Raw genomic sequence first — 81,219 nt, 5'->3', positions numbered from 1 at the left:
GAACAGAGCCGTTAAGCCCCGCACTGCCGATGGTACTGGAGTCGAATCCGGGAGAGTAGGCGGTCGCCACCTCTGAAACAGCGAGAGCCGTGTTCCACGAGAACACGGCTTTTTGCATTTGTACCCTGCTGATGGTGTTACCTGCAATCCATTGCGTACACTTTTTATGTACCTTCGATGTCTAGGTAGTTAATTCAACAACAGGATGGCAGTTTTCAAACTAACTATTAACGGACGTACCCATCAGGCTGACGTAGAGGCTGATACCCCACTGCTATGGGTACTGCGCGATCACCTGGGGCTGGTCGGTACAAAGTACGGCTGTGGTATCGCTCAGTGCGGTGCCTGCACGGTCCATATCAACGGGGAAGCCACACGTTCCTGTGTCATGCCGGTGTCGGCTATCGGTACAGGCAAAGTAGTAACCATCGAAGGGTTGTCAGCCAAAGGTGACCATCCCGTGCAGCAAGCTTGGGATGAAGTCGACGTACCTCAATGCGGGTATTGTCAGGCCGGGCAGATTATGACCGCCGCTGCGTTTCTCAAACGCAATCCTAAACCAGCCGTAGCCGATATCGATGCGGCGATGAGCGGGAATATCTGCCGCTGTGGCACTTACCACCGGATTCGGGAAGCTGTGCAATTAGCCAGCACTAAACTGAAGAAATAACCATGCAAACACAGACCAACGAGAGCCGTCGGAATTTCATGAAGATGGCCGCAATGGCTGGCGGCGGGTTTATGCTGGGCTTCAACTGGCTCGAGTCCGAAGCGGCCACTATCAGTACGGCCGTACCAGCGCAGGCGCTTCCGTTCAACAGTTATTTGTCAATAAACCCGCAGGGTGTTATTACGATCCTGTCGCCAAATCCGGAGGTTGGACAGGGGATCAAAACCGCCTTTCCGATCATTGTGGCCGAAGAACTCGATGCCGACTGGACAAAAGTCGTAGTTGAGCAGGCGGGCCTTGATACGAAAAAATTTGAGCGGCAGGTAGCAGGTGGTAGTGGTTCCATTCCTCACTCGTGGAAACGCCTGCGAGTGGCGGGGGCTACGGCGCGGCAAATGCTGGTAGAGGCTGCGGCTAAACGCTGGAACGTACCTGGCACTACCTGCACCACCGATAAAGGCTTTGTGCTGCATCAGGCCAGCAACCGGAAACTGAGTTATGGTGAACTGGCAGCCGAAGCAGCCCAACTCCCGGTGCCGACGGATGTGAAGCTCAAAGACAGCAAAGACTTTAAGTTGATCGGAAGCACCGTCAAGAACGTCGACAATCCGCCTATTCTGACCGGTAAACCCCTGTTCGGGCTCGACTTTTATCGGGAAGGTATGCTGTTTAGTATGATTCAACGGCCTGCTTTTGGCTATAAGGCTAAGGCTGTCGCCAACCAGGCCACGGTCAAAAAGATGCCTGGCATTCTGGACGTGCTGCTTGTTAATAACGCTGTTGCCGTAGTAGGGAAATCGACCTGGCAGGTACAGAAGGCAAAAGGCGCTTTGCAGATCGAATGGGAGAAAACCGACAACCTCGAAAACAGCGCCGATCACAATCGGATATTCACCGAATTGCTGGATAGCCCGTCGGCAACGGTACGTCGGCAGGATGGAGACGTCAAAACGGCTTTCGCCAATGCGGCAAAGGTCGTGAAAGCCGAGTTTCAATGCCCGTTCCTGCCGCACAGCCCCATGGAGCCGATGAACTTCTTCGCGCACGTGCGTTCAGGGGCCAGTGGTGTTGAAAGCGCAGAACTGGTGGGCCCCACGCAAACGCCCGAGCTAGCGCGTAACGAAACAGCCAAACTGCTCGGCATTGCCCCGGAGAAAGTCACGGTAGAACTCACTCGCATGGGCGGTGGGTTTGGTCGTCGTCTGAAGGCCGATTATGTGGTCGAAGCCGTACAGGTATCAAAACTGATGAATGCGCCGGTGAAACTGATCTGGACGCGCGAAGACGACATGACCGGAGGCAGTTATCGCCCGGCTGTCCGGTATCGGTTCGAAGCGGCACTGGACGCCCAAAATAACCTGATTGGTTATAAGCTGCGTGGTGTTGGCATCAACGCCGGCAACCCAACGCGGGAAGATAATTTTCCCGCTGGTTCGGTAGAAAACCTGCTGATCGACAGCGTTGAGCACAAATCGCCCATCACGACTGGTGCTTGGCGGGCTCCCATTACCAACTTCCTGGCGTTTGCCGAGCAATCGTTTTTGGACGAAGTTGCGCAGGCGGCTGGTAAAGATCCTGTGCAGTTCAGGCTGGAACTGCTCGACCGCGCCAAACAGAAGCCGACCGGCGCCATCAAGTACGACATCGATCGCATGCGCGGCGTCATCGAACTGGCGGCTGAAAAATCGGGCTGGGGCAAGAAGAAAGATGTGGCGCAGGGCTTCAGTGTGTATTTCTCGCACCGTTCTTACGTAGCGCAGGTGGGTGAGGTCGTGGTTCAGAAGGGCAAGCCGGTGTTGCAAAAGGTATATGCGGCGGCCGACTGTGGTGTGGTCATCAACCAGAGTGGCGCCCGGCAGCAAGTAACGGGCTGCATTGTCGACGGCATTGGTCACGCCATGTATGGTCAACTGACGTTCAAAGACGGTGCCACCGAACAGAAGAATTTTGGTGACTACCGGCTGATTCGGATGAATGAAATTCCAAACGTGGAAGTGCATTTCGTGAAAAATGACATTGAACCGACGGGGCTGGGCGAACCAGCTTTACCACCGGCGGGCGCTGCTGTTGCGAATGCCATCTTCAAAGCAACAGGCAAGCGACTCCGTAATCAGCCTTTCGTGGAAGACGGTGCCTTCAAGGGAAAAGGCGTTTCGTAGTACGTCAGTTGCCCCAAAACAATTGAAAAAGCCCACTCAGGTACGTTGAGTGGGCTTTTTCGTGATAAAGAAGCCAGGGACTAAAGACCTAGTACGCGTTTGTTAAATGATTCGTCGGCCCCTGTACCGGCAAAATCATCGAAGGCCCGCTCCGTAACGCGGATCATGTGGTTTTCGATGAACGGCGCGCCTTCAGCGGCTCCCTGCTCGGGGTGTTTGATAGCACACTCCCATTCAAGCACCGCCCAGCCGTCGTAATCGTATTGGGCTAGTTTGCTGAAGATGCTGCCAAAGTCGACCTGCCCATCGCCAAGCGAACGGAAGCGGCCAGCGCGTTGTACCCAGCCCTGGAAGCCACCATAGACACCCTGCCGACCCGTTGGGTTGAACTCGGCATCTTTCACGTGGAAGGCGTATATACGCTCGTGGTAGATGTCGATGAAATCCAGGTAGTCGAGACATTGGAGTACAAAGTGGCTGGGATCATAGTTGATGCCTGCCCGCTTGTGGTTGCCAACGGCTTCGAGAAACAACTCAAACGTGACGCCATCGTGCACATCTTCGCCAGGGTGAAGCTCGTAACCGACGTTCACGCCCGCATCTTCGAAGGCGTCCAGAATCGGTTTCCAGCGTTTGCCCAACTCGGCAAACCCCGTTTCTACTAAGCCTGCGGGGCGTTGCGGCCACGGATACATAAATGGCCACAACAGAGCGCCCGTAAAGCTAACGTGCGAAGTCAGCCCCAGGTTTTGGCTGGCTTTGGCCGCCAGCATCAGTTGATCAACCGCCCAGGCTTGCTGTTCGGTTGGTTTTCCCGCCAGTTCGGCCGGGCCAAAGCCATCGAACATGGGCGCGTAGGCCGGATGAACGGCCACCAACTGCCCTTGCAGGTGCGTCGACAGTTCTGTAATTTCTACGCCAATGTCGGCGAGTTTACCTTTCAGCTCGTCGCAATACGTCTTGCTATCGGCGGCTTGTTTGAGGTCGATAACACGTGGGTCCCACGTAGGGAGCTGAATGCCCTTATAGCCCAAATTGGCCATGTATCGGGCAATCGAGTCCAGGTTATTGAAGGGTTCGGCATCGCCCATAAACTGAGCTAGAAAGATACCAGGGCCTTTGAGTGATTTCATGATCTTGAGTGATTTAGCGATTGAGCGACTGAGTGAAAACGGGTTATTCCTTATCTATACTGCTTCGAGCCTTGGCAAGAATTTTAAGTAAGTGACTACCCTCATTCATCAAATCACGCAATCGGGTCTCAGGTACTATTTCTGTGAAGATGAGTGTATCAAGCCAAAATAAGGCCTCATCTAATTCTTCGATCACAATGCTAAGCTTGGCAAAAAATTCATTCTTGCTTCGTGCCCTGCGCACAGCGCGGTAATTAGCTGCACTAGATGAAGAGCAGCGAATGAGCTGCTTGCCAAAATGTTGAGCTTCATAGGATTGAGGTAATGACCGAAAGACATGGACGCAACGAATCATAAACGTTTTTAGCCTTTTTTCAAGGCTATCAGCAAAGTCACCTTTTGCTAGCCGAGTAGATTCCATGACATTTCACTCAATCGCTCATCCACCCAATCACTCAACAGACACCCAGCTTTGCGCCTTGTTACTTTCCAGGATCCGCTCGCAGATGAGCAGTTCGCGGTAGCCGTCGGCGAAGGTTGGGTACGTTGGGTTTTCGGGCTGCTTACCAGCTTCGATGGCCGCGTATACCTCTTTGAAGAGTTGCTTCGACGTATCGGGGAAGCCTTCGTTATGCCCGCCGGGGAATCCAATCACCGAACGTACCTCCGCATGTACGAGTGAGGGATCGTCGGTAACGGTTTGGTTGTAACCGTCGCGGTTGCCGACCCATAGCTGATTGGGCGCCTCAGAATTGAACGCGAAGGTCTTCTTCGAGCCCGAAATCTCAATCTTGAGCTGGTTTTTGCGCCCGGCCGATACCTGCGATACCGTGATGACACCGCGGTTACCATTGTCGAACCGTAATAGCACGTTGGCGTGGTCTTCGGTATTGATGGGTACGTCGGCGTAATCGTCTGGCTGGAGCATCTTGCCCGAATACGTTTCAACCGGCTTCAGCGGCTTCTTGCGCGTCTTGTGAATCGTGTTGAAGTCGGCCAGCACGGCGGTCGTTTTCAGGCCCGTCACGTGTTCCAGAATATCCATCAGGTGCGAACCAATGTCAGCGATGGCCCGTGAGTCGCCCGATTTGTCGGGTTCAAGGCGCCAGTTATAATCGGTTTCGTAGAAGAGCCAGTCTTGCAGGTATGACCCAATGATGCTATACACGTCGCCCAGCTCGCCTTTCTCGCGCATCACCTTCATCTGCCGTACCAGCGGGTAGTAGCGTAGGTTGAAATGCACGGCGTTGACAAGCCCCGTTTCTTTAGCCAGTTGTACCAGTTCTTCGGCTTCGGCCAGATCCTTTGCCAGCGGTTTTTCGCAGATAACGTGCTTGCCCGCCAGCAACGCCGCTTTCGACTGACTGTAGTGCAGGAAGTTGGGCGTACAGATGTGAACGGCCTGAATGTCGTCCTGCTTCAGCAGGTTGTCGAACGTATAGGCGCGGGGGATACCTAATTGAGCGGCTTTAGCTTCGGCCAGCTCCTGCGACACTTCGCAGAGCGCAACGACTTCAACATTGGGTAGGCGACGGAGGGCTTCGATGTGAGCAGGACCGATGAATCCGGTGCCGACGACGCCCACTTGGATTTTTGACATGAGAGAGAAAATTGGTTAATAGAAAGCTGTTGAGACGAAAGACGTTGAATCTGCTCGTGCGTCAGTACTGCAACGTACCTAACTTACTGAGTGGAACGCGCCAATTGCTGACGCCTGAGAGACGCAAGGGGCGGTCCGCCGCTGCGGTTGCGTCTCTACGAAATGAACTTCGTCCATTTCTGATCCGATTTGTCGGAAGAGACGACGGTATCAATAAAGGCCATACCACGGACACCTTCTTCCACGCCGGGGAAATCGAGGCGGATGGGATCGGGCTCAGTGCCGTTGAGACGCGCGCGAAGCGTGTGAGCAAAGTTAGTATAGATGTTGGCGAAGGCTTCCAGAAACGCTTCGGGGTGACCAGCGGGCAGGCGCGTGTTGGCCTGTGCTTCGGCCGATAACGTACCTACGTTGGTCCGGATGAGCCGGGCACCGTTCTCGTTGGTCTTGTAAATGAGTGTATTGGGTTCCATCTGATGCCACTCCAAGCCACCAAATTCGCCGTAGACCTTAATCTTGAGCGGGTTTTCTTCACCGTTGGCAATCTGGCTGTTGGTGAGCATACCCTTCGCGCCGTTGTCGAAGCGGAGCAGCATGTTGGCGTCGTCGTCGAGCAGGCGGCCTTCCACAAAAATGGTGAGGTCAGCGCATAGCTCGGTGATTTTCAGACCGGTAATGTACTCGACTAGGTTCTCGGCATGGGTGCCGATGTCGCCAACGCCACCCACTGCGCCCGACTTGGCGGGGTCGGTGCGCCAACTGGCTTGTTTTTGACCCGTGGCTTCAACCAGCTGCGCCAGCCAGCCCTGCGGGTACTCCACCAACACCTTTCGAATCTGTCCCAGCTTTCCGGCTTTGATCATAGCCCGGGCTTCTTTCACCATCGGGTAGCCCGTGTAGTTGTGTGTCAGGCAGAAAATAAGGCCTGTTTTTTCCACGATCTGAGCCAGTTCTTTGGCTTCAGCCAGATTGAGTGTCATCGGCTTGTCGCAAACCACGTGGAAGCCATTTTCGAGCGCCAGTTTGGCGGGGGCGAAGTGCATGTGGTTGGGCGTCACGATGGTCACAAAGTCCATACGCTCACCTTCGGGTAGCTCTTTCTCCCGAAGGATCATGTCTTCGAAGGTATCATAGACCCGGTTGGGGGGCAGATAGAGCGCGTGGCCGGTTTGCCGCGACTTTTCGGGGTTTGAGCTAAACGCCCCACACACGAGTTCGATCTCGTTGTCGAGGGCGGCAGCCCGGCGGTGAACAGCACCGATGAAAGCGTCGAGGCTACCACCGACCATCCCCATACGGAGCTTACGGTGTGTGGTTGAAGGAAAATGAGAAGGCCGGTTTTCCGATGTAATTGTCATAAGCGCAACGGCAGTAATGCTTGTTCTTCGCAAAGTAATGGACTGCCTCCCGGAAGAAGCAACCACTTCCTAACGAAATGAGAAAAGTGGGCGTATTTACTTTTATTTCGCTCATTTTGGATTGCGCAAAGACGCAAATTGGGTAACATTGGGTTTCAAATGGCTTTGGACTCTGAACATCGGAAGCTGACCAACGACTTCGTGGCACCTCATCCGATACTTTGTAGCCAACAACTAACGTCTTTTACCTAATCAACTCCTCCTTTACACATGGACCTAACCGTTAATCGCTCCCGGCTTTTCAACGCGAGCTGCTTTGCTATCATTACAACGGCCATGGCATTCGCCATTCGGGCGGGTGTACTCTCCCAATTAGGCAAAGAATTTAACTTGACCGCCAAAGAACTGGGGTACGTTAACCAAATGGCTTTTCTGGGTTTCCCCATCGCCATGATTTTCGGTGGGCCTCTCTACAACATCATTGGTCCGAAACGGATCGCGTGGGTGGCGTTTGTTACACACGTGTTGGGGCTGGTATTAACGATCACGGCGTCGGGGTTCTGGAGCCTGTTGATCTCGACGTTCTTCGTAGGATTCGGTAATGGTACGGTTGAAGCGGCCTGTAATCCGCTGGTGACGGACATGTATAGTGGAAACCAGACCACCAAGATGCTCAACCGGCTCCACATGTGGTTTCCCGGCGGGATCGTTATCGGCAGTCTGCTGTCAAAATTCATGACCGACGCCAATCTGGGCTGGCAGTTGCAGATTGGTGCCATTCTGATTCCGGCTGTAATTTATGCCGGTCTCTTCCTGGGGCAGCAGTTTCCGGCCAGTAAAGTGGAGGGCGCTGCCTCAACGGGTACAAACCTGAGAGCGATGGGGTCGCCGCTGTATTTGTTCATGCTGGCCTGCATGGCCCTTACTGCGATCTCTGAATTTGGCCCTGAGCAGTGGATTGACCCGATCATGCGTAATGCTGGCGCTAACCCGATGCTCATTTTGGCATTGGTAACGGGCCTGATGGCCGTTGGGCGCTACTTTGCCGGTCCGATCGTGCATCGTCTGAACCCAACGGGTGTTATCTGGGGGTCGTCGGTTATGGCGGCGCTGGGTATCTACCTGATGAGCAATGCAACAGGTGGGATGGTCTATTTCTCGGCGATCATCTTCGCTATCGGTGTTTGCTATTTCTGGCCAACAATGCTTGGCTTTGTGGCCGAATACATTCCGAAAGCAGGGGCCTTTGGCCTGTCGATCATGGGGGGTATGGGTATGTTTGCTACCTCAATCTTCCAGCCCATTATCGGAGGCTGGCTTGATGAAGAAGCCAGCAAGCGGGGCCTCACCGCCGAAACGGCTGATCTGGCAACGGGTCAGGCTACACTGGGCCATATGGTTATCTTCCCGTTGATCCTGATCGTTGCTTTTGGGATTCTGTGGTTTGTGATGCGTAACCGCAAGCCGGCACACGCTGATGAAACGCTGGTTGCCGAACAGCCACAGCTGTAGTCAGCCTGAAATTAACGCCTAACAAAGAGGGCCGGATCAACATCCGGCCCTCTTTGTTTTACCCCATCCCAACAGGTACGTCTGTCAGGCCACCACCGAAACGCCCTTCCAGAAGGCTACGCGGTCCTTGATCTGGCTGGCCGCCGGTTTGGGGTCTGGGTAGTACCAGGCGGCGTCGGGGTTCGTTTGGCCATCGACGCTGAGTGAGTAATACGAAGCCACGCCTTTCCACGGGCAGGTGGTGTGGGTCGTGCTATCGTTCAGGTACGTTGCGTTCACCGATTCGACGGGGAAATAGTGGTTGTTTTCAACCACCACCGTATCGTTGCTCTCGGCAATAGTTTGTCCATTCCAGATGGCTTTCATGGCTAGCTTTTGTTAGAACTCTGGTTTCTATCAGATAACCCTACTCATCGGTAACTGTTTGGGCAGGTCCATTTGCCAGCTTGTGATCGGCTGGATAAGTCAAGGCGCAACCAATGCCTTCCTGCGTTAGTGATACTGGTTCTGTGGTACCAATGAAGTTGTGCCGATGCTATTGGCTTGTCAGGTGTAGCCTCGGTGATGGATTATTTATTCGCCAACTGCTTGTGTAGCAGACTAATATGGCTTTTATTTATTGGCAAACTCAACGCCGCAGAACTAGTTACTAACCCTTGGAAACTATGTCAGTGTTGGGCTACATTTTCTTCTTTATTACCGCGTTGTTCTACCTGGGCCTCGCTATGCTGACGGCCTCCAAGCCTAATTTGATCGGCGAAAATGCAATGGGTTACGGGTTAGGCTTCTTCTTCCTGGGAGTCGGCTTCGCCATCAGCAGTCTGGTCTTGACCATCGCCATTCAGTCGAAAAACGGGTTTGCCTGGATCACCAACGACGCCGGGTTTCGCACGTTGCTCGTTTTTACAACCTGGCTCCTGGTGACGCTGACTACCTTCTTCTGCGCGACATTCAAATGGGAGTGGCCCACCGATACGCTTTACCCGTCGTTTCTTCATTGGCTTGGGGTGCATCATGGGCAGTTGTGGATCCCTCTGCTGTGGCTGATCCCCTGCTTTGTATCGCTCAGTACCACCGGACAACCTGCCAGCGCATACAAACTGCCTTTCTTTGCCAGTTTGCTGATAGGAGTCCTCTTCACGCTCGGCTTGCTGACGGGCTATTTTCGCGAATCGGCTCAGCAGGCGGCAGCCGAGATCGCCACCCAAAAAGCCGATCAGGAACGATGGCGTCAGGACGATCTGAAGGCCATCGCCGCGCAACAGCTGCACGATCCGATTGACAATCTGCTGGGTTACACAAACCGCTTTCAGGCAGATGATATACGCGCGGCTGCCCTGTCTAAAATCAAAGCACGACCCAATTGGGAACGTGAACTGCTGGCGGTATTAACCAATAAAGACAGCTACAAACAAGCCTATTACTTCCTGGATGGTAATGCCGTGCCGCATCCCGAGCAATTCGCCCAGCCGCTGAACCAAAGCTTAGTATGGTTGGCTGAAACTGTCCGGAAGGATATTGAAGACAGCAACAACCTGCAACACTGGAGTTTCGATTCGTACGGGATTGAGCGAGCGCTCAGAGCTATCGATGAGCAGTTTGCCAACCAAGGCGTCGATTTTTACCCGACGGTGCAACGACTCAGAGCAGCGCTCAGTACAACGCCACCCGAGCAGTTTAAAGACGTGCGCTTCGACATCACCAGTGTGGTAGACAACTGGCTGGCCAATCACAAAAAGCGATAATCGCAGTAGTTAGCTGCAACCTAACCGAGCCGCTTAACTGCTTTTCCCCCTTTATTTTATGTACAAACAACTCTATACTGCGCTGGTAGTGGCCGGTTTGCTGCTTGCCTGCCAGCAGCAATCCCAACAGGAACAATCCACGCGAACCCTCAATGTCGTGTCGGATTCAGCGGCTGTCGCCGAGGTGGTGCATGGCTTCTACACGTGGTATAATGCTTTCTCCCGAAAAGTCGCCAATCAGATTGATTTTACCGACGATGGTGGCCCGCACCTCACGTTGAACCAGGCCAGGCTAGAACGCTATTTTGCCCATTTTACTGCCAGCCACTTCGTGAGCAACGAGTTTATCGAGAACGAATACGCTTTCTACAGGCAGTGCAGTCAGCGGTGGCAACATGAACCAATCGACGATATACCCTCCTGCCTGGATGCCGACAAGTACTTCTGTGCGCAGGAATGGGATCCCGATTTCTGGATAAAATCGCCCGTCAGAGTCCGGCCCATTGGCCCGGACCGGGTGGCGGCTACTCTGTTTGGGCAGGCGTATGGTAGCCCCATGGAACGAACGATCGAGTTGAAAAAAGAAGGTGGTAAGTGGCTAATTGCCCGCATAGAGTGCGATATGGGCTTGAACGACGAGGTAGTAGACTTGAAAAAGTTAACTATCAACGAGGCTTATATCAACGCCAGCGTAGCCAGCCACAAACCCATATCGCCTCTCTATGTCAAGCGATTGGGACTTGAGGCGGTGCTGCCCAACGATGTGCTGACGGCGCCCAACACCCGCGTGTATGTGCTGGATACATTATACGCGACTGAGCGCGGGCGTCTGCTTGTCGTGGCGAGAGACAGCGAAAACGAACGCGAAGCATGGATGATCCAGTATGATGCCAGCCTCCGACTTGTATTTTGGGAGCCTGTTTATTACGCTGATCTGGTCGAGTACCTGAAAACGATTGAGACAGCAGTAGCCGGGCAGCAAGTCGCCATCAAAACCACAACTGATATCGACGGTCGGCCGTCGGTAGACGTGAAAAAGTACACCCTAAACAGCAGATTGATTTTCGAGCGAATCAAGTCATGAACTCCGGATCAGGCCGCCGCCATCTGGCGATTGCGAAACTAAAAGTGAGCCAGGGATTGGGTACGTTGACTCGCTGTCCGGCGCACTGGTTAGCGAGTCAACGTACCCAGCAACGACCGGATCAGGCCCGGCAGGCCAATCAGGCTGAAAACCAGGCCAAAACCGCCCAGTACCATTGGCAGGAGCCATTCATCTTTCCCTTCCATCAGCAATTCATTGGGCCGGTCCTTCAGATACCAGAGCTTGATAACCTCCCCAATCTGAAACATCGGTGGGGTGGTGTAGGTAGTCGAATAGTAAATCTGTGGCTGGTTTCGCTGATCGGTGTATTGCACCACCACTGCCTGCGCTGTACTGGGCGAAAGCTGCCGTTTTTTATGGTGCGCGATCACAACGCCATGGGTTTCGATGCCATGAGTTTTCATGTACCGCGTTTTACTCCAGAGTGAATACGCGATGCAACTACAGACTATGCCGATTAAGGCAAATACACCCAGAAAAAGTAGCCAGAATTTGTCGCCAGTAGCCATAACCAATGCATAGGGAAAGGATAGCGCAAACCTATACGAACATAGGTACTACCGTCAACTGTATTTGAGTTAACGCGCTGAAACGACTTATGAAAGAGCCTAATTCGTGTGAAAGGGGACTGTCGTTTGAGCGTGCCCGCTGCCTACGTACCTGGTTAGCTACTGGGGCTGCCGTTGAGCGAAATGGGGCAGGGCCCGTTGACTTTGGGGCTGTTTGCCGGGCTGATCGCACCGGCTATGTCTAGGCTGATTTACGACTAAGGTATGCAGGGCTATAAAGGCTGTTAACCACGCCAGCAACGTACCTAGAACTCGGTTTTCCACTGCACGACCCAGCCCGTCTTTAACTGTTTGGGCAGCGGGAGTCCCAGCAAGCCGGTCACCGGGTTCATCGCCGACAACGTCAGCGACTGTACCTCTTTGGTGTCGCCGGAAATCACTTTGGTGGCGCGCAGAAAAATCTGCCCTCGGCTATCGACATCGTCAACGACGGCGTAAAGCGCATCACCGGGCTTCAGGTCGATTTCGCCAACCTGCGCGGGCTGCGTTACGACAAAGGCCCAGCTTTGGCCGATCTTGGGCTTGCCTGCTTTCTGCAACTTCGCTTCCACGTCGCCAGTAAATACTGCCGGAGTCTTGGGGCGTTGCGCCAGCAGGTCGGTCAGGAGGCTATCCATAACCGCCGCTTCGCTTTGCGGAGCTGCCCCGCCCAGCAGATCACCCTGAATGGGTTCGCCGGTGAGCTCCGGGTCTTCGTCGATCAGCCAGCCCATACGGCGCGCCTGTTGCCGTTCGCGCTCATAAGGGTCATCGGCATAGGCGAGCATCCCCGAGTTCATCCCGGCATAACGGCCCGGATTGGTCATCAGCTCTTTAAACGCCAGCATCCGGTACAGGTAATAACCGGTTTCCTCGTTCATCGCCATTTCGTAATAGCTACGAGTCGACTGCCGCACGATCTTCTTCTCGATCATGCCCATACCGCCGTTGTAAGCCGCCGCCGCCAGTGTCCATGAGCCCAGCCGCTTGTGCAGGGCGTGCAGATACCGGCAGGCCGCCTCCGTCGATTTCACCAGGTCCATGCGCTCATCGTGGCCAGGATCGATGCGCAGCCCCATATCGCGGGCGGTTTCGTCCATAAACTGCCAGTAACCCACCGCCCCGGCCGATGATACGGCGTCGGCTTTGAAGTTGCTCTCGATAAGCGGCATGTATTTGAAATCGTTCGGAATATGGTGCTTGGCCAGAATGGGTTCGATAACGGCGAAGTAGGGAGTAGCTCGCTGAATCAGTAGCTGCACGCGCTTGGCATACCCCGAGGTGCTCATCAGCGCCATCGCCAGTTTGGCCGATACCACGCCCTGCTCCGTTGGCACCAGTTCACCCGCAAAATTGGTGCGCTGTACGGGCTGAGGGGCCGGTATGGCTGACTTCGCGGTCGGTTTCCTGCCCTTCTTCCGTGACTGAGCAACGGAGAAATGTGCAAGAAGCAAAAAGAGCAAACTGCTTAGAATGATAATGTTACTAAAATGACGTTCTCGTTTCAAGGCAATTTGAATGGGTGCTTGTACGTAACTAACGAGGCTGGTTAGAAGTTCGTGCAGTGGTCGCCAAACAGAAAGACCCATCCGTGATGAAAGGTCATCCGAACGGGTCTTAACCGGGCTGTGGTAAGATCGTTATAACGCTTTCCAGGTGAGTATCCACCCGGTTTTCAGTTGATTCAGGTCAGGTAGCTTGATACCCATCCGGCCGGTAGAGGCGTCTACGGCGATCAGCGGAAGGTTCAGCGTTTCGTGCTGACTGTTGGTGTAAATTTTGTCGGCCCGGAAATACACCCTGTTCGTTTTGGGATCGATGTCTTCCACGACGGCGTAGAGACGATCGCCCTCCGAAACCGTCACGTCATCGACCATGCCGGTACGGGTGAGGTTAAACACCCACACACTGCCGCGTTGCAGGGCGCCGCTTTCGAGCAGTTTCGCCTTAATGCCACCCCGAAATACATCGGCCGCATTAGGTAAGGGCAGATCGTCGGGGCGTTGCTCGGCTATGGCCTGCCCCAGAGTGGGTAGCGGCAAAGGCGACGAGACGGCTTCGCGCTCCAGATTCACCATCACTTTCTCGTCGAACAGCACTTCATTGGCCTGCGCAGCGATTTCCTCCGTCACAGGCTGGTTAAGACTGGCCAGCATTGGTTCGGGAATCAGCTCGCGGTAGCTGACGGGGTGGGTAAACAACTCCTTGAACGCCAGAATCCGGTACAGGTATTTGCCCGTTTCGGCGTTGAGACGCAGGTAATAGTAATTGCGTTTTTGCTGCCGGTGAATACTGCTCAGCAGGTTACCGATACCATTGTTGTAGGCTGCCGCCGCTAGTGTCCACGACCCCAGGCGGCTGTACAGAAATCGCAGATACCGGCAGGCGGCGTCTGTCGACCGCATCAGGTTGAGTCGGTCGTCGCGTGTGTTGTCTACCGTAAGGCCCAGTTCACGGGCGGTGTCGGGCATCAATTGCCAGAAACCTGCTGCGCCTTTGACCGAAACAGCCGTACCCACCAGCGCACTTTCAACCAGCGGCAGGTATTTGAAATCGGGCGGAATGTTGTATTTCGCCAGAACGGGCTCGATGACCGAAAAGAAAGCAGTAGCGCGTTGACGTAGCCGCATCATCGACCGGGCCTGTACGGCATTGCGCGACAGGGCCGAGATGAGCCGACGGGCAACGGCTTCTTCGTGTAGGGGCACCGCCTCACCGCAGAAATAAACCGGCGGGAAGGGGTTGTCCAGTAAAGGGGTAAAACCAATCGAACAGGAGGCTGTGTAACAGTTACGATTAGCGTCGGGAGCAGTACTGATTCCGGTGGGGGTTGCTAGACCTGCCACCGAGCCGGCCAGCCATAGAAAAATGGCTAGACCGCTACATGCCAACAGCTTCATTTGTTACGGTATGGGGTAAACGGCCTGTATTCCGCTACTCCCTTTCTGACTATACATTACTGGGTACGTCACTCATCAGGCTACTAATGAGCGATACTTGTTTACAGCCAGATGTATGCCAACATGAAAAAATTGATCTGTTTTCATGTTTATTTTTTGCCTGTCAAGCCCGTCAGACAGCGCAATACCCGCTCGCCACGGAGTGGGGAAGCCACTTTATTGGGCTTCTTCCAGCGGCGTAAAATCTTTAAACGTCCGCTTAATGGCTTTGTCGGTGGCTTCTTTTTTGTTCTGCCAGTTGGCATCCAATTCCAGCGCCACCAACCCGCTGAGATTCATGGAGTTTCGGAAATCGTCGAGCTTTTTAATGAAATCACCCGTCCGACGAGTCGATTTAAGGGCAAACTCACGGGCAAACACATCCCCCTTGTTCTGTAGCTCGGTTTTCTTACCCAATACGTAATTATATCGATCCAGCAGGTCTTTCATCGATTTCCCGATAACCTCCGTGGCTTCCAACGTACCCATCGTTAACACCGCCGTACCACCAATGGCGGAGATCAAGCGCTGATTGCCAGGATCTTTGATCGTTGGCGAAATGCCCGTAACGGCCCCCAGTGAGGCGTTGGCCATCGAGCGGTTGCGCTTACCACCTTTTGCCCGCTTGTAGTCACGCTTTAGCTCACTTTCTTTTTCATCCAGTTGTTCGACCAGATTCCAGGCCTGTACCAGCACCTGTCGGTAGAGCGCATACGTATAGCGGTCTTTGGCCTCTTCATTGACGGTGTTGTTCACCGTGATATGAATGGTCTGCTCGTCGCGGTTCTGGGCTTTGTCGAGCACGAAAAAGGTCAAGTCAACACGTACGGTATCGTAGGGGTCGCGGACAAAATCGTAGCCCGGCGTCCAGATAAACTCATACTGATTGTTTGTATTCTTGACGAGCGCCGCCTTTGTAATGGCCTGGTTGGTGCTCAGAAAATCGAAGGTGCTGATGTCGTCGTCGCCGTTGGGATCGGAGAGGTAAAACTTCAGGTTGATGGCGGCGTTTTCCCGAATCCGGTACTGCGTGTCTTTCGGTACAATCGAAATGACCGGCGGCAGGTCCATCTGCGTCACGTCGATCTTGAGCCGGCCTTTGGTGCGCGCTTTGGTAGGCTGGTCTTCGACCCAAAACTCTACGTAAAGTGGTTTGCCCCGCAGCATATTGAATTGATTGCGCGAGAGTGTCCAGGTTAGCTCGCCCTGCGCCGTCAGCTTGCTGCCTTCGGGCATCTGATCAGGAATGGGAATAAAGACGATGGGGTCACCATCGGCATCATAAACCTGCTTGGGATCGAATTTATAGACATTCTGTGTCTGGAACCGCACATAAAACGTGGGCAGGTCTTCAACTACCGGCGGGCGGTTTACATGCTGTACCTTAAACTCGATCAGCTGCGTAGCCGATTCGCCCCGCCGATTACGTACCTGGAAAATGACCGGAATAACGCGTACTGTTTTGATCCGGTCGGCGAGGTCATAAGAGGGGGTCCAGCTAAAATGCCCAAGCGAATCGAAGTGCATGCCCTCAACAATACCCTGTTCAATACTGAAGGTAGCGGAGTCGGCGGGGGGACAGTTGGATTTAATATCAAAACGGAGCGTTTGCCCCTCCGCTATGTTTTGCCAGTCGGTCTGTTGTGGGAAGAGGAGTTGAATGGTTTTAGAGTCCTGCGCCCAGCATGCCGGGCCGACAAACCACCCCAACAGCAGGAACGCCAGTACACGAAAGTTCGTCATGCGCGGTGTCTTGCTCAATTTCTGTAGAAACGCAAAACTACGGGGAAGATTACAAGAGACGGTGCCAAATGCTATTTTTTCGAGTAAAATGCCAGTCTATAAAGAGAATCGTTGCATTTTTTGAATACCAAATAGTTTTTATTGACGCAGAAACGCCCGGCTACATCCATCGTAACCGGGCGTTTACCTATTTCAGTACACTATCAATCAACCGTCGGTCCGACGGCCTAAATCGGCTTACAACTGCTTGTTCAGATTGCTGTTGCGGCGGCTGTAAAGGAAGTAAACGATAATCCCCAGTGCCCCCCAAACCACAAACGTCACCTTGGTGTCGAAGCGGAGGTTATACATCAGGTACAGGTTGGCCAGAATCCCGAGGGTCGCCACAACGGGCAGCGCCGGGGTGCGGTAAGGCCGCTCGAGGTTCGGCTCCCGAACACGCAGAATCCAGACGGCGGCGCAGATCATGGCGAACGCCAGCAACGTACCTGAGCTACACAGCTCCGATACTTTGTCGATCGGCGTCAGCGCGGCTACGATCGATACAATCCCGCCCACCAGAATCGTGCTTTTCCAAGGCGTGCGGAACGTGGGGTGAATATCACGGAAGAACTTCGGCAGGAGACCGTCTTTCGCCATACCCAGGAAGATCCGGGTTTGGCCCAGCATCATCACCAGCATCACGGACGTAAGCCCACCAATGGCGGCGATGGTAATGAGGTACACGGCCCAGGTCAGCCCTACGTCGGAGAAGGCCTGTGCGACCGGCGCTTTCATATCGAGTTGGTCGTATTTGACCATGCCCGTCAGCACGAGCGAAACCAGGATGTAAAGGATGGTGCAAATAACCAGGGAAGCAATGATGGCAAACGGAACGTCTTTCTTGGGGTTAATGGCTTCGCCGGCCTGCGTCGACACGGCGTCGAAGCCGATGTAGGCGAAGAACACGATCCCGGCGGCCGTTACGATCCCGTCGAAACCGTAGTGGGTCTGCCCTGATTCGTCAACGACCGGGTTCGGGATAAACGGCGTCCAGTTGGCGACGTCAACGTAGAAGGCCCCGGCGATAATCACGAAAATAACCGTGGCTACTTTCACGATTACGATGATGTTGTTGGTGCTGGCGGCTTCCTTGATGCCTTTCACCAGAATGTAGGTAACCAGCCATACGATCAGCAGGGCGGGCAGGTTAAGCGCAAAAGAGAAATCAGGAATGGTTTGGCCGGCAGCGCGGAGGGCAGCGGCTTTTTCCTGGGCAGTTATGGGGTCATTCATCAACCACAGTGGCGGGTCGATGTGAAACAGGTGGAGTAGTTTTTCGAAATACCCCGACCAGCTCACGGCTACGGTGGTGGCACCCATCATGTATTCGAGGATGAGGTTCCAGCCGATGAACCAGGCAAAAATTTCACCCACGGTACCGTATGAATAGGCGTAAGCTGAGCCTTCCACGGGCAGAATTGAGGCAAATTCGGCGTAGCAAAGCGCGGCAAAGGTACAGGCTACCCCCGCCATGATAAAGGCAACGGCTAGTGCGGGACCGGCCCAGTCGTGCGCGGCAATCCCCGTCAGGACGAAGATCCCCCCACCGATCACGGCACCGATACCCAGCGAGGTCAGCCCCCAGCGGGTGAGTACCCGTTTGAGTTCGCTCTTCTGTACGTCGGCTTCATACGCAGCCAGCGGCTTCCTACGCCAAACACTGGTGGTATCCACTGATTGTTTCATTTTTGTTTCCATGCAGGAAATATAGTTTGGTGATTTGGGTTTTTCAAGAAATAGCGTGGGGCAGGGGGCGCAGGGCAGGGAATTGCGTCGCTAGTATACCGAAAGGTAGATAAGCAAACTAATTCCATGCGCCGCGCTCCCTGCCCCACGTTACCTTACTTCTGGCTCGGCTTGATCGGCAGAGGCGCTTTAGGCTTCTTCTCCTTGCCGCCCGGCGTTTGCTGGAACTCGTCGGGAGTTTCTACCGTGTCGGGGAAGTCGGCCGGAATGGCGCTGTAACCCGTCTTCGGCGTGGTAGGCTTGTTCTCCTCGTTGAGGTTGCTGCGGTTCAGCGCATCAACCACGATCGGCGTAGCCACGAACAGCGACGAGTACGTACCTACAATCACCCCGATCAGCATGGCGAACGAGAAACCGCGGATGGTAGCCCCACCGAAGATGAACAGCACGATCAGCACGAGCATCGTCGACAGACCCGTTACGGCCGTGCGGCTCAACGTGCTGTTCAGCGCGTTGTTGATGATGCTGGCAATGCTCTCGTTCTTACCCCGGTTTTCGTTCAGGTATTCACGTACCCGATCGAAAACCACCACCGTGTCGTTCATCGAATAACCCATGATCGTCAGCAGGGCACCCACAAACGCCTGATCGATGTCGAGCGAGAACGGCAGCCAGCCATTGAAGACCGAGAAAATAGCCAGGATGATGAGTACGTCGTGGAACAGGGCCACCACCGCACCATAGCCGAATGCCAGCTTCTTGAACCGGATCAGGATGTAGCCGAACACGACCGCGACCGCCAGCAGAATCGACCAGATGGCCGAGTAGATCAGGTCATTGGCGATCGTTGGGCCCACTTTCTGTGAGCTTTCGATGGTCCCTTTATTTCCTTGAATCGACGCCAGCCCTTTCTGAACCGCGGCAGCTACCTGCCGGTCGGCATCGGGCGCGTTGTTTTCAATCTGGTAGCTCGTCGTCATTTTCACCTGATCCGAGCCAATACCTGAGCCACCGTACGTTTTTACTTCCGGCTCGTCGCCACCCAGCGCAGGGGCTACGGCGGCACGTACCTGATCGGTGGTGATAGGCTGCTCAAACTTGATCACATACGAGCGACCGCCTTTGAAATCGACACCCAGCCCGAAGCCTTTCCACAACACCGATATGATACCGACGGCGATAATCGTCGACGAGATGATGTAGTAGGTACGACGGCCCGACACGAAGTCGAAGTTCGAATCTTTAAAGAGATTTTTCGCCCACGACGATGCGAAGGTCAGCGTGTTACCTTTACCTACGTACCATTCCACCATCAGGCGGGTGATGAGCAGCGCGGCAAACAGCGACGTAGCGATACCGATGATCAGCGTAACGGCAAAGCCTTTGATCAGACCCGTACCGAAGATCAGCAGGATGAAGCCCGTCAGCAGCGTCGTTACGTTCGAGTCGATGATCGACGACAGCGCATTCTTGAAGCCATCCGATACGGCTTGCCGCAGCGTTTTGCCCATCTCCATCTCTTCCTTGATCCGTTCGTAGATCAGTACGTTGGCGTCGACAGCCATACCTATCGTCAGCACGATACCAGCGATACCAGGCATGGTCAATACCGTACCGGGTACGGCCGCCATGACGCCCATCAGGAAGAACAGGTTGACGAACAGCGTAACGTCGGCAAACAGACCGGCGCGGCCGTAATAGAGGGCTACGAAGATCAGAACGATCAGCAGACCTACCAGCGACGAGATGATACCCGCCGAGATAGCCTGTGAACCCAGCGTAGCACCCACGATGCTTTCTTCCACAATCACGGCGGGGGCATCCAGCTTACCAGCTTTCAGTACGTTGGCCATGTCTTTGGTTTCGTCAACGGTGAAGTTACCCGTGATGCTTGAGCTACCGTTCGGAATTTCGTTCTGTACGTTAGGCGCCGTATATACCAGACCGTCGAGCAGAATGGCTACCGGGCGGTTTACGTTGGCGGCGGTGAGGGCACGCCATTTTTTTGCACCTTCAGCGTTCATGCGCATCGTTACTTCAGGCCGGCCCCGCTCATCATAGTCGTTGCCTGCGTCGGTGATCACGTTACCTTCGATGGGTGCTTTACCACCTTCTTTCTTCACGAAATAGAGGGGGAGCAGTTCGCGCTTGGGTTTGCCACCCTGTGCGTCGATCGCCATCGCCTTGCGGTCCCAGGCAAACACCACGTCGTTGGGGAACAGGCTACGTACCTCGGGGTCGGCGAAGATGGCGTTGGCACGGGCTGTATCTTTCAGATCAACGGCCAACTGGTCCTGCGAAATCGGCACGAACAGGTTCGTAAGAGCAGCCTGCGCCTGCGCCGTATCACCTTTGGCCGCCGTACCCGACGACGCCTGTGCGGTCGCCGTATTGGCACCGGCACCCCCCAGCTGAGCGGCGAGGTCACCCGAGGTAGCCGTACCGGATACCGTCGTAGTAGGTTTCGCCGAAGCGGCAGCCGCTTTGCGTTCTACTTCCGCTTTGGCCAGATACGCGCCCAGTCCATCGATGGCGGGAGCAATTTCGTTGAGGCGATATACCTCTGTGAATTCCAGTTTGGCGGCACCCGTCAGCAGTTTCCGCACGCGGTCAGGGTTGTCGGCACCGGGCAGCTCGATCAGGATACGGTTCGAGCCGGGCAGGCGCTGCACGTTCGGGTTCGTTACGCCGAACTTGTCGATACGCGCCTGAATGACGCGGAACGAGCGGTCGATGGCCCCATTTACTTCATCGTTCAGGAAGCGCTTCACTTCCGTATCCGACGACTGGTAGTTGATGCGCGACCGGTTGGCGCTCGTAGCAAACACCGTAGCCAGTTTGGCACCCGGCACCACGTCTTTGTAGTTCTTCACGAACAGATCGACGTAGCTGCTCTGGCTGCTCTGCTGATCGCGGCTGGCGCGTTTCAGCGCCTCGTTGAATTGCGGATCGCGGGTGTTGCCGGCGAGGCTGCGCAGTACTTCGGCGGGCGATACTTCGAGCACCACGTGCATACCGCCCTGCAAATCGAGACCCAAACCCAGTTCGCGCTCGGTCACCTCCTGAAGCGTGTTACCCAGGTAAACGGGCTGCTTCCAGAGCGAGTCGAGGTATTGTTGTTTCCGTTTGATGTCTACCTGCCCCTGGGCGTTGGTAGCAACGCGTTCCGCGTCTTTTTTGATGTTACGCGCAACGAAGGTAAATGACAGGTAATAGAGGCAAAGCACCGCTATAATCCCCGTCAGAACCAGTACGACGGTTCTGTTTTGCATTGTATGGAGAAATTGGAAATTGAAGGAAAAAAGAAAAGAGGTTCAAGGTCCAAGGTTCAACGTTGTTTTACGCCTGACTGGGCGTGCAGAACAACGTTGAACCTTGGACCTTGAACCTCTTTTAAGGCGCATTCGGGGCGATGGCGTGCCCGAAAACGTGTCGTAAGTACGAGAAATAGAAATAAGGGACGTCGTGAATCCGGCGGAGCAGTGGCGGATTGAGCGCCAAAAACCGGAAACAGGGGAGCGGCAGCAGGTACGTTACCTGTGAGAAATCGAACGACAGCGCCGAGGCCACCACGGCTTCGTCGGTCGCCGCTTTAACCACGGCCTCGTGGCTATCCGTTTTCTGGGCTTTCTTGGCCGTTTGGCTGGCCGTCGGCGTCGGCGCACCACCGCGTACCAACTGACCACCACTGCCGTGCAAGAGCAGCAGCAGCCCCGCCAGAGCGAGCGTCAGAAAGCGATGAAAAGCGTGCGTCGGCTTCATGTACAGAAAACAGGATGACAAATTTCGCACCAAATTAGACCAATAGCAAGATGAAGTAGGCGTAAACCGGCTTATTTGCAAACAACTCTCCCACCACATCATGATCACCATCTGCCTCGACAAGCGTGACTCTGCTCTACTTACCATTTCTTTTCCCCAAGACCCCGTCGGCAACGACCTCATCCGCAACGTACCTGGCAGGCGTTGGAGCTACCGAAACGTCGGACCGTCCCGCCGCTGCTGGACCGTACCCAATACCCGCGATAGTATCGTGAAGGTGGGCCAGTTATTTGGCAAAGCCTACTGCCGCTTCGACGAGGCCGTCGTGCGGCTTTACAAGCCCACGGCAACACCCATTGAAGTAGAACAGGCGACGAATCCACCCTGGCCCGAACGCGGGACCGCGCCCGCCACACGTTCGCTCTCCGCGCAAGCCGTTTCGCTATACGCCCCCCGCTACCGAGTTCGATACTCACCCGGTCATCGTGGCCGTGTCGGACGCGCTACGCATTCAGCACTACAGCCACAAAACGCTCAAAAATTACAAGCAGGCGCTCGTTTCACTTATTCGCTTTGCTCAGCCCCGCGACATCGCCGAGTTCACGAAAGCTGATTTTCAGAAATACCTGCTGTTTCTGCGCGACCGCAAACGGCTCGGTGCCGCAACCATCAACGTACACATTAACCGCAGCGGCGGACCGGCTAGAAGTTCTACCAAGAAAAGGTCTTGCAACGCGATAAAGACCATTGTATGGTAGACTATCCACGCCAGCCTACCAAACTACCCACTGTATACAGTGTCGCAGAAGTAAAAGCAATTATTGACGCCACCACCAGCCTGAAATACCGGTCTCTCTTCCAACTCGTTTACGCGACCGGACTGCGACTTAGTGAGGTCTCCCAACTTCGCCTGACCGCGATCGATCGTACCAGACGGCTAATCCTGATACGGAGCGGTAAGGGCAAAAAGGACCGTGTCGTCATGCTCTCCCAAAAACTAGAAGCCTCGCTCAACACGTACCTGAGCGCATACAAGCCTGTTACGTACGTATTTGAGGGCGAACAGCCCGGCGAACCCCTCTGGAATCGAACCATACAGTTGGTCTACAGTCAGTCGGTTTATGCGGCCGGCATTCAGAAACGGGGCGGCATTCATACCCTGCGGCATAGCTTTGCCACCCACCTACTGGAAAGCGGAACAGACATTCGCTATATTCAGAAGCTGCTCGGCCACGCCAGCCTGACAACCACCGAGCGCTACACGCATGTGACGGCCGACAAAATCAGCACCATCAAAAGCCCGCTGGATGATCTGTAGGTACGTGCAGCCGGAGCAGAGGGCGAATCTGCGATAGGCTGTAAAAGCGGCCACACAGCGAATAGCCCTGCGTGTAGCGCAGCACCAACCGCCTGTTTTTATGAATAGCGCCCCGCGAGTCGTAGCGATATAACTCGTTATCGGCCCCAAAGAAGTAGTTGGGAAATCCGTCAATATCCCAAACACGTACGATCAGTAAAGTAGCAGCTACTTTTTGAGCCATAAATTTGTAAGTACTACGCCGACTTTCTATAATTACGGCATCCCATCCGCAAAGGTATGAACGGCACTCCACTAAACTACATCCTGCTGACTGTGAGCTTTTTGTAGTTTAGTGACTTTACGTACATATACTTGTTGGGTGAACCAGACAAAAAGTGTTCGTGTGCCGGTGACAGGGGGCACGTCTCGACAGGTCGGCTCTTAGCCTGAATTTCGGCGTTCCGGTTGACAAAAGAACCGCCCCAATTGGGCAAGTTTGAAGACGTAGGGCGGGTTATCATCGATAATTTTAATGCTTCTGTGGATTAACATTTAACATAGCAAGAGGTGCAGATTTCGGCTGACAAGTACGGATATTTTAGTTATGTTGCACTCATAATTTCTTACAGGCAACTTCTTAGCTATGGGTTACTGTGTTTCTAAATTATCAAATGACTTTTTTATTTATGATACAAGTTGTTAAAAGTCTGTACTCGCGCATTAAGAAGTATATAATTTATGTTTCAGTTACAATAGTTATTTTATCGGAATATATAGAGCTTCCACAATATATTCAAACTATTTCAGTACTTAGTCTCGGTGTAATGATAGTAGAATTACTATTTGATATAAATGAGAAAGTATCAGCCTCAAAAAATAGACATTACTATAACGATTTTTATGAAGTATCCTTGAAGATGAAAAACTTAATTTTGCATGAAATTAAGTCAAAGAAAAAATTAAAAATTCGTGTACTTGGTATGTCAATGGGTCACGCTTGGCAATTTTTATATAACACATTAAACCCATTACTTACAAATAATAACGATAACTGCTGTGTAGTACTGCAAATAGCAATGCTAGATCCTAATTGGACAGATTTGAAGGAAATTAACCCATATTGGATAGATAAAGCTGTATTAAATGAGAAAATAATAAAACAATATATTCAACTTAATCAAGATCGTATTGCAAATAAGAACTGGGAAATACAATTATATTTGTACAAGCATATGCCTAACTGGCATGGAATTCTCGTTGGAGAAGATTATTTATATCTAAGTAAATGCTCGTGGAAGGATAATGTTTTGCAAGGTGGTGAAAGCGCGTATGAAAAATTCGATGGAAGTGTTGATGCTTACAATAGACTTGAAATATCTCATTTTATAAATTGGTTTGATAAAATATCTAAACTGTAACCTAAAAATGGATGAAGTTAAATACTTAATTCTTGGTTGTGGATACGCAGGCATGACTGCAGCTAAGTGTTTGTTTTCTAACAATGAAAACGACTACCTTATTGTTGAGCAAAATAATAAGCCAGGTGGTATAGCTTCGAGTTTTCGAGTAAATGACTTCACTTTTGATATTGGCATTCATGGACTTTACACAAAAAATAAGAGTATTATTGATGTTTTGAATCCCAACAACCAATCGGCTGACAAAATCAGCATAAAAATTGCTGACTACTACAAAGGTTTTTGGACAAATCATCCTGCATACTTTCACTTAAAAGGTATGCCTGAAGAACTAATATCTCAAATTATTTTAGAGCTAAGATCACTCGAGAACGATTCATCAAAAATCGAATCATTCAAAGATTGGTCTTATCGTTATTTAGGAAAAACTTACAGTGATGAAATTCAAATTCCATATACAGAAAAATTTTGGTCAACATCTGCTGAAAAAATCAATTATGATTGGATAGAGCACAGATTAATGCGACCGACAATAGATGATATACTTAACGGTATATCTAATGACGGTACAGCCGAACACTATGTAAAGCATTTGTATTATCCTCAAGAGAATGGATTTGGAGAAATTGCAAATAAATATTCGAAAGGACTAAAAATTAAATACAATTACACAGTTAATAAAATTGATACAAAAAACAAAACTGTTCAATTTGCCGATGAATCACAAATTAAATATCACAAATTAATATACACTCTACCTCTAATTTAATTACCAAGATTTATCATAGAATGCCCAAAGTGCATTGTTGACTCTTGCCATGATTTAGCATATACGTCACTTATATTAGTCAGTCTAGGGTTGAAGACCGATTCTAATTTAGATAAGCATTGGGTATATGCTATTGATCCAAGTATTCCTTTTTCTAGATTGAGTAAACCGAATTTATGGGCTCCAAATAATTCACCACAAAATAAATCATCATTACAAGCTGAGATATATATATCAAATAAGTTAGATTTTAAAGGAGAAGATCATTACCTCGAACGTACTTTACATTCACTAAAGGAGATGAATATTATTAACGATATGAATATTATTGATTTTGTGGATGTCAGACGTTACAATATTGCCAATATAATCTATGATTTTAAACGAAGCTTAGCTTTGTCGAAGATAAATAACTTCATTACAGATAATCAAATTGTGTGTTGTGGCCGGTATGCCAGATGGGATTATAGCCTGATTGATGAGGTAATTACTTCTACTGAGAAAGTAGTCTCTAAGCTTTTATAAAGATATGTATATTATCGTGTGCTCTGCGTAGGCCAGTCTCCGGCGACAGGTTGCTTGTCTCCAAAAGTAAGCGTTCAGCCCAACGAAAATGAGAGAGTAAAGGTCGGAGGTGCGTTCGTTTCTTCTATCTTGTGCCCTCACCATCAGCCCTCATAGGCGTTGGGTGAACCGGCCAGGATGGGCGTCAAAGGCGGGTCACCTGCGACAGTAGAGCCGCCCCGACAGGCAGGTTTTTAGGCTCGTTGGTCAGCTTCCGGTTGACAAGCCAAACGCCTGATTTAGGTTAACTTATTCATCAGAAATAGACAATGAAGTCAATAGGAAATGTATTGTTATGGTCGTTAGTGGCAGGCTTAGTTTCTGCACTCATCTACTTTATAGTCGAAAAATTTATTGGGCAAACAGATTTTCCTGTTGGTGCAGCCGTTGGGGGCGGGTTAGATGGTTACGGTATGTATCGAAAAGGGCAACGAACAAAAGGGTAGCTTTCCGCTGACAGGCAGCACGTCCCGCAGGACAGTTGGCAGCCCAACCAAATGAGTGTGTAAAGGTGCAGATACGTTTGTTCAGTGGAGTGACTCGCCCACCATCAACACTCATGGGCGTTGGGTGCCGCAACAGGCTGGGAGTTAAAGCCGTCGTTCGGGCGACAGGACGTATGGCTCGTAAGGCGGCTTTTAGGCTTCCATTTCCGCGCTTCGTCTGACAGGCCAAACGCCCCAGTTAGGCAGGTTAAGGTTGCATTTTAGGGTCTCGTCCGACAGGGCAAACGCCCCGGCTGGGCAAGTGCGGGTTTCCATTTCCGGGTTGCTGCTGACAAGCCAACCGCCCTAGAAGTCAAGACAAGAGTTATTAGCAACAACTAACAACAACAAGAATCCTGTGAAAATATACTTATTATAAACTCAAATAATCTGGCTATATGATTGATCCATTATCATTAGGACTCGCGTTATTATTGACGACAGCTAAAGAGGTAGCAACATCCGAAGTTGTTAAGGCAGCCTTTTCTGGAATTATTGGAAATCGCGCTGATGTGTTCCTAATGAGTGGAATTAGTAAGGTCAAAGAAATTATGAGTTTTAGAAACAAGGAGATTCCCGAAAACCATGACCTTTTAAGAACATTGCGAAAATCAATGTTAACCGCCACTGATATGGTAAGGCTTTCCATGAAAGAGGATGGCGAACAGAAACAGTTTAGAAACAAACTAAAATCATGGATTGACGAGCAGATAAAATTGTTGCCAATCATAGAGAACTGGGCTGATTGGAATAATCCAGCCTCTGACGAATTAGAATTATTTTTTGTAAACGAAAAGATATACAGTGAAAAGAAATTACTATTGACTGATGCCATGACAAATTCATGGGAGGTGTATCTTCAGACGCAATTGCAAGTTGAACTACCAAAAGAATTCAAAGAAAAATTGAAAAACGGATGGCAAGAAAAAGATAATATAATAAAATGGGATGAAGCTGTTATGGTACTTATGATTGAGGCACTAAGAGATGGAACAAATGAAATGGGACAAAGAGCTTCTAAAGCATTTGAACACAATTTTCTTTCAGAAATCAAAATTGGACTTGAAAATGTAGAGAAAACAACAGCTTCTATTGAAGTGCAAATAAGTAATGTGTATCAAAAAATGTTAACTCAATTTGATAATATCGAAGCAATTAATCACTTAGCCGACACAATCCATTCCCAACAAAGCACAATAGAATCTCAACAACTTACAATTAAAAAATTAGTAGAGGTAAATGAGCAGTTAAGAGATGATAAAGCTAAAGAACTTTCGACAGATCCAGACAAACTTTCTAATGATGAAACAGAACTTTTGCTTTACGCTTATGTAAATCAAAAAAGTATTTATACGGATATGGAGCCAGGCTACGAACTACTTTGTGTTAGATGTGGTGGGCAATATTTTGGATATGAATATACACAGAATTATATTAATGAGACAAATGCTTCTGACAGAAGCATTTGGGAGGACAGCCCAAAAAAAAATCCTCCAAATGCGAGAATAGTGCGATTACATTGGCTAGCTGTATTAGAATCATTAATTGTTAAGGGATATGTTACACTTCTTAGAGAGAAAAGCTACAACAAATTTTATGACTTAACTGTAAAAGGGAAGCTATATGCTGATGAGGTAATCCAATGGAGAATAAAACATAACCAAAACAATATTCCAAAACCATCATTTTTTCCATAGATGCATACGCTGCGTAGGCGGGTTATGGGCGACAGGGAGCACGTCCCGAAGAAAAGTTTACAGCCCAACCAGCAAAGGGTGTAAAGGTTGACGCTACGTCCGTTGTCTTTAGTAGTTCGCAGAGCCATCAGCCCTTTGGGTCGTTGGGCCGCAGCCCAATATGGCTCACTCGGCGGCTTGGTGCGACAGGGTAAACAGTTCATCACCAGCGTTCTTTGTTTCCATTTCGTGCGTCGTGCGACAAGCCAAACTTGAGTCGAGGCCACGTACCTGAGTGCGTGGGCCGCAGCGTCCGAGAGGCCAAACCTGTTCGACAGCAACGTACCTGAGTCAGTTGACAGCACGTACCGGCCCGGCGGCCCGGCCAGCTTCGCGCTGGGTTTCAGCGGTTAGTGCGTTGCCATCGCTCCGCGCGGGTCAGCTACCGCTGACACTAAGCACTCCTGAACACGAAGTTGGGATGCCCAACCGTCGGGGTGTGTAAAGGCTCGTGCCTCGCCATCAACACCCCAGGACGTTGGGTGCGCCAGAACAAGCTGAAGAACAACGTAGTGGTCCGGTTTCGGTCGACAGGAAGCACGTCTCGACAGACCAGTTTTTTGGCTCGTTGGTCGTCGTTGGTCGGGTTTGGGCTGACACGAGAACCGCCGGAGTTGGTCAGGCTGACAAAAAAGCGAGTTGGCCACGTAGCGTCGACAGGGCAATCGTCCCGGGACAACGTAGTGAAAAGCTTCGTGCGGCACGGAAACGTAGTAAAAGAGCTTCGCGCGGGTCTGAAAATCGGTTTCGTGCGTTTTGCTCGCTTCGCGGCTGTCCCCGTTCCGGCGACAGGAAGCCCGTCCCGGCGGAAAGTTGGGGCAGCCCAACCAAACAGGGGTGAAAAGGCAGGCGGCTCCGGTTGTTGCTTGAGCCGATTTGAGCGGCCATCAACCCCTGTTGGCGTTGGGTGTATGGTCAAAATAGCAGTTAAAGGCGGGTCACCTGCGACAGTGGAAATAGCAAGTTAGTTAAGCCGTTGCTCATATGCGGGGTACGTGTGACAGAGGAAACGCCTGCATTTGGCAAAGTAAATGAGTCCAGCGGGGTCCGGGCGACACAAGAAGCATTTTTTTGATTAAACCATAACACACCATTTCAATGACCAGAATACCAGTAGATTCGTCAAATCTTGCATCAGTCGGTTACGACGGAAGAACTCTCGAAGTTGAGTTTTTGAACGGCTCAGTTTACCAATATTCCGGGGTTCCTGATGAGGTTTACGAAGCATTGATGAGTGCTGATTCTCATGGGAAGTATTTCAATGCCAATATAAGAACCAGCTACTCATACCGAAAAGTTAGGTGAGCTGAAAAGCGTTTTCACGAACCCACTCGATAGTCTTTTCTTCGGGGTTTTGGTCGACACACCAAAGCCCCGAAACAGAGTCTTTAAAGTGGCGCAGTTCAATTAGTTCGGCTATAATTGAAGACTCAATAGTCGGGGTTATTTCCTCTTTTTCGTTCATCGTAGTTGTTGTCTATTTCTTTGGTAGAATAACAAAAAATCGCTGATATTCATTCAGATAGGCGAGTAGGCGAGGCTTCCGCTGACAGGAAGCACGTCCCAAAGGACGGTTTTCAGCCCAACCAAACGGGTGTGTAAAGGTTCGGGTACGTGTGTTCAGTCAAGCAACTCGCCAACCATCAACACTCATGGGTGTTGGGTGAACTCAACAGGCAGAAAAAAGCGTGAGTGCTGGGTTACTTGCGACAAGACGCACGTCTCAGAAAGTGAGCTTTAGGTTCGCTAAGTAGTTTCCGGTTGACATATGAAACGCCTGGGTTGGCGGGCTTGACACACGTTGGGAGGATGCTTGGTGACAAGTCAAACGCCCATATTAATGAAATTTTTCAATAAGAATCATGAAGTACGCAATCCTACTTACCATTTTATTTTCAGTATGCTTAAACAGTTTTGGACAAACAAAACAAGATAGTGTAGCAATAAAACAGGCGGCTCTTGACTATATTGAGTCACAGCATACGCCTAATCCGGCACAAATGGAACGGGCATTACACCCCAGAATGGTAAAGCGGACTTTTTGGAAAGACAAGGCAACGACTAAAGATTATGTACGGGAAACATCGACCGAATCAATGGTTCTGCTTGCTGAAAGTTATAATAAAAAAGGTGATCAGTTTCCCGCTACCCCCAAAAAAGAAGTCAAATTTCTTGACATTTCGGATAGGACAGCTTCGGTTAAACTAATCGCCGATGAGTGGATTGATTATATGCATCTTGTTAAGTTGAATGGTGCTTGGAAAATTATCAATGTACTTTGGCAGTACAATGATAGTTCTCGACACTAATAAAGTGTAATGATACACCAACAGCGGATTCATACGTTGTTGAGCTTCGCGCTCGGCGTGAAAAAAGCGGAATGGTGCGTGGTTGTCCGCTCGGCGTGGGTGGGCTTCCTGCGACAGGACTCACGTCCCGTCGTCAGGGATTCAGCCCAACCTTCAAGGGGTGTAAAGGTTCAAAGGACTGTAGTTCAGGCACGTAGTGCGCTCACCATCAGCCCCTTGGGGCGTTGGGTGGATAGAACGGCCAATAACATAATAGTGAGCTTGCGTGCGACAAGGGGGGCTGTCCCTAACAGGGAAGTTTAGGCTCGTTAGGCTGCTTCGGTTGACACGAGAATCGCTCCGACTGGGCTACTTTGGGCTTCCATTTCCGGGTTCCGGTTGACAAAGGAAACGCCCCCGATTCATTGATAAAGTAATGAAAAGTAAAAGTTGGTTATCATTTGTGCCCGCTTATTGGGCGGCTTTATTTGACATTATTATTACCATCACCCATCAGTCAGATGATTATTGGCAGGGTAACTTAACTAAAGCCAATGAAGGTAATCCCTTTGGTGCTTACATGATGGCCCATCACGTTTCGGGCATCTTCGTCATCTGTTTTATTTGGCTGGTTATCATTGGCTTGGTAGGCCGCTGGTTGCCTGATAAATATGCCAGGGTGTTTTTGCTGTTTGTTTTGATTGTCCATTCATGGGGTGCCTCAACTTGGTTGTCTCAATTTTATGGTTTTTGGTCCGTAATCGGTTTCACGCTGTTTAATGCTATTTTGTTTTACAGGGTAGAGGATTTTATGCAAAGCAGAGTGGTAAAGCCAATCTAATACGCTCCGCGTGGGGTAGCTCTCCGTCGACAGGAAGCCCGTCTCGGGGGAAAGTTTGCAGCCCAACCAAATGAGGATGTAAAGGTTGGGAGTCTTGTTGTTCAAGGACGTAGTACTATCATCCATCAACCCTCATGGTCGTTGAGCCAAGCCGTTGCTTTTTCTGTACGGCTGCGGCTCTTGCGACAGAATAAACACTTGACAATCAGCGCTTCTTCTAGTTCGGCGTGTCACCTGTGACAGTGATACTTGGTGAGTTTACAATATATTTGAGTTTGTCGGCAACAGCGTTTGATAAGCTAAACTTCTCGAATTTTAAAGTAGATATACGAATGAACAACTTAGTCGAAAAATATACTAGTCTTGTTGCCTCATGTATTCCAAGACTGGAGTCGTCTATGAATCCGGGCTGTTCACCTGAGCAGATTATGAGACTTGAGCAAGAGTTAGGTGTAGAACTTCCAGAGTCTTACAAACAGCTTCTTAGTTGGCATGATGGCGAGAAACAGATAAAGATTCTATTAGGCCACTCGTTTATATCCGCTAGTGAAGTGCTCTCTATTTTCAAGCGTTTTTTGGAAACTCGGGCAGGTATTCGTGACCTTAAAATTTATCAGCCCGAATTGATTCTTCCTTTTTATTTTAACAAGAAACGTGTTCCATTCGCACACGACCATTCAGGCCAGTACATGTGCATTGACTACGAACCGGGCAAGGAAGGTAGAGTTGGTCAAATCATTTACTTACCACTTGGAGAACCTGAGCCTATTTCTGTAGTTGCCAACAGCTTTGATGATTACTTAGCATTCTTAATTAGTGCCATTCAATCAGGCCGCTTAAAAGCTGATGTTTATGATGAGCCAGATGATGACTATTTTGAAGCATATTTTGTCAATTACTGGCGGGATGATTGGACTGATATTGCTGACGAGTACAATCAAAAAGGAAGATGGTCTTAGCTCCGCAAGACAAGGTAGCGGTGGACAGGCTGCACGCAGGTATTCGACGTTTGAACGCCCAACATCCGAAGTATGTAAAGGTTAGATAAGTATGGCCGTTTATTCAGACTTGCTTTATCCATCAATACTTTGGATGGTTGGGTGGCCCGTCCATCAAGCGTTTGTTTGCAGCCTTCGGGCGACAGGATGCGGGCCTCAACTTCCAGCATCTGGCTGGCATTACAAGTGCCCCTGTAAGTCAAGTGTTCGGCTTCCAAGTCCGGCTCCCCGGCGACAGGGTAAACGCCCTGGTTGGGACGTTCAGAAATTCTTAGTATGGCATATCGAATGACACAGGACAGTATAATTGCTTTTGGCAACCGAAATTGGCAAATTCTTGATGTTAAAGGTGACAAAGCGTTGATTATCAGTGGAGAAATAATTGAACTTCGTTGGTATCATCAAAAGTTTGTAGAAATAACTTGGGCAAATTCTGCGATAAGGCAATACCTTAATAATGAATTCTACAGCACTTTCAGCCAGGATGAAAAAGCAAAAATCAGTACAGTTACAAGCCGCAATCTTGATAACCAGTGGTTTAGAACTAACGGCGGCAAAGACACAACTGACAGTATATTTTTATTAAGTCTGGAGGAAATCTGCGAGTATTTCGGTAACAGTGGAGCAAAATTGAGAAATAAGGGCAATCAGATATGGTCCATAGATGATGAAAATAACAGCAGACGACAAGCGAAGTATGGTGGTAATTTCCACTGGTGGCGGCTTCGGTCACCTGGCTATTACGCTCGCACTGCTGCAAGTGTCAGCTATAATGGTTGTGTCTACGTCCGTGGTAACGGTGTTTATGGAAGCCCAAGAGATGGCGGGGGGATTCGTCCCGCTCTATGGCTAATATTAGAAGAATAATCCTTCTTCATTCGCTCCGCGTAGGGCTGCTTTCGGGCGACAGGCAAAAGGCCGGTTACGGATGCCTCCGCATCCATCACAGCCGATGCATTGAGCAAAGAGGCTGTGCAAGAGCAGGTAAAAGAAATTGTGCTATGCAATACAGCCAAAAACTTTAATGATGAGGGTACAAAATCTGTCGCTTTGCAGGCCGGAAAGTTCACCGTTAGCTGTACGTTTAATAATAACAACAACGACCTTTATCGCCTCGATGAGCTGACCCGTGCAATAGAAGAATTACTGTAGTGTCATCACTATAAAAGTAAAATTGCCATGCAAAATTCTTATTTCGTTAATATCTACATTAAAGGCAAGAAAGCAGAAATGAGCCAGCTTTTTAAGCAGTTGAATGCCTTAAAAAGCAAGGATCAGGTTTTTAAATCTTTGTTGGACTTCACTGAAAATACCTCTGCCGAAAGCAATGAAACTTATGGCAGCTTGAATGAAGATCTGCCTAAATCTGCCATAGAATATACCCTGCATTCGCCCACAGAGATGTACGCAGATATGGAAACAGAGAATGGCATTCCCGAAATATTTCTGCAGAAACTTTCTGCCCTATACAAGGTATTGGTTGATGTGCAATACGAATGCGACACCGATGATGTGGCCGGGAAAATCGTTTTTGAAAATGGAGAAAAAAGGCTACACAAAAAATACCGCTTTCTGGAAGGGAAATACCATCTGGATACCGAAAAGGATAAAAGTATTTTTTGGGAAGAACTGCAGGTTATGACCGAAGATGTATATAGCCAGAATTATAAATCTGCTGAAGAAATCATCCGGGACGAGCTGCCATTTTTAAACGAAAAAGAAAAAAAGCGGTTTACAGAAATGTATGAACAATTGTAGCGCATGTTCTTTTGATGAGTAAGAATCGGCAGGGTATTTGCCATATCATTAGCTAGTGCATTAACAAAAATAAATCTTCAAAAACACTATGTTGAATACTCACAATAAAGCAGTAGCTGTAACCATTTCCTTAGATGCTGGAATTCTATTTGTGCCACGTAACTAACGACAGATCGGAAAATCGATAATGACAGTCAAGTTTTATGCAGGTAGATCGGCTGACAGAGTGAGTTCTCGATAGGAAGCTGTAGAAACTTGTAAAGCAAATATGAAACCAGCGATATCTAGAGCAGAAGTATTAGCCTTCAGAATTCTCAATAGAAATATTGATAAATAAGTATTGGGTTGATTGGGCAGTTGATATGCTCGTAGCTGGGTTTGATACTGAAAATTTAATATTGATGCGTGAATTAATCCGTAAAGTCGTTGGCTCACAGAAATAGCCCAACTTTCTCAGAAGCGATATTGGGCAATCATATACTTTACAGACTTACTCACGGACCAATAACGCCATTATGGTACTTGTATTTTTATTGAAAGGGATAAAAATCGAAAGGAGTTTGCAGCCAAGTGTGGTGCAATAAAGCTAAAACACAAGTTATACAACCTACCTCCCTTTCGGATTTTGGTGTAGGATGATTTTAAAATCTTTGGTGATCGGTTGCTTTGTTTTTTGATTAAGGTACAGTTGCAGTTGCTTCGGGGTAATTTGGGCGCTGTCTATAATTTCAATTTTATTTTTTTCCTTTATGTTATCTGCCAAGCCGTTGCTAGAAGTGATCACGATACCTCTATCTTCGTTGATGTGGTTGATGCGCCCGTCAGGAAAAATATGAATGCTGTTTTGCTTGCCATCGGTATAGATACTTGTAAAATCACCTGCATTGCCATAAACAATTGCGCCCAGTTGGTAGAGCATAGAAGAGGTTGAGTTATTTTTTGTTTTCTGTCCTATGGCGGGCAGATGCTCCTTCAGGCATTGGTAAATGGTTTCAAAATCGGCGATGCTGAATTTTTCTGGATTTACAAAAATGGTGATCTTTGATATTTTTAAAGGCGTAGTATTACCCGGAAACTGGATGATAGAAGAAATGGTATCCAGGTAATTCCATCTGGCATTTTTATAAGCGGTTTCATAATAGGGTAAGCCAACGTACTGCTGTATTTTGTACACCAGCTTATCGTTGTACTTTAGCTCGTGGTAGCGCAGGTCTGCATCAAAACGCGTTTCGTTGACCTGCATCAATTCAAGCTTGTTGTTTCTACAGGTTCCTTCAAAAATCAATTCCTCATTTTTACTGATGCAGGAAAAAAACAGGGTGCTGATTAATAAGAGGTAAATTATACTTTTCATAGTCATTTTCGGGCTATTTCTGGTTAAATGTATCGATTTTTAAAACTCCGTTGATCAGGCGATAGGTTGCTTGTTTATTCTTCTGTTTCAATTCGGGCATATAATAATCATAAACGGTGATAGTTTCATTTTTTATCCTGGTGCTGGTAGAGAATTGATTTTCTACCACATCATCGTAAAAAATTGGTATAGACTTTTGCAACCAGCCATCATTATTTAATTGCAACAACCAAGCTTTAGATTCATTGTCAGTTTCCTTATAAAAAACGATGATACGGATCTTATCTATATGATACAAAGTTTCTGCGCATTACATTTTTGCAAGGTCGTCTGCAGAAATCAGCGATTCTACTTATAATAGCTCATACGCCTGTTTTTTGCTTAGCGAGATTGAGCTTCACGGTCTCCAGCACTAAATACCAGCGAATCAAACAATAAAAGCGTATCATCGGTATAATTACAGGCGGCCATGCCTTTGCGGTTACCGAAAAACTTGAACGAGGGCCCGGCTAGCAGTGAATTTCCAGCCACTTCTACCTTCTGGCCATCACTGCTGGTAAAGGCCAGATCGGGGTCATCTTTGAAATGAATCCGTAACTTGAGCGCCTTGGTAAAGGCCACTACGGTATCACTCGCTTGTCGGAGATTTTCCAACGAGAAATACCATTTCACTACTTCATCCAGGCCCTTCTCTGAGACCGTTCGGATGATTTGAGCCATTCGACGCAGTCCTACATCACAACCGAGTGCCATCAGACCAGCCAGAAAGAGCGAATTGGTAGGCCGTTTAGGGATGTGCTTAGGCTATCAATGGGTCAGTGCATCGGTAAACCGAGTGGGCGAGCGGTCGACAGCGTGAACGCCCCGGTTAGGGTAGCCAAAATTTGACTTAGCGGATTTCAACCAATGTCCTCTTTTTAGAGTCTTGGGTAAAAACCAGTTGGCCATGAGGCGATTATTGTGTGTGTTGATGTTGTTACCCCTTATGGTGGCCTGTAAACAGGAAACCGTTGAGGTTCCAGTTTCCTACTGTGGATATTCAAGTCCGAACACCAAGCGGGGCCAGTTGTTGCGTGATGTAGCCGTTAGGGTTGTGCGATTGAGCAGTCAACCCAACACGTTACAATTGGAGCAGGTAAATGGCGGCTTGTATTTAGGGACTTGCAATCTGGTTGATGAATATCGACAAGAAGGGTTAGAGCTTGTTATAAGCGGCTACTACTTGACTTGGCCAGGCTTGGAAAATATTGACATAACTCCTGCACCTTTTGAGGTTGTAGAGGCGCGAAAAAAGTAAACGTTTTCGCTCCGTGTGGGTCGTCACCAGTGACAGGCAGCACGTCCCGGAGGAAAGTTGGCAGCCCAGCCATTGGGCGTTGGCATAAAGCCAGCTTTTGCTTATAAAGACAACGGTTATTTTTTCATTATCAAATAGATCTAAATTATTCTGGTAAAATAAATTAATCCAAAAGACGTTATAGTCCACCACTTTCGATCCATTTTTTGGCAGATTCTATCCAAAAAAGCTTATTATACAATAACCATTTGCCTGCTACAAGCTTTAAAAAATACTTATGCTGATCCACGATACTGTTGGTAACTTTGGTGACAATATAGGACGTAGTATCGCTGTCTTTCACGGTACTGATGATGCTTTCATTCTCAGGGTCGTATTTCGGCGGAACGCCATAAGAACCCATAACGCCGATTTTTTTATCTTCTTCTTTAAGGCCAGGTATTGCGTAGGTTTCAAAAATGTCGAAATATTCTTTTCTCTGCTTTACCACTATACTGTCTGCTGTGGCATAATATTGGGCATCAGTGATGCTTTTGTTTTTAGCCATAGCCTCTAGTTTTTGCCCATCCTGTTGATTGTTGCGCTCCCAATGGTTCATTGCACTCATAAAAAGAAGCAAGGTTTTTTCAATGTCGGTTTGCTGTGTTGTAGTCATTTGAATTAGTGGATTGTTATTTTGTGCCTGTAAGGTAATGGTCGTTGGGTAACCCATCCAAGCAAGTGGGCGTTTCGCGTTCTGGTCGACAGGGCAGACAGGGCAATGGATTGATAATGAACGCTCTTTGTTGGTTTGCCACGTACCTAGTGGCAAGCTTATCCACCATACATAGATGGAACGTCGACAAACGCGTTTCGGCCGACAGGAAACGTACTCCTTGATAGGCCCATCTCTACAGTGCTCGGCCTGTTTTTGGTTCGGTGGACAATACCAATATTGGTTAGACATTGTTTTGGTGACATGCCCATCAATTGAGAAAGCAATCTTTTAGAATTATGCTGCCACAGCACATAGCAGAAAAGTTTTATCGCACTATCAAAGGAGACATTACAATTGAAGACTTTGAGCAGTGGTTATACGCCGATAAAGAAATCGAGAGGCTACTTAGTCCTGACGATTATTTGGAGTTAATTGCTTTAAATTTCAAGAAAAGTGGAGCCAAGTATGAACTGTGGAATTTGCTCAAAAAACAAATTGACCTCGGTGAATACGAAACCTATAAATTGGTTGAACTATTAACGGAAGCGAAGAAGAATACTGACAGGTTACCTTACATTTTAATGGAGTTTTATGGCCTGTATTGCAGAGGATATGGTTTTCTCCAAGAACTCGGCCTCAATTATGGTTTATCGGTTGAAGCTCCGACTATACCCAATTCAACGGCAGACACGTGGGAAGAATTGACGATAGAGCAACAACAAGAATTATTAAACAGCTTTTGGCCAGAACTCGAAAAGGAAGTTGATCGCGTAGTTGATTGGCTTGTGTCCGACAAAATAATTTTGACAGGTGAAAAAGACTACATAGGGGATTATATCTATAATGATCTACGGACTCAAAAAGAAAGGGGTCATGGCTATTAAGGTTGGGATGCTACCGTCGACAGGAGTCGACCTTGGCTTCATCGGTTTGTATGCTTGTAGTTCGCTCTGCGGTGGCGCGTTACCTCGGACAGGAAAACTCGGAGTAGGCCAATGCGGCATCCCAACAAAGGCGAAGGTGTAAAGGTGTCACGTACCTGATCGTGAGCTATCTTTCATCCACCATCAACCCTCGGGGTCGTTGGGTGAACACAATAAGATGTGAGTCATAGGCGGATTACCGGCGACAGGAGAACCGCCCCGACAGGTCAGCTTTGGGCTCGTTAGGCGGGTTGCAGCTGACACGATAAATGCCCCCGTTGAGCAGATTGGGTTTGTGGGGCAGCGTCTCGGCGACAAAGCAAGCACCCCAAAACTTAATGCTTTTAAGATTTTGAATTTATGAGTAACCAGCGAAAAGCCGCACCCTTCAAATTGACATACGAGTTGACTGGGGCAGGTTGGGCGCATTCAGTAATAGAAGTTGGAGGGCAGAAGGTTGAAATGAGTGTGTCATATCTTCATGACACATTGGAACAACTTACCTCGGCGACTTTACATCTGGTACGTGGGGAGTCACTTCAGGAGGAAGTGATATTTATGGATGAACCAGGCGAGTACCAGTTAGAACTAAAACGTAAGACGGAAACATTAATCGTGTCGCTCACTCAGTTTGAGGATTGGAAAAGTTGGGGGATGTTTGATGAGAGCAAGCATCACGTTCATAATTTGATGGTATTTGAAGTGTCCGTAAAAAAATTTGCGATGGAGGTGCTAAACGTGCTTTTCAAACTGTACGAGCAACACGGTTTGGATGGTTACAAAGCGAAGTGGGTGGAAGCTGAGTTTCCGTTTGCCAAATACCACGCTTTAGAAGTGGCCATCAAGGCGTATCGGTAGTATTGTTCGTGTGTGCGGCTGTCTGGCGGCAGGCCGCACACCCCCGAAGGAAGGTTTTCAGCCCAGCCAAACGGGTGTGTAAAGGTCAGGTACATGTATTTAGTTGAGTTTCGCGCCCACCATCAACACCCGTTGGCGTTGGGGGCGAGCGCGAAACTGGGCGTTCAATGCGGGCTACCTGCAACAGTGGAGCAGTAAGTCAGGTAAGTCGTTTTGCATGGGCGGGCTACATGTGACAGAGTGAACCCCCTCGTTAAGTGACAACAAGAATAAGTTTCGTAGGCAGATGTAGTAACTGACAGGTAGGAACTAATGAAGGTACTTTTCTGGCTCATTATTTTGGCTCTACAGATTTTCGTATCGCTCAGTTTTGGGATCGGTGTTTATATGCTCGGGGCTTTGTATGACTATCAAGGGGGATTTGATGGCTTCTTCAGTATGACTTTCGTTCAGCCTGTAGTTGGCTTTTTCACATCAGCGGCATCCATTTTCCTTTGTCTAATTCTGGGGCTTCCCATTCGTGTTTTAGAAAGTGTCTATCAATGGTGGACTCAACGTTTTTTGTTACCCGTGGTTATTTTTGGTGTTGGCTGTTTGATGTTGATAGGCTCGTTTTTTCTTTCAGAAAAAGTGTATCAAGGACCTCAAGGAGTTAGAGTCGTACCCAATTTTAGCCTTGTCATAGCTGGTTGGTTTACTACGCTCTTTGCCTTAAGCCATTTATTTCCACCACCTAGACTGATGGAATTTGTGGAAAGTAAATTTAAACGAAAGTAAACATGAAGCTCCGCGTGGGGTAGCTTCCGCTAACAACACGCTCGTCCCCTAGGACGGTTGCAGCCCAACCAAATGAGTGTGTGAAGGTGCAAGTGCGTTTGTTTAGTGAAATGACTCGCTCACCATCAACACTCAGGGGTGTTGGGGGGCGTCCAGGTCAGTGGGTATTTCACGTTTTGGGCGACAATGGACAAAATGAAAACTATAAAGCTAATCGGCTTGGTCTTTTTGCTGCTGTCGATCGACAGTGCCATTAGGTTCATTACTCTCATCACTCATAGCCAGAAAACGTATGTCGATTCTGTGGGTGATTTTTTTAGAGAGTACCTGTCTTACACGGCTTTTCACATCTATCATTTAGGCTTGGTTTTCTGGATATTGGCAGGGATATATGCACTGGTTGCCAGTAAAATACTGGTCAATCGAGAATCTCACTTAGCCTTGGGCGCAGTCATTGCCCTGGCGACGTATTTGGTTTATGCTAATTACTTCTTTTTAGAACTGAAGTCTAAACAGTTTTATCCACTTGTCATCGCCTACCCGCTATTGGGTGGCCTGTTCGGGGCTATTTATTACAATATTTACAGACGAAAGTAACTCTCCTGCTTGATATCAACTGATCCTTTGACTCTTTTAACACTCGCATTTCTTTGAGTTAGGGCGTTGATTCTTAACGTTACTGGTGGACGGCAAGTTTACGAAATCGTTGCGACCGACAAGGCAACGTGCTTGGGGGGCACGGTTTGACAGGCTCGGATTTGCCGCTTCCACCTCTCTCGGCTTTAGCGGTTGTGTGTTTAGTTGGTTAGCTCTGCCGGGGCCACTTACCTCGGACAGGAGAGTGGTCGAGTAGGCCAAAGCGGCAACCCAACCAAACAAGGGTGTAAAGGGCAAAGGCATGTATCTTGCGGTGAGTAAAGTGGTTCCCATCAGCCTTTGCTAGCGTTGGGTGGCCCGTCTAAGTAAGTGGACATTTCACGTCATGGCCGACAGAGTATCATGCTGATAATGAGCGATAAAAAGTAGTTGACTATCCTCTGACATCCTTATTTGGTATATAGCATCGTGAGAAGTCGGCGAGAGATAGTTCGAGATTTGGTTCTGTTCCAACAGGATCTGGTTAGTTTAACTACTGAGTTGAATCGATATCCCTGGGATTGTCCAACAGCTTTGTATGAAATTAACCAGCACGATCTAGCCTCCGTGATCCGTCGCTGTCTTTTCGATGAAGTTTCTCTTCAAAACTTACAGGACTGGGCCAATACCGTTGAATGTAGAGAAGATATATCCTACAGTAGTCCGCACCTCGAAGAAATAGTGATCGAATTAGCTAATCCATTGATATTTAGCTCGCTAACAAAATCGAGCTTATGGGCTACTTACGAACGGGTAATAAATGAACTAATATTTTAGAAAGGCAGGTTTCGGCCGACATGGCAACGTACCTGAGTGATTACCGCTTGACAGCCTCGGCTTCTGATGCTATTAAAACATGGGCTCAAAAATTACTAAATCTGTAATAGTCTTGAGTGCAATCATTTCCATGCTAGGATGTGAAAAAGAAATCCCTAAAGTTAAATACCTGAATAAACGATATACTGCACTAACTCCACTTGGACAGTCAAAAAAGTATGTCTTGAAAATGATCGCGTCAGATGCAGATTTTAATTATAAGCGCATAAGCAAATTGGATGACCTTTTAACTAATCTCGATTCTTCAGATCATGTAATCTCATTTTTTGAACCTGTAACTGGTAGCTATAAATTTTATCAGTTTATTGCAACGTATAAAGGAGAAGCATACAGTAGGGGGGATCGTTCGGAAGTTAAAGAGTTTCACGATCTCCTGATCCTTAAAACTGATGCAGAAGACGCAATATGCGATGCTTATCAGTATACGATAGAATGGGCAGAAATGCCTCATCAATCTGATCTTCTGAAGGCTCAGTCAAAGCAGGTAAGGCTGAAAGAGAATCTTTCTATAGAGCATCTTCAGCTAAAACGAACCTATAAACCTTTTGATTATCCATCAGAAACAGGTCGCCTATCACTTTTAAACCATGATTTATAGCTCTGCTGAGTTCACTCACGTTGGACAGGAATCACCCGGAGCATGCCAAAGCGGTAGCCCAACGCAGGCAAAGTTGTAAAGGTGTAACGTACCTGATCGTGGCTTATCTTTCGGCCATCAGCCCTTGTGGGCGTTGGGTGAACCGATCAAAAAATGTCTGCATTTCCGGGTCGTGGGCGACCGGTTGCAGAGTTTAGATGGATTGCTTATTCGGCAGGTTGCGGCTGACAAGTCGAACGCCTCGAAAGTCAAGTTTTGGTTTGTAGGGTAACGTTTTGGCGACAGACTAACTGCCCCCAAAAAGTCAGCTTCGGGCTTTGTGCTCGGTGAACGAATAACACGATGGAACAAATCTCAATTGGTAGCGTAGTCAAACTTAAATCAGGCAGTCCTCAGATGACAGTCACCGGCTACGGGAAGAAATACGGAACCGGTACTATACTGATTAATCTCGTGGAGGATAAAGAGCAGGTTAAATGTCAATGGTTTGATGCAACAGGAACGTTGCAGCAAGACACATTTCCTGTTGCTGCCTTGCAGTTAGCTTGATCAGAGTCGTGTTTGCTCTACGTAGGTTGGCTTTCCGATGACAGGCAGCACATCCTGAAGGAGATCAGGAAGCCCGACCAAACGAGTGTGTAACGATTCAGGTACTTGCGTTCAGATGAGTCGCCTATTATCAGCTCCCGTGGGCGTTGGATGGAAGTCTACGCCGGACGTGTGCGCAACGATCCGGAGGATAAGGCAACGCCGGCTGTAGGAGATTGTGTAGGCAGGATCAACTAGTTCACCTACACCGAGGTTTACTCCATTAGCACACGGCAGCAGACCAACTGCTTAACAGATCATTATGAAACTAGCTGTTTTTGGGGCTACGGGCGGAACAGGCCGCGAACTGATTTTACAAGCTCTTGATAGAGGTCATGAAATAACGGCAATCGTTCGTCGTCCCGCGGCCTTTACGCTAACCCATGCACGATTGAAGATAATAACGGCGGATGTCATGCAGCCAAATTCATTTGCTTCCGCGCTCGAGCACCAGGACGCTGTACTGTCAGTCATTGGCAAGAGCAGCTTGAAACAGATGACGTTCTACCGCCAGTCAGCCCGCAATATTATCGATCAAATGGATAAAGCGGGTGTTAAGCGGTTGATTTGTCTTACCAGTATCGGTGTGCTGGACAAACCGGTCGGCCCCTTGTTTTACGTTTGGCTGATTAAGCCACTGCTTAAGAATATCTACGACGATATGCGGTGCATGGAGCAGACGGTAAGTGAGAGCCAGTTAGTCTGGACGATTGTGCGACCGTCCTTTTTGTTTGATGGGAAACGAATGGGTCAGTACCGCGTGGGTGCATCGGGTGAGCTAGCTCATGCGAACAGGATTTCGCGGGCTGATTTGGCGAATTGCCTCCTGGATCAACTTGACACGCAAGCTAATTGGCAAAAAGCTATCGCCGTTGCCTATTGAATTAGGGCAAGCCATGACGGGAAATTTAGTGAATGCGTAAGTCCTCGTGGGCGGCTTGTCGGGCAACAGGCCACCAGGTTATCGTTTTCAGCCCAACGAAGGCGAGCGTGTAAAGATTGAAAGTACGTGCGTTCCGGAACATAGCTCGTTGATGGTCAACGAGCGGGTGTTAAGTTCGATTCATAAAGTGTTCGTTTGTCAGTGTCGCGGCGACAGGTTGCGGACCGCAGAGGACAAGTTTTTGCTTGTTGGACGACTTTTGGGTGACAGCAAAAACGCTTAAGGTAGTCAGGGCTGAAAAATTATAAACGATGTTCAAAAATCTTTTCGGTAAGAAAGATACACCGCAATCTGCGTCTTACAGTGAAGCCATTCTTTTTGCCATCGACAAGTTCATCGAGGATTTTGATGAATGGTATAATAGGGGTGAAGTTGACGAAGAAAGTGCAGACGATTTTCTTTACAACCAGATTTTTGAACACGTTCGCAATGAGGAATTAACGAATCAACTATACGTCTTCATACCCGTTGCGCTAACACGTATTTGGTTCGAGCAACAACCTATCAAATTATCAGAAACGTATTCTAAATCAAGGGAAGGTAGTGATAGCCAGCTTGTCTGGCTTGATAGTATTGAGGTTTATCGGCAAATCGTTACCGTGCTACGTTCAAAATTGAGCGGTTTATCAGATGAGGATGCTTACAAAATTCTGGCGCACAGTTCAGAATACAAGATTATTGGCTACGCTTTAGAGCAGGGTGTTCCATTGGAAAATGTGAAAATGGCCCCTTTTGTAAGTGGTGTCTAAAGTTCATTCACAGGCTGTTACGTACCGAGTGCTCAGTTTGTTAGGTGACAGGCAGCAAGCTGCAAGATCAACGCAGACAGCCGAACTAAGAAAGGATATAAAGGCCGGGGAACGTGTATTCAGGCAAGTAATCTGTGGAGCCATTAACTCTTTCGGTTGTTGAATGCGGCAACTAATTGAGTAGGTTCAGCAACGTACCTGTGACTGAGCAAGCCTAGAAAGGATAGGTACGCAAAGTCTGACCTTCACTGCTGATGAAACAGTATCCAGTGCTGAGTACTAAGCGACTGTACAACTTTTATTGTGCTATGCAGTTTGAATCAAGTATGATAAGCCAACCTTAACGATACATAGCCATGCAAGCACCCCTTCCCAAATTTCTCCCGTCGCTGGTTTTCGACGACAAAGCCGAAGAAGCTGCAAGATTTTATACATCAATCTTTAAGGACTCGAAAATTCATAATATACTTCATTTCAATGAAGGTCAACCTGGTCCGGCTGGTAGTGTATGTCTTGTTGCCCTACAACTTAACGGACAGGAATTCCAGTTTGCAAACGGAGGGAGTTCCTTCAGATTTTGTGAAGGCATGTCGCTCTATATGAATTGTGATTCTCAGGAAGAAATCGATGACGTATGGGATAAATTGTTGGAAGGCGGTAAAGCGCAGGAATGCGGCTGGCTGAGCGATAAATTTGGTGTTTACTGGCAAATTGCGCCCACGATTCTGTGGGATATGATGAAAGATCCTGACACCACAAAAACCCACCGAGTTCTGAATGCCATTTACAAAATGGTCAAGCTCGATGTGGCAGCGATCAAGCAGGCTTATGAGGCCTGACGATTGCACCGTTTTACTTCGAACGAGTCGCCTATCTGTAGCTCCACCCGGTTGGAGTAGACGAATTGTGTTATAGGTTCGCTCCGATGAACAGACAGCCGGGCGACAGGTAAAAGATCGTCTGATAGAAGCAAAAACTTGTAGTGAGAAAGTATACTATCAAGCGCTTATAAATGGCTGCGACAATTATATTATCCATTATAGGGATACTGTTTGTTCTCATGGGTTTCCTCATCAGGAAGTTCAAGTTAGCTAATGTGATTGCAGGTTATGATCCTAGTCTGGTAAAGGAACGAGCAGGTCTAGCCACTTGGATAGGAAACTGTGCCATGGCAACCGGTCTATCTGCATTGATCATCGCCCTGTTGAACCACCTTTTCCTATCAGCCAAATCCGAGACGTTTTCATACATAGCTTTTATGGTTCTCTCTATGGTTAGCGGTGTAGTCGCTTTGGCTGGTTCTCAGAAATACAGTAAATAGATTAGTTCTCTGGGATTCCCTGGCCACGGACAGGCTAGCGACTGAGTACGCCAATACCGCAGCTCAACCAAGAAAGGGTGTAAAGGCGGTAACGTACCTGAGTTTGGCTTGTCTTGTGGTGCACCGTCAGCTCTTTGAGGCCTTGGGTGAGCTGGCCAAGTAAGCGATGTGGGTGCGTCATTGGTGGCTTTACCACGTACCTGCCGACAGGGCGAAGTTGGGACGACATAACGGTGGCAACATTGTCTTGATCGAAACAAGAACACACCTTTAAAGCCACTTTTTTTAATTGATTTAGGGCCTGAATCTTATAAAACATGACTACCAAACAGACCACCTTACTAGCTAACATCCTCCTGGTTCTACGCCTTGTATTTGGGCTATTTTTGCTCGTAGTGACCGTGTTGGCTGATTCAATCTGGATACGCCTTCTGTGCTTGTCTTCTGCTGTTTTGCTGCTTCATCGAGCGTATACCATCCTGGCTGATACTAAGCGTTATTTAAGCAGAAGTGACTGGTGTAGCCAGAGCCACTTCCGCCAGACAGGAAATTGACTGGATTGCTGACACGGTAGCCCAACCAGCTATGCATGAAAAGGTCGAACGTACCTGATAGTAGCTTATCTTGTGTTTACTATCAACCTTGGCAGGCGTTAAATGGTGCGTAAAAAGAGTGGTTCCCAGTCTCTGCTTCGGTCTACAAGTAAGAAGAGATGGGCTGTCATTTCTGGTCTTTGACCGACAGAGCGTATTCTCTAAGAGCGATTCAGACAGATCGAAAGGGCCAGTCATAACGGGATAGCTGATTGTTTAGGTAAAGGAAAATTGAAACTCAGAAGTTGATACCATGAGAAAAATAGTTTATTACGTTGCTTGTTCGATTGATGGGTTTATCTCAGGACCAAATGATGACGTAAGCGGGTATGTAGCAGAAGGAAACGGAGTAGAAAAATATCTACATGATTTGGCTTCTTTTGATACGGTAATCATGGGAAGAAACACTTATGAATATGGGTATAAATTTGGAATCTTGCCAGGCCAGCCTGCCTATCCGAATATGACCCACTATATCTTCTCTAATAACCTGACTTTTGATAACCCGCACGAGACAGTGCAGGTGAAGCCAGTAAGCCTTGAAGAAATCAATAACCTTAAACGGCAGTCAGGATCGGATATATATTTATGTGGGGGTGGACAATTCGCAGGCTGGCTTTTGGATCATCAACAAATAGATATATTGAGGATAAAACTTAGCCCTTTGATTGTAGGGCAAGGCGTTAAACTTTTTGGCGACTCCAAAAAAGACTATAAAGCAGAACTGCTCGATAGTACAGTGTATGATCACGGACTGCAAATGATGACCTACAAACTCAATTATTGAATAGCGCTGTGCATGCTGTGGGGCGGTTTGTTGGGCGACAGGGTGCCTGTCCCGGATGAGAGTTTTCAGCTCGATCTGTCAGCGGTATAGTATAACGTACCTGATCGTGACTTGTCTTGAAGTTACCGTTAACCTTCGCAGACATTGGTAAGCTTAAATCATTCAATAGCAGTAGGCTAGCTTTCGGCCGATAAGAGAGCTGGTACAATAAGCAGGCTTAAGTTTCTATGGCTACCTGATTAGCCAACACCCTATCAAGCAGGCTAGAAAAATGCGCAATAAATAATACAAAATGTCGATTTTATTGAGCATGTGCCAGTCAGTGAGTTGTCCATAGATCAAGATAAATAAGTTCTATAGTATGAGCAATAATAAAGAAATAGAATTGTTTTTAACTAACATAAGTAATTTATGCCCCGAAACTCTATCTTCACTCGTAGCTAATACTACTGAAACTGTACTAAAAAAATACGAGTATTTTGTTAAAGACGGTGATGTTTCTCGTGAAGTAGGAATACTTGTTAAAGGCATAGTACGTTCATTTTTTGTGACAAATGAGGGGAAAGAATATAACAAAAATCTGTTTACTGCTCCAACTATAATTGGTTCCTATGTATCATTAATCACAGGATTACCAAATCGCCTACCCCAGCAAGCCCTGACTGATTGTCTTGTTGTGAAAATTCCGATAACTGTTATTGACGAATTATCAGAAAATAATATTGAGATTGAAAGGCTTAGGCGAAAAATTGCCGAACATTTCTTTGTGTTAAAGGAAAAGCGTGAGCTTGAAATGGCTATTCTTCAGGCGGAAGAACGCTATTTAATTTTTCGTGATGAATTTAAAGGAGCGGAACAATTAATTCCTCAGTATCATATCGCCTCTTATCTTGGCATCACGGCAACGCAACTCAGCCGTATTCGAAGCAAAATGAGTAAGAAAAAGTAAGAGGTATTTTAGAGCTATGTTCTGCTGCAACGCTCAATTCGCTGTAGTATAATCTGAATAGGAACCAAGCAGCACCAGTTTATTGAAGAACTATGTGTGAGCGTAGATGGACCTCAGCGGCGGAAGAAGCGACTCATCTAACGAATTGGCCTTCTCACCACTCGCCGTTTAACAATAGGCGCAAAATCTTTATTCGATTCGGAGCGGATGCCTTCTTAAAGTCGACGCTCCACTACGGCCTTATGTACGTTCAGACCACGTACTTCATGGTAGTCTTGACCGAGCGCGAATCAACATATAGCATTGACGATGGGCCCGATCAGTCGCTGGATGGCCTATTGGCTTGATTCAGCGCTAAGTGTCTGGAGAATACCATCCAATTTTCAGCGGGAAAATACCAGCAGCTTGTTGGCCAAATCAACCACCCAAAAAGGCCGTTTTCATCACTGGCAATCGGCCCTTAGTTACCCAAAGCAGGGCATCGACGATCAAGATGAATCGTGCTTTCGTTTACGCTGAAGCGGTAAAGGAAGTGTCCGCCGCTACGGTCACCATTATCTGCTGCCTACTGAGGTCGGTTAATAGAGCCTACCGCAGCGGCGGACCGTTGAGGAGTCATTTGCAGTAAGCTTAGTTACTACAAAATGGACCGGCTCTCAGTCATCAACTAGGCTAAAACACGCTTCAAATCTTTACCTATGTAAATGCAAGGCGCCTATCCCGACGTTAGTTTTGCGCTATTATTTACTAGTCAAAATGAGCCTTTTATGAGAAATAAAGAATTTCCTTTTTTTACCAATTTGTTCATTTTGGCGGCCATCTGGAATCTTGTCGGTGCCGGATTTGGCTACTTCAATACCCAATATACTTTTCAGGGTTTGTTTGGGAGGGAACTAGTTGATCCTCTATTTTATGAAATATACAAAGGTGCATGGGGAACTACACTAATGTTCTTTGTTGGCTATCTATTGGTTGCTTATAATCCGATTAAGCATACAGGCGTTGCCCTTATAGGCGGGATAGGAAAACTGTCTTTTGCTATTGCCGAGTTGCAGCTTTATTATTCCGGACTTGCGAATTCTAAAATACTATTCATTGTTATAGGCGATTTTATATTTTGTGCATTTTTCTTGTATTATTTCATTAAACTAGTTGTCGCTAAAAAAGCGATAATATAAGCAACGTTATGAGAGCTCTGGTGTCGATACTACTTGTCGTGATTAGTATAGAAAAATCAAATGCACAAGACGTATGGAAACTGGTCAAAGATGAAGGTGGAATTGAAGTTTATGTGGGTAAACTTGCAACTAGCGATTATGTTGCCTTTAAAGCTGTCATGTCTTTGAAAACAACAAAAACAGCGATTGTTAACGTATTAAAAGAAGTAGCTAAATACCCTGAATGGTTTGCGTTTACTGCATCAACGCGGCTAATATCACAGCCGGATAATGAGCAATCATTTTTTATGGAAACAGATTATCCTTGGCCTTTCTCAAATGAATGTATGAATTATAAAATGAGTTTTGAAAAATTTCAGGATGATAACCTAAAAGTAGCTATCACAGCGATTGATGGTACGATGAAATGTAAGTATTCATTAAAAAAGGCAAGTGGTTATATTTTGCTTAAGACAGAAAATGAGCGTATAAGAATAACTTATTATTTTCATTCTGAACCATCGCAGCATATCCCCCCATGGTTGATTAATCCAAAGATTCATGAAATGCCTTTCCAGACGTTTAAAGCACTACAAAAAAGATTGAACAACTAAATTGTTGTATGTATACCAATGCGATACGACCTATGTCAACCTCTGGAGAAAGTCGTTGATGATCAACTACCGGGTCGATATCTACGGACGCTGGTTGACGAGTTAAGACGAACTAACGGGATGACTGTGGACGAAATCGCCGAGTATAACTATGGTAAATTTGTGCATGTGCTCGACCCGAAAGGTAATCTGATTGAGCGTCAAGAACCCAACGGTAAGCCCAATCAGGCCTAAACGCGGGTTCTCACCACCTCACTTCCCATTGATGGGTGCCCGTAGGTACGTTGGTAAGCTGCCAGCTGTGGTCATCCTGTTTGGCCGAAACCCGGCGACCGTTTTGCCAGAGTGTAGCCGTCGGGCTGAGGCGGGGTACGTAGACGACACCCTTCGTGTTGGCGGGTAGCGTCAATCGGAGGTGCCATTGCCGAGCAAGTTCGCGCTGGGTACGTCCACGCTGGGCGAATCCACGCGGGGTACGTTGTATGAACGATACGCGCACGGGGCCGTGTAATGTGGGGAGTTGCAGCGAGGCCTGTTTCAGGCTGCCGGGCTGTGGTTTTACCTGAATGACGCCGAAGGCCGGGGTGAGCGGTTCGACGCCCATTAGCTTTCGTACAATTACATTGGCCGGGGCGGCTCCCCAGGCGTGGTTCCAGTCCTGATTGGGTTTGTAGCGCGTGTCCCAGGCTTCGGTGGTCATCGTGGAGCCGGTCCGCAGCATGTTGTACCAGCTCCGTTCGGCGGTCGAGGTTAGCAGGGAGAGGGCGTAGTCGGCCTCATGGGCGTTGTACAGCGCGTCGAGCAGAAACTGCGCGCCGTAGACACTACAGGCCATGCCCCGCGACCGGATATGCGCCAGTACCCGCGCTCGGTTGGCGTCGGGCACCAGCCCCACAGCCAGTGCCATCATGTTGGCGTGTAACGAGGCGTGGCGGGTGCTGTCGCCGTCGGTCACAAGGCCCGTGGCGGGGTCGATAAACGTTGCCTGATAGGCCTGTTTGACCTGCTCGCCCCGTTGCCTGAACTGCGCCGCCTCGTCGGGTTTCCCCAGTTGGTGAGCCAGCTCGGCCATGTGTTGCAGGGCCTGATAATGGAATGCATTTACGACCGCATTATAGTCGCGAAAGACAAAGCCGTCGGTTTCGCCCGCTTCTTTCTTGCCCAGGCCCAACACACCCTGTTGCGGCCAGTCGACGATATCCTGTAGGGTTGGGCGTCCGTCGAAGGTTTCGTAGTGAATCGAAGCTTTAAAGGCGGGTGTCTGCTTGCCGGTGCGGGTGCTGATGAGGCCGTCGGGTCGGGCCAGTGGGAGCAGCAGTTTGGCTTTCAGGTCGGCATAGAGGCGGGTCAGGTTGCGCGCGTCGCCCGAGTAGCGGTAGTCGTTCCAGGCGATCAGCACATTTTGCAACGACCACTCGGTGGGCCAGGTGGCGTGGAAAATGAGGTAATCGAGCGAGCGTTTGGCCATCGTATACTCGGCATCGGTTGCGTAGTGCGCCAGTTGGTTGATGAGCGCGTCAGCTTCGTAGGGAATCCGTTCACGATCCCCATCGACGTAATACCCGGCAAAGGAGGTGGCTTTGATGGTGTGTTTGCACAGCGCCCAAACCCGGTTCAGCGTGGTGTCGGAACTGCTAAAGGTCGCGGCGGCTTCATCGAACGGGTACGTGACAACGTGGCGTACCAACTCGCTCACCTGCACCGACGGAGCGGGCGCTTCGAGTTCGACGTACCGGAACGGCAACACCTCGCCGATGTAGTCGGGCATCAGAATCGCCTTTGGGCCTGTATTGCGCTTGTCGGGCGGGATCGGCACCGGGTACGTATGTGTGCCGGGGCGTAGGCGCAAGACGAGCCGCCGGTAGCGGATGGTGCCGGGCGGCTTACGATGGACGTTCCCTTCGGGCGTCAGCCGTTCCCCTACGTGCAGCACCAGAGAATCGGTCGTGGCCGTTGTCTGGGCCGTGAGCCATACCTGTCCAAACGCATCGTCACCGAAGTCATACAGCTGTAAACCGCTGAGCTGGGTACGTTGCCGGGCCGATTGCTGCTGTTTCACCAGTGGGTAGTGGCTCGTGGCGTAGTCGGCGAGTGTAGAGCCAGTGCGGAACACCCGGATGGCCGAATATGGGCTAACCCGCCGCCGGTCGTCCCAGACGCGGACTTTCCAGTAATAGACCCGATTGGCCAGCAAGCGCTGCCCGGCAGGTATCAATACGCCGACGCTCTGGCTGCTGGGTACGTTCCCTGAATCCCACACGTCGCCCCGCCCGGCGGCACAGTCGGCTCGCGACGAACTCAGCACCAGTTGATAGGCCGTTTGACAGTGGCCGGTGCGGGTGTCGGGTAGTTGCCAGCTAAACGAAGGCCGCTCGCTGCGCACAAGGGCCATTTGCAGGGAGTCTGGAGCGGTTTCGGGCGTCAGCGTGGTCAGGAAACCGCGGTGCCAGACCTTGTCGGTATGCAGCAATAAATCGGTGCGGAGGGCCACCGGGGCCAGAGAAATCTGTGCCCGTAGCGTCGACACGGTCAGCGAAAGCAGGGCCAGCACAAAAAATCGCATAGGTCGTCAGCGTAAGTCTTCGCCGTGATCGTTGGGGAAATCGCTACCACTCCAGATGGCTTGCGCGCTCCACAGGTGCGGCGGGTCGGTCCAGAACGGGTCGGTAGCGGGCAGACCAAGCGGCAGAAACAGGCTCGTGGCGAGATAGAGACTCCCCTGGTTATTATACACGTCGGCAATGTCGGGTTGCGCACCGTAGAGGCCGATCGTCAGCCAGCCGTTTTGGTACGTGGTGGGGCTTTCAAGCGTTTTCCGAAGTACGGCGGTGAGGGCGCCTCGCACCTGCGCTGGTTTGAGTGACGCGGGCAATGCCTTTCGCCAGGCCATATCGGCCAGATGGTGGAACGCCGCCCCCCGGTAAACAATGGAACGACCCGTAGCCGGAAACGAGCCATCGGCGTTGATGAGCCGTTCCTGAATGATGGCGTACCGTTCGTTGCGCCGCCTGATTTTGTCGGTCATGGCGGCGTAGGCGTTGGTTTTAGTGCCGATAATACTCGTAACCGCCGCCAAATAGGGGTGAATCACATAGCTGTTGTAATAGTCGAAGGCGTAGCGGGGGCCGTCGGTATACATGCCATCGCCCACGTACCATTGTTCCAGTTGTTGCAGGGCGTAGTCGACGCGCATAGGATCCCAATCGTAGCCGAAGCGGCAAAAAAAAGCTTCGTTCATGGCCGAAAACAGCAGCCAGTTGGAAAAACCGGGCTTGAATGTACGCGTGCTGCGAATGGCCCTGACGAGGCGGTCGCGGTCGGTGGGGGTGAGGTGTTCCCACAACCAGGGCGCCCGCACGAAGGCCAGCGCCAGAAACGACGCATCAACCAGCGACTGCCCGGCCAGGTTGAACCGCATGTAATCGCGGGCGGTAGAATCGAGCGCGTTGGACAGGCCCTTCACAGCCCATTGCCGGTACTGGTTGCGTAGGGCTACTTCGTCGGGGCTGCCGCCTTCGGCCTGTAGCCAGGGGGCGATGCCGCTCAGCACCCGACCCAGCACTTCCACATACTGCACCTGTAGCCGTTGCTCGCGGTTGTCGACCCGTTTCGAGACCACCCTGGGCATCACGAGGCGCAGGCTGTCGTGGGCCAGACTTTGCAGTACAGGCCGCACCATCCGGTCCAGTTCGTAGAGCCAGTATTGCCGGTCAGTGCGGGCGGGGGCGGGTGTGGGTACGTTCTTCTTCTTCGACTGGGCATGGAGTGGGGAGCTAAGCCCGGCCAGTCCGCTTAATCCGATGAGCAGACAGATGATCCGGCGTTTCATTGGCGGTAGTACGTTGGTTGGGTACGTAGTAAAATGGGGGTATACAGCCGAACGGTGGTCAGGTACGTGCGGGCTGACTGTCGCTGGTTGAAGACAACAGACGGCCAGATATACCGACTGCGCGGTGGCTGCCTATCCTGCCTAACCACGATTGCCCGGCCGGCTTACCGCTGGTAGACCCGTACATACTCGATTTCGTACCGCGTCGGGAACGTTGTGCCCGTAGGGTCGCCGCCGTTGTCACCGCCAACCGCCAGATTCAGCAGCAGGTAGTGCGGTTGCCGGAAGGGGTTCTTGCTCGAGCCGTCGCCGTTGATGGTTTCGGCCAGCAAAACCTCGTTGAGTAATCGGTCATCCACAAACAGCCGGATCGCTTCGGGCGTCCAGTCCATCCGCCAGGTGTGAACACGGCTGGCCCAGTCAGTCCCGCCCAGCGAGGCGAGCGGCGTTTTGGTGGTGCGCCAGTTAGCCGTATAGCGTTTCGACGTACCCCAGGCTACGTTGGCCAGCAGGTCATTGCGGTAATACTCCATAATATCGATTTCGCCGTTCGACGGCCATTCCCCCGCGACGCCCAACGTCCAGAACGCAGGCCACAAACCGGGGCTGACGTCGATGCGCCCCCGCATTTCAAAGCGGCCATACTGCCAGCTGTGTAGCCCCTGGGTTTTCAGGCTGGCCGCTGTGTAGTCGATCGTCGGGCGGCTGCGGCGCCAGTCGGTACTGCCGGGCTGATGCAGTGGATTGGGACGGTTTTCGCGTCGACCTTCGATGATGAGCTTACCGTTCTGGCAAAACGCATTGTCGGGCTGGTACCACTGGAGCTCGTGGTTACGTACGAAGCCCCGCTCAAACGTCCAGTTGGCGGGATTAGGCGGCCCGTCGGTATCAAACTCATCGGCCCAGACCAGTCGCCAGGTCGTGTCGGTAGGGGAGGCGGGCGTTACGGACTGAGCCAGCCCAGACAGACAGAAAACGAACAGCAACACGGCTAGACAAAAACAGCGCTGAGCAGAAGCGGGCATGGAGCAGACAGGTTAGGTTGCGCGGCAAAGCTGCATAGAAATGGCGGAGCGTCCCTGCCGTTCGCTCATAATCCATCAGCGCGCCTCGCCAAAATAAAGGCGTACAACCCTATCAGTTAGTCTGATAGTGGTTGATAGAAATATTCTATGACGAAATAAAAACAATAGATAAACACTATAAAGAAGATTCGTTTATTTTTGATCCGTCAACCAATAATACTCTGCCAAACATGAGAGACAACGGAACTCAGGATACCAAGGACCCATCAGTATGGGACGTCAACGATGATAGCCACGTCAACACGGTGGGCAAATGTCCATTTTCAGGTGGTGCGCTGAACAAGAGCGCGGGCGGTGGTACGCGCAACCGCGATTGGTGGCCCAACGCCCTTAAACTGAACATCCTCCGTCAACATTCGCCGCTGACGGATCCGATGGACAACGACTTTAACTACGCCGAAGAATTTAAAAGCCTCGATCTGGCGGCCGTCAAGCAGGATATCTACGACCTGATGACTACCTCGCAGGACTGGTGGCCCGCCGACTACGGTCACTACGGTCCGTTCTTTATCCGGATGGCGTGGCACAGCGCAGGTACGTACCGCATCGGTGATGGCCGGGGCGGTGCCAGCTCGGGCGATCAGCGGTTTGCTCCGCTCAACAGCTGGCCCGATAACACCAACCTCGACAAGGCCCGCCTGCTGCTGTGGCCGATCAAACAGAAGTATGGCCGGAAACTGTCGTGGGCCGATTTGATGATCCTCACCGGCAACTGCGCCCTGGAATCAATGGGCCTGAAAACCTTTGGCTTCGGCGGTGGCCGCGAAGATATCTGGGAGCCCGAAGAAGATATCTACTGGGGTTCGGAGACGGAATGGCTGGGCGATAGCGTCCGGTATGCCGGTAGCAAAAACGGTGAGCGTGTGCTGGAACATCCGCTGGGTGCAGCCAACATGGGCCTTATCTACGTAAACCCCGAAGGCCCGGCCGGTAACCCCGACCCGATGGGCGCCGCCTACGATATTCGTGAGACGTTCGGGCGCATGGCCATGAACGACGAAGAAACCGTAGCGCTGATCGCGGGTGGCCACACGTTTGGTAAAACCCACGGCGCGGCCGACCCGACCAAGTACGTTGGTTCTGAACCGGCCGGTGCCAACATCGAGGAGATGAGCACGGGCTGGAAAAACACGTACGGTAGCGGCCACGGCGGCGACACCATCACCAGCGGCCTGGAGGTGACCTGGACCAAGACGCCAACCCAGTGGAGCAATGATTACTTCGACCACCTGTTCAGCTATGAATGGGAACTGACCAAGAGCCCCGGTGGCGCGCATCAGTGGCAACCCAAAAACGGGGCCGGCGCTGGTACCGTGCCCGATGCGCACGATCCGGCGAAACGGCACGCTCCCATGATGCTGACGACCGACCTGGCGCTGATCACGGACCCGGCCTACGCGAAAATCTCACGGCGTTTCTACGAAAATCCGGATGAGTTTGCCGACGCTTTCTCGCGTGCCTGGTTTAAGCTGACGCACCGCGACATGGGACCCATCGAGCGTTACCTCGGCCCCGAAGTGCCCACCGAAGAGCTGATCTGGCAGGACCCCGTCCCCGCCGTGACGCACGAACTCGTCAACGCTGATGATATCGCTACGCTGAAAAGCAAAATCCTTGCCTCGGGCCTGACGGTATCGCAACTGGTGACTACGGCCTGGGCGTCGGCCTCGACCTACCGTAACTCCGACAAGCGCGGTGGCACCAACGGTGGTCGCCTCCGGCTGGCTCCGCAGAAAGACTGGAAGGTAAACGATCCGGAGCAACTGGCTAGCGTGTTGAAAACCCTCGAAGGCATTCAGCAGGAATTCAACGGCGCGCAGGCCAATGGCAAACAGATTTCTATGGCCGACCTGATCGTGCTGGCGGGTTGCGCCGGTGTGGAACAGGGCGCCCGTAACGCTGGTCATGAGGTAACGGTGCCGTTCACGCCGGGCCGGGGCGATGCGTCGCAGGAGCAAACCGACGTGGTGTCGTTCCAGGCGATGGAGCACAGTGCCGACGGTTTCCGCAACTACGTCAACGCCAAACACAAGTCGTCGGCTGAAGAGATGCTGATTGACAAGGCGCAACTCCTGACGCTGACGATTCCGCAGTTGACGGTGCTGGTAGGCGGTATGCGCGTGCTGAACACCAACTTCGACCACTCGAAGCACGGTGTTTTCACCAACCGCCCCGAAGCGCTCACCAACGATTATTTCGTGAACCTGCTCGACATGGGCACCACCTGGCGGGCTACGTCAGACGCACAGACTGTGTTCGTCGGCAGCGATCGCAAAACGGGCGAACCCAAATGGAGCGGTACTCGTGTCGACCTGATCTTCGGGTCGAATTCTGAGCTGCGCGCCGTGGCTGAAGTGTATGGATGCAGCGACTCGCAGGAAAAATTCGTGCGTGATTTCGTTGCCGCCTGGGATAAAGTGATGAATCTGGGCCGCTTCAACCTGGCCTAGTAGCCAACGAAGTAGCTGATAAAAAAGGTGGTCTGGCAACAGGCCACCTTTTTTATATTTACGAAGCCTGGTGAGGTAGCTGAGGAACGGCTGTCCATCACCTGCCAGCTAAACGTATAACGTACCTGTTATGGATCGTAGCGCTACATTGCCAAGATTCGATCGTGCTGATTTTGAGTTCGTCCGGGCGATCGCGTTGACCTTTCCCGGCACTGAAGACGGGATTTCGCACGAAAACACCCCGTCTATAACCGTTCGTGGAAAACTGATGTGCCGTCTGCACGATAGCGGCGAATTTGTTCCGATTCGTCTGGCGTTCGACCTTCGCGATACGTACCTGGAGCGCTATCCTGACCTGTTTCACGTACCTGACCATTTTAAGCCGTACCCCTACATCTGTATGTGGGTACATGCGTATAGGGCCGCGCTGCTGACTGAAATTCTTGAATTGAGCTGGCGCGGTCTGGCGAGCCAAAAGCAGCTAAAGGCCTACGAAGCGCAGCAAAAGGGTAGATAATGAGCTTGGCTAGAGTGGCCTTGTTTTCCAACGAATCAGGTGAAAAATAACGTGATACGTGGATTTCGTTGTCTGTAACCCAACTCTAGCCATGCTGAAGAAACATACGACGCTGATCGGAATTAGCGCGGCGCTACTCCTACTCATCGTAGCCGCTTCTCAGTACCCGGGTGGCTCGTATTGGGATGCCAAGTCTGTTGGCTTCGATTTGACAAAGAATTACCTGTGTAATCTGTTTTCCGAACAGGCTGTCAATGGGTTAGCCAACCCCGCCCGGCCGTGGGCAATAGCCGGGATGCTGTTGCTGTGTATCAGTTTCGGGGTGTTTTTCGTCCGGTTTTCCCGACGCATTCCGTCGAAATCGGCCGCGGCTATTATCGCTTATTGTGGTGCCGGGTCCATGCTTTTTGCGTTTCTGGCTGTCACGCCCTACCACGACCCAATGATAGGAATCGCCAGCTTTCTGAGCCTGCTGGCGCTGTTCTACCTGTTTGTGTATATTATGAAATCGAAATTGCTGGTCTTCAAAGTGTTAACGATCGGCTATCTGCTGATTCTTTACGCCAATAATTACATTTATTACACACAAAATTGGTTAGAACTCTTGCCGATCCTGCAAAAAGTTAGCTTTCTGATCGGCGTAGGCTGGATGCTGGGCCTGGAGTATTTCACCAAACCCGACGACTTCAAAACAATCGCCTGACTGACACATGCTTTATTTTACGCAACTGATTTACATCAAGGAAGGGCAGGAAGCCGTCTTCCATCAATTCGAGGAGGTCGCTATCCCGCTGATCGCCGACCACAACGGACGCCTGCTGGCCCGTATCCGACCCACCGACGAGGCCTATATCGAACAGCAGATCGACAAACCGTATGAGATCCACCTCGTCGAATTCGACTCCGAAGCCGATTTTCACGCGTTCAGCCGCGACGAGCGCCGTCAGCAGTTTCTGCACCTGAAAGAACAGTCGGTAGAGCGGTCGGTACTGATTCAGGGCGTGAAGCTGTAACGACTGGCGGGATCGTCAGGCGGCCTCGGTCAGAGCGAGTTGGGCTAGTGGTTTGTTGAGCCAATCGGCCAGCACGGCTACCACGATGCTGTGGTCTTCGCGCTGCGGCAGGCCCGAAATCGTGACCGTGCCAACGAACGTACCCCGTAGCCAGATGGGAAAGCTACCGCCGTGCGGCGCATAATCCCGAACCGAAAGACCCCACTTTTCGTCGAGCGACGTTTGCTTTTGGGCTAATTCCAGCCCCATGGCATAGGAACTGCGATGAAACCGCTCAACCACGTTCCGTTTTCGCCGAATCCAGTCGTCATTATCGGGCGTGGTGCCGGGCATGGCGTAGAAGAACAGCGGTTGCCCCACCAGCCGAATCTCGATCGACACCGCTTTGTGCCGGGCGGCAACGGCCTCTTTCAGCAACTTACCCAGCTGCCAGGCCGTGTCGGCGTCGAACGTGTCGAATTGAAGCTGCGCCTCCTGCTGCGCCATCCGCGCCAGATCATGATCGATTGATGAGTTCATGCGGCAAACTTAACCACGACGACTGATTCATGCATCGGGTGCCTGTGAGGCAGACAGGTGTCGGCTGGGTACGTTGTGCGCTCCCGAGTCTGTTTATTCGTAATTAATCGATTGACCAACTGCCGGAAAATCATACAACGTGTTATAGAAATAAGCATATTTGTTCTCTTCTAAGAGGCTATATGCTAGTGCGTTGGGCGTTTGTTCGAAAGCTGTTGGTGGCCTTGCTGCTTCCCCTCGGGGCAATCGCGCAGGAACTGATCCCAAACGGTGGTTTCGAAACGTACCTGAACTGCCCAAAGCAGGACAATCTGCTCTCCGAAGCAGCCCCCTGGTACAATCCCAACCGGGCCACCCCCGACTTTTACCATACCTGCTTCAATACCGGGCAGATGGATCTGCCGCCACATTCGGGGCAGGGGTTGGGGCGCTTGTTCATGGATTTGGGATGGGCCGAATACATGGCCACGCCGCTCAAAAAACCGCTGGATGCGGGCGAGGCCTACCAGTTTGAACTGTACATCAGCTCAGCAACGCCAACCCGCTACCCGTCGAGTTCGTTTGGTGCTTACTTTTCCCAACAACCGCTGAATTCGCCCCTGAAAGACCTGCTGAGTGTGAGCGGGCAGGTGCAGGTGCTCGACAACAGTCCGCAGCGCCTGCCGCAACGGTTGCAGTGGGAACAACTGGGCGGCTGTTTTGTGGCGAGGGGTGGCGAAAGTCACGTTACGATCGGCAATTTCGTGAAGCTGCCGGTGCTGCTGGGCTACTATTATCTGTTCATCGACGACGTGTCGCTCCGGCCAATCCGGCTCGATCTGGGCCGCGACACTACCCTGTGTGGGCGGCAGAGTACGCTGCTGCTCGACGCCAAAACGCCCGGCGGTATCGACTACAAATGGAACACGGGCAGCACAGCGACAACCCTCAAAGTGAGCAAGCCGGGTAAGTATTGGGTAACCGTAACCACCGCCTGCAAAACCCTAAGTGATACCATTACCGTCAACTACAGCCTCGATTTCAGCCTGGGCCGCGACACCACCCTGTGCGAAGGTGAAACGATGACCCTGCGTGTGCCCGTAACCGGCACTTATCGCTGGCAGGACGGTAGCACACTGCCGACCTATCAGGTCCGTGGTCCGGGTACGTACCGGGTTCAGGTGGTTGAGGCGGGCTGCACAGTCGCCGATACCATTCAGGTACGTTATGTGCTGCCGCCCCGGCTCGATCTGGGCCCCGACAAGCAACTCTGTGGCCTGGAAGTGTACACGATCAAGCCCGCCGTGGCCGAGGGTACGTTTCGCTGGCTCGATGCGTTTCCCGAAACCGACCGAACGGTGAATGCGTCGGGCTCGTTTCGGGCGTCGGTGACCAACGACTGTGCCACGGTCAACGACGCTGTAGCCATTGATTACAGCGGCTGCGAATGTACCATACAGGCCCCCGACGCTTTTTCGCCAAACGCAGATGGGATGAACGATTTGTTTCAGCCTGTTGCCTGTGGCGATATCACATTCACGGCAATGGCGGTGTATACCCGGTGGGGCGAACTTATCTTTCAGACAAACAGCGCTCCGTTTAGCTGGGACGGAACGTATAAGGGGCAGCGTTGCCAGCCAGCCGTGTATACGTGGCAGATCAACTACAAGCTCAGTCGCCCCGGTAAAGAAACGGTTTCACAGACCGTCAATAACCGCATCTTACTCGTTCAGTAAACCGGTTTGACGCATTCTTGCCGCTGACAAAGCGGCAGGAATGCGTAGTGGTTGATTAATTAGAACATAAAATCTATAGATTTTTAGTTATTAGGTCGGTTTTTAAAAACCATTCATAGAAGGGTCCGTTGGTATTAAAAAGCAATTAACGCTCAACGTCAATCATGAATCGATTTTTTAGACCCGCTACGCTTCTGGGCGTCAGCCTGATGGCCTTGTTGGTGGCCTGCAACAAAGACGAGCCGTTCAACACCCAGATTCCGGAGAAGAACGACCAACCAACGACTGCGACCGTCGAAGGGAATGTATTTGAGCCGGCGCTGGTAGCCGCCACCGATCAGCGGATTGGTCAGCTGCGGGTTCCGGCTGGTTTTGCCATCGCCAAATTTGCCGATGGGCTGGGCAAACCCCGCCAATTGGCCGTCAGTGAATCGGGCAACGTGTATGTCACGAATCGGGAGGCGGGCACCGTAACGCGGCTCCGCGACACCAATGCGGATGGGGTTGTCGATGAAAAGCAGGTCGTTGCGACGATCAAAAGCGTGCACGGCATCACGATTCGTTCTGGAACCATGTATCTGGTATCTATCAAGGAAGTGTTTTCGGCCCCAATCAACGGCGACGGGTCGCTGGGTACGTTGCGGCAGCTCATTGGCGATCTGCCCGACGCGGGGCAGCACCCTAACCGCACCATCGGCTTTGGGCCCGACGGGCTAATGTACCTCACCGTGGGCAGCACCTGTAACGCCTGCGCCGAGCCTAACCCGGAGCATGCCACCATGCTGGTGGCGAATCCCGACGGCACCAATCGGCGGGTCTACGCCAGCGGGTTGCGCAACACCATCGGCTTCGGCTGGCATCCGCAAACCAAAGAACTCTATGGCTTCGATCATGGTATCGACTGGCTGGGCGATGAACAGCAACAGGAAGAGTTGAATCAGATCAAACAGGGTGCTTTTTACGGCTGGCCCTACATTTACGGCGACGGTAATTACAACCCGCACCCGCGCCCGATGGGCGACACCACCTACGCGCAGATTCGGGCTCGCACCACGGTGCCCCTGATTGGCTACACGCCCCATGCGGCGCCGCTGGCGATGGTGTTCTACACGGCACCCAGTTCGGTTACGTCGGCCTTTCCCACGGATTACCAGAATGATGCGTTCGTGACAATGCGCGGCTCTTGGAACCGGACAAAGCCATCGGGCTACAATGTGGTTCGGGTGAAGTTTGAGAACGGAAAACCCGTTCGGATCGATGATTTTGTGACGGGCTTTTTGGTCGAAAACAATCAGTCGCAGTTTGGGCGTCCGGTTGGGATTGCCACCATGCCCGATGGCTCGTTAATTTTCACCGACGATAACAACGGAGTGATTTACCGGGTCAGTTACCGAAGATAAGATATGGCAGGCTGAGCAGGCTTCCAGTCCAGTCCTGATCGCGTAAAGGTGAACAAGGGGTAGTATCGTTTATACCGGCAATAGACCGGTTAAGCGATACTACCCCTTACTTGTCTAGTAAATGCAGATGGTTACTTCTTTGCAGGTTACTTTTCTGCCAAATCGTATACGCGAATACAATGCACTACCTCCCTTATCTCTTTATGGTGCTATACGGGCTGGCTTACCTGGTGGGCATGACGTTGGGCATCCTGGGTATTCTGGCGCTACTGAAATACCTGCGCAAAGCCCCCTGATGGTACCGCCTGGCCGGAGCCGGGCAAAGGGGTGCTGGCTAGTTGGTGACTGCTCCCGTTGCTGCCCGGCTGGAGCCGGGCGGTACTAACTCAAACCTTCAGGCGGCTGTCGCGTTGATTAAGCAGACAACAACGCTATGAAGACTCTGCTTTCACTTACGCTGGTTTTGTTGATGGCCAGCCACAGCTACGCGCAGCCTAAAACGTCTGCTTTCTTTATGATCGGGAATTATGCCAGCCCGAATTGGGAGAAACTGGCCTTTGACCTGAGCAATGGCGCTAAAACCATAACGTATTCGTACGCGGCGAACGAGCGCGGCCATACACTGCAAACATTGGGAACCCGGCTGGTTAAAGGCCAGAAGGGGCTGTTGGTCAAGATTCCCGGCACAGCCAAAACCTACGTGATCGTTCAGGATCGTCCCGGCAAGCGGTTGCAGATGATGAGCGAAGACGGTACGTACCGGAAAGCCTTCCCACTGGGATATGAAGGTCCTATCGATGGGCGGGGTACGTATTGCGCTACCTGCGCCAACGAGCCAGCAGATGCGTTTGGTCTGGTTAATGCTTTCTTTCGGTAGCGGCCAGAAAAAGGCGCCGTCATCCGATTGATAGCGGCTAAAAAATGCGTACTTGGTTCTCCATATGGATGCTACCAACTCAATTCCAACGACGGTCGACGCGTACATTGCCACGTTCCCGGCGGCGGTTCAGGCGCTGTTGACTCAGGTACGTGCCACCATCCGGGAGGCGGCCCCGGAGGCGACCGAAACCATCAAATACGCCATGCCGACCTACGTGCTCGATGGCAATCTGGTCTATTTCGCCGCTTTCGCGAAACACATTGGTTTCTACGCCACGCCATCGGGGCAGAATGCGTTCAACGAGCGCCTGACCGGCTATAAGACAGGTAAAGGCTCGATCCAGTTTCCGCTCGATAAGCCCATTCCGTATGAGCTCATTCGCGACATGGTGCTGTATCGAGTGGCCGAAAACCGGGAGAAAGCCGCGGCAAAACGCAAGCCGAAAGCAAAGGCCAGCTGAGGCACGGCCGTTTTCGAAATTGCTTTTGGCTCGGTGTACCTGCTCAGAACTGGAGCCGGAAGGTACTGCCCCGCCCGACCTCGGTGCTAACGGTGAGTTGGCCGCCCTGTTGCTGCAACATCTGCCGCGAGAGGCTGAGCCCGATGCCTGAACCCGTTTTCTTCGTCGTAAAAAACGGGATAAAAATCTGCTCCAATGCCTCGGGTTCAATGCCGGGGCCATTGTCGGTTACATCGATTACGGTTCGATTGCCGTCGGTGTAAGCCGCCAGCCGGATGGTGGGCTCGTGCGTCTGAATCAGGGCTTCGCGGGCGTTCTTCAGCAGGTTCAGCAAGACCATTTCCAGTTGCCCTTCGTCGGCGCGGATCAGCAGCGGTTCGGCTGTTGCGTCGGCGCTGGGTACGTTGAGTGTGAGCTGGATATGCCGTTCGTCGAGCGAGGGGCGTACCAGCGCGGCGACTCGCTGGACCAGAGCACCCACCGATACCTCGGCCATGCGCGGCGCAGGAATGGTGGTAAAGCTGCGATAGGCATCCACAAAGCGCATGATTCCCTCACCGCGTTGGGCAATGGTGCCCAGCGCGTCGCGCAGGTCGCCCACGGCCTCGGTGAGAATGGGCGTGGCGGGCAGATCAGGTGGGAGGTTTTGGGCGATGTCGTGTTCGAGAATGGCCTGCATGGTGCCGGTCAGCGAGACGAGCGGCGTCATTGAGTTCATGATCTCATGCCGCAGCACCTTGGTCAGGTTTTGCCAGGCGTCTACCTCTTTCTGTTGCAGTTCAGACCGAATATTTTGCAGCGAAACCAGCGTGATCAGCCGTCCCCGCAGCCGCACGTCGGTGGTCCGAACGGCCAGGTCGTTGCCGTTGGCGGTGGTGTAGGCAAACGCGGCCTGCCGGTCGGGGCCGGTGAGGCGAGCGGGCAGGTCGGGGTACTGGTTCGTCAGGTCACCCAGCATCCGCAACCGGTAGGTATCAAGCAAGCGAAGGGCCGCCTGATTGACCAGCTCGACCTGCCCCGTGGCGTCGAACGCCAGCAACCCTACGCTGACGTGCTGTACAATGGTGTTGAGGTATTGCAGGTTAGCTTCTTTCTCGGCCCGTGCCTGCCGGAAGGCTTCGAGTACCTCGTTGAATTGCTGGTTCAACTGCGAAAACGACGGCCCCAGCTGACTGTCGGCGTTGAAGCCAACGGCAAAATCAGAGTACCGCACCGATTCCAGAAAGTAGGTCAGCTTGCGGTTGACGCCCGTGGTATAGGTATACAGACTCGTACCCAACCAGAGCAGCGTACCGCCGACAATCACCAACAGAGGCATCGTCAGCGTAGGCAGCACCCACGTACCTGTCGCCAGGCCGTTGCGGATCAGCCACAGGTACGTTGCCAGACCGGCCATCACCGCCAAACCGGCCATTCGCCACGTAATACCCCAGGTAAATTGATTCACAAGGTTTCGTTTTCAGTCTTCCGTTCACTGTTCACAGTCTTCTGTTAGCTGGTGCCTGAGTAGGCTAGCGCCAGCCAACAGAAGACTGTGAACAGTGGACAGAAAACAGTTACAGTCCATATTTCTCCATGCGCCGGTACAGGGCTTGCCGCGACAGGCCCAGTTCGCGGGCGACGTCGGTGATGTTGCCGCCGTGTTTTTGCATCGCCTGCTGAATCATGCGGCGTTCCATCGATTCGATCTGTAAGGTGTCGTTACCGGGCATGGTTTGGCCCATCGCGGCGGGTGTCGATCCAAAGAAAAAATCGTCGGACGTGAGTGTATTACCCCGCGCCAGAATGACGGCCCGCTCGATGGCGTGCTGTAATTCGCGGACGTTACCCGGCCAGGCATACTGCTTCAAATGGCGCAGCAAATCGGGGCTGATCTGCCCTACGGGCCGGTTGTACTGCTTGCGATACTGCCGCAGAAAATGTTCGGCCAGGGGGCCAATGTCGTCGGGGCGTTGGCGCAGGGGCGGAATGTGCAGCTCAATGGTGTTGATCCGGTACAGCAAATCCTGCCGGAACGAGCGATCGATCACCCGGGCGTTGAGGTCGGCGTTGGTGGCGCAGATCAGCCGCACGTCGATGGGGCGGGGTTTATTGCTGCCCACGCGCATCACCTGCCGCTGTTGCAGCACCGTGAGCAGCCTTGCCTGCTGCGACAAGCCGACGTTGCCGATTTCATCCAGAAAAATGGTGCCGCCCTGCGCTTCTTCAAAACGGCCGGCGCGGTCGTCGCGGGCGTCGGTGAAGGCACCGCGTACGTGGCCGAACAACTCACTTTCAAACAGACTTTCGGGCAGGGCGCCGAGGTCGGCGGCGACAAATGGTTTGTCGCGGCGGGTCGACAGGCGGTGAATCTCGCGGGCCAGTACGTCTTTACCCGTGCCGTTTTCGCCCAGAATCAGAATGTTGGCGTCGGTGGGAGCTACGCGCTCCACCGTGTCTAAAATCTGGCGCATGGCTGCGCTCTGCGCAATGACGGGGCCAGCGTTGGCCGCGCCGCCTTTTTTCACCGACGTACCTGGCCCCCCCGACCCTTCGCTCGCTTTCTTGCTGTCGATGGCCGTTTTGATCACCTCCACCAACTTGTCGTTTTCCCAGGGCTTCAGCACAAAATCGGCGGCTCCCGCCTTGATCGCCCGCACGGCCATTTCCACGTCGCCGTAGGCCGTGAATAGCACCACACGCGTGCTCGGGTCGGCGTCGAGAATGCGGTCGAGCCAGTCGAAGCCTTCTTTGCCGGAGCTGACATCGCGCGTGAAATTCATGTCGAGTAGTACGGCGTCGTAGTTGGTGTTACCCAACAGAAAAGGAAGGCGGTCCGGATTTTTTTCAATATCGACCTGCCCGATGTGGCGCTTCAGCAGCAGCTTGGCCGCCAGCAGCACGTCGGGGTCGTCGTCAACGATGAGAAGTTTAGCCGTTTGCATAGGGGTAAAAATACGTTCAACGTCCAAAGTTTAACGTCTAACGTTGGGGTTCTTTTACAATTGGCAACACGTCAGGGAACACCGGACTTTGCACCTTGCACGTACTTTTGCGCCCATGTTTTCCAAACTTCTCTTTTTTAGCCTGCTTGGTCTGGTGGTGGCGGCCAACTTCACGGCCCTGTTTTTGCCGATTATGGAACCCGACAACGGCCTGTATGGTACCGTTGCTAAAGAAATGTTCCTGACCGGCGACTACGTCAATCTGTATTCGTGCGGCGTCGAATGGCTCGACAAACCCCGGCTTCCGTTTGTGCTCAACGTGCTGTTTATGAAGCTGCTGGGCGTCACCACGGCGGCTTATAAACTCCCCGCGCTACTGTGTTTCTGCGGCAGTCTGTTTTATACGTATCGTTTTGCCCGGCTTAATTATTCGGTGTTGGTGGCGCAGGTGGCGACGCTCATGTTCGGTACGGCCTACCACGTGATCCTGTCAAATACCGACGTGCGCGCCGAGCCCTTCCTGACGCTCTTCATTATCGGGCCGGCCTACCATGTCCTGCGCGCCTTCCAGGATAAGCAGACCAACGCCTGGCCGCACATTGTGGCGGGTTCGCTGCTGGCCGCCTGTGCCATGATGACCAAAGGCCCGGTGGTGCCCATCGTGACGGTAGGGGCGGGACTCGTGATCCACGCTCTGCTGACGGGTCAGGTACGTTCCCTGTTTGAACTACGTTGGCTCGTGGCGATCGTGCTGACGTTTGTGTTCACGGCGCCCGAGCTGTATTGCCTTTACCAGCAGTTTGATGCGCACCCCGAGAAAGTGGTATACGGACAAACAGGTACGTCGGGGTTGCGGTTTTTCTTCTGGGATAGCCAGATGGGCCGTTTCCTGAACAACGGCCCCCTGCGCGGCAGCGGCGATCCACTGCTGTTTACGCACACGCTGCTCTGGGCGATGCTCCCCTGGGCGCTACCGTTTTACGCAGCGGTGGGGCGGTCCATCGCGGGCCTCGTCCGTCGGCAGAATCCGCTGCCTGAATATCTCTCGCTGGGCGCGGGCCTTACGCTCTTCGTGCTGTTTTCGGCGTCGCGCTTCCAACTGCCGCATTACCTCAACATCGTCTTTCCGTTCTACACCATCCTGGGGGCGCATTACCTCACCACCCGCACCCCAATTGTGCTGCGGCGCTGGGTGATCGGGCAAACGGTGCTGGGCGTGGTCGGAACGCTGTTTGTCACGGGCATCGTGCTCTTCTACCAACCGGCCCGGTTACTGGAAGGCCTGCTCTGGATCGGGCTGTTCACAGTAACGACGGCGGCCCTGTTCTGGCGTTATCAGACCGCTGAGCGTGGCCCGCTGGGTACGTTGATGGGCCGGATGGTGGGCTTGATGGCGATGTTGGGTGGGGTGATCAACCTGATTCTGTACCCTTCGATCATGGAGTATCAGGCGGGGATGAAAGCGGCCGATTTTGCTAACGAAAAGCCCGCGCTGCAACGGAAAACGTACCTGTATGGCGTGCATACGTTTGGCGAAAGCTCGTGGTCGTATGAATACTACACAAAACAGCCCACGCAGTATGTGTATCAGGATTCGACGCTGAAACAGGCCACGCAGGCGGGACCGGTGCAGGTGTTTACGAGCGCGCCTTACGCCGATTCGCTGGCGCAGCACGGTTTCCAGGTACGTCGGATCGCCACGTTTCCCTACTACCATGTCAGTCAGCTGTCGGGTACGTTCCTGAACCCGGAAACCCGCCCCAGCACGCTACGGGCGTATGTGCTGGCTGAGGTGAGATAGGTTGAGGGCGTAGCCAGGTACGTTGCCGAATCCTCCTGACTCAGAGAAGCAACGTACCTGGCTGCCTTGTCCCGCTCCCTCACAAACTGCGCCAACTGATGGATACCCGAGTTGACTGGTAGAATAAGTACTAACTCAACCCAATCAGTATGGCAGACAAACAGTTTGCGATGGGCGACTTCAAAGGCATGTCGTCTATCGAGCCTTTTGCTACCGGCTCAAGTGTAGTCAATATCGGCCAGAACGAGCGGATCATCTCAGCAGCGGCGGGCGCTTTATTGACGACGATCGGCGCAAGGCGCGGGAGCTGGCTGCTGGCTACGCTCGGCGGCTACCTGGCATTCCGGGGCGCCTCGGGCTACTGTCCCATCAATCAGGCGGTTGGCCGCAATACGGCCGAAGACAGCCGCATCGAACCGCTCGAAATCAGCCGGAGCATTACGGTGAATAAGCCGCGTGAGGAAGTCTATCAGTACTGGCGGAAACTCGAAAATCTGCCCAAGTTCATGAAGCACCTCCAGTCGGTGACGCAACTCGACGAGCGGCGGTCGCACTGGGTGGCGCCGGTACCAGGCACCGAGAAGATCGACGCCATCGGCAACCTCGAGTGGGACGCCGAAATCATCGAAGAAGTTAAAAACGAACGGCTTCTATGGCGGTCAATCAGCGAATCGACAGTCGACAACGCAGGGGAAGTGCGCTTCCAGGACGCGCCTCCTGGCCGGGGCACCGAGGTTCACGTAACCATCCGGTACTCGCCGCCCGCCGGGCAACTGGGCTCTGCCGTAGCCAAACTATTCCAGCCCGCCTTCCGGCAGATGGTGAAAGAAGACATCCGCCGGTTCAAGCGCATCATGGAAACGGGCCTGATCCCATCCAACGAAGGCCCGTCGGGTCGGGAGCCGGAGCGCATTAACCCCGCCCTGCGCCAGCACCTCGACCAGCCCCAGACGCACTCAAGCAGTCCCAAATCGGATAAAGAAAACGCTCAAAACGCGATCATCTAACGGGTTTAAGGTTTGGTGTTTAGGGTTTAATGTTGCACTAAATGCTGTAGTCTAGGTAGCAACGTCAAACCTTGAACCTCAAACGTCAAACCGCCCTTTCCCTATGAAAGCACTAACCTTCCAGGGTCGGTATGATTTGCGCCCGATGCGCGTGCCCGATCCGTTTATTGTCGATGCGCAGGATGCTATTCTGCGCGTGATTGGGTCGGCTACCTGCGGGTCTGACCTCCACTTGCTTAACGGCTACATCCCCACCATGATGGCGGGCGACATCATCGGCCATGAATTCATGGGCGAGGTGGTTGAGATTGGCCCCGGGGTGAAAAACCTCAAACGCGGCGATCGGGTAGTGGTGGCGGCAACCATCGGCTGCGGCGAATGTGCCTACTGCAAAAACGAGTCGTGGTCGCTCTGCGATAACTCGAACCCCAACGCCTACATGGTCGAGCCGATGTTTGGCGATGCCCCGGCGGCGCTCTACGGCTACTCGCATTCATTCGGCGGTTACGCCGGTGGACACGCCGAGTTTGTGCGTGTTCCGTTTGCCGACAAAGGCTGTTTTGTAGTGCCTGAAAGCATCCGTAACGATCAAGCGATTGCCTGCGCCGATGCTTTCCCAACGGGCTACATGGCCGCCGATATGGCCGATATCAAACCGGGCGACATTGTGGCCGTGTGGGGTGCCGGTGGCGTCGGGCAGATGGCGATGCAAAGCGCGTGGCTGATGGGTGCGGGGCGGGTGATCTGCATCGACCGCGAACCGGCTCGACTCGAACTGGCCCGCAAGCACTGCAAAGCCGAAATCATTGATTTCTCGAAGGTTGATGTGTTGCAGGCGCTAAAGGAAATGACCGCCGGACGCGGCGTCGACTGCTGCATCGATGCGGTCGGCACCGAGGCTGTCGACGACTCATTCCAGTATTACATGGACAAGGCGAAACAGTACGTGCGGATTGAAAGCGACCGGCCCCTGGTGCTGCGGCAGATGATTATCGCGGCGAAAAAAGGCGGTAACCTGTCGATTGTGGGCGTGTATGGTGGCTTTGTCGACAGCATTCCGATGGGTGCCGCCATGAACAAAGGCCTGACCTGGAAGATGGGACAGCTCCATGCCCAGCGCTACATTCCGCGCCTGTTCGAGCATATTCAGAAGGGAGAAGTCGACCCGTCGTACATGTTCACGCATACGTTTACGCTTGAACAGGGCATGACGGCCTATGACACCTTCAACCGCCGCGCCGATGGCATTCTGAAAGCTGTCCTGCTCCCTAGCGGGACGTTTGCGTAAAAAGGAGTTCAAGGTTCAACGTCCAAGGTTCAATGTTAGCTGGCGCGTCAGTAATACACTTGCGCCAGCTAACATTGAACCTTGGACGTTGAACCTTGAACATGTCAAAAAGGCCACACCTTTCTGACGCGGGCGGTGATCAGGTAGACTAACGTACCCAGCAGCGTAACGACCATCCCGGAAATCATGTAGCTGGTGCCGGTCGAGTAAAAGATAAAGCTCCAGATGCCGATCGCCAGCAGGGCCGGCAGCGGGTAGAGCGGCATCCGGAAGGGAAACCGAATGGCGGGTTGCCCGTCGGTCGTTGCAGTCAGACGGGCACGACGATGCAGGAGCATTAGCCCAACCGCCTGCCCAATAAACTGCACGACCACGCGCATCGCCAGAATGGCCGTGATCACCGATGATAGTTTGAACAGCAGGCTGAAGACAAACGCCAGCCCGCCCAGAAACAGCAGCGAGACATACGGAAACTGGCGCGTGGGGTGAAGTTTGGCGAAAACCGATAGAAACTGCCCGTCGGCAGCGGCGGCATACGGCACGCGCGAATACCCCAGCAAGACAGCAAACAGCGACGAAAACGCCACCAGCAGAATCATCAGTGTCGCTAGCCGCGCCGCACCCGGTCCATACAACGTTTCGACCATCGTACTGACGATAAACGGGCTATTGGCTGCCTCCTGAAACGGCACCACACTCGCCACACTCAGGTTGAGTAGCCCATACAGCAGCGCGATACCCACCACCGACAAAAACATGCTCAACGGAATGTTGCGCTCGGGATTGCGGATTTCGCCGCCCAGGTGCGCGATGTTGTAGTAGCCCAGGTAGCAATAAATGGTTTTGACCGAAGCGCTGCCGATCGCCGTGGCCAGTACCAGCGGCGATACCTCCCCGGCAGCGGTCCAGGCGTCGCCCAGCAACGTACCTACGGGCTGTTTGCCGTTCCAGAGGCCACCAATGATGAGCCAGCCCATCGTACCCAGCACGCAGACCCACAGCAACACGCTGATGCGCCCAATACCGTCGATCCGGCGATACAGCAGGGCAATCACCAGCAGGACAACCGCGCCTGAGAGGCAACGGCTCGTCAGTTCGTCGAGCGGGTACAGGTAAGAAGCGTACTGCGCGAAGCCAATGGCGCCCGACGCCACCACCAGCGGGGCCTGAATGAGCGTCTGCCAGACATACAGAAATGAGAGCAGCCGCCCCCAGCGCCGTTCGCCAAACGCAATCTTGAGGAAGTTGTAACTGCCACCCGCCTGCGGATACGCCGCGCCCAATTCGGCCCACACGGATGCATCGATCAACGACACGAGCGCGCCGAGAGCCCAGGCTAGTAAAAAGTGCGGCCCACCCACGCTTTTCATCACGATAGGCAGCACCACGAATGGCCCAATCCCCACCATGTCGATCATGTTGAGGGCCGTGCCCTGCAAAAGACTCAACCGTCGGGGCAGCGCGTCGGTTGGGTTGGTATCAGACGAATTCGGTAGCGGTGTATTCAATAGTAACGGGGCGTTTGATGGTACGAGGTTGACGGTGCGGCCCATATTTACGGATCAACGACATCGGCTAACATCAAACGGCAAACGCCAAACCATTTCGGCCCGTTCGCCACTGCGACATTTTAGCGAAACATAGATTTGTATTGATAGTTTATTGATTTAATAGACTTGTAAACGCAACGTTATGAAACGACAATGGATAGCCAGCCTGGCACTGGGGCTTTTTTTGAGCACCGCCGCGCTGGCACAAACGCAGCCGAGTGGGGCCGGTAACACGGCCAAGAGTGGGCAACGCAATACGTCTTCGACCGAAGGGCTGCAACGGAAAGGCGGCGAACAGGTGGGTACACGCGGTAGCGAGAAAATGAAAGACGGCGTATCGCGGTCGGGTAATTCGAACCTTTCGCCTACGTCGCCTACCAACGTGTCCCCGCCGGGTGGCGATAAAAAGAATGCGTCGGGTGGGGGCACCGCTGCTAACAACACCCCTACGAGCGGAGCTGCAAGCACGGGCAACAAGGCTGAAAAACCGAACATCCCGGTACAGAAACCGGTGAAATCGGCATCGGGCACGCGCAACGGGAATGTGGGCAATGCAGGTACCAAGCCAGTACAGACGCAGGGTAGCACCTCCGATGGCTCGGGCAGTGTGGCCTCCAACGGTGGCGCGCCCGGCACCCGAACGAAGGAAACCCGCTCGGTGAAGCCAAAGAGCCGGGCTGCTGCCATGGACGCCAATGATAAAAGCCAGCCGGCGTCAGCAGCGGGACAGGCTAGCTCAGCTCAGAAAACGGGCGCTAATGGCGCTCCGTCGCAGGGTGGCTCAAACCTGAGCCTGACCAAACAGGGACAGAAGGAAGGTTCTGCCAGCGACGCCGCCAAACGCAACAAACCTACCCCAGGAGCTGCCAAGACGAGCAACCGGAGGTAGGGTCGGTAATGCACAATGAACAATGTACGATGCACAATGGGCTGGCGCAAGAGTAGACGCCGCACCGGCGGACCGGTCAGCCCATTGTGCATCGTACATTATTCATTGTGCATTACCGACCCTACATTACCAATCTTGCATTATTTTTAACACATGAGACAGAAAGCCTGCGAAGACCTGCTTGCGCTGACCGACATCAAGCCCGCGCAGGCCTATGTGTGTGAGGAATGTGTTAAAACGGGCGATTCGTGGGTGCACCTACGTACCTGCCAAACCTGTGGCCACACGCACTGCTGCGATTCATCGCCGAATCAGCACGCGACGAAGCATTTCCACGCAACGGGCCACCCGGTCGTGACCTCTGCCGAACCCGGCGAACGCTGGCTCTGGTGTTACGCCCACGAGCAGATTGCCAGTTATTGAACGAACAATGTACGATGTATAATGCACAATGGGCCGGGCGGCGAACCGCTGACGCATAAGTAATCTTGCGTCAGCGGTTCGCCGCCCGGCCCATTGTGCATTATACATCGTACATTGTTCGTTCAACTTACCTCCCGTAGCCGGAGCTCGAGCTGTTGGTCGCCATGAGCGGGTACTGGTCGAAGATCGACCGGACGATGCCTTTGAAGTAATTGTTCTTGAAGTTCTGGTTGCGCATCATTTTCGACGCGTATCCTTTCCAGATCACCTGATACGATTCGGCGTCGATGAGCGAAATCATCAGTGTGCCTTCGTCGAGGTTGTAGTCGATGCGTTTGTAGGTTGCATCGTCGTCTTCGCGCACGACCCAGTCTTTAATCACCGGTTGCTGATAGCCCCGGAAGCGAAGGTCGCTACGGAAGATATTGTACGAAACGAGCAAGTTCGGGCTGCGGTTGCTGACCCGGTAACCGCGTGCTTCCATCTGGTGCCGGATGGCGTCCTGAATGTCGGAGCAGAGCAGGGTCGAGTCGATAAATTCGCATTCCAGAAAGTTGAATGATTTGTAGTCTTTGAAGTGGCCTTCGTAGCTATAATCGTGTTCAACAAACAGGCGTCCGCCGCCACTGGGCGAGCAACAGAACAGACCAAGACCGGACAAGGCCAGAATAAGAGACGTGGCAAAGAACTTGCTCATAATTTCGCTGGTAAATGTTGTTACTAATTATGTTCTGGTTTTGGTGATTAAAGACAGACTTAGAACAGCAATATAGGAACTAAGGTTTTAAACAACGAAGGCAACGGACGCTAATTTTATAATTAGCTAACCCCGGTAATAATCAAGGGCCTGGCGCATCTCCAATTTAGTAACCGGTACATCATAGGCGCACTGTCCCGGCCCGTCGATCAGGGCCATACGTACCTGACCGGCGCGGTTCTTTTTGTCCTGCAACGTGTGCGCCAGCACCGGTTCCAGATCGGCATCCGTAAACGTCACGTTGCCATATACGGCAAACAGGTATTCTTCGATTTCGGCAAGCAGCGCGGCATCGATCATTCCTTTCTGGTGGGCGATAAACGCCTCCATAATCATGCCCGCCGCAATGGCCTCGCCGTGCAGCAGGCGACCTTTGGGGCGCTCCAGAAAATGTGTCTCGACGGCATGCCCCAGCGTATGGCCAAAATTCAGAATCTTGCGCAACCCCTTCTCGGTCGGGTCCTGCTCAACCACGCGCTGCTTGATTGCAACGGAGTGCGCCACGGCGGTGTTCCAGTCGAGGTCTTCGAGGTCGTAGCGGCGGAGGCGTTCCCACTCGGTGGCGTCGGCAATGAGGCAGTGCTTGATCACTTCGGCGAAACCCGATCGCAGTTCGCGCGGGGGCAACGTACCCAGAAATGCCGTGTCGATCAGCACGTCGTTGGGTTGTGTAAAGACGCCGATATGGTTTTTGAGTCCCTGAAAATCGATGCCCAGTTTCCCGCCCACACTCGCATCGACCTGCGAGAGCAGCGTGGTGGGCAGTTGAGCAAAGGCGATACCCCGTTTGTAGGTAGCCGCACAGAACCCGCCCATGTCGCCGATGACCCCGCCACCGAGATTCAGTACGAGCGCGTGGCGGTCGAAATTGGCGTTGGTCAGGGCGGCCCAGATGGTTTCGCACGTACCCAGGTTTTTTTGGGTTTCGCCCGCCGGAATCTTGATCAGTGTGTGTTTGGGCAGCAACGGCTTCACGAGCGGGTAACAATGGCGGGCTGTGTGGTTATCGACCAGAACAGCCAGCGCCGAAGGGGCCTGAGCGTCGATAAACGCCGGAAGCGTGGTAGCAAGGGGAGCAATTTGGGGCATCACGAAGCAGGGGAACCGTCAGCAGTACGTAGGCGACCGCCGATAGGTTGCGCCTGGGCGTACTGCTTTGTTGAAGATGCCCCAAAGCTATCCTACAATTTATAATACGTGTAGCGGAGTATGTTCTTTTTGTAGGGGCCCTGCTTCGTCGCGTCCACGCTCAGGAACATAGTCGCAAAATTACCGTTGGAGGGCGCCCCCGCTACAATGTTATACGTCAGGTCGCCCGGTTGGCCAATCAACTGCGCCAGGGCGCGCTCTTCATCGCCGATAATGGTCAATGTACCCTTATCGATGCTTTGTCCGCTTAGTTGCGTTACGTTCAGTTTCCAGCGCACCTCACGTGTTTTGCCGTCCTGCGTGGCTTTCAGCCGGCCATCACTAAAGAACTCCCAGATGATCGTGACCCCGTTTTTGATGAAATCGGGGCCCGTTTCGAAGTAGTTACCGTTCTGTTCTGTAATCTCATAAGTAGCCCGTTGCGCCTGCCATTTGCCCACTAATGACTGAAAGCCATCGGGTTGCGGGTCGACGGGAGTTGAACTGCTTCCGCAGCCTGCCCCGGAGTTGATGACGAGTATGGCCATCAGGGTGCTGTAAATCAATAGCTTTTTCATGGGTTGGTTCGAGTAAGTGTAAGGGCAGCTTTATGTTCATAACGCGGGTCGGCGCTGTTCCAGAATGCCGATCCGGTTGGCGTCGTGTAGGTAAAGGCGAGGCGCAGAGTCATGCGGTCGGCGCCCCATTGTCCACCCGCCACCGCTGAGTGGACGTTGAAATTCTGGCGCATGGCTTTCTGACCGTCGGGCGTACTGAACTGGATGGTTTCTAACCGGTGCCAGTCGTCGTCATTCACGCGCCCATAGAGCGTGTACGGCTCCTGCCCAAGTGGCCCCGTTACGGTTGCTAAGCCATCGAACACGCCCTTGTTACGGCCCCGTTTCTTCGATCGGGTACGTCGCCCTGCCCGGTCCCAGCGTTCGTCGTCGGTTTCGGGTAGGTCGATCTGGAGTGTCAGGGTTTTAGTCATGCCGTTAGGGTCGCGGAACGTACCCCACCACGTACCTACAAGCAGCGGCTCGGTGGTGCTGTAGGCCCAGGGACGCTGGAACCGGTCGATGAATTTGCCGCCGTAAAAGCGAACCCCCATAAACGCCGCGCCGCTCAGGAGCAGGATCACCAGAATGGGCAGACAACCTCTTCGATTGGTCATTGTTGGTCAGAAAAGTGGGTGGAAAAGGAGCAACTTACCCAGTTGAGTCAGTTGAACGCCCATCGCCTAGTGCAACTGGTATTTGTCGACGATGGCCTGCCGTCTTTTCGGGAAGCTCACCATCCCGAACTTCTGATGGAGATCGCGATACATGGCCTGAATTTCGGGCGCGTTCATGGCCAGGCCCCGGCTTTTGGCCAGTTCGGGAATGGTCTTCGTCGAGGCCTCCAGGTACTCTTCAAACGGCTGCTGAAAATAGCAGTCGATGGCGACCACGGGCTTGTCTGTCGCGTTCCAGAAGGTGTGCACAATGCCGCGCGGCCGCAGGTGCCAGCCACCCGCCTGCACCTGGTATTCAGTGTCGCCCACCAGCACCATGGCAGTGCCTTCCAGCATAAACATCAGCTCGTCGAGGTCTTTGTGCAGGTGCGGGGCCGGGCCCATCTTTTTTGGCGCTACGGCAAACTCGACGCAGGAGAATTGCCCGTTGGTTTGGCCGCTCCGCACCCGGGTGCGAATGTTCAGGCCGGTGGGGCCGGGCGTGAGGGGCTCAGCGGGCGGCACGTAGAAGGGTTGAAGCGGGTCGACACCCGGTAGAGTTTGCCCGGCCGAGGCCAGCAGCGGCCCACCCATAAACAGGCTGGCCAATGCGGTTGAGGTTAAGAAATCGCGACGTTCCATCGGAAAGAAGAATAGCGTGAACTGGTTATTTGCCTGCCTGATAAATGCTCATCAACAGGGCTTTGCTGATGCGCTGACTCGCCCGTTTGCCCAGATGCCCCTGCCCGTCGGAGTCGATGCCGTTTACTTCCGACGGATCGGCGGCACTGGCGCGGTTATCCTGACAAATGCGGGCGACGCCACCCTGCTGACAGGCGTTTTCGTTCGTTTCGATCGCCTGTAAATCGAAGATCACGTCGGTGGTGCCGAAGGTGGTTTTCATCCATTGGCCCACGTTCTGCTTAGCCGCGTTGCCGCCATCAGCCGAGGTGTCGTAGACGAGCGGCGGCGTGATGTGCACAAACCGAAGGCCCGGAATCTGCGCGCGCAGGTCATCAATGAAGGCTTTGTACGCGGTTTTAACCGTCTCCCGGTTGTCGTCGCGGATGTCGGCGTAGCCAAACTTGAACACGGCGATCTGGAGCGTTGCCTTGTTGCGTAGGGCGTGGTCTTTGAAGACCCGGATCTTATCGGCCGGATTCCCATTGGCGATGCCGCCCACGTCGACGAAGATGCCGCCGTTGAGCCCGTCGCTCAGTTTGCCATCGGGGCCGTAGTACGTAAACCGATAGCCATTGGCGCGACTGCCTTCTTCGAGATCCTGCCCAACCGACTGATGCAGAAATAGCACGCGCCAGCCGTTGATGCGGTCTTTTTCGGCGGTAGTGAGTTTGTCCCAGGCGTCGATGCCCGCCAGCCCGACCGTGCCGGGTTGGCCCTTGCCTAGGCCGGTGGGCGTGGTGCCGGGGTCGGTTGGGACGGGTGTGGTGCCGTCGTCGGGGGCTTTGGCGCAGCCCAGCAAGGCGAGTAGCAGGCTAAATAACAGACAGGTACGTTGCATGGTGTAGCGCACACTGAAGGAACAGGTGCGTTACAAACCTAGGCGTAGGCTCCTGTTACCACCTGCCGGAATGCGTAAATGGCTGACTTTGCCGGGCGAATGGCAGAGACGATTGAGCCGCTGTTGCAGCGGTTGCTAGGCCAGACCGAGCAGTTCGAGCACCTGCGCTTTTTCGCGCCGCGACACATCAACTTCGCTGCCATCGACCATCACGATGGTGCCGCCATCACCCCGGATGTATTCAGCGATGTGCCGCACATTGATCACCGCCGACCGGTGCACCCGCACGAAGCCCATCGGTAACAGCACATCGGCAAACTGGCCGATGGTGCGCGAGGCTACCAGCCGTGGCCGGTCGGTGCAGTAAAAGGTGGTATAGTTGCTGTCGGCTTCGAGGCGGATGATGTGCTCGATGGGAATAAACACAACGCCCCGCCCCGACGGTACGGGCAGTTTCTGAAACTGAAGTGGCCAGGCGGGTGTGGCCGGCAGTTTGGTCTGAAGGCGTTGCTCAAGCCGACTGATGGCTTTGCTTAATTCAGCTTCGCTCACAGGTTTGAGCAGGAAATCGACGGCACTTTGCCGCACGGCTTCGATGGCGTACTGGCTGTGGGCGGTGGTGAAAATGACCTCAAACGGGTAGGGGCCATACTGGTTCAGCAGCGCAAAGCCATCCAGTCGCGGCATATCCACATCCAGAAACAGCACGTCGGGCTGATGCTGCCGTAGCCCAAGCAGGGCCGCTTCGGGGTCGTCGTAACTGGCTATGATCTGAATGGCGGGAGCCACGCGTTGCAGCTTGATCGCCAGCACATCGAGGCTCATGCGTTCGTCGTCGATCAAAATGGCGTTCATCGGCCTGAAAATAGCGAGAAAGGGCGAACTGAACCAGCCGATGGCGTTGATTTCAGGTACGTTAGGCGACTTTTAGCGTGAGAGTAACCAACGTACCTGGCGACGCATCGGTGACCGTCAGTGTAGCCCCCAGCGCCGTTAGCCGTTCGGCCGTAACAGTCATCCCCAGCGATTCGCGTCGGTTGGCGGTGGGTGGCTGGTGGAGCGCCGCCGAAGCCGTCCGCCCAATGCCATTGTCGGCGATGGTGATCAGCAACTGCGGCCCCTCGCGACGGCACATGATTGTAAGCCGCCCGGTACCGTCGGTTTTGTGGCGCAGCCCGTGCAGAATGGCGTTTTCCACAAACGGCTGAATGAGCATGGGCGCAATGGGTACGTGGCTCAGGGCAGGGTCGCAATCGAGTTGATAGGTAAACCGGCCCCGGCTGCGCTCCTGTTCCAGTTCGATATAAAGCCCAAGTGTCGCGAGCTCATCGGCCAGCAGAATCGACTCGTGGCGCGACTGTTCCAGCACGTTGCGGATCAGCTGCGAAAACCGTTGCAGGAAGTCAGAGGCACGGTCAGGTTGCTGGCTCAGGATGTAATAATCGAGTGTATTGAGGCAGTTAAACACAAAATGGGGGTTCATCTGCGCTCTGAGCGCCCGCATCTCGGCTTCGGCCCGTTGCTGTTGCAGTTGGGCCTGCTCGCGCCGCGACAGGTTGATTCGGTAGCCCAGACCAAACGAAAACAGTAGCATTTCGGTGGCCGTCCCGATGGGCATCAGGAAATTGACAAACGTGGCCCCGGCCCAGATACCCAGATTTTTGAGCGAAAACAACCCGATCGTCACGAACAGTACCAGCCAGCCCAGCACGTAGAACAGGGCCGGGGCGTAACCCCGCCGCCAGATGAGGAGCGCTGCCACCCAGGTAACCAGAATCACCGGCACCACCGACAGCGCTACGAACTGCGTGACCTGGGCGGAATTGGCCACCAAGGCTACTACCGAAATGCCCAACCCTACCACGACGAAGCCATACAGCACCCACCGGAGACGGGGTAGCCGTTGCGGAATGGCCAGAAAATGATTGGCAAAGCCCGCCGCCGTGGCGATGGTGAGGCCCGTAAACACGTTCTGCGCCCGCACGGCCCAGTCGGGACTGTTGGGCCAAAGCCATTTGAACCCCAAGCCATACATGCACAGGTGAGTAGCGGTCATGGCTAGCAGGTATACGGTATAAAGCAGGTAGCCCCGGTCGCGCACCGACACGAACAGGAAGGCGTTGTAGATCAGCATGGCCAGCATCGCCCCGAAGTAGAGCGCCATGATGGTCTCAAACTCGCGGGCGTAACTGTGAGCCACGGGCAGCGGCAGAAAATCAAGCGTGTACTGCTGCGAATTGACGCCTGCCAGCCGCAGGTAAGCCGTGTAGGGGCTTGGGTCGGTTAGCCGAAGGGGGAAATCGAAGGTGAGGGCGTCGAACGGGCGCTGGGTGAACGGAAACCGGATACCCGCGGGCCACTGCTGCACCCGCCCCACCGGATCGACCAGATACAGATCGCAGACCGTCGACGACAGGCTCATCACGCGCAGCATCCAGACTGGCTGCTGCGCCGCTACCCCGTTGCGGATCGAAAACCGCAGCCAGTGTGCCCGATCGGTATGCCCGAAGTCGATCTGATCGGCCTCGATCGGCGTCATCGGTTGCCGACGTACTTGCGCGAGGGTAAGGGGACCATCAGTCTCGGTCAGGTACGTTACCGCCGCCTGAAGCGCGTGGGGTTGCCCCGCCCGGTCGAGCTGCACGGCCGTGGGTATGTTGTCGCTAGGTACGTTACGGCGGCCATCGTTGGTATGGCAGGCTACAAACAGTAACGCCAAGGTCAACAACAGGCCGGAACGCAACCGGCCAGGCCAGCTATGGCTCAGCCGGTTGCAGCGCTCGTGGCCTGTTTTGCTTCCGTACCTCATGAGGCAAAGAACGGCATCTGTAACCGGGATTCCTTGGGTGTATTTACCGAGCGCGCGCTGCCAGATCCGTTAATGGAATATCCAGCATCCGGCCAACGGGTTGCCCGTTGCGGTAGGCTATGACCCGCAACCGATCGGCTCCTTTCGGGAACACAAACGGCTGCCCATAGCGCGGCGACTGCGCGTCGGGGAGGGTATTATCG

79 protein-coding genes (1 of these 79 only partly in view) are annotated in these 81,219 nt (G+C 52.1%); 45 read left to right on the top strand and 34 right to left on the bottom strand.

The window, feature by feature from the left end:
• Positions 1–205: 205 nt before the first annotated feature.
• Both ACAW74_RS24585 and ACAW74_RS24580 read left to right on the top strand, forming a co-directional pair.
• Positions 206–670 carry a (2Fe-2S)-binding protein gene (locus ACAW74_RS24585; RefSeq protein ID WP_370700902.1) on the top strand — a complete coding sequence of 155 codons (465 nt, stop codon included), beginning with the start codon at positions 206–208 and terminating at the stop codon, positions 668–670.
• 2 nt (positions 671–672) lie between these two features.
• Positions 673–2,829, top strand: coding sequence for a xanthine dehydrogenase family protein molybdopterin-binding subunit (locus ACAW74_RS24580; RefSeq protein WP_370700901.1), 2,157 nt, complete (start codon positions 673–675; stop codon positions 2,827–2,829).
• Positions 2,830–2,909: 80 nt separating this feature from the next.
• On the opposite strand, the gene ACAW74_RS24575 is transcribed toward ACAW74_RS24580, so the two are convergent.
• The 4 genes from ACAW74_RS24575 to ACAW74_RS24560 form a co-directional block, all read right to left on the bottom strand.
• On the bottom strand, positions 2,910–3,962 hold the full coding sequence (locus ACAW74_RS24575) for a sugar phosphate isomerase/epimerase family protein (protein WP_370700900.1): 1,053 nt from the start codon (positions 3,960–3,962) through the stop codon (positions 2,910–2,912).
• Positions 3,963–4,005: 43 nt separating this feature from the next.
• Positions 4,006–4,383, bottom strand: a complete 378-nt coding sequence (locus tag ACAW74_RS24570) for a four helix bundle protein (RefSeq protein ID WP_370700899.1) — start codon at positions 4,381–4,383, stop codon at positions 4,006–4,008.
• Positions 4,384–4,413: 30 nt separating this feature from the next.
• Positions 4,414–5,562, bottom strand: a complete 1,149-nt coding sequence (locus ACAW74_RS24565; RefSeq protein ID WP_370700898.1) for a Gfo/Idh/MocA family protein — start codon at positions 5,560–5,562, stop codon at positions 4,414–4,416.
• A gap of 155 nt (positions 5,563–5,717) precedes the next feature.
• On the bottom strand, positions 5,718–6,857 hold the full coding sequence (locus ACAW74_RS24560) for a Gfo/Idh/MocA family protein (protein WP_370700910.1): 1,140 nt from the start codon (positions 6,855–6,857) through the stop codon (positions 5,718–5,720).
• 333 nt (positions 6,858–7,190) lie between these two features.
• Here ACAW74_RS24560 and ACAW74_RS24555 point away from each other — a divergent pair, with 333 nt between their 5' ends.
• Positions 7,191–8,432: an MFS transporter gene (locus ACAW74_RS24555; RefSeq protein WP_370700897.1), complete on the top strand. Its 1,242-nt coding sequence runs from the start codon at positions 7,191–7,193 to the stop codon at positions 8,430–8,432.
• 84 nt (positions 8,433–8,516) lie between these two features.
• Here the strand turns inward: ACAW74_RS24555 and ACAW74_RS24550 are convergent, their stop codons facing one another.
• Positions 8,517–8,798: a DUF427 domain-containing protein gene (locus ACAW74_RS24550; RefSeq protein ID WP_370700896.1), complete on the bottom strand. Its 282-nt coding sequence runs from the start codon at positions 8,796–8,798 to the stop codon at positions 8,517–8,519.
• A 299-nt stretch (positions 8,799–9,097) separates the two neighbouring features.
• Between ACAW74_RS24550 and ACAW74_RS24545 the strand changes: the two genes are divergently transcribed.
• Complete coding sequence (locus ACAW74_RS24545; protein WP_370700909.1) at positions 9,098–10,177, top strand: hypothetical protein; 1,080 nt, start codon at positions 9,098–9,100, stop codon at positions 10,175–10,177.
• A gap of 58 nt (positions 10,178–10,235) precedes the next feature.
• Complete coding sequence (locus tag ACAW74_RS24540) at positions 10,236–11,261, top strand: DUF3828 domain-containing protein (RefSeq protein ID WP_370700895.1); 1,026 nt, start codon at positions 10,236–10,238, stop codon at positions 11,259–11,261.
• Positions 11,262–11,350: 89 nt separating this feature from the next.
• Here the strand turns inward: ACAW74_RS24540 and ACAW74_RS24535 are convergent, their stop codons facing one another.
• The 7 genes from ACAW74_RS24535 to ACAW74_RS24505 all read right to left on the bottom strand — a co-directional run bounded on the left by ACAW74_RS24535 (position 11,351) and on the right by ACAW74_RS24505 (position 22,002).
• Positions 11,351–11,686, bottom strand: coding sequence for a DUF3592 domain-containing protein (locus ACAW74_RS24535; protein WP_441656240.1), 336 nt, complete (start codon positions 11,684–11,686; stop codon positions 11,351–11,353).
• A gap of 410 nt (positions 11,687–12,096) precedes the next feature.
• Entirely contained in the window at positions 12,097–13,284 is a 1,188-nt protein-coding gene (locus ACAW74_RS24530) for a lytic transglycosylase domain-containing protein (RefSeq protein ID WP_370700893.1), read from the bottom strand.
• A gap of 186 nt (positions 13,285–13,470) precedes the next feature.
• On the bottom strand, positions 13,471–14,730 hold the full coding sequence (locus ACAW74_RS24525) for a lytic transglycosylase domain-containing protein (RefSeq protein ID WP_370700891.1): 1,260 nt from the start codon (positions 14,728–14,730) through the stop codon (positions 13,471–13,473).
• Positions 14,731–14,946: 216 nt separating this feature from the next.
• Positions 14,947–16,512, bottom strand: coding sequence for a hypothetical protein (locus tag ACAW74_RS24520; protein ID WP_370700890.1), 1,566 nt, complete (start codon positions 16,510–16,512; stop codon positions 14,947–14,949).
• 237 nt (positions 16,513–16,749) lie between these two features.
• The gene (locus tag ACAW74_RS24515; RefSeq protein ID WP_370700889.1) at positions 16,750–18,252 is read right to left on the bottom strand and encodes an APC family permease; all 1,503 of its coding nucleotides are present in this window, start codon (positions 18,250–18,252) and stop codon (positions 16,750–16,752) included.
• A 143-nt stretch (positions 18,253–18,395) separates the two neighbouring features.
• Complete coding sequence (gene secDF / locus ACAW74_RS24510) at positions 18,396–21,512, bottom strand: protein translocase subunit SecDF (RefSeq protein ID WP_370700888.1); 3,117 nt, start codon at positions 21,510–21,512, stop codon at positions 18,396–18,398.
• A gap of 121 nt (positions 21,513–21,633) precedes the next feature.
• Complete coding sequence (locus ACAW74_RS24505; protein WP_370700887.1) at positions 21,634–22,002, bottom strand: hypothetical protein; 369 nt, start codon at positions 22,000–22,002, stop codon at positions 21,634–21,636.
• A gap of 485 nt (positions 22,003–22,487) precedes the next feature.
• Here ACAW74_RS24505 and ACAW74_RS24500 point away from each other — a divergent pair, with 485 nt between their 5' ends.
• Positions 22,488–22,760, top strand: coding sequence for a phage integrase N-terminal SAM-like domain-containing protein (locus ACAW74_RS24500; RefSeq protein ID WP_370700886.1), 273 nt, complete (start codon positions 22,488–22,490; stop codon positions 22,758–22,760).
• Entirely contained in the window at positions 22,754–23,320 is a 567-nt protein-coding gene (locus ACAW74_RS24495; protein ID WP_370700885.1) for a tyrosine-type recombinase/integrase, read from the top strand. The genes ACAW74_RS24500 and ACAW74_RS24495 overlap by 7 nt, the downstream gene beginning before the upstream one ends.
• Here the strand turns inward: ACAW74_RS24495 and ACAW74_RS24490 are convergent.
• The gene (locus ACAW74_RS24490; RefSeq protein ID WP_370700884.1) at positions 23,295–23,543 is read right to left on the bottom strand and encodes a hypothetical protein; all 249 of its coding nucleotides are present in this window, start codon (positions 23,541–23,543) and stop codon (positions 23,295–23,297) included. The two genes, ACAW74_RS24495 and ACAW74_RS24490, sit on opposite strands and share 26 nt — an antisense overlap.
• Positions 23,544–23,988: 445 nt before the next feature.
• On the opposite strand from ACAW74_RS24490, the gene ACAW74_RS24485 reads away from it, so the two are divergent.
• From ACAW74_RS24485 to ACAW74_RS24465, 5 genes are all read left to right on the top strand, one after another.
• Positions 23,989–24,720: a hypothetical protein gene (locus tag ACAW74_RS24485; RefSeq protein WP_370700883.1), complete on the top strand. Its 732-nt coding sequence runs from the start codon at positions 23,989–23,991 to the stop codon at positions 24,718–24,720.
• Positions 24,721–24,727: 7 nt separating this feature from the next.
• Positions 24,728–25,489, top strand: coding sequence for an NAD(P)-binding protein (locus tag ACAW74_RS24480; RefSeq protein WP_370700882.1), 762 nt, complete (start codon positions 24,728–24,730; stop codon positions 25,487–25,489).
• A gap of 90 nt (positions 25,490–25,579) precedes the next feature.
• Positions 25,580–26,014 (top strand): hypothetical protein, encoded by a 435-nt coding sequence (locus ACAW74_RS24475; protein WP_370700881.1) that lies wholly within the window; start codon positions 25,580–25,582, stop codon positions 26,012–26,014.
• Positions 26,015–26,936: 922 nt separating this feature from the next.
• Positions 26,937–28,235: a hypothetical protein gene (locus tag ACAW74_RS24470; RefSeq protein ID WP_370700880.1), complete on the top strand. Its 1,299-nt coding sequence runs from the start codon at positions 26,937–26,939 to the stop codon at positions 28,233–28,235.
• 1,137 nt (positions 28,236–29,372) lie between these two features.
• Positions 29,373–29,579, top strand: coding sequence for a KTSC domain-containing protein (locus ACAW74_RS24465; RefSeq protein ID WP_370700879.1), 207 nt, complete (start codon positions 29,373–29,375; stop codon positions 29,577–29,579).
• On the opposite strand, the gene ACAW74_RS24460 is transcribed toward ACAW74_RS24465, so the two are convergent.
• Positions 29,572–29,739: a hypothetical protein gene (locus ACAW74_RS24460; RefSeq protein WP_370700878.1), complete on the bottom strand. Its 168-nt coding sequence runs from the start codon at positions 29,737–29,739 to the stop codon at positions 29,572–29,574. The genes ACAW74_RS24465 and ACAW74_RS24460 overlap by 8 nt on opposite strands.
• Before the next feature lie 397 nt (positions 29,740–30,136).
• Between ACAW74_RS24460 and ACAW74_RS24455 the strand changes: the two genes are divergently transcribed.
• From ACAW74_RS24455 to ACAW74_RS24430, 6 genes are all read left to right on the top strand, one after another.
• On the top strand, positions 30,137–30,583 hold the full coding sequence (locus tag ACAW74_RS24455; RefSeq protein ID WP_370700877.1) for a nuclear transport factor 2 family protein: 447 nt from the start codon (positions 30,137–30,139) through the stop codon (positions 30,581–30,583).
• Positions 30,584–30,998: 415 nt separating this feature from the next.
• Entirely contained in the window at positions 30,999–31,403 is a 405-nt protein-coding gene (locus ACAW74_RS24450) for a hypothetical protein (RefSeq protein WP_370700876.1), read from the top strand.
• A gap of 332 nt (positions 31,404–31,735) precedes the next feature.
• Positions 31,736–32,362: an SMI1/KNR4 family protein gene (locus tag ACAW74_RS24445; RefSeq protein WP_370700875.1), complete on the top strand. Its 627-nt coding sequence runs from the start codon at positions 31,736–31,738 to the stop codon at positions 32,360–32,362.
• Positions 32,363–32,689: 327 nt separating this feature from the next.
• A complete protein-coding gene (locus ACAW74_RS24440) occupies positions 32,690–33,268 on the top strand; it encodes a DUF6273 domain-containing protein (RefSeq protein WP_370700874.1) in 579 nt (192 codons plus the stop codon).
• A gap of 90 nt (positions 33,269–33,358) precedes the next feature.
• Positions 33,359–33,553, top strand: coding sequence for a hypothetical protein (locus ACAW74_RS24435; protein WP_370700873.1), 195 nt, complete (start codon positions 33,359–33,361; stop codon positions 33,551–33,553).
• 27 nt (positions 33,554–33,580) lie between these two features.
• Entirely contained in the window at positions 33,581–34,159 is a 579-nt protein-coding gene (locus ACAW74_RS24430) for a hypothetical protein (RefSeq protein ID WP_370700872.1), read from the top strand.
• Positions 34,160–34,766: 607 nt separating this feature from the next.
• Here ACAW74_RS24430 and ACAW74_RS24425 read toward each other — a convergent pair.
• From ACAW74_RS24425 to ACAW74_RS24410, 4 genes are all read right to left on the bottom strand, one after another.
• The gene (locus ACAW74_RS24425; protein ID WP_370700871.1) at positions 34,767–35,513 is read right to left on the bottom strand and encodes a hypothetical protein; all 747 of its coding nucleotides are present in this window, start codon (positions 35,511–35,513) and stop codon (positions 34,767–34,769) included.
• A 13-nt stretch (positions 35,514–35,526) separates the two neighbouring features.
• Positions 35,527–35,811, bottom strand: a complete 285-nt coding sequence (locus ACAW74_RS24420) for a hypothetical protein (RefSeq protein ID WP_370700870.1) — start codon at positions 35,809–35,811, stop codon at positions 35,527–35,529.
• 83 nt (positions 35,812–35,894) lie between these two features.
• Positions 35,895–36,308, bottom strand: a complete 414-nt coding sequence (locus ACAW74_RS24415) for a Tn3 family transposase (protein ID WP_370700908.1) — start codon at positions 36,306–36,308, stop codon at positions 35,895–35,897.
• Positions 36,309–36,988: 680 nt separating this feature from the next.
• Positions 36,989–37,465: an NTF2 fold immunity protein gene (locus tag ACAW74_RS24410; RefSeq protein WP_370700868.1), complete on the bottom strand. Its 477-nt coding sequence runs from the start codon at positions 37,463–37,465 to the stop codon at positions 36,989–36,991.
• 338 nt (positions 37,466–37,803) lie between these two features.
• On the opposite strand from ACAW74_RS24410, the gene ACAW74_RS24405 reads away from it, so the two are divergent.
• From ACAW74_RS24405 to ACAW74_RS24340, 14 genes are all read left to right on the top strand, one after another.
• Complete coding sequence (locus ACAW74_RS24405) at positions 37,804–38,391, top strand: hypothetical protein (protein ID WP_370700866.1); 588 nt, start codon at positions 37,804–37,806, stop codon at positions 38,389–38,391.
• Between the two features lie 399 nt (positions 38,392–38,790).
• On the top strand, positions 38,791–39,288 hold the full coding sequence (locus ACAW74_RS24400; protein WP_370700865.1) for a hypothetical protein: 498 nt from the start codon (positions 38,791–38,793) through the stop codon (positions 39,286–39,288).
• Positions 39,289–39,600: 312 nt separating this feature from the next.
• Positions 39,601–40,065 carry a hypothetical protein gene (locus tag ACAW74_RS24395; protein ID WP_370700864.1) on the top strand — a complete coding sequence of 155 codons (465 nt, stop codon included), beginning with the start codon at positions 39,601–39,603 and terminating at the stop codon, positions 40,063–40,065.
• A 195-nt stretch (positions 40,066–40,260) separates the two neighbouring features.
• A complete protein-coding gene (locus ACAW74_RS24390; protein WP_370700863.1) occupies positions 40,261–40,662 on the top strand; it encodes a hypothetical protein in 402 nt (133 codons plus the stop codon).
• Between the two features lie 928 nt (positions 40,663–41,590).
• Positions 41,591–42,136 (top strand): hypothetical protein, encoded by a 546-nt coding sequence (locus ACAW74_RS24385; RefSeq protein ID WP_370700862.1) that lies wholly within the window; start codon positions 41,591–41,593, stop codon positions 42,134–42,136.
• 342 nt (positions 42,137–42,478) lie between these two features.
• Positions 42,479–42,685 carry a YodC family protein gene (locus ACAW74_RS24380; protein ID WP_370700861.1) on the top strand — a complete coding sequence of 69 codons (207 nt, stop codon included), beginning with the start codon at positions 42,479–42,481 and terminating at the stop codon, positions 42,683–42,685.
• Positions 42,686–42,986: 301 nt separating this feature from the next.
• Positions 42,987–43,607 (top strand): NAD(P)-dependent oxidoreductase, encoded by a 621-nt coding sequence (locus ACAW74_RS24375; protein WP_370700860.1) that lies wholly within the window; start codon positions 42,987–42,989, stop codon positions 43,605–43,607.
• A 311-nt stretch (positions 43,608–43,918) separates the two neighbouring features.
• Positions 43,919–44,416 carry a hypothetical protein gene (locus ACAW74_RS24370; protein ID WP_370700859.1) on the top strand — a complete coding sequence of 166 codons (498 nt, stop codon included), beginning with the start codon at positions 43,919–43,921 and terminating at the stop codon, positions 44,414–44,416.
• Between the two features lie 356 nt (positions 44,417–44,772).
• Positions 44,773–45,255: a VOC family protein gene (locus tag ACAW74_RS24365; RefSeq protein ID WP_370700858.1), complete on the top strand. Its 483-nt coding sequence runs from the start codon at positions 44,773–44,775 to the stop codon at positions 45,253–45,255.
• Between the two features lie 173 nt (positions 45,256–45,428).
• The gene (locus ACAW74_RS24360; RefSeq protein ID WP_370700857.1) at positions 45,429–45,737 is read left to right on the top strand and encodes a DUF3784 domain-containing protein; all 309 of its coding nucleotides are present in this window, start codon (positions 45,429–45,431) and stop codon (positions 45,735–45,737) included.
• A gap of 846 nt (positions 45,738–46,583) precedes the next feature.
• On the top strand, positions 46,584–47,117 hold the full coding sequence (locus ACAW74_RS24355; RefSeq protein WP_370700856.1) for a dihydrofolate reductase family protein: 534 nt from the start codon (positions 46,584–46,586) through the stop codon (positions 47,115–47,117).
• A gap of 361 nt (positions 47,118–47,478) precedes the next feature.
• Positions 47,479–48,066 carry a Crp/Fnr family transcriptional regulator gene (locus tag ACAW74_RS24350; RefSeq protein ID WP_370700854.1) on the top strand — a complete coding sequence of 196 codons (588 nt, stop codon included), beginning with the start codon at positions 47,479–47,481 and terminating at the stop codon, positions 48,064–48,066.
• Between the two features lie 704 nt (positions 48,067–48,770).
• Entirely contained in the window at positions 48,771–49,244 is a 474-nt protein-coding gene (locus ACAW74_RS24345) for a hypothetical protein (RefSeq protein WP_370700853.1), read from the top strand.
• An 8-nt stretch (positions 49,245–49,252) separates the two neighbouring features.
• Complete coding sequence (locus tag ACAW74_RS24340; RefSeq protein WP_370700852.1) at positions 49,253–49,837, top strand: SRPBCC family protein; 585 nt, start codon at positions 49,253–49,255, stop codon at positions 49,835–49,837.
• Between the two features lie 244 nt (positions 49,838–50,081).
• Here the strand turns inward: ACAW74_RS24340 and ACAW74_RS24335 are convergent, their stop codons facing one another.
• The 3 genes from ACAW74_RS24335 to ACAW74_RS24325 all read right to left on the bottom strand — a co-directional run bounded on the left by ACAW74_RS24335 (position 50,082) and on the right by ACAW74_RS24325 (position 54,691).
• Positions 50,082–52,400, bottom strand: coding sequence for an alpha-L-rhamnosidase-related protein (locus ACAW74_RS24335; RefSeq protein ID WP_370700851.1), 2,319 nt, complete (start codon positions 52,398–52,400; stop codon positions 50,082–50,084).
• A gap of 6 nt (positions 52,401–52,406) precedes the next feature.
• The gene (locus tag ACAW74_RS24330; RefSeq protein ID WP_370700850.1) at positions 52,407–53,666 is read right to left on the bottom strand and encodes a DUF2264 domain-containing protein; all 1,260 of its coding nucleotides are present in this window, start codon (positions 53,664–53,666) and stop codon (positions 52,407–52,409) included.
• Positions 53,667–53,830: 164 nt separating this feature from the next.
• Positions 53,831–54,691, bottom strand: a complete 861-nt coding sequence (locus ACAW74_RS24325) for a glycoside hydrolase family 16 protein (RefSeq protein WP_370700849.1) — start codon at positions 54,689–54,691, stop codon at positions 53,831–53,833.
• A 230-nt stretch (positions 54,692–54,921) separates the two neighbouring features.
• Between ACAW74_RS24325 and katG the strand changes: the two genes are divergently transcribed.
• The 4 genes from katG (at position 54,922) to ACAW74_RS24305 (ending at position 58,731) form a co-directional block, all read left to right on the top strand.
• Positions 54,922–57,201, top strand: coding sequence for a catalase/peroxidase HPI (katG, locus tag ACAW74_RS24320; RefSeq protein WP_370700848.1), 2,280 nt, complete (start codon positions 54,922–54,924; stop codon positions 57,199–57,201).
• 130 nt (positions 57,202–57,331) lie between these two features.
• Entirely contained in the window at positions 57,332–57,718 is a 387-nt protein-coding gene (locus tag ACAW74_RS24315) for a hypothetical protein (RefSeq protein WP_370700847.1), read from the top strand.
• A 91-nt stretch (positions 57,719–57,809) separates the two neighbouring features.
• The gene (locus tag ACAW74_RS24310; protein WP_370700846.1) at positions 57,810–58,421 is read left to right on the top strand and encodes a hypothetical protein; all 612 of its coding nucleotides are present in this window, start codon (positions 57,810–57,812) and stop codon (positions 58,419–58,421) included.
• A gap of 7 nt (positions 58,422–58,428) precedes the next feature.
• Complete coding sequence (locus ACAW74_RS24305; RefSeq protein ID WP_370700845.1) at positions 58,429–58,731, top strand: DUF1330 domain-containing protein; 303 nt, start codon at positions 58,429–58,431, stop codon at positions 58,729–58,731.
• A gap of 15 nt (positions 58,732–58,746) precedes the next feature.
• Here ACAW74_RS24305 and ACAW74_RS24300 read toward each other — a convergent pair whose 3' ends face one another.
• A complete protein-coding gene (locus ACAW74_RS24300; protein WP_370700844.1) occupies positions 58,747–59,250 on the bottom strand; it encodes a heme-degrading domain-containing protein in 504 nt (167 codons plus the stop codon).
• Between the two features lie 182 nt (positions 59,251–59,432).
• Here ACAW74_RS24300 and ACAW74_RS24295 point away from each other — a divergent pair, with 182 nt between their 5' ends.
• The 4 genes from ACAW74_RS24295 to ACAW74_RS24280 all read left to right on the top strand — a co-directional run bounded on the left by ACAW74_RS24295 (position 59,433) and on the right by ACAW74_RS24280 (position 63,705).
• On the top strand, positions 59,433–60,965 hold the full coding sequence (locus ACAW74_RS24295) for a T9SS type B sorting domain-containing protein (protein WP_370700843.1): 1,533 nt from the start codon (positions 59,433–59,435) through the stop codon (positions 60,963–60,965).
• Positions 60,966–61,129: 164 nt separating this feature from the next.
• Complete coding sequence (locus ACAW74_RS24290; protein WP_370700842.1) at positions 61,130–62,365, top strand: PQQ-dependent sugar dehydrogenase; 1,236 nt, start codon at positions 61,130–61,132, stop codon at positions 62,363–62,365.
• Between the two features lie 433 nt (positions 62,366–62,798).
• Positions 62,799–63,242, top strand: a complete 444-nt coding sequence (locus ACAW74_RS24285; RefSeq protein ID WP_370700841.1) for a hypothetical protein — start codon at positions 62,799–62,801, stop codon at positions 63,240–63,242.
• Between the two features lie 64 nt (positions 63,243–63,306).
• Positions 63,307–63,705 carry an iron chaperone gene (locus tag ACAW74_RS24280; RefSeq protein ID WP_370700840.1) on the top strand — a complete coding sequence of 133 codons (399 nt, stop codon included), beginning with the start codon at positions 63,307–63,309 and terminating at the stop codon, positions 63,703–63,705.
• A 43-nt stretch (positions 63,706–63,748) separates the two neighbouring features.
• Here the strand turns inward: ACAW74_RS24280 and ACAW74_RS24275 are convergent, their stop codons facing one another.
• Entirely contained in the window at positions 63,749–65,152 is a 1,404-nt protein-coding gene (locus ACAW74_RS24275) for a sensor histidine kinase (RefSeq protein WP_370700839.1), read from the bottom strand.
• A 109-nt stretch (positions 65,153–65,261) separates the two neighbouring features.
• Positions 65,262–66,629, bottom strand: coding sequence for a sigma-54-dependent transcriptional regulator (locus ACAW74_RS24270; protein WP_370700838.1), 1,368 nt, complete (start codon positions 66,627–66,629; stop codon positions 65,262–65,264).
• A 115-nt stretch (positions 66,630–66,744) separates the two neighbouring features.
• Here ACAW74_RS24270 and ACAW74_RS24265 point away from each other — a divergent pair, with 115 nt between their 5' ends.
• From ACAW74_RS24265 to ACAW74_RS24255, 3 genes are all read left to right on the top strand, one after another.
• Positions 66,745–68,430: an ArnT family glycosyltransferase gene (locus ACAW74_RS24265; RefSeq protein ID WP_370700837.1), complete on the top strand. Its 1,686-nt coding sequence runs from the start codon at positions 66,745–66,747 to the stop codon at positions 68,428–68,430.
• Between the two features lie 149 nt (positions 68,431–68,579).
• Positions 68,580–69,437 (top strand): SRPBCC family protein, encoded by an 858-nt coding sequence (locus ACAW74_RS24260; protein WP_370700836.1) that lies wholly within the window; start codon positions 68,580–68,582, stop codon positions 69,435–69,437.
• Between the two features lie 103 nt (positions 69,438–69,540).
• Positions 69,541–70,725, top strand: coding sequence for a zinc-dependent alcohol dehydrogenase (locus tag ACAW74_RS24255; protein ID WP_370700835.1), 1,185 nt, complete (start codon positions 69,541–69,543; stop codon positions 70,723–70,725).
• A gap of 104 nt (positions 70,726–70,829) precedes the next feature.
• On the opposite strand, the gene ACAW74_RS24250 is transcribed toward ACAW74_RS24255, so the two are convergent.
• Positions 70,830–72,164, bottom strand: coding sequence for an APC family permease (locus ACAW74_RS24250; RefSeq protein ID WP_370700907.1), 1,335 nt, complete (start codon positions 72,162–72,164; stop codon positions 70,830–70,832).
• A 253-nt stretch (positions 72,165–72,417) separates the two neighbouring features.
• On the opposite strand from ACAW74_RS24250, the gene ACAW74_RS24245 reads away from it, so the two are divergent.
• On the top strand, positions 72,418–73,164 hold the full coding sequence (locus ACAW74_RS24245) for a hypothetical protein (protein WP_370700834.1): 747 nt from the start codon (positions 72,418–72,420) through the stop codon (positions 73,162–73,164).
• A gap of 153 nt (positions 73,165–73,317) precedes the next feature.
• Positions 73,318–73,587 carry a UBP-type zinc finger domain-containing protein gene (locus tag ACAW74_RS24240; protein WP_370700833.1) on the top strand — a complete coding sequence of 90 codons (270 nt, stop codon included), beginning with the start codon at positions 73,318–73,320 and terminating at the stop codon, positions 73,585–73,587.
• 127 nt (positions 73,588–73,714) lie between these two features.
• Here ACAW74_RS24240 and ACAW74_RS24235 read toward each other — a convergent pair whose 3' ends face one another.
• The 9 genes from ACAW74_RS24235 to ACAW74_RS24195 all read right to left on the bottom strand — a co-directional run.
• The gene (locus ACAW74_RS24235; protein WP_015330804.1) at positions 73,715–74,284 is read right to left on the bottom strand and encodes a DUF4136 domain-containing protein; all 570 of its coding nucleotides are present in this window, start codon (positions 74,282–74,284) and stop codon (positions 73,715–73,717) included.
• Between the two features lie 126 nt (positions 74,285–74,410).
• Positions 74,411–75,433, bottom strand: coding sequence for a 3-dehydroquinate synthase (aroB, locus tag ACAW74_RS24230; RefSeq protein WP_370700832.1), 1,023 nt, complete (start codon positions 75,431–75,433; stop codon positions 74,411–74,413).
• Between the two features lie 92 nt (positions 75,434–75,525).
• Complete coding sequence (locus ACAW74_RS24225) at positions 75,526–76,050, bottom strand: hypothetical protein (RefSeq protein WP_370700831.1); 525 nt, start codon at positions 76,048–76,050, stop codon at positions 75,526–75,528.
• Entirely contained in the window at positions 76,047–76,646 is a 600-nt protein-coding gene (locus ACAW74_RS24220; protein ID WP_370700830.1) for a hypothetical protein, read from the bottom strand. The genes ACAW74_RS24225 and ACAW74_RS24220 overlap by 4 nt, the downstream gene beginning before the upstream one ends.
• 66 nt (positions 76,647–76,712) lie before the next feature.
• A complete protein-coding gene (locus ACAW74_RS24215) occupies positions 76,713–77,327 on the bottom strand; it encodes a cupin domain-containing protein (RefSeq protein WP_370700829.1) in 615 nt (204 codons plus the stop codon).
• A gap of 25 nt (positions 77,328–77,352) precedes the next feature.
• The gene (locus ACAW74_RS24210; RefSeq protein ID WP_370700828.1) at positions 77,353–78,219 is read right to left on the bottom strand and encodes a hypothetical protein; all 867 of its coding nucleotides are present in this window, start codon (positions 78,217–78,219) and stop codon (positions 77,353–77,355) included.
• A 123-nt stretch (positions 78,220–78,342) separates the two neighbouring features.
• On the bottom strand, positions 78,343–79,062 hold the full coding sequence (locus tag ACAW74_RS24205) for a LytR/AlgR family response regulator transcription factor (RefSeq protein ID WP_370700827.1): 720 nt from the start codon (positions 79,060–79,062) through the stop codon (positions 78,343–78,345).
• A gap of 61 nt (positions 79,063–79,123) precedes the next feature.
• Complete coding sequence (locus ACAW74_RS24200; RefSeq protein ID WP_370700826.1) at positions 79,124–81,016, bottom strand: 7TM diverse intracellular signaling domain-containing protein; 1,893 nt, start codon at positions 81,014–81,016, stop codon at positions 79,124–79,126.
• A 43-nt stretch (positions 81,017–81,059) separates the two neighbouring features.
• Positions 81,060–81,219 carry the end of a beta-N-acetylhexosaminidase gene (locus ACAW74_RS24195; protein ID WP_370700825.1) on the bottom strand. It continues 1,739 nt past the right edge of the window, so only the last 160 of its 1,899 coding nucleotides appear in the window; the start codon falls outside the window, past its right edge; its stop codon occupies positions 81,060–81,062.

The organism is Fibrella musci, from assembly GCF_041321105.1.
GTDB classification, from domain to species: Bacteria; Bacteroidota; Bacteroidia; order Cytophagales; family Spirosomataceae; genus Fibrella; species Fibrella musci.
This window is presented reverse-complemented; position numbering and strand designations above follow the sequence as displayed.

Coding starts and splice junctions, on each gene's coding strand:
- ACAW74_RS24585 (WP_370700902.1), top strand. CDS start 206: ATGGCAGTTTTCAAACTAACTATTAACGGACGTACCCATCAGGCTGAC.
- ACAW74_RS24580 (WP_370700901.1), top strand. CDS start 673: ATGCAAACACAGACCAACGAGAGCCGTCGGAATTTCATGAAGATGGCC.
- ACAW74_RS24575 (WP_370700900.1), bottom strand. CDS start 3,962: ATGAAATCACTCAAAGGCCCTGGTATCTTTCTAGCTCAGTTTATGGGC.
- ACAW74_RS24570 (WP_370700899.1), bottom strand. CDS start 4,383: ATGGAATCTACTCGGCTAGCAAAAGGTGACTTTGCTGATAGCCTTGAA.
- ACAW74_RS24565 (WP_370700898.1), bottom strand. CDS start 5,562: ATGTCAAAAATCCAAGTGGGCGTCGTCGGCACCGGATTCATCGGTCCT.
- ACAW74_RS24560 (WP_370700910.1), bottom strand. CDS start 6,857: ATGGGGATGGTCGGTGGTAGCCTCGACGCTTTCATCGGTGCTGTTCAC.
- ACAW74_RS24555 (WP_370700897.1), top strand. CDS start 7,191: ATGGACCTAACCGTTAATCGCTCCCGGCTTTTCAACGCGAGCTGCTTT.
- ACAW74_RS24550 (WP_370700896.1), bottom strand. CDS start 8,798: ATGAAAGCCATCTGGAATGGACAAACTATTGCCGAGAGCAACGATACG.
- ACAW74_RS24545 (WP_370700909.1), top strand. CDS start 9,098: ATGTCAGTGTTGGGCTACATTTTCTTCTTTATTACCGCGTTGTTCTAC.
- ACAW74_RS24540 (WP_370700895.1), top strand. CDS start 10,236: ATGTACAAACAACTCTATACTGCGCTGGTAGTGGCCGGTTTGCTGCTT.
- ACAW74_RS24535 (WP_441656240.1), bottom strand. CDS start 11,686: ATGAAAACTCATGGCATCGAAACCCATGGCGTTGTGATCGCGCACCAT.
- ACAW74_RS24525 (WP_370700891.1), bottom strand. CDS start 14,730: ATGAAGCTGTTGGCATGTAGCGGTCTAGCCATTTTTCTATGGCTGGCC.
- ACAW74_RS24520 (WP_370700890.1), bottom strand. CDS start 16,512: ATGACGAACTTTCGTGTACTGGCGTTCCTGCTGTTGGGGTGGTTTGTC.
- ACAW74_RS24515 (WP_370700889.1), bottom strand. CDS start 18,252: ATGGAAACAAAAATGAAACAATCAGTGGATACCACCAGTGTTTGGCGT.
- secDF (WP_370700888.1), bottom strand. CDS start 21,512: ATGCAAAACAGAACCGTCGTACTGGTTCTGACGGGGATTATAGCGGTG.
- ACAW74_RS24505 (WP_370700887.1), bottom strand. CDS start 22,002: ATGAAGCCGACGCACGCTTTTCATCGCTTTCTGACGCTCGCTCTGGCG.
- ACAW74_RS24495 (WP_370700885.1), top strand. CDS start 22,754: ATGGTAGACTATCCACGCCAGCCTACCAAACTACCCACTGTATACAGT.
- ACAW74_RS24490 (WP_370700884.1), bottom strand. CDS start 23,543: ATGGCTCAAAAAGTAGCTGCTACTTTACTGATCGTACGTGTTTGGGAT.
- ACAW74_RS24485 (WP_370700883.1), top strand. CDS start 23,989: ATGATACAAGTTGTTAAAAGTCTGTACTCGCGCATTAAGAAGTATATA.
- ACAW74_RS24480 (WP_370700882.1), top strand. CDS start 24,728: ATGGATGAAGTTAAATACTTAATTCTTGGTTGTGGATACGCAGGCATG.
- ACAW74_RS24470 (WP_370700880.1), top strand. CDS start 26,937: ATGATTGATCCATTATCATTAGGACTCGCGTTATTATTGACGACAGCT.
- ACAW74_RS24465 (WP_370700879.1), top strand. CDS start 29,373: ATGACCAGAATACCAGTAGATTCGTCAAATCTTGCATCAGTCGGTTAC.
- ACAW74_RS24460 (WP_370700878.1), bottom strand. CDS start 29,739: ATGAACGAAAAAGAGGAAATAACCCCGACTATTGAGTCTTCAATTATA.
- ACAW74_RS24455 (WP_370700877.1), top strand. CDS start 30,137: ATGAAGTACGCAATCCTACTTACCATTTTATTTTCAGTATGCTTAAAC.
- ACAW74_RS24450 (WP_370700876.1), top strand. CDS start 30,999: ATGAAAAGTAAAAGTTGGTTATCATTTGTGCCCGCTTATTGGGCGGCT.
- ACAW74_RS24445 (WP_370700875.1), top strand. CDS start 31,736: ATGAACAACTTAGTCGAAAAATATACTAGTCTTGTTGCCTCATGTATT.
- ACAW74_RS24440 (WP_370700874.1), top strand. CDS start 32,690: ATGACACAGGACAGTATAATTGCTTTTGGCAACCGAAATTGGCAAATT.
- ACAW74_RS24430 (WP_370700872.1), top strand. CDS start 33,581: ATGCAAAATTCTTATTTCGTTAATATCTACATTAAAGGCAAGAAAGCA.
- ACAW74_RS24425 (WP_370700871.1), bottom strand. CDS start 35,513: ATGAAAAGTATAATTTACCTCTTATTAATCAGCACCCTGTTTTTTTCC.
- ACAW74_RS24410 (WP_370700868.1), bottom strand. CDS start 37,465: ATGACTACAACACAGCAAACCGACATTGAAAAAACCTTGCTTCTTTTT.
- ACAW74_RS24405 (WP_370700866.1), top strand. CDS start 37,804: ATGCTGCCACAGCACATAGCAGAAAAGTTTTATCGCACTATCAAAGGA.
- ACAW74_RS24400 (WP_370700865.1), top strand. CDS start 38,791: ATGAGTAACCAGCGAAAAGCCGCACCCTTCAAATTGACATACGAGTTG.
- ACAW74_RS24395 (WP_370700864.1), top strand. CDS start 39,601: ATGAAGGTACTTTTCTGGCTCATTATTTTGGCTCTACAGATTTTCGTA.
- ACAW74_RS24390 (WP_370700863.1), top strand. CDS start 40,261: ATGAAAACTATAAAGCTAATCGGCTTGGTCTTTTTGCTGCTGTCGATC.
- ACAW74_RS24380 (WP_370700861.1), top strand. CDS start 42,479: ATGGAACAAATCTCAATTGGTAGCGTAGTCAAACTTAAATCAGGCAGT.
- ACAW74_RS24375 (WP_370700860.1), top strand. CDS start 42,987: ATGAAACTAGCTGTTTTTGGGGCTACGGGCGGAACAGGCCGCGAACTG.
- ACAW74_RS24370 (WP_370700859.1), top strand. CDS start 43,919: ATGTTCAAAAATCTTTTCGGTAAGAAAGATACACCGCAATCTGCGTCT.
- ACAW74_RS24365 (WP_370700858.1), top strand. CDS start 44,773: ATGCAAGCACCCCTTCCCAAATTTCTCCCGTCGCTGGTTTTCGACGAC.
- ACAW74_RS24360 (WP_370700857.1), top strand. CDS start 45,429: ATGGCTGCGACAATTATATTATCCATTATAGGGATACTGTTTGTTCTC.
- ACAW74_RS24355 (WP_370700856.1), top strand. CDS start 46,584: ATGAGAAAAATAGTTTATTACGTTGCTTGTTCGATTGATGGGTTTATC.
- ACAW74_RS24350 (WP_370700854.1), top strand. CDS start 47,479: ATGAGCAATAATAAAGAAATAGAATTGTTTTTAACTAACATAAGTAAT.
- ACAW74_RS24345 (WP_370700853.1), top strand. CDS start 48,771: ATGCAAGGCGCCTATCCCGACGTTAGTTTTGCGCTATTATTTACTAGT.
- ACAW74_RS24340 (WP_370700852.1), top strand. CDS start 49,253: ATGAGAGCTCTGGTGTCGATACTACTTGTCGTGATTAGTATAGAAAAA.
- ACAW74_RS24335 (WP_370700851.1), bottom strand. CDS start 52,400: ATGCGATTTTTTGTGCTGGCCCTGCTTTCGCTGACCGTGTCGACGCTA.
- ACAW74_RS24330 (WP_370700850.1), bottom strand. CDS start 53,666: ATGAAACGCCGGATCATCTGTCTGCTCATCGGATTAAGCGGACTGGCC.
- ACAW74_RS24325 (WP_370700849.1), bottom strand. CDS start 54,691: ATGCCCGCTTCTGCTCAGCGCTGTTTTTGTCTAGCCGTGTTGCTGTTC.
- katG (WP_370700848.1), top strand. CDS start 54,922: ATGAGAGACAACGGAACTCAGGATACCAAGGACCCATCAGTATGGGAC.
- ACAW74_RS24315 (WP_370700847.1), top strand. CDS start 57,332: ATGGATCGTAGCGCTACATTGCCAAGATTCGATCGTGCTGATTTTGAG.
- ACAW74_RS24310 (WP_370700846.1), top strand. CDS start 57,810: ATGCTGAAGAAACATACGACGCTGATCGGAATTAGCGCGGCGCTACTC.
- ACAW74_RS24305 (WP_370700845.1), top strand. CDS start 58,429: ATGCTTTATTTTACGCAACTGATTTACATCAAGGAAGGGCAGGAAGCC.
- ACAW74_RS24300 (WP_370700844.1), bottom strand. CDS start 59,250: ATGAACTCATCAATCGATCATGATCTGGCGCGGATGGCGCAGCAGGAG.
- ACAW74_RS24295 (WP_370700843.1), top strand. CDS start 59,433: ATGCTAGTGCGTTGGGCGTTTGTTCGAAAGCTGTTGGTGGCCTTGCTG.
- ACAW74_RS24290 (WP_370700842.1), top strand. CDS start 61,130: ATGAATCGATTTTTTAGACCCGCTACGCTTCTGGGCGTCAGCCTGATG.
- ACAW74_RS24285 (WP_370700841.1), top strand. CDS start 62,799: ATGAAGACTCTGCTTTCACTTACGCTGGTTTTGTTGATGGCCAGCCAC.
- ACAW74_RS24280 (WP_370700840.1), top strand. CDS start 63,307: ATGGATGCTACCAACTCAATTCCAACGACGGTCGACGCGTACATTGCC.
- ACAW74_RS24270 (WP_370700838.1), bottom strand. CDS start 66,629: ATGCAAACGGCTAAACTTCTCATCGTTGACGACGACCCCGACGTGCTG.
- ACAW74_RS24265 (WP_370700837.1), top strand. CDS start 66,745: ATGTTTTCCAAACTTCTCTTTTTTAGCCTGCTTGGTCTGGTGGTGGCG.
- ACAW74_RS24260 (WP_370700836.1), top strand. CDS start 68,580: ATGGCAGACAAACAGTTTGCGATGGGCGACTTCAAAGGCATGTCGTCT.
- ACAW74_RS24255 (WP_370700835.1), top strand. CDS start 69,541: ATGAAAGCACTAACCTTCCAGGGTCGGTATGATTTGCGCCCGATGCGC.
- ACAW74_RS24245 (WP_370700834.1), top strand. CDS start 72,418: ATGAAACGACAATGGATAGCCAGCCTGGCACTGGGGCTTTTTTTGAGC.
- ACAW74_RS24240 (WP_370700833.1), top strand. CDS start 73,318: ATGAGACAGAAAGCCTGCGAAGACCTGCTTGCGCTGACCGACATCAAG.
- ACAW74_RS24235 (WP_015330804.1), bottom strand. CDS start 74,284: ATGAGCAAGTTCTTTGCCACGTCTCTTATTCTGGCCTTGTCCGGTCTT.
- aroB (WP_370700832.1), bottom strand. CDS start 75,433: ATGCCCCAAATTGCTCCCCTTGCTACCACGCTTCCGGCGTTTATCGAC.
- ACAW74_RS24225 (WP_370700831.1), bottom strand. CDS start 76,050: ATGAAAAAGCTATTGATTTACAGCACCCTGATGGCCATACTCGTCATC.
- ACAW74_RS24220 (WP_370700830.1), bottom strand. CDS start 76,646: ATGACCAATCGAAGAGGTTGTCTGCCCATTCTGGTGATCCTGCTCCTG.
- ACAW74_RS24215 (WP_370700829.1), bottom strand. CDS start 77,327: ATGGAACGTCGCGATTTCTTAACCTCAACCGCATTGGCCAGCCTGTTT.
- ACAW74_RS24205 (WP_370700827.1), bottom strand. CDS start 79,062: ATGAACGCCATTTTGATCGACGACGAACGCATGAGCCTCGATGTGCTG.
- ACAW74_RS24200 (WP_370700826.1), bottom strand. CDS start 81,016: ATGAGGTACGGAAGCAAAACAGGCCACGAGCGCTGCAACCGGCTGAGC.